General features: G+C 68.3%; 103 protein-coding genes, 1 tRNA gene and 2 pseudogenes (2 of these 106 only partly in view). 34 read left to right on the top strand and 72 right to left on the bottom strand.

Annotation, left to right across the window (positions count from 1 at the left end; genetic code table 11):
* The 5 genes from V6M51_RS02830 to V6M51_RS02815 form a co-directional block, all read right to left on the bottom strand.
* Window positions 1-1,373, bottom strand: the 5' portion of a protein-coding gene (locus V6M51_RS02830) for a PAS domain S-box protein (protein WP_332764458.1). Its footprint begins 433 nt before the window's first position; only the first 1,373 of its 1,806 coding nucleotides appear in the window; the start codon lies at window positions 1,371-1,373; the stop codon falls past the left edge of the window.
* A gap of 126 nt (window positions 1,374-1,499) precedes the next feature.
* Window positions 1,500-1,748, bottom strand: coding sequence for a hypothetical protein (locus V6M51_RS02825; RefSeq protein WP_254833970.1), 249 nt, complete (start codon window positions 1,746-1,748; stop codon window positions 1,500-1,502).
* A 12-nt stretch (window positions 1,749-1,760) separates the two neighbouring features.
* On the bottom strand, window positions 1,761-1,874 hold the full coding sequence (locus V6M51_RS23835) for a hypothetical protein (RefSeq protein ID WP_371129828.1): 114 nt from the start codon (window positions 1,872-1,874) through the stop codon (window positions 1,761-1,763).
* 34 nt (window positions 1,875-1,908) lie between these two features.
* Window positions 1,909-2,184, bottom strand: coding sequence for a hypothetical protein (locus V6M51_RS02820; RefSeq protein ID WP_332764456.1), 276 nt, complete (start codon window positions 2,182-2,184; stop codon window positions 1,909-1,911).
* Entirely contained in the window at window positions 2,181-2,519 is a 339-nt protein-coding gene (locus V6M51_RS02815; protein ID WP_332764455.1) for a hypothetical protein, read from the bottom strand. Before V6M51_RS02815 ends, V6M51_RS02820 begins: the two co-directional genes overlap by 4 nt.
* Window positions 2,520-2,785: 266 nt before the next feature.
* On the opposite strand from V6M51_RS02815, the gene V6M51_RS02810 reads away from it, so the two are divergent.
* Entirely contained in the window at window positions 2,786-4,093 is a 1,308-nt protein-coding gene (locus V6M51_RS02810; protein ID WP_442957835.1) for a PQQ-dependent sugar dehydrogenase, read from the top strand.
* On the opposite strand, the gene V6M51_RS02805 is transcribed toward V6M51_RS02810, so the two are convergent.
* From V6M51_RS02805 to V6M51_RS02760, 10 genes are all read right to left on the bottom strand, one after another.
* A complete protein-coding gene (locus V6M51_RS02805) occupies window positions 4,090-6,114 on the bottom strand; it encodes a TonB-dependent receptor plug domain-containing protein (protein ID WP_332764452.1) in 2,025 nt (674 codons plus the stop codon). The genes V6M51_RS02810 and V6M51_RS02805 overlap by 4 nt on opposite strands.
* A gap of 121 nt (window positions 6,115-6,235) precedes the next feature.
* Window positions 6,236-6,928 carry an SDR family NAD(P)-dependent oxidoreductase gene (locus tag V6M51_RS02800; RefSeq protein WP_332764450.1) on the bottom strand — a complete coding sequence of 231 codons (693 nt, stop codon included), beginning with the start codon at window positions 6,926-6,928 and terminating at the stop codon, window positions 6,236-6,238.
* A gap of 12 nt (window positions 6,929-6,940) precedes the next feature.
* Window positions 6,941-8,113, bottom strand: coding sequence for an acetyl-CoA C-acetyltransferase (locus V6M51_RS02795; RefSeq protein WP_332764448.1), 1,173 nt, complete (start codon window positions 8,111-8,113; stop codon window positions 6,941-6,943).
* Between the two features lie 86 nt (window positions 8,114-8,199).
* The gene (locus V6M51_RS02790; protein WP_332764447.1) at window positions 8,200-9,114 is read right to left on the bottom strand and encodes a hypothetical protein; all 915 of its coding nucleotides are present in this window, start codon (window positions 9,112-9,114) and stop codon (window positions 8,200-8,202) included.
* Window positions 9,111-10,043: a glycosyltransferase family 2 protein gene (locus V6M51_RS02785; protein WP_332764445.1), complete on the bottom strand. Its 933-nt coding sequence runs from the start codon at window positions 10,041-10,043 to the stop codon at window positions 9,111-9,113. The genes V6M51_RS02790 and V6M51_RS02785 overlap by 4 nt, the downstream gene beginning before the upstream one ends.
* 4 nt (window positions 10,044-10,047) lie before the next feature.
* On the bottom strand, window positions 10,048-11,190 hold the full coding sequence (locus tag V6M51_RS02780; RefSeq protein WP_332764443.1) for a GNAT family N-acetyltransferase: 1,143 nt from the start codon (window positions 11,188-11,190) through the stop codon (window positions 10,048-10,050).
* A 57-nt stretch (window positions 11,191-11,247) separates the two neighbouring features.
* Window positions 11,248-11,745, bottom strand: coding sequence for a GAF domain-containing protein (locus V6M51_RS02775; protein ID WP_332764441.1), 498 nt, complete (start codon window positions 11,743-11,745; stop codon window positions 11,248-11,250).
* A 22-nt stretch (window positions 11,746-11,767) separates the two neighbouring features.
* Complete coding sequence (locus V6M51_RS02770; RefSeq protein WP_332764439.1) at window positions 11,768-12,631, bottom strand: response regulator; 864 nt, start codon at window positions 12,629-12,631, stop codon at window positions 11,768-11,770.
* A gap of 58 nt (window positions 12,632-12,689) precedes the next feature.
* On the bottom strand, window positions 12,690-13,424 hold the full coding sequence (locus V6M51_RS02765) for a hypothetical protein (protein WP_332764437.1): 735 nt from the start codon (window positions 13,422-13,424) through the stop codon (window positions 12,690-12,692).
* Window positions 13,424-14,332, bottom strand: coding sequence for an aminotransferase class IV (locus V6M51_RS02760; RefSeq protein WP_332764435.1), 909 nt, complete (start codon window positions 14,330-14,332; stop codon window positions 13,424-13,426). Before V6M51_RS02760 ends, V6M51_RS02765 begins: the two co-directional genes overlap by 1 nt.
* Before the next feature lie 60 nt (window positions 14,333-14,392).
* Between V6M51_RS02760 and V6M51_RS02755 the strand changes: the two genes are divergently transcribed.
* Window positions 14,393-15,595 carry a M24 family metallopeptidase gene (locus V6M51_RS02755; protein ID WP_332764433.1) on the top strand — a complete coding sequence of 401 codons (1,203 nt, stop codon included), beginning with the start codon at window positions 14,393-14,395 and terminating at the stop codon, window positions 15,593-15,595.
* 192 nt (window positions 15,596-15,787) lie between these two features.
* On the opposite strand, the gene V6M51_RS02750 is transcribed toward V6M51_RS02755, so the two are convergent.
* The 3 genes from V6M51_RS02750 to V6M51_RS02740 all read right to left on the bottom strand — a co-directional run bounded on the left by V6M51_RS02750 (window position 15,788) and on the right by V6M51_RS02740 (window position 18,149).
* The gene (locus V6M51_RS02750) at window positions 15,788-16,267 is read right to left on the bottom strand and encodes a type VI secretion system tube protein Hcp (RefSeq protein WP_332764431.1); all 480 of its coding nucleotides are present in this window, start codon (window positions 16,265-16,267) and stop codon (window positions 15,788-15,790) included.
* 176 nt (window positions 16,268-16,443) lie between these two features.
* Window positions 16,444-17,625 (bottom strand): exo-beta-N-acetylmuramidase NamZ family protein, encoded by a 1,182-nt coding sequence (locus tag V6M51_RS02745; RefSeq protein WP_332764429.1) that lies wholly within the window; start codon window positions 17,623-17,625, stop codon window positions 16,444-16,446.
* 17 nt (window positions 17,626-17,642) lie between these two features.
* Complete coding sequence (locus tag V6M51_RS02740) at window positions 17,643-18,149, bottom strand: DOMON-like domain-containing protein (RefSeq protein WP_332764427.1); 507 nt, start codon at window positions 18,147-18,149, stop codon at window positions 17,643-17,645.
* Window positions 18,150-18,349: 200 nt separating this feature from the next.
* On the opposite strand from V6M51_RS02740, the gene V6M51_RS02735 reads away from it, so the two are divergent.
* The gene (locus V6M51_RS02735) at window positions 18,350-20,353 is read left to right on the top strand and encodes a TonB-dependent receptor (RefSeq protein ID WP_332764426.1); all 2,004 of its coding nucleotides are present in this window, start codon (window positions 18,350-18,352) and stop codon (window positions 20,351-20,353) included.
* Window positions 20,354-20,444: 91 nt separating this feature from the next.
* Here the strand turns inward: V6M51_RS02735 and V6M51_RS02730 are convergent, their stop codons facing one another.
* Entirely contained in the window at window positions 20,445-20,903 is a 459-nt protein-coding gene (locus V6M51_RS02730; protein WP_332764424.1) for a nuclear transport factor 2 family protein, read from the bottom strand.
* Window positions 20,904-21,008: 105 nt separating this feature from the next.
* On the opposite strand from V6M51_RS02730, the gene V6M51_RS02725 reads away from it, so the two are divergent.
* Genes V6M51_RS02725 through V6M51_RS02715 form a run of 3 tightly spaced genes read left to right on the top strand, consistent with a single transcriptional unit; the run spans window position 21,009 to window position 23,673 of the window.
* Window positions 21,009-22,499 carry a carotenoid oxygenase family protein gene (locus V6M51_RS02725; protein WP_332764422.1) on the top strand — a complete coding sequence of 497 codons (1,491 nt, stop codon included), beginning with the start codon at window positions 21,009-21,011 and terminating at the stop codon, window positions 22,497-22,499.
* A 17-nt stretch (window positions 22,500-22,516) separates the two neighbouring features.
* Complete coding sequence (locus V6M51_RS02720; protein WP_332764420.1) at window positions 22,517-23,275, top strand: SDR family oxidoreductase; 759 nt, start codon at window positions 22,517-22,519, stop codon at window positions 23,273-23,275.
* Window positions 23,276-23,286: 11 nt separating this feature from the next.
* Complete coding sequence (locus tag V6M51_RS02715; protein ID WP_332764419.1) at window positions 23,287-23,673, top strand: nuclear transport factor 2 family protein; 387 nt, start codon at window positions 23,287-23,289, stop codon at window positions 23,671-23,673.
* 6 nt (window positions 23,674-23,679) lie between these two features.
* On the opposite strand, the gene V6M51_RS02710 is transcribed toward V6M51_RS02715, so the two are convergent.
* A complete protein-coding gene (locus V6M51_RS02710) occupies window positions 23,680-24,096 on the bottom strand; it encodes a limonene-1,2-epoxide hydrolase family protein (protein ID WP_332764418.1) in 417 nt (138 codons plus the stop codon).
* A gap of 477 nt (window positions 24,097-24,573) precedes the next feature.
* Here V6M51_RS02710 and V6M51_RS02705 point away from each other — a divergent pair, with 477 nt between their 5' ends.
* Complete coding sequence (locus V6M51_RS02705) at window positions 24,574-26,841, top strand: TonB-dependent receptor (protein WP_332764417.1); 2,268 nt, start codon at window positions 24,574-24,576, stop codon at window positions 26,839-26,841.
* Window positions 26,842-26,902: 61 nt separating this feature from the next.
* Complete coding sequence (locus V6M51_RS02700) at window positions 26,903-27,337, top strand: nuclear transport factor 2 family protein (protein ID WP_332764416.1); 435 nt, start codon at window positions 26,903-26,905, stop codon at window positions 27,335-27,337.
* A gap of 21 nt (window positions 27,338-27,358) precedes the next feature.
* Here the strand turns inward: V6M51_RS02700 and V6M51_RS02695 are convergent, their stop codons facing one another.
* The 19 genes from V6M51_RS02695 to V6M51_RS02605 all read right to left on the bottom strand — a co-directional run bounded on the left by V6M51_RS02695 (window position 27,359) and on the right by V6M51_RS02605 (window position 52,071).
* Entirely contained in the window at window positions 27,359-28,312 is a 954-nt protein-coding gene (locus V6M51_RS02695; protein ID WP_332764415.1) for a winged helix-turn-helix transcriptional regulator, read from the bottom strand.
* A gap of 70 nt (window positions 28,313-28,382) precedes the next feature.
* A complete protein-coding gene (locus V6M51_RS02690) occupies window positions 28,383-29,306 on the bottom strand; it encodes an NAD(P)H-dependent flavin oxidoreductase (RefSeq protein WP_332764413.1) in 924 nt (307 codons plus the stop codon).
* Window positions 29,307-29,308: 2 nt separating this feature from the next.
* Entirely contained in the window at window positions 29,309-30,118 is an 810-nt protein-coding gene (locus V6M51_RS02685) for a DUF1295 domain-containing protein (RefSeq protein WP_332764411.1), read from the bottom strand.
* Between the two features lie 99 nt (window positions 30,119-30,217).
* Entirely contained in the window at window positions 30,218-31,999 is a 1,782-nt protein-coding gene (locus tag V6M51_RS02680) for an AMP-binding protein (protein ID WP_332764410.1), read from the bottom strand.
* Window positions 31,996-32,931 carry an SDR family NAD(P)-dependent oxidoreductase gene (locus V6M51_RS02675; protein WP_332764409.1) on the bottom strand — a complete coding sequence of 312 codons (936 nt, stop codon included), beginning with the start codon at window positions 32,929-32,931 and terminating at the stop codon, window positions 31,996-31,998. The genes V6M51_RS02680 and V6M51_RS02675 overlap by 4 nt, the downstream gene beginning before the upstream one ends.
* Before the next feature lie 68 nt (window positions 32,932-32,999).
* Entirely contained in the window at window positions 33,000-33,947 is a 948-nt protein-coding gene (locus tag V6M51_RS02670) for a winged helix-turn-helix transcriptional regulator (RefSeq protein WP_332764407.1), read from the bottom strand.
* Window positions 33,948-34,027: 80 nt separating this feature from the next.
* A complete protein-coding gene (locus V6M51_RS02665) occupies window positions 34,028-35,716 on the bottom strand; it encodes a class I adenylate-forming enzyme family protein (RefSeq protein WP_332764405.1) in 1,689 nt (562 codons plus the stop codon).
* 328 nt (window positions 35,717-36,044) lie between these two features.
* Entirely contained in the window at window positions 36,045-36,338 is a 294-nt protein-coding gene (locus tag V6M51_RS02660; RefSeq protein ID WP_332764404.1) for an antibiotic biosynthesis monooxygenase family protein, read from the bottom strand.
* On the bottom strand, window positions 36,335-37,861 hold the full coding sequence (locus V6M51_RS02655; RefSeq protein ID WP_332764402.1) for a class I adenylate-forming enzyme family protein: 1,527 nt from the start codon (window positions 37,859-37,861) through the stop codon (window positions 36,335-36,337). The genes V6M51_RS02660 and V6M51_RS02655 overlap by 4 nt, the downstream gene beginning before the upstream one ends.
* Window positions 37,858-38,400, bottom strand: a complete 543-nt coding sequence (locus V6M51_RS02650) for a cupin domain-containing protein (RefSeq protein WP_332764400.1) — start codon at window positions 38,398-38,400, stop codon at window positions 37,858-37,860. The genes V6M51_RS02655 and V6M51_RS02650 overlap by 4 nt, the downstream gene beginning before the upstream one ends.
* 3 nt (window positions 38,401-38,403) lie before the next feature.
* The gene (locus V6M51_RS02645; protein ID WP_332764398.1) at window positions 38,404-39,666 is read right to left on the bottom strand and encodes an MFS transporter; all 1,263 of its coding nucleotides are present in this window, start codon (window positions 39,664-39,666) and stop codon (window positions 38,404-38,406) included.
* Window positions 39,667-39,683: 17 nt separating this feature from the next.
* A complete protein-coding gene (locus V6M51_RS02640; protein WP_332764396.1) occupies window positions 39,684-41,831 on the bottom strand; it encodes a TonB-dependent receptor in 2,148 nt (715 codons plus the stop codon).
* A 145-nt stretch (window positions 41,832-41,976) separates the two neighbouring features.
* On the bottom strand, window positions 41,977-42,909 hold the full coding sequence (locus V6M51_RS02635; RefSeq protein WP_332764394.1) for a fumarylacetoacetate hydrolase family protein: 933 nt from the start codon (window positions 42,907-42,909) through the stop codon (window positions 41,977-41,979).
* 54 nt (window positions 42,910-42,963) lie between these two features.
* Window positions 42,964-43,971, bottom strand: a complete 1,008-nt coding sequence (locus V6M51_RS02630; RefSeq protein WP_332764392.1) for an MBL fold metallo-hydrolase — start codon at window positions 43,969-43,971, stop codon at window positions 42,964-42,966.
* Window positions 43,972-44,105: 134 nt separating this feature from the next.
* Window positions 44,106-44,774 carry a TetR/AcrR family transcriptional regulator gene (locus V6M51_RS02625; RefSeq protein WP_332764390.1) on the bottom strand — a complete coding sequence of 223 codons (669 nt, stop codon included), beginning with the start codon at window positions 44,772-44,774 and terminating at the stop codon, window positions 44,106-44,108.
* A gap of 472 nt (window positions 44,775-45,246) precedes the next feature.
* Window positions 45,247-46,485, bottom strand: coding sequence for a sugar MFS transporter (locus V6M51_RS02620; protein WP_332764714.1), 1,239 nt, complete (start codon window positions 46,483-46,485; stop codon window positions 45,247-45,249).
* A 94-nt stretch (window positions 46,486-46,579) separates the two neighbouring features.
* Window positions 46,580-48,796 carry a beta-glucosidase family protein gene (locus V6M51_RS02615; RefSeq protein ID WP_332764388.1) on the bottom strand — a complete coding sequence of 739 codons (2,217 nt, stop codon included), beginning with the start codon at window positions 48,794-48,796 and terminating at the stop codon, window positions 46,580-46,582.
* 126 nt (window positions 48,797-48,922) lie between these two features.
* Window positions 48,923-51,160 carry a TonB-dependent receptor gene (locus tag V6M51_RS02610; RefSeq protein ID WP_332764386.1) on the bottom strand — a complete coding sequence of 746 codons (2,238 nt, stop codon included), beginning with the start codon at window positions 51,158-51,160 and terminating at the stop codon, window positions 48,923-48,925.
* 149 nt (window positions 51,161-51,309) lie between these two features.
* On the bottom strand, window positions 51,310-52,071 hold the full coding sequence (locus V6M51_RS02605) for a FadR/GntR family transcriptional regulator (RefSeq protein WP_332764384.1): 762 nt from the start codon (window positions 52,069-52,071) through the stop codon (window positions 51,310-51,312).
* Window positions 52,072-52,208: 137 nt separating this feature from the next.
* On the opposite strand from V6M51_RS02605, the gene V6M51_RS02600 reads away from it, so the two are divergent.
* From V6M51_RS02600 to V6M51_RS02580, 5 genes are read left to right on the top strand one after another with little or no spacing between them, the layout of a single operon-like run.
* Window positions 52,209-52,460 (top strand): hypothetical protein, encoded by a 252-nt coding sequence (locus V6M51_RS02600; protein ID WP_332764383.1) that lies wholly within the window; start codon window positions 52,209-52,211, stop codon window positions 52,458-52,460.
* Window positions 52,457-52,672, top strand: a complete 216-nt coding sequence (locus V6M51_RS02595; protein WP_332764381.1) for a hypothetical protein — start codon at window positions 52,457-52,459, stop codon at window positions 52,670-52,672. Before V6M51_RS02600 ends, V6M51_RS02595 begins: the two co-directional genes overlap by 4 nt.
* A complete protein-coding gene (gene manD, locus V6M51_RS02590; protein WP_332764379.1) occupies window positions 52,665-53,876 on the top strand; it encodes a D-mannonate dehydratase ManD in 1,212 nt (403 codons plus the stop codon). Before V6M51_RS02595 ends, manD begins: the two co-directional genes overlap by 8 nt.
* Before the next feature lie 5 nt (window positions 53,877-53,881).
* Window positions 53,882-55,174, top strand: coding sequence for an MFS transporter (locus tag V6M51_RS02585; protein WP_332764377.1), 1,293 nt, complete (start codon window positions 53,882-53,884; stop codon window positions 55,172-55,174).
* A 40-nt stretch (window positions 55,175-55,214) separates the two neighbouring features.
* The gene (locus V6M51_RS02580; protein WP_332764375.1) at window positions 55,215-57,902 is read left to right on the top strand and encodes a glycoside hydrolase family 2 TIM barrel-domain containing protein; all 2,688 of its coding nucleotides are present in this window, start codon (window positions 55,215-55,217) and stop codon (window positions 57,900-57,902) included.
* A 151-nt stretch (window positions 57,903-58,053) separates the two neighbouring features.
* On the opposite strand, the gene V6M51_RS02575 is transcribed toward V6M51_RS02580, so the two are convergent.
* Genes V6M51_RS02575 through V6M51_RS02555 form a run of 5 tightly spaced genes read right to left on the bottom strand, consistent with a single transcriptional unit; the run spans window position 58,054 to window position 65,572 of the window.
* Window positions 58,054-58,746, bottom strand: a complete 693-nt coding sequence (locus tag V6M51_RS02575; protein WP_332764374.1) for a TetR/AcrR family transcriptional regulator — start codon at window positions 58,744-58,746, stop codon at window positions 58,054-58,056.
* Window positions 58,747-58,778: 32 nt separating this feature from the next.
* Complete coding sequence (locus tag V6M51_RS02570; RefSeq protein ID WP_332764372.1) at window positions 58,779-60,350, bottom strand: AMP-binding protein; 1,572 nt, start codon at window positions 60,348-60,350, stop codon at window positions 58,779-58,781.
* Between the two features lie 15 nt (window positions 60,351-60,365).
* Window positions 60,366-61,979, bottom strand: coding sequence for a carboxylesterase/lipase family protein (locus tag V6M51_RS02565; protein WP_332764370.1), 1,614 nt, complete (start codon window positions 61,977-61,979; stop codon window positions 60,366-60,368).
* On the bottom strand, window positions 61,976-63,304 hold the full coding sequence (locus V6M51_RS02560; protein WP_332764368.1) for a spinster family MFS transporter: 1,329 nt from the start codon (window positions 63,302-63,304) through the stop codon (window positions 61,976-61,978). The genes V6M51_RS02565 and V6M51_RS02560 overlap by 4 nt, the downstream gene beginning before the upstream one ends.
* A gap of 3 nt (window positions 63,305-63,307) precedes the next feature.
* The gene (locus V6M51_RS02555; protein WP_332764367.1) at window positions 63,308-65,572 is read right to left on the bottom strand and encodes a TonB-dependent receptor; all 2,265 of its coding nucleotides are present in this window, start codon (window positions 65,570-65,572) and stop codon (window positions 63,308-63,310) included.
* A 162-nt stretch (window positions 65,573-65,734) separates the two neighbouring features.
* Here V6M51_RS02555 and V6M51_RS02550 point away from each other — a divergent pair, with 162 nt between their 5' ends.
* Together V6M51_RS02550 and V6M51_RS02545 are read left to right on the top strand one after the other, a co-directional pair.
* On the top strand, window positions 65,735-65,887 hold the full coding sequence (locus V6M51_RS02550; RefSeq protein WP_332764366.1) for a hypothetical protein: 153 nt from the start codon (window positions 65,735-65,737) through the stop codon (window positions 65,885-65,887).
* Between the two features lie 83 nt (window positions 65,888-65,970).
* Window positions 65,971-66,651 carry a TetR/AcrR family transcriptional regulator gene (locus V6M51_RS02545; protein WP_332764364.1) on the top strand — a complete coding sequence of 227 codons (681 nt, stop codon included), beginning with the start codon at window positions 65,971-65,973 and terminating at the stop codon, window positions 66,649-66,651.
* On the opposite strand, the gene V6M51_RS02540 is transcribed toward V6M51_RS02545, so the two are convergent.
* From V6M51_RS02540 to V6M51_RS02530, 3 genes are read right to left on the bottom strand one after another with little or no spacing between them, the layout of a single operon-like run.
* Complete coding sequence (locus V6M51_RS02540; protein ID WP_332764362.1) at window positions 66,648-67,814, bottom strand: MFS transporter; 1,167 nt, start codon at window positions 67,812-67,814, stop codon at window positions 66,648-66,650. The two genes, V6M51_RS02545 and V6M51_RS02540, sit on opposite strands and share 4 nt — an antisense overlap.
* Window positions 67,811-68,461, bottom strand: a complete 651-nt coding sequence (locus V6M51_RS02535; protein WP_332764361.1) for a class II aldolase/adducin family protein — start codon at window positions 68,459-68,461, stop codon at window positions 67,811-67,813. Before V6M51_RS02535 ends, V6M51_RS02540 begins: the two co-directional genes overlap by 4 nt.
* A complete protein-coding gene (locus V6M51_RS02530) occupies window positions 68,461-69,405 on the bottom strand; it encodes a carbohydrate kinase family protein (protein ID WP_332764359.1) in 945 nt (314 codons plus the stop codon). Before V6M51_RS02530 ends, V6M51_RS02535 begins: the two co-directional genes overlap by 1 nt.
* Before the next feature lie 84 nt (window positions 69,406-69,489).
* Between V6M51_RS02530 and V6M51_RS02525 the strand changes: the two genes are divergently transcribed.
* Complete coding sequence (locus tag V6M51_RS02525; protein WP_332764357.1) at window positions 69,490-70,767, top strand: aminotransferase class III-fold pyridoxal phosphate-dependent enzyme; 1,278 nt, start codon at window positions 69,490-69,492, stop codon at window positions 70,765-70,767.
* Here V6M51_RS02525 and V6M51_RS02520 read toward each other — a convergent pair.
* A complete protein-coding gene (locus V6M51_RS02520) occupies window positions 70,742-72,310 on the bottom strand; it encodes a N,N-dimethylformamidase beta subunit family domain-containing protein (RefSeq protein ID WP_332764350.1) in 1,569 nt (522 codons plus the stop codon). The genes V6M51_RS02525 and V6M51_RS02520 overlap by 26 nt on opposite strands.
* A 240-nt stretch (window positions 72,311-72,550) precedes the next feature.
* Here V6M51_RS02520 and V6M51_RS02515 point away from each other — a divergent pair, with 240 nt between their 5' ends.
* Window positions 72,551-74,782, top strand: a complete 2,232-nt coding sequence (locus tag V6M51_RS02515) for a TonB-dependent receptor (protein WP_332764348.1) — start codon at window positions 72,551-72,553, stop codon at window positions 74,780-74,782.
* Between the two features lie 888 nt (window positions 74,783-75,670).
* Here the strand turns inward: V6M51_RS02515 and V6M51_RS02510 are convergent.
* The 7 genes from V6M51_RS02510 to V6M51_RS02480 form a co-directional block, all read right to left on the bottom strand.
* Window positions 75,671-76,540: a GNAT family N-acetyltransferase gene (locus V6M51_RS02510; protein ID WP_332764347.1), complete on the bottom strand. Its 870-nt coding sequence runs from the start codon at window positions 76,538-76,540 to the stop codon at window positions 75,671-75,673.
* 23 nt (window positions 76,541-76,563) lie between these two features.
* Window positions 76,564-77,307, bottom strand: coding sequence for a cupin domain-containing protein (locus V6M51_RS02505; RefSeq protein WP_332764346.1), 744 nt, complete (start codon window positions 77,305-77,307; stop codon window positions 76,564-76,566).
* A gap of 208 nt (window positions 77,308-77,515) precedes the next feature.
* Entirely contained in the window at window positions 77,516-78,715 is a 1,200-nt protein-coding gene (locus tag V6M51_RS02500; RefSeq protein ID WP_332764344.1) for a DUF1624 domain-containing protein, read from the bottom strand.
* 84 nt (window positions 78,716-78,799) lie between these two features.
* A complete protein-coding gene (locus tag V6M51_RS02495; protein ID WP_332764342.1) occupies window positions 78,800-80,377 on the bottom strand; it encodes an ABC transporter substrate-binding protein in 1,578 nt (525 codons plus the stop codon).
* Window positions 80,377-81,654, bottom strand: coding sequence for an NAD(P)/FAD-dependent oxidoreductase (locus V6M51_RS02490; protein ID WP_332764340.1), 1,278 nt, complete (start codon window positions 81,652-81,654; stop codon window positions 80,377-80,379). Before V6M51_RS02490 ends, V6M51_RS02495 begins: the two co-directional genes overlap by 1 nt.
* A gap of 17 nt (window positions 81,655-81,671) precedes the next feature.
* The gene (locus V6M51_RS02485; protein WP_332764338.1) at window positions 81,672-82,079 is read right to left on the bottom strand and encodes a RidA family protein; all 408 of its coding nucleotides are present in this window, start codon (window positions 82,077-82,079) and stop codon (window positions 81,672-81,674) included.
* Entirely contained in the window at window positions 82,079-83,257 is a 1,179-nt protein-coding gene (locus V6M51_RS02480; protein ID WP_332764336.1) for an alanine racemase, read from the bottom strand. The genes V6M51_RS02485 and V6M51_RS02480 overlap by 1 nt, the downstream gene beginning before the upstream one ends.
* Before the next feature lie 92 nt (window positions 83,258-83,349).
* Here V6M51_RS02480 and V6M51_RS02475 point away from each other — a divergent pair, with 92 nt between their 5' ends.
* The gene (locus V6M51_RS02475) at window positions 83,350-84,267 is read left to right on the top strand and encodes a LysR family transcriptional regulator (protein WP_332764334.1); all 918 of its coding nucleotides are present in this window, start codon (window positions 83,350-83,352) and stop codon (window positions 84,265-84,267) included.
* Between the two features lie 79 nt (window positions 84,268-84,346).
* On the opposite strand, the pseudogene V6M51_RS02470 reads toward V6M51_RS02475, so the two are convergent.
* Both V6M51_RS02470 and V6M51_RS23830 read right to left on the bottom strand, forming a co-directional pair.
* Window positions 84,347-84,394: pseudogene (locus V6M51_RS02470) on the bottom strand (hypothetical protein); the annotation flags it as partial.
* Between the two features lie 94 nt (window positions 84,395-84,488).
* Entirely contained in the window at window positions 84,489-85,475 is a 987-nt protein-coding gene (locus V6M51_RS23830) for a glycoside hydrolase family 3 N-terminal domain-containing protein (protein WP_442957833.1), read from the bottom strand.
* A gap of 431 nt (window positions 85,476-85,906) precedes the next feature.
* Here V6M51_RS23830 and V6M51_RS02460 point away from each other — a divergent pair, with 431 nt between their 5' ends.
* Window positions 85,907-86,524 (top strand): alpha/beta fold hydrolase, encoded by a 618-nt coding sequence (locus V6M51_RS02460; protein ID WP_332764330.1) that lies wholly within the window; start codon window positions 85,907-85,909, stop codon window positions 86,522-86,524.
* A 40-nt stretch (window positions 86,525-86,564) separates the two neighbouring features.
* Entirely contained in the window at window positions 86,565-87,521 is a 957-nt protein-coding gene (locus tag V6M51_RS02455; RefSeq protein ID WP_332764328.1) for an MBL fold metallo-hydrolase, read from the top strand.
* Between the two features lie 4 nt (window positions 87,522-87,525).
* Here V6M51_RS02455 and V6M51_RS02450 read toward each other — a convergent pair whose 3' ends face one another.
* A complete protein-coding gene (locus tag V6M51_RS02450) occupies window positions 87,526-88,527 on the bottom strand; it encodes an amidohydrolase family protein (RefSeq protein WP_332764326.1) in 1,002 nt (333 codons plus the stop codon).
* 199 nt (window positions 88,528-88,726) lie between these two features.
* Here V6M51_RS02450 and V6M51_RS02445 point away from each other — a divergent pair, with 199 nt between their 5' ends.
* From V6M51_RS02445 to V6M51_RS02415, 7 genes are all read left to right on the top strand, one after another.
* Window positions 88,727-89,653 (top strand): VOC family protein, encoded by a 927-nt coding sequence (locus tag V6M51_RS02445; protein ID WP_332764324.1) that lies wholly within the window; start codon window positions 88,727-88,729, stop codon window positions 89,651-89,653.
* Window positions 89,654-89,664: 11 nt separating this feature from the next.
* A complete protein-coding gene (locus tag V6M51_RS02440; protein WP_332764323.1) occupies window positions 89,665-90,522 on the top strand; it encodes a fumarylacetoacetate hydrolase family protein in 858 nt (285 codons plus the stop codon).
* A gap of 1 nt (window position 90,523) precedes the next feature.
* Window positions 90,524-92,026 carry a bifunctional 3-(3-hydroxy-phenyl)propionate/3-hydroxycinnamic acid hydroxylase MhpA gene (gene mhpA, locus V6M51_RS02435; protein ID WP_332764322.1) on the top strand — a complete coding sequence of 501 codons (1,503 nt, stop codon included), beginning with the start codon at window positions 90,524-90,526 and terminating at the stop codon, window positions 92,024-92,026.
* 13 nt (window positions 92,027-92,039) lie between these two features.
* A complete protein-coding gene (locus V6M51_RS02430) occupies window positions 92,040-92,666 on the top strand; it encodes a glutathione S-transferase family protein (protein ID WP_332764320.1) in 627 nt (208 codons plus the stop codon).
* A gap of 2 nt (window positions 92,667-92,668) precedes the next feature.
* A complete protein-coding gene (locus V6M51_RS02425) occupies window positions 92,669-93,337 on the top strand; it encodes a TetR/AcrR family transcriptional regulator (RefSeq protein WP_332764319.1) in 669 nt (222 codons plus the stop codon).
* A complete protein-coding gene (locus V6M51_RS02420) occupies window positions 93,334-94,899 on the top strand; it encodes an AMP-binding protein (RefSeq protein ID WP_332764318.1) in 1,566 nt (521 codons plus the stop codon). Before V6M51_RS02425 ends, V6M51_RS02420 begins: the two co-directional genes overlap by 4 nt.
* 234 nt (window positions 94,900-95,133) lie before the next feature.
* Entirely contained in the window at window positions 95,134-95,487 is a 354-nt protein-coding gene (locus V6M51_RS02415; protein ID WP_332764316.1) for a hypothetical protein, read from the top strand.
* A gap of 451 nt (window positions 95,488-95,938) precedes the next feature.
* Here the strand turns inward: V6M51_RS02415 and V6M51_RS02410 are convergent, their stop codons facing one another.
* Entirely contained in the window at window positions 95,939-96,817 is an 879-nt protein-coding gene (locus V6M51_RS02410; RefSeq protein ID WP_332764314.1) for an NmrA/HSCARG family protein, read from the bottom strand.
* A gap of 164 nt (window positions 96,818-96,981) precedes the next feature.
* On the opposite strand from V6M51_RS02410, the gene V6M51_RS02405 reads away from it, so the two are divergent.
* A complete protein-coding gene (locus V6M51_RS02405; RefSeq protein WP_332764312.1) occupies window positions 96,982-98,508 on the top strand; it encodes a nitrilase-related carbon-nitrogen hydrolase in 1,527 nt (508 codons plus the stop codon).
* A 129-nt stretch (window positions 98,509-98,637) separates the two neighbouring features.
* Here the strand turns inward: V6M51_RS02405 and V6M51_RS02400 are convergent, their stop codons facing one another.
* From V6M51_RS02400 to V6M51_RS02395, 3 genes are all read right to left on the bottom strand, one after another.
* On the bottom strand, window positions 98,638-99,060 hold the full coding sequence (locus V6M51_RS02400; RefSeq protein ID WP_332764310.1) for a MarR family winged helix-turn-helix transcriptional regulator: 423 nt from the start codon (window positions 99,058-99,060) through the stop codon (window positions 98,638-98,640).
* A gap of 373 nt (window positions 99,061-99,433) precedes the next feature.
* On the bottom strand, window positions 99,434-99,559 hold the full coding sequence (locus tag V6M51_RS23825) for an Arm DNA-binding domain-containing protein (RefSeq protein WP_442957832.1): 126 nt from the start codon (window positions 99,557-99,559) through the stop codon (window positions 99,434-99,436).
* Between the two features lie 164 nt (window positions 99,560-99,723).
* Window positions 99,724-99,799, bottom strand: a tRNA-Ile gene (locus V6M51_RS02395).
* 156 nt (window positions 99,800-99,955) lie between these two features.
* Between V6M51_RS02395 and V6M51_RS02390 the strand changes: the two genes are divergently transcribed.
* Window positions 99,956-100,699: an SIMPL domain-containing protein gene (locus tag V6M51_RS02390; protein WP_332764308.1), complete on the top strand. Its 744-nt coding sequence runs from the start codon at window positions 99,956-99,958 to the stop codon at window positions 100,697-100,699.
* Window positions 100,700-100,783: 84 nt separating this feature from the next.
* Window positions 100,784-101,587 (top strand): annotated as a pseudogene (locus V6M51_RS02385) (enoyl-CoA hydratase/isomerase family protein).
* On the opposite strand, the gene V6M51_RS02380 reads toward V6M51_RS02385, so the two are convergent.
* The 3 genes from V6M51_RS02380 to V6M51_RS02370 all read right to left on the bottom strand — a co-directional run bounded on the left by V6M51_RS02380 (window position 101,584) and on the right by V6M51_RS02370 (window position 103,517).
* Entirely contained in the window at window positions 101,584-102,033 is a 450-nt protein-coding gene (locus tag V6M51_RS02380) for a hypothetical protein (protein WP_332764307.1), read from the bottom strand. The pseudogene V6M51_RS02385 and the gene V6M51_RS02380 sit on opposite strands and share 4 nt — an antisense overlap.
* Window positions 102,030-102,386, bottom strand: a complete 357-nt coding sequence (gene panD / locus V6M51_RS02375; protein ID WP_305674541.1) for an aspartate 1-decarboxylase — start codon at window positions 102,384-102,386, stop codon at window positions 102,030-102,032. The genes V6M51_RS02380 and panD overlap by 4 nt, the downstream gene beginning before the upstream one ends.
* A 243-nt stretch (window positions 102,387-102,629) precedes the next feature.
* Entirely contained in the window at window positions 102,630-103,517 is an 888-nt protein-coding gene (locus V6M51_RS02370) for an alpha/beta hydrolase (protein WP_332764305.1), read from the bottom strand.
* A gap of 149 nt (window positions 103,518-103,666) precedes the next feature.
* Between V6M51_RS02370 and V6M51_RS02365 the strand changes: the two genes are divergently transcribed.
* Window positions 103,667-104,923: a serine hydrolase domain-containing protein gene (locus V6M51_RS02365; protein WP_332764303.1), complete on the top strand. Its 1,257-nt coding sequence runs from the start codon at window positions 103,667-103,669 to the stop codon at window positions 104,921-104,923.
* Here the strand turns inward: V6M51_RS02365 and V6M51_RS02360 are convergent.
* Window positions 104,920-105,276: a hypothetical protein gene (locus V6M51_RS02360; RefSeq protein WP_332764302.1), complete on the bottom strand. Its 357-nt coding sequence runs from the start codon at window positions 105,274-105,276 to the stop codon at window positions 104,920-104,922. The two genes, V6M51_RS02365 and V6M51_RS02360, sit on opposite strands and share 4 nt — an antisense overlap.
* Before the next feature lie 142 nt (window positions 105,277-105,418).
* On the opposite strand from V6M51_RS02360, the gene V6M51_RS02355 reads away from it, so the two are divergent.
* The 3 genes from V6M51_RS02355 to V6M51_RS02345 are packed head-to-tail and all read left to right on the top strand — an operon-like array spanning window position 105,419 to window position 107,126.
* On the top strand, window positions 105,419-105,640 hold the full coding sequence (locus V6M51_RS02355) for a flagellar basal body rod C-terminal domain-containing protein (protein ID WP_332764301.1): 222 nt from the start codon (window positions 105,419-105,421) through the stop codon (window positions 105,638-105,640).
* Between the two features lie 43 nt (window positions 105,641-105,683).
* Entirely contained in the window at window positions 105,684-106,304 is a 621-nt protein-coding gene (locus V6M51_RS02350) for a TIGR02466 family protein (protein ID WP_332764299.1), read from the top strand.
* A gap of 9 nt (window positions 106,305-106,313) precedes the next feature.
* Entirely contained in the window at window positions 106,314-107,126 is an 813-nt protein-coding gene (locus V6M51_RS02345) for an RMD1 family protein (protein WP_332764298.1), read from the top strand.
* A 4-nt stretch (window positions 107,127-107,130) separates the two neighbouring features.
* On the opposite strand, the gene V6M51_RS02340 is transcribed toward V6M51_RS02345, so the two are convergent.
* The 6 genes from V6M51_RS02340 to dnaG all read right to left on the bottom strand — a co-directional run.
* Window positions 107,131-107,610, bottom strand: a complete 480-nt coding sequence (locus tag V6M51_RS02340) for an FG-GAP repeat domain-containing protein (RefSeq protein ID WP_332764297.1) — start codon at window positions 107,608-107,610, stop codon at window positions 107,131-107,133.
* Window positions 107,611-107,664: 54 nt separating this feature from the next.
* The gene (locus V6M51_RS02335) at window positions 107,665-109,269 is read right to left on the bottom strand and encodes a M28 family metallopeptidase (RefSeq protein ID WP_332764295.1); all 1,605 of its coding nucleotides are present in this window, start codon (window positions 109,267-109,269) and stop codon (window positions 107,665-107,667) included.
* Window positions 109,270-109,343: 74 nt separating this feature from the next.
* Window positions 109,344-109,622, bottom strand: coding sequence for a type II toxin-antitoxin system RelE/ParE family toxin (locus V6M51_RS02330; RefSeq protein ID WP_332764712.1), 279 nt, complete (start codon window positions 109,620-109,622; stop codon window positions 109,344-109,346).
* A gap of 8 nt (window positions 109,623-109,630) precedes the next feature.
* Window positions 109,631-109,882 carry a hypothetical protein gene (locus V6M51_RS02325; protein WP_332764293.1) on the bottom strand — a complete coding sequence of 84 codons (252 nt, stop codon included), beginning with the start codon at window positions 109,880-109,882 and terminating at the stop codon, window positions 109,631-109,633.
* Window positions 109,883-109,913: 31 nt separating this feature from the next.
* Complete coding sequence (gene rpoD / locus V6M51_RS02320; protein WP_305674529.1) at window positions 109,914-111,866, bottom strand: RNA polymerase sigma factor RpoD; 1,953 nt, start codon at window positions 111,864-111,866, stop codon at window positions 109,914-109,916.
* Window positions 111,867-111,951: 85 nt separating this feature from the next.
* Window positions 111,952-113,251 carry the 3' portion of a DNA primase gene (gene dnaG, locus V6M51_RS02315; protein WP_332764290.1) on the bottom strand. The gene runs 620 nt beyond the window's last position, so 1,300 of the gene's 1,920 nt are visible here — the last part of the coding sequence; its start codon lies off the right edge, out of view; its stop codon occupies window positions 111,952-111,954.

Below are 113,251 nucleotides of genomic sequence, written 5' to 3'. Positions count from 1 at the left end.
GCCTGCGGAAGGGTCACCGACAGTCGCATACCCTCCTTCGGCCAGCGGATGTCGAGAGCCCCGCCCAGTTGCCGTCTCGAAACTTCGACCACGAGCGTCGACCCGAACCCCCGCGCGGTTGGCGCGCTGACCTCCGGTCCCCCAACCTCGATCCAGCGCAACTCCAGCTCGCCGGTTGGAAGGATCGTCCAGCTGATCTCAACGCGGCCTCGTTCGCTGGACAGCGCGCCGTACTTGACCCCGTTCGTGGCGAGTTCGTGGAGCAGAAGACCTATCGGCTGGACCGCATGCGGGCCGAGGACGACGTTAGGGCCCTGTATCCGGATCTGGCCCGGTCTGTGGTAAGGTAAGGTTTCATCCGCCACGACCTGGACGAGGTTGGCGCCCTCCCAGCGGTTCTGCGCCAGAAGCGAGTGAGCGCGCCCGAGAGCGGCCACCCGCCCGCAAACCGCGGCGATGAAGGCCTCCTTGGTCGGCGCCTTGGTCAGGTTGACCAAGGCCTGGACGACGGCCAGCGCGTTCTTGGCCCGGTGATCGACCTCCCTGGCCAGCAGGTGACGCGCCTCCTCATTGGCCTTGCGTTCGGTGATGTCCCGCAGGATCACCGTGGCGATCTTCGCGCCGCCGATCTCGAGCTGAGAGATCGAAGCCTCTATCGGAAATTCCTCTCCATTGGCCCGCATGCCGCTGACGGCGCCCAATGCGCCCATCCTGCGGTTGGTCATGCCCGCCTCCTTGAAGCGACGGATGTGCTCGGAATGCCCCTCACGAAATCTCACGGGAATGAAAGTCTCGATCGGCGCCCCGATAGCCTCCGACGCCTTGACGCCGAACATGAGTTCCGCCGCCGGGTTGAACAGCATGATCCGCTGCTGCTCGTCGACGGTGATCAAGGCGTCCATCGCCGACTCGACGATGCCCTCCATTCGACGACGGCTCTCCACCAGGGCGTCCTCGGCGGCCTTGCGCTCCGTGATGTCGCGCAGAATGACCGTCGCCAACCGCTCGCCACTGATCTCGACCTGCGAAATCGACGCCTCGAGCGGGAACTCTTCGCCGTCGGCGCGCAGGCCGCTGATGGCGCCGAGCGATCCCATCCGCCGGTTGGTCACACCCGTCCTGGCGAACAGATGGATATGCTCCTCATGGGCCGACCGGAATCGCGTCGGGATAAACCGGGAGATGTGCTGGCCCAGGGCTTGGTCGGCCGGAAGGCCGAACATGTGCTCGGCCGCCGGGTTGAACAGGATCACGATCTGCGAGTCGTTGATGGTGATGATGCCATCCATTGCCGAGGCGACTATTCCCTCGAGGCGGCGTTGGGTGTCGAGCGCGTCCGACGAAGCGCCGACCTTGCGTAGGCGGCCAAACATGTGGCGTTTCCAAGCAAACGTGGAATCAACTCATGAGGATTGGACCTCCCGCTGCTACTTATCATTGATTTCGTGATGTGAACGACAATTTCACGCGCCTCCCGTCCAGGCAGACCCGAGGCTAGGCTACAGCTCGTCGAAGGGCGGCGGCAGGCGGCCGGACCGGAACAGGATCACCGGGTTCTCGTCATAGTCGCCCATCTCGGTGTCGGCCGAGGCGGAATAGGCCACCACGCCCAGCCGCAGGGTCGAGAGGCGCTCGGCCTTGCGGCGCGCGTCCTCAGCCGTGGCGCAGGCCACCGCCGGCTCGGACTTGAGCGCCTGGCCTCGTCCGGCCGTATAGGCCTGGACGAGGTGCACGGTTTCTCGCGCCATGGCGGGCGCCCGCTATTTCTTCGTCGACGGCGGAGTCAGGAACGACTTCGGCGCATCCGTCGGCTTCGCCTTGGCCGTCTTGGGTTTTCGGGTTTCCTTGTTGCTCTTCTTCTGACCCTTGGCCATGCGGACCTCCTCTGCGGGTTGGGGAACAAAGCGTCTAGACGGCGGTGATCGCCGCCTGGCCGGCGCGCGAACGGCGGCGCTCCTGGTCGCGGCCCAGCACGTGGAAGCGCTGGCGCAGCAGGCGGAAAATCCAGACCTGGGGATCGACCACCTCCCTGGCGCCGTAGGCCGGATCGCGGGCGATGGTCAGGGTCTCGCGGACCAGGGCCTGGGCCTGAACGGTGTCGCCGGTCAGGCTGGTGGCGCACTCGAGCAGGCGCGCCTCCAACGCCTGAATCTGGCCGCCTAGATCTGGAGCGGACGGAGTCATGAGCGCTTCGCGCTGGCCTCGAAGGCCGCCTCGGAGGCGGCGTGCGAGGCCATCAGGTTCGGCCAGGTCTCCGAGCCCACCTTCTCCCAGCCGCCGAGGTTCGGCAGGCCGGCCGTGGCGCGGTCGGTGATCGGCAATTGCAGGCGGTAATAGTTGAAGCCGTGCGAGCCGCTGGTCGGCCCCATCAGGTCGCCTGCGATGTTCTGGGCGTGCCTGTCGTTGCTGGCGTGGCAGATGTAGCGGGGACGGACGGCGTTGCTCTCGGCCAGCCGGATTTCCACGGCCCAATAGCCTTCGCTCTGCATCCGAAGGGCGCGTTGTTTCTTGAGGGGCATGCGGCGGCTTTCAGGAGCGGGCGCCAAGACGCGCGACGCGCGGCGGTTTGCACCCTTCCCGGCCGGGCGGCCGGTTTCCTTTCCGCTATGATAGCACGCCCAGCGAGCAACCGGGCATCAATCGGGCGGGAGCGCCGCCGATCGGCCTATCCGCCCGCCTCGACGCAACCGCGCGGGGCGCCTCGCTCTTCGGTTATGGTGTCGCTGAAGATCGGTTGAGTCCAAGCCGGTCCGTCGAACAGATTCGGGAGAACGCCATGCGCCTCATGCTCGCCGCCGCCGGCCTGGCCGCCGTCGCCTTGGGCGCCTGCTCGCAGGGTTCCTCCGACCCCTTCGTGGGGTTCGGCGCCAAGCCGGCCTTGCCGGAGCCCAAGACCGGCGGCCTGCCGACGCTCAACGCCCGCAAGGCGGTGGGTTGGCCCGAGGCGGGCCAGCCCTCCGCCCCGACAGGCTTCACCGTGACGCGGTTCGGGTCGGGGCTCGACCACCCGCGCTGGCTGCTGGTCCTGCCCAATGGCGACTTTTTTAATGATACGGCGACCACCGAGACCAAGCCCGCCAAGAGCATCGAGGGCTGGATCGCCAACGCTCTGCAGAGGAAGGCCGGCGCCTCGGGGCCCAGCCCCAACAAGATCGTCCTGCTGCGCGACGCCGACGGCGACGGGGTGGCGGAGATGAAGACCGACTTCGCCACAGGCCTGAAGCGCCCGTTCGGCATGACCCTGGTCGGCGACACCCTCTATGTGGCCAATGACGACGCCGTGGTGAAATTCCCCTACGCCCACGGCCAGATCTCGGTGACAGGCGCCGGCGAGAAGGTGTTCGACCTACCCGGCGGGCCGATCAACCACCACTGGACCAAGAACGTCATCGCCAGCCCGGACGGCTCGAAGCTCTACGCCACGGTGGGGTCCAATTCGAACATCGGCGAGAACGGCATCGAGAACGAGACCAGCCGCGCCGCGGTGCTGGAATACGCCCTGCCCGCCGGCCCGGTCCGCATCTACGCCTCCGGCCTGCGCAATCCCAATGGCCTGGACTGGGAGCCGGTCACCGGCGCCCTTTGGACGGCCGTCAACGAGCGCGACATGATCGGCGACGACCTGGTCCCCGACTACATGACCAGCCTCAAGGACGGCGGCTTCTACGGCTGGCCCTATAGCTATTACGGCCGCAACGTCGACGCGCGGGTGAAGCCCTCGCGCCCGGACCTGGTGGCCAAGGCCATCGTCCCCGACTATGCGCTCGGCCCGCACACCGCCTCGCTGGGCCTGGCCTTCTACAAGGCCGACGCCTTTCCGGCGGCCTATAGGGGCGGTGTGTTCATCGGCCAGCACGGCTCGTGGAACCGCAACCCGCCCAACGGCTATCGCGTGGTCTTCGTGCCCTTCGCCAATGGCAAGCCGACCGGTCCGCCGCAGGCCTTCCTGACCGGCTTCCTCGACGCCAAGGGCCAGGCGCGGGGCCGTCCCGTCGGCGTGGCGGTGGACAAGACCGGCGCCCTGCTGGTGGCCGATGATGTGGGCGACATCGTCTGGCGGGTGGCCCCAACGATCCTCGCGGCCAAACCCTAGCCGATGATCTTGCGCAGGCGCAGGAACAGGGCCCGGCCCCATTCCAGGTCGCGCACGTCGGTATAGGCGATGGCCGCCGTGCTGCGCGGGCCGGCATAGACCTCGCGAATGCGCTGGACGTCGCGCTCGCCGATATTCTGCGCCTCTATGCGCAGGATCAGGTCCGGCCGCGGCTTCAGCTCGGCGAAGACCGTGACGAAGGTCTCGAACTTACGGGTCTCGATCTCAGTCAGCCGGTAGTAGGTCTCGCGGAAACCACCAAAGACGTCGATGCCCCAGATCGCCTTCCATCGCGGCAAGTCCTGTGTGAAATGAACGTCCCAACTGACGGGATTCAAACCGGAAATCTCTCGCTCTTGTCCTGTCGTGGGATCAGACACCGCCGACTCCCGCCAAGTGGACTGGCCCCGGAAGGTGGCGTTCTTCACGCCCAGGCGAACCAACGGCAGCGCCAGGCTCGCGACCGCCTCGTCCTTGGTCCCTTCGCCGATATTGGCCGGCCCGTCGGCGACCACGACGCCCGAGCCGATGGGCGCGCGGTCGATCACGTCGGTGAGCTCGAAGTGGCGGACGGTCAGCACCGCCGCCCCGCTCCCCCAGAACCGCCGTTCGTAGGCGGCCTCGGCCACCCAGGCCTGCTGCGGCGAGAGGTCGGGATTGCCGGCCAGGACCACGCCGGTGCTGGCCACCGAGGAGGAGGCCACGAAGTCGTCGAAGTTGAGCTGGCTCACTTCGCGCTCGAGGCGCAGGCGCAACTGGTCGGCGGCGCTCGGCGCCCAGGTCACCGCCAGCCGCGGCTTGAGGAAGGACAGCGACTTCTCCAGCCGCACGTCGCCGGTCGAGGTGATTTTCGAGGCCTCCTGGCGCAGGCCGCCCTCCACCGTCAGCACCGAAGTCGGCCGCCAGGTGGCGACGCCGAACACCTCGCCGCGCACCTCCTCGACGCGGACATTGGCGGCGGGCACCGCGATGCGGCCGCCGTTGACGCTCAGACTGGTCTCGGAATCCAGGCCGTTGAAGGCTGCCTCGATCCCGACCTCCAGCGACAGCTCGTCGGTCTGGCGCCGGCGCAGGTTCAGCCGTCCGACGCTCTCGGTGACCTTCTTGTCGCTGGCGAACAGCCGGTTGACCGCGGCGCTGGTGAAGCGGGCCTGGGTGTCGTTGTTGTTCCACTGCTGGAAGGCGACCACCTCCAGTGAGGTCGCGCCGAACCGCCGGGTGTAGCGCCCGCCCAGTTCGGCCTGCAGCCGGTCGACGCTGATCCGCTCGTCCTCGCGGGTCGCCGATGGCGCGCTCAGATGGTCGTAAAGCTCGATGTCGGAGATGTTGTCCAGATAGGCGCCGTTCACCCGCAGGCGGCCCTTGGCGAAGGGGCTCTCGAAGGCTCCGATCAGCCATCGGCGTTCGCCCTGGGCGTCGGCGTCCACCCGCGAGCGGATCAGCACCTGGCCCGCCGGGCCGTAGCGGGTCCGGGGCCCGTCGCCATAGCTGTCGTCGGGGCCCTTTCCGTGGACCATGGAGAGCTCGGCGAGCTTGCCGTCCCACCGCCATTGGCCCTCGGCGCGCAGGGCGTTCAGCACCCGGCCGTCGGCGAGGGGATGGACGGAGACGCTGACCGCGCCGCGCGTGCCGGAAACCTGCTTGCGCACCACGTTGGCCATCACCGTCCGGCCCTGCATGTCGATGCCCGGCGCCCCGCCGCGGATCACCTCGATGCGGACGATGGAGCCGATGGGGATGCGCTTGAGCACCTCCTCGAGGGTGTCGTTCTTGGAGACCGGCGGCTCGCCGTCGATCAGCACATTGCCGCCGGCGCCGGCCAGGCCCCGCACGGTCGCACCCTTGTCGAAGTTGAAGCCCGGCAGCCGCTGGACCATGTCGAGGGCGGTGGAGGTCCCCATCTCGGCGAAGAAGGCCGGCGGATAGGCGATCACCCCGCCTGGCGCATCCTGGGCGGCGGCTGGCGTCGAACAGAGGGTCGCCGCAAGCGCCGCGGCGGCGATGACGCCGGCAAGATTCATGGAACCGGGGCTCCCCTTCCCCACGCCTCAGGTTAGGCGGCGTTTCATACCGAGCGCCAGAAAACTCCGCCCGGGGCGCAAGCTTTTGGCGTCCGTTGCGGCCCTGGCGCTACAGCGAAGGTCAGGTCCTGCCGGTCACCGGGATCAGGGCGCCGGTCACGGCGCAGGCGTCGGGCGAGGCCAGGAACAGGATCACGGCCGCCAGATCCTCGGGCGAGACCCAGGCGGCGAAGTCGGCTTTCGGCATGTCTGCGCGGTTGGTCGGGGTGTCGATGATCGAGGGCAGGACGGCGTTGACCGTCACCCCGTCGGCCTTGAGCTCCGCGGCCAGGCTTTCGGTGAGCGCGTGGACCCCGGCCTTCGAGGCGGCATAGGGCCCCATGCCCAGCGAGGCCTTAAGCGCCCCGTTCGCCCCGATATTGACGATGCGTCCGGCGAGACTGCGCTTGAGATACGGGATGGCCGCCCGGCTGGTGTTGGCGGCGGTCTGGACGTTCATCAGGAACATCCGATGCCAACTCTCCATGAAGCTGTCTTCCACGGTCACCCATTTGAACCCGCCCGCCACGTTGATCACCGCGTCGAGCCCGCCGAACCGGTCGGCGACCGCGTCGATCGCGGCGCTGGCGGCCACGGCGTCGGTGAGGTCCACCCCGCCCAGCATGATCGCCTCGGGCCCGCAGGCCGCCAGGGCGTCGGAGTGCTCGGCGTAGTCGATCAAGGCCACGCGGGCCCCCTGCGCGGCGGCGGCCTTGGCCACCGCCGAACCCAGGACGCCGGACGCGCCCGTGATCGCAAAGACGCGTCCGGTCATGAGGCTTCCTTCTTAGAGTCGCTCGACGATGGTGACGTTGGCCATACCACCGCCTTCGCACATGGTCTGCAGGCCGTACTTGCCGCCGCGCTGCTCCAGTCCGTTCAGCAGGGTGGCCATCAGCTTCGTGCCCGAGGCGCCCAGCGGGTGGCCCAGCGCGATGGCGCCGCCATTGGCGTTCACCTTTTCGCGGTCGGCGCCCAGGGTCTTGATGAAGGCCACGGGCACGGAGCCGAAGGCCTCGTTGACCTCGAACAGGTCGATGTCGTCGATCTTCATGCCGGCCTTCTTCAAGGCGCGCTCGGTGGCCGGGATCGGGGCCTCCAGCATGATCACCGGGTCGTGGCCCAGCAGGGACAGGTGGTGGATGCGGGCCAGCGGCTTGACGCCCAGCTCCTTCAGGCCCTTTTCGGAGACCACCATCACACCCGAGGCGCCGTCGCAGATTTGGCTGGACGAGGCCGCGGTCAGGCGACCGCCCTCGCGCAGCAGCTTCACGCCCTTGATGCCGTCCAGGCTGGCGTCGAAGCGGATGCCCTCGTCGATATTGTGGACAGTGACGTTGCCGTCGGCGTCGGTGATCTCGACGCCGACGATCTCGTTCTTGAAGGCCCCGGCCTGGGTCGCGGCGATGGCCCGCTGGTGGGACTGATAGCTGAACTCGTCGATCTCGTCCTTGGTCAGGCCGTACTTCTCGGCCACCATCTCGGCGCCCATGAACTGGCTGAACTGGATGTTGGGATACCGCGCCTGCATCCGCGGGCTCATATAATTGCCGAAGCCGTTCTGGGCCGGCAGGGCCGCCGACAGGCCCATGGGCACGCGGGTCATGCTTTCGACGCCGGCGGCGATCACCACGTCCATCGTGCCGCTCATCACGGCTTGGGCGGCGAAATGCAGGGCCTGCTGCGAGGAGCCGCACTGGCGGTCGACGCTGGTGCCCGGGACGCTTTCGGGCAGGCGCGAGGCCAGCACGGCGTTGCGTGCCACATTGATCGCCTGTTCACCCACCTGGCCGACGCAGCCCATGACCACGTCCTCGACCAGGGCCGGATCGGCGCCCGTGCGGTCCATGAGGTCGTTGAGCACCACGGCGCCCAGGTCGACCGGATGCCAGTCCTTCAGCTTGCCGCCCTTGCGGCCGCCGGCCGTGCGGGTGGCTGCAACGATATAGGCTTCGCCCATGATTCCGCTCCCGAGATTTGCGCGTCGTTCGCGCGTCGGAGGCTATTTAGGGGGTCGACGCGGCGTAAGCCAACACGGCGCGGCAACTAGGCCGGAAGCAGCATTCCGGGGCGCTTGGCGTCCAGCCGGAAGCTGGTCGGCAGCAACCGTTCCTGCGGGGCCTGGAGCTTGAGCGCCTTGGCCGCGCGGGCGATAGCCAGCTTGCCCAGCGCGCCGGGCGTGAAGCCGTCCTGGATGGTCGGCCGGGCGCCCAGCCGCCGCCGCAGGACGCCGTTGGCGTAGATCACATTGGCCCGCATCAGGGCCTGGGGCGTCATGAACTCGATGGAAAGCGAGACATTGAGCATCGGGCCGTTCTCGATCCGGTGCGGGGCGTTCTGCTTCCAGGTCACCATCTTACCGGGGGTCAGGTCGTGGACCTGCGCGCCCGCGTCCCAGGCGGGGTCGAAGGTGAACTGCTCGGCGGTCTCCCGCAGCACGATCCGCTCCAGGGTCTCCTCGCCCACATAGGGATCGGCCACCGGATAGACCCAGACCCGCTTCTCGCCGCGGAGCTGCCACAGCGACACCAGCGGCACGTCGAGATGGTAGAACACCTGGGCGTTGGCCGAGGAGATCAGCATGCCCAGGTCGCGCTTGAAGGTTCTGAGGCCCGGACTCATCGCCTCCTTCTCGGCGAATATCTCGTCGCCCAGCCGGGCGTATTCGGGAAGATGGTCGTTGGTCTGGCGAAGGTTCAGCCAGATCCGGCCCGCCTGGGCGGCCTCCAGCAGCTTGCCGCCCGACAGCCCGTTCGCCGCGCCCTTGCGCCAGGTGGTCCAGGCGACCGGGTCCTCGCCCATGGTGAAGACGCCGAGCTTCTCGCGCGGATAGCGGTCGAGCAGCTCCTCCAGGCCTTCGTCGGAGAACATGGGGCGCTCATGCAGGCTGTGCCGGAAGCCCAGGTTGGCTTTTCCGAAGGCCGCGCCCTTCTGCGGCGTCCAGTCGGTGATCAGGCTCATGCGCCAGCCCTCAGTCCGTAGAAATGGATCTTGAAAGGGCCCCACCACAGGGTCTTGCCCAGGCCCCGCGCCGCGCGGTCGAGGGTGGAGGCGAAATCCGGAGCGCGGATCAGCCACTTGAAACCCGCGAGCGCTCCGAACACCGCCGCCTGGACCAGGCCCTGGGCCATCCAGCCGGCCACCCCCAGACGGTCGGGCGGGCTGGCCGCGGCGCAGGCCGAGGCCGGGCCTTGGCCGTAGGCGAAGGCGCGGGGGATCGTGTAGCCCAGGGTCAGGCGGGCCGGCACGGGATCTTCCCAGACCCAGGCCGCCGGCTCCCAGGCGAACTTCGCGCCGTCGCGCTTCATCTGGCCGAACAGCAGGTCGTCCTCGCCGCCGATGTGGTTGCGGATGGCGGAGAACGGCGCCTTCGGGTCCGGCAGGGCGGCGCGGCGCAGCAGCGAACAGCCGCAGCCATAGTAGTGGTCCAGCAGCCCGGCCTCGGCCGGTCCCTCGCGGGAGAAGAACCGCTCCAGATAGTCGCGATGGGCGACGACGGCTTCAGGCGCCCGGCCCCGCACCGGTCCGAAGACCACGTCGGCCTGGTGTCGCGCCATGGCGGCCAGCAGGGCGGCGAGCCAGCCTTCCGGCGCCTCCTCGTCGTCGTCCAGGAAGGCGATCAGGTCGCCCTTGGCCCGCGCCATGGCGGCGTTGCGCGCATTGGCGACCCCGGGCTCGGGCTCGTGGACATAGGTCACCGGGAACGGCGCCTCGTCGGCGAGCGCGCGCACCGTGGCGCGTGCTGAGTCGACCTGGTCGTTGTCGACGATGACCAGTTCGAGCTCGTTCAGATCGACGCCCGCCTGGCGAAAGGTCGAGAGCGCGGCCGTGATAAGGCCATCCCGGCGGCGCTGGGTCGGGATGATCAGGCTGACCAGCGGGGAGCCCATGGGATCAGGCGGCCTCCACCACGCTCGATCCCCCGCGCGCCTTGGCGGCCAAGGCGTCGGCCAGGCCCGCGGCGCGATCGGCGAGCGAGAGTTCGGCCGCGGAAATCACGTCCAGCCGGCGGCGGAAACTGCCGACCAGGCCGGCGCGATTGGCGCCGGCGAGCGCCCAGGCCTGTTCAGAAGCTTGCGCCATCAGGCCGCGCGATCCGGAGCCAGTGGCCGTGCCCTCCGCGACGACGCGGGTATCGAGGGCGTAGGGCCGCTTGTAGTGGTCATGGCCGGGCCCGAGATCGTAGGTGGTCAGGCCCAGGTCCGGCATGGCGGCGATGGCTCGCTGCAGGAAAACCTGTCCGGGCGACCAGGCGGCGAGTTCCGGGTCTGTCGAGGCGATCCAGGGGTGGTAGACGCCGCCGGCGCGGATGCCGAAATGGCCCGCCACCAGACGCTCACCCGCATAGAGATTGATCATCAAGCCTTGGAAATCTCCACGGTCGCGGTTGAACAGCGAGGCCATCAGGGCCCGGGTCCAGCTCGGACGCAGGAAGTCGTGGGAGCCGGTGCGGAACAGCTGGGCCCGCTTCCAGGCGATCAGTTTGTCGAAGGCCTCGGGGTCACGGTCCGGAGCGCGAATGGTGATCTCGCCGACCTCGCGGTCCAGCTTGTGGTCGAGACGGCGATAGTTCTTGAATCGCTTGGGGCTCTCGATACGCAGGGCTTCCAGATAGGCGTCGGCGGAGCCGTGCAGGTTGATCACGTAGGCCTCGTGCTCGGCCACCACCCCAGAGCCGAAGGCATGGTTGGGATCGATCAGGCCGGTGAAGCGGAAGGCGGCCAGGCCCGCGGCGGTCAGGGCGTGCTCGGCGTCCAGCCCCGGCGCCGCCACCAGGGCGTGGTAGTCCGATAGCGGCGCGCCGATCGGACGGGCGAAGCCGCCGGGCCGGCGATGATAGGCCAGGAACCCCGCCACCCGCTCCGGCCAGCGCCACACGGTCACCCGCGCGTCGGCCCGAACCTCGCCGACCGCCAACGCGAAGTCCGGACCCAGCAAGGGATTGGCGAATTCCGGCCGCGAGGCGCAGAGCCCGCGCCAGGTGGCGATGTCGGACTCCGACAGATAGACCGGATGGAAGGTTTCGGCGGTCAGCATCAGAACACCAGTCTAGCTTGTCCCGGTTAGGGAAAGGTGGACCGGCCGATGCAAGGCTCAGACCGAAAACGTATCCCGGAGAATGGCTTGCAGCCAGGCGGCGTCGGTCTCGTCGAAGGCCGCCGGTTCCGCCGAGTCCACGTCGAACACCGCGATCAGCTCGCCGGCCTTGCCGAAAACCGGGACCACGATCTCGCTGGCCGAACGGCTGTCGCAGGCGATGTGGCCGGGAAAGGCGTGGACGTCGGCCACAACCTGGGTCTGGCCGCTCTCCGCCGCGGCCCCGCACACGCCGCGCCCATAGGCGATGCGCAGGCAACCCAGCGTGCCCTGATAGGGCCCGACCACCAGCTCGCGCGGCTTGTCGGGATCGACCACGTAGAAGCCGGTCCAGAAATAGCTGTCGAAGGTCGCCGCCAGCATGGAGGCGACCGTGGCCATCCGGGCGGTCAGGTTCGGTTCGCCATCGAGGACGGCGGCGATTTCCTCGGCGACCGCGCCATAGCGCGCGGCCTTGTCGGCGGGCAGGGTCAGGTCGTTGAAGGCTTCGGCCATGGCCGCCTATATACGAACGCCCTCAGGCGGCCGCCAGAGCGTCCAGATCCTCGGTTCCGAGCAGGTTGGCGATGGTCGTGAAATGACCCTCGATGATCTTGATGTCGCACAGCTCGGGCAGGCCCACCTCGTCCACATATTCGACCAGGGCCACGGCCGCCCACTCGACGGCTTTGTCGCGCACCTGTCGGGCGCGGAACACCGTGTGCTGCATCACCCGGTGGACCATCTGCAGGGTCGGCCGATCCACCGTCCCGCGCGCCGAGATCATCCGACGCATGGCGTCGAGTTCCACCCGGATGGTGTCGCGCGCCTCGGCGCGGCCGCCGGAGTCGGCGACCTCGACCGGGTCCTCGCCGCGGCGCATCGGGCCGGAATAGTTGAGCTCCAGGCGCCGGCGACGGCAGGGCCCGACATAGACTTCGCTGACGATGAACGGTCTGGGTTTTGTCAGGACGAGCTGGATCCGCGACAGCAGGGCCGCCGGCGTGAACGGCTTGATGACGAACTCGTTGACCCCAGCCAGGCGCGCCCGATGCACGTGGCCCGCGCTGCGCTCGCTGGTGACCATGACAATCGGCACCTCGGGATTGGGCACCCGCGGATCGGGAATGACGGCGGCGCGCCGGATCGAGCGGGTCAGTTCCATGCCGTCCATGAACGGCATCCGGGAGTCGGTGAAGATCATGTCGGGCTGGCGATGATAGAGCACCTCGCGGGCCTTCAGACCGTCGGAGGCGGTGTGCACTTCGCCGACCCCAGCCGCGCGCAGGACGTCGCCGATCAGGCGCACGGTGTTGGAGTGATCATCCACGACCAGGATCGTCATGCCCGAAAGATCGCCGGGCGTGAGGCTGGAACTCGGCAGTCTTCGGCGATCGCTCATCTGTTCGCGCGTCCAGGAATGACCGCTTGAACCTGCCGGACGAACGTTGAAATCGGGTTTACCGGTGAAGCTTGTGCGCCGCGAGGGCCTCGTAGTGCGGCCGCGCCTGGTCGGCGATGCGCCGCAGATCGTCGGACAGCGGCGGCGCGGCCCGCGGCCCGGGCGCCTCAAATCCAGTCGAGCGCTCCACCGCGTCGTACCAGGCCGGCGCCCAGACCCCGTCGGTGTCGCGCCGCCCGGCCGGCCAGCTCAGCATCTCCTCACGGAAGGGGATGGTGAGCGCCGCGCAGAGCGCGGTGAGCATGCCGCGCGGATCGGCCAGGACGTCGGCCCCCAACACCACCGGTGGGGCGGCGCCAAGGCGCTCGCACTCCCGAGCGAACAGCTCGTGCTGCCGCACCACCCCGATGTCGTCCAGGGTCACCTCGGCGCGCTTGACCGCGTAGGAGGCCAGCACGGCCTCGGGCTCGCGGATCAGGAAGGCGTTTCTGCAGGCCCGCGCCCAGTCCAGGTCGAAGCCCGGCAGCATGTGGTGGGTCATGTGCTTCTGGTAGAAGACCGCCGCCCCGCCGGGCGCGCGCCCGGCCATGGCCGTGGCCACTTCGCGCCAGTCCAGCGGCTGCGAGGCCAGGACCTCCCTGCGCATCGGGTGGTCCAGGCCGGTCTCCGCCAGATAGGCCGCGTAGAACGGCTCATCGACCACCGCCGTGTCCGGCCGGTTCTCGAAGGCTCGCATCATCGCCGTGGAGATGTTGCGCGGCCCCGACCACATGGCGATCCGCACCGGTTCCATCAGCGGACCTGGGCGTCCTTGAGCGCCTCATAGGCGGCGCGAAGCTTGTGGGTCACCGGCCCCGGCCGCGCGGCGGGAAGCTCGCGGCCGTCGACCGAGCGCACCGGGGTCAATCCGCCGAACGTGCCGGTCACGAAGGCCTCGTCGGCCGAATAGACCTCGGCCAGGCTGAAATCGCCGAGGGTGATCGGCACGGCGTGGTCATGGCAGAGGCGGATCACATTGGCCCGGGTGACGCCGTTGAAGCAGTAGGCGCCCGAGGAGGTCATCACCCGCCCGTCGCGCACGAAGAAGAAGTTGGTGGCGTTGCAGCTGGAGACGAAGCCATTCGGGTCCAGCATCAGGGCCTCGTCCGCCCCGGCCTTGATCGCCTGCAGCAGGGCCTGGATCAGGTTGAGCCGGCTGTGGGAGTTGAGCCGCATGTCGAACATGTCGGAGGGCGTGCAGCGGATGGTCGAGGTGAACAGCGACAGGCCGCGGGTCACGATCTCCGGGCTGGGCGACTTGTACTCCGCCGTGACGACGATGGTCGGCTTGCCCAGCCAGTTGCGCGGATCCTGGTTGGCGGCGGCCTTCTCGCCCCGGGTCACCATCAGCCGCAGGTGAGCGCCATCCTCCATGCCGTTGGCCGCCAGCAGCCGGCGGATCTCGGCGACCAGCGCCTGGCGGGTCAGGCCGATGTCCAGGTCGATGGTCCGTGCGCCCTCGTAGAGCCGGTCCATGTGAGCGTCGAGGAACAGCAACGCTCCCTTGTGCAGGCGCAGGCCCTCCCAGACGCCGTCGCCCAGCACAAAGCCAGCGTCGAAGATCGAGACCCTGGCCGCCTCGCGGGGCACGAGGTCGCCGTTGAGATAGATGAGCGCCGTCGCGTTGCGCGGATCGGCGGCGAAATCCTGACTTCCAGCCATGGCGGCAAGTTGTAGGTGGGGTTAGGAAGCCAGGCTAGCGCCCAGCAGCGGAGTTTCAGCATGACCCATGGTATTGGCGGCTCGACCGCGGAAATCGAACTCTCGCAGCTCGCCCCCTGGCCCAAGCCCGCGCCGGCCATCACACGCGACGAGCGGATGGCGCGGATCGCCCGCGCCCGGGAGCTGATGGTCGAGATCGGGGCCGACGCCCTGATCGTCGGGGCCGGAGCCTCGCTGCGCTACTTCGCGGGGGTGGGCTGGAACGCCACCGAGCGGCTTGTGGCCATGATCCTGCCGCTGACAGGCCCGCCGCGGATGGTGTGCCCCCGCTTCGAGCTGGGCTCGCTGGAGGCTTCTCTCGGGATCGAGGCTCAAATGCTGTTGTGGGAGGAGCATGAGAGCCCCTATGCGCTCACCGCCCGCGCCCTGCGGGACCTGGGCGCCATGAGTCTGGCCATCGACCCCGCCCTGCCCTTCTTCGTATTCAACGGCCTGCGCCTGGCCGCGCCGGAGGTCGAGCTGCTGGACGGGGCGCCTGTCATCGACGGCTGCCGGATGATCAAGTCGCCGGCGGAGTTGGCCCTGATGTCCCAGGCCAAGGCCATGACCCTGGAGGTCCACCGCCGCGCCGCGGCCATCCTGGCGCCGGGGATCACCACCACGGCGGTTCGCCGCTTCATCGACCAGGCGCACCGGGCGCTCGGCGCCGACGACGGCTCGTCCTTCTGCGCGGTGCAGTTCGGAGTGGCTAGCGCCTATCCCCACGGCCTGCCTGGCGAGCAGGCCCTAGCGGACGGCGACCTGGTGCTGATCGACACCGGCTGCCGTGTGCAGGGCTACAACTCCGACATCACCCGCACCTATGCGTTCGGCGAGCCCTCGCCCGAGCACCGCCGCGTCTGGGAGGTGGAGAAACGCGCCCAGGCCGCCGCCTTCGCCGCCGTGAAGCCCGGCGTTCCCTGCGAGGAGATCGACGCGGTGGCCCGCTCGGTGCTGGCCGCCGCCGGCTTCAGCCCGGACTACGACCTGCCGGGCCTGCCCCATCGCACCGGCCATGGCATTGGCCTGTCGATCCACGAGGCGCCCTATCTGGTGCGTGGCGACAGGACCCCGCTCGAGCCGGGCATGTGCTTCTCCAACGAGCCGATGATCGTCATCCCCGACGCCTTCGGCGTGCGGCTGGAAGACCACTTCCACGTCACGACGGAAGGGGCCGCGTGGTTCACGCAGCCCCAACCCAGCCTGGAAAAGCCCTTCGGCTGACCTGCGGCCGCACCATCCGAAAATGGGGCTTGCACGCTTGGGTGGCCCGAACTACAGTTATTACGCAACTAGTAAGTCATGTCCCCTAGTCGCCCTGTCACCTGAGCCGGCCGCGAAGCCTCCTCCCCCAGCAATCGCGGCGTCCCTTGCCCCCTTAGGGTTCGGCTCAGGTGACACCCGCCTTCGCCTCACCTAGCTGGCCTTGCAGCCCTGCGTGGACCAGCTGGCGTTGGCGAAGCTGAGCCTGACCTCGCCGCCCGTTCGGCCGCCCGGGGCGAGCGAACTGATCATCACGTTCTCCAGCTTGATCTCGGTGGTGTTTTCCGAGCCGGACTTGCGGGCGAACAGCTTGGCGCGCGGGATCACCCGGCCTGACGCGGCCGCGGCCACCAGACGGGCGTCGGAGGCGATGGCGGGGCCGGTGAGGGTCGCTTCGCCGCGCCCCGAACGACCTTGGCACCCCTGGATGGGGCCGCCGACGCCCCAGCCGAAGCTGTCGACTTCCACGGTCCCGCGGCGGGCGGCCTTGGCCTCACCCTTCACGCCGTCGAGTTCAAGCAGGTAGTCGGAGGCCGCCGAGGCCGAGGCGCCGACCAGCAGGCCGACGGCGAGAGTGGCGATGGCGACAGGCTTCCGAAGGAAGGAAGCGGTCGTGGTGAAGACCTGGATCAAGGTCGTTTCTCCCAAATCCGGCGGCCGGGCCGCTCGTGTTGGGACGGTTTGTGACGTGACCGCGCCGTTGCGGGCAGGTGCAGCGGCGAGCGTCGCGCGCCACCCCCAGGTTGCATCCGGTTGCACGCGGCAGGCGAAGACCGTGCAACCCCTCCGGCGGATTGGCGACGCGCCGCTCAGTAGAGCTCGAACGCCCGCCGCTCGACCAGCCAGGCCCGCTCGTCCGGCGCGGTCAGGGCCTCGAGGTCCCCCGGCGCGGCGTTCGCATCGTCCACCCACTCCCGAAGCGCCGGGCCACCGTTGATGACGTCGATGGCCAGCTTGCCGATCTCGTACTCGTAGGGGAAGTCACGCCACAGCGGATAGTCGGGATGGAGCCGCCGGATGGCCTTGAAGGCCAGCGCCTGGAGACGCCAGGGCCTGAAGGCCGCATGGTCGTAGCTGGGGCCTTCGGTGTGGATCTGCACGCCATTGCAGAGCTGACCCGCATGCTTGTGGAAGGTAGGCTCGAACCAGCAGTCGCGCAGATGGCAGCCGGCCAGCCACTGGGGCGCGAGCGCGCGCATCTCCTGGATCACCCGCCGCGCGTCGATGTCGGGCGCGCCGAACAACTCCAGCGGCCGGGTCGTGCCGCGGCCCTCCGACAGGGTCGCGCCTTCCAGCATGACCGTTCCGGCATAGGCCCGCGCCATCCAGAGGTTGGGCGCGTTCGGGCTGGGATTGACCCAGGTCCGCACACCCAGGGGCCAGCCGAAGCCGGGCGCGGAGTCCGGCGCCCAGCCGTCCATCTCGATCACCCGATACTCGACGTCGAGCTTGAGGGTCTTGATGAACCAATGGCCCAGCTCCCCCAGCGTGAGCCCGTGACGCATGGGCATCGGCCCGGCGCCGACGAAGCTCTCCCAGCCTGGGCGGAGGGTCAGGCCCTCGACGGGCCGGCCGGCCGGGTTGGGCCTGTCCAGCACCCATACGGCCTTGCGGTGTTCGGCCGCCGCTTCCAGCACATAGCGAAGGGTGGTGATGAACGTATAGATGCGGCAGCCCAGGTCCTGCAGGTCGACGAGCAGGACGTCGAAGCTCTCCATCATCGCCTCGGTCGGCCGACGGACCTCGCCATAGAGGCTGAAGACCGGGATGCCGTGGACCGGATCGTTGAAGTCCGGCGACTCGACCATGTTGTCCTGCTTGTCGCCCCGCAGGCCGTGCTGCGGCCCGATGGCGGCGGTGACGTTCAGATCCGCGCAAGCCGTCAGGGCGTCGAGCGAATGCTCGAGGTCCCGGGTGACCGACGCCGGGTGGGCGAGCAAGGCGATCCGGCGGCCCGCCAGCGGCGCGCGCAGGGACGGTTCGTCGAGCAATCGATCTATGCCAAATCTCATGAGGACCCAGGGGCTGGAAGGTCTAACGCAAAGCCGTCGGCGTGATGGAAGTCCGCCTTACCCGGCGGATGGGCCAGCGCCCAGTATGAGATGCCGCCGCCCGCGTCCTCGATCACCGCCGAGAGGCCGAGCCGCCAGGCCACCGCCGCCAGGTCCGGGACATGACCCAGGTCCAGGGAGACGCGCAGTTCGAAGTCGTGGTCGGCCGAGCTCGGCTCGATGCGCGGCGCCTCGACGCCCTCGGCGGGCCGCATGCCCTGCCGATAGCCGTCGAACCGATAGGCAGCCCACTCCGTCGAGGGCGAGAAGTTGAATTCGTAATAGGCGTCTCCAGACCCGGCGCGGAGGAAGGCCTCGAAGCAGGTCCGCCGCCACAGGCCGTCGGTGCGGGCCGGCGCGGCCAGGGGTGGCAGGCTCAGCTCGCGCACCGCGCCGGTCACGACATAGCGCAGCGTCAGCAGGCCGGGCCGCGGCCGTGTGACCTCCGCCTCGATACGCCTCACGGCGGGGCAATCTGTGTCCGCGAGGAGTCGCAACGCCAGCATCGCCGCATGATAGCGGCGACGCACGCCGACGCCACCGAAGAGGACACCAGACTTGACGCTCTTGATCGTTTGTCCGCCATTCGGGCTTCGGGGCGACCCGACAGATTCTCTGAAGACGTCACGCTCTGCCCCTCCAGTTCAAGGCGCCCTTAGAATCCATGCCCGATCTCCCGCCTCCCCCGGCCCCCGAAGTCGAGATCGTGATCGTCCATCCGCCGCGGCTCGCACCTCTGGGCGGAGAGGCGGCGTTCAGCGCCGTGCGGATCGGGCCCGAAATTCTCAGGACAGAGCCGCGCCTGGACGAGGCGCTGAAGAGCGTGCCCGGCGTGTCGCTGTTCCGCCGCACCGGCAGCGGCGCGGCCAACCCGACCACCCAGGGGCTCTCGCTGAGGGCCATTGCGCCGTCGGGCGCGGGCCGGACCCTGGTGACCCTGGACGGCGCCCCGCAGAACGATCCATTCGGCGGCTGGGTGATCTGGAGTGGGCTTCCGTCCGAGGGCCTGGATGGCGCGACGGTGGTCCGCGGCGCCGGCGCGGGTCCTTACGGCGCCGGCGCCCTCACCGGGGTGGTGGCGCTGCAGGAGCGCGGCGCGCCGCAGGGGCTGGCGACGGCCGAGGTCTCCGCCGGCGCGCGCGACAGCTATCGCGCGGTGGCGGTGGCGGGCCTGCCGGGCGTGCTCGTGACCGTGGGCGGCTCCCGGACGGAGGGCTACCACCCGGTGCGCGGACCCCGCCGCGGGGCGGCCGATACGCGGCTGCGCCTGGACGACGCGGTGGCGGCCCTGCGTGTGCAACACGACTTCGGCGGCATGCAGGCGGCGGTGCGGGTCTCGGCCTTCCAGGTCAACCAGCAGGCCGGCCTGGTGGGCGCGCGGTCCAACACCACCGGAAGCTCGGCGGTCCTCACCCTGGCCCAGCCGGCGGCTGAGGGCGTCGGCGGCTGGCGGCTGCAGGGCTGGGTGCGCAAGAGCAACCTCGAGAACAGCTCCGTGGCGGTGGCGGCCGGCCGCGCGACAACCACGCCGGCCAACGACCAGTACGACACGCCCGCGACAGGCTACGGCCTGAACGCCGCCTGGCAGGGCCGGCAGGGGCCCCTGGCGTGGGAGCTCGGCGCGGACTTCCGCCTGGCCGAAGGGACCGAGCACGAGCGCTTCCGGTTCATGGCCGGCGCCTTCACTCGCGACCGCGAGGCCGGCGGCAAGACCCTGGTGGCCGGGGCCTATGCCGAGGCGGCGCTGGATCAGGGGCCCTGGCTCGCCACCGCGGGCCTGCGGATCGACCGTTCGCGGGCCTATGACGCCGTGCGGCGGGAGCGGGACACCGCCACGGGCGCCCTGACCCTTAACCAGCAGGGCGCCGACCGGGCCGACACGACCCCCACCGGCCGGCTCGGACTGCGCTACGACCTGAGCGAGGCGCTCTATGTGCGGGCCGCCGCCTATGCCGGCTTCCGTCCGCCGACGCTCAACGAGCTGCATCGGCCGTTCCGGGTGGGCAACGACATCACCGAGGCCAATCCGACCCTGAAGCCCGAGACCCTGCAGGGCGTCGAGTTGGGCGTCGGCGGCGAGGGACCGGTCCGCTGGGCCGCGACCCTCTTTCACAACCGGCTCCAAGATCCCATCGCCAATGTCACGATCGGCGTCGGCCCGGGCACATTCCCGACGGCGGGCTTCGTTCCGGCCGGCGGAACCCTGCGCCAACGGCAGAACGCCGGCGAGATCAGGGCCTGGGGCGTCGAGGGCGAGGTCTCTGGCGAGGCGGCGCAAACCCTCGGCTGGCGGGCCGCCTTCGCCTACACCGACGCCGAGGTGGACGGCGGGGCGAGCGCCCCGCAGCTCACCGGACTGAGGCCCGCCCAGACGCCGAAGCTGACCCTCACCGGCGGGGTGACCTTCCAGCCGCTGGAGCGGTTGGGCCTGTCGGCCGACGTCCGCTACGAAGGCGACCGCTGGGAAGACGACCTCAACAGCCGCCGCCTGTCGGCCGGCATGCAGCTCGACGCCCGGGCCACCTGGCGCACGGTCGACCATGCGGAGGTCTATCTGGCCGCCGAGAACCTGTTCGACGAGGAACTCGAGGTGGGTCAGACGGCTGACGGGGTGGAGAGCTATTCCGCGCCACGGACCGTCCGTATCGGCCTGACGATCCGCCGCTGATTTCGGCCGCCGCCGGGCTTGCAGAAGAGCCGCCCGACGCGAACGGCTTTTCGATCCGTGGACCCAGCTCCTGGAAGACGGCGGTCGCCCCCTAGCGCGCCTCGCCCAGGGCGTTCAGGAGCTGAGCGCGGTCATAGTATTCCCGCCACTCACGAACCTTGCCGTCGCGGATGTCGAGAACCCCCACCACCGGGACCGATCCTGGGCGGCCCTTGTAGACGAACCGGTCGACGCGCTCGATGAACACCAGCCCGTCTACGACCCCCATGTGGGAGACGTCGAGGATCACGCCGCCTGGCGCGCCGGCGCCGAGGGCCGCGATCCGCTCATAGATCGCAGACCGCCCGACCACCGGTTCGATCATCATCGAACGCAGGACGCCGTCCTCGGCGAACAGGTCGGCGACCTTCCTCCAGTCGGCGACTTTCCAGGCGTGGATCATCTCGCGCGCCACCGCGACCTTGTCGGCGTCGCTGTCGGCCGCGCGGGCCGGAAGGGCCGTCACGGCCAGGGTCAGAACCATCGCCATCAGGCTGAAAATCCGCGCCATCATTCCTCCGAGTCTTAAATTTCAGGTGTCACTTGCACAACAAGACCATGGTGCTAGGCTGAGTTCAAGGGCGCTGGCCGCCAAGATCGAAATCCGGAGACCCCGATGAAGATGGAGCGCCTAGCGCCGGTGAAGACGTCGCTGCGGCCCAGCAACCACCCCTATCTGACCGGGGCCTGGACGCCGTTGCATGAAGAGGTCGACGCCACGGACCTGGAGGTGATCGAAGGCGCCATCCCCACCGATATCGACGGGATCTATGTGCGCAACACCGAGAACCCCGTGCAGCAGCCCCTGGGCCGCTACCATCCCTTCGACGGCGACGGGATGCTGCACATGATCAGCTTCAAGGGCGGTCGCGCCGATTACCGGAACCGCTTCGTGCGCACCCGCAGCTTCGAGACGGAGCAGGAAGCCGGCCAGGCGCTCTGGGGCGGGCTGATGGACGGGCCCGAAGTCTCCCTGCGGCCCGGCTTCGGCGCCCATGGCGGCCTGAAGGACTCATCCTCGACCGACGTGGTCGTGCATGGCGGCAAGGTCGTCTCGACCTTCTATCAGTGCGGCGAGGCCTACTGGCTGGACCCCGAGACCCTCGAGCAGGGCGGTGTGGCGAGCTGGGGGCCGCTGGACGGTGTCTCGGCCCACACCAAGATCGACGAGGCCACCGGCGAGCTGCTGTTCTTCAACTATTCCAAACACGCGCCCTACATGCACTACGGAGTGGTCGACCGGCACGGGAAGCTCGTCCACTACACGCCGATCCCCCTGCCCGGGCCCCGGCTGCCGCACGACATGGCGTTCACCGCCAACTATTCGATCCTCAACGACCTCCCGGTGTTCTGGGACGCGGAGCTGCTGAAGCGCGGCATCCACGCCGTGCGCGCCCATCCAGGCATCCCGTCTAGGTTCGGGGTCATCCCGCGCTATGGCGACTCAGCGGACATTCGCTGGTTCGAGGCCGATCCGACCTACATCCTGCACTTCCTCAACGCCTACGAGGACGGCGACGAGATCGTCATGGACGGCTACTTCGAGGAGAACCCGACGCCGGGTCCCCTGGCCGGCGCACCGGATGGCCACGGCCACATGATGGGCTTCCTGGACGAGCATTCCTTCCTGCCCAAGCTGCACCGCTGGCGCTTCAACCTGAAGACCGGCGAGACCACCGAGGGCCACCTGGACGACCGCGTCCTTGAGTTCGGGATGTTCAACCAGCGATATGCCGGCAAGCCCTATCGGTACGCCTACTCGACCACCAGCAAGCCCGGCTGGTTTCTGTTCACCGGCTTCGTCAAGCACGACCTGGAGACCGGGGAGTCCTGGGAGCTGACCCTGCCGGAAGGCCGCTACGCCAGCGAGGCGCCCTTCGTTCCGCGCATCGGCGCCAAGGACGAGGACGACGGCTATCTGGTGAGCTTCATCATCGACGAGAACACCCAGACCTCGGAATGCGTGCTGATCGACGCCAAGCGCTTCGCCGACGGACCGGTGGTACGCATCGCCCTGCCGCACAAGATCTCCAGCGGCACCCACAGCGTCTGGGCGGATCGCGAACTGATCCGCAACGGCTTCGTCGCCGCGACCCCGGCGGCCTGACCAGGAATATCCCGAGCATGGAACTCAAGGACAGCGTCGCCCTGGTGACCGGCGGCAATCGCGGCATCGGCGAGGCCTTCGTGCGCGCCTTCCTGGCCGCGGGATCGGCCCGGGTCTATGTGGCGACGCGGGACGTCGCCAACGCCCGGCATCTGGTCGACGAAGGCGGCGGCCGCGTGGTCGCCGTGACCCTCGACGTCAGCAAGCCCGAGCAGATCGAGGCCGCCGCCGCCCTGTGCCAGGACGTCAGCATCCTGGTCAACAACGCCGGCCAGTTCTCCATGCAGACCCTGATGACTGCGCCGGACCTGTCGGCCGCGCGATCGGAAATGGAGATCAACTATTTCGGCCCCCTGGCCATGTGCCGCGCCTTCGCCCCCATCCTTGGTCGCCACAGGGAGAGCGCCATCGCCAACGTCCTGTCGGCGGGCGGCATCGTCGCCGTGCCCGGCATGGGCGGCTACAGCCCCTCCAAGTTCGCCGGCCGCGCCATGACCACCTGCGTCCGCGCCGAGCTCGCCGCGCAGAACACCAGCGTCACAGCCCTGATCGTGGGCTCGGTCGACACCCGCATGGCTAGCCACGTGGAGGGGTTCAAGGAGACCCCGGACACCATCGCCCAGGCCGGGCTGAAGGCGATCCGCAAGGGCGCCGACGAGGTCGACACCGACTTCATGGCCGTGGACGTGCGCGCCAACCTGGCCCGCGACCCGAAGGCCCTCGAACTTTCCATGCGCCGTTCGCTGTCGGGCGAGCGCGTCACCACCGGCCGCTGAGCGAGAGACCCATGACCCCCCAACAATACCTGGACTTCGCCGAGCGCTTCGTGGGCGCGATCCAGAGCGGCGACACCGAGACGGTGCGCGCCTGCTACGCGCCGGACGCCAAGCTCTGGCACAACAGCGACGGGATCGAGCAGACGGTCGACCAGAACATGAAGGTGCTGGACTGGTTCATCCGCACCCTCCCCGACCGCAACTACCGGGTCCTGCGGCGCGAAGCCCTGCACGACGGGTTCATGCAACAGCACGTCCTGGAAGCCACCCTGCCCGACGGCTCGAAGTGGGCGATGGACGCCTGCGTCGTGGTGCGGATCGAGAACGGCGTCATCACCCGCCTGGACGAGTATCTCGACTCGGCCAAGTCGGCGGCGTTGCGCAGCTTCGGGCGTTAGGCGCGCTCAGCGGGACTTCTGGTCGAAGTCCTCGGTCAGGCCCATCGCCTTCAGCAGGTGGGCCCGGTCGTAATACTCCCGCCAGACCTTGATTAGCGGCCCGTCGAATTCGAGTACGCCCACCACCGGCGTCGATCCCGGCCGGCCGGCGATCACGAACTCGTCGACGCGCTCCATATAGAGGACGCCGCCAATCACGCCCATCTGGCGGATGTTGAGGGTGATGGACGCCAGGTCCTCGCCCAGGCCCCTGACCCGCCTGTAGACCGCTTCGCGGCCGACGATAGGGTCCACCATCATCGAATGCAGCACCCCGTCGGGGGCGAACATGTCAGCGACCTTGCGCCAATCCAGGTCGCGCCAGGCCTGGGCCATCTCCCAACCCACCGCGATCTTCTGTTCGTCCGTAAGCTTCGCGGTCATGGCTAGCGGCCTTCCTGGCGGCGACATGGCCGAGCGCCCCGGCGCCTTGTCGAAATTTAACTTGCATAATAGTACTTACGACTGGCAAGTCTTTTCCGGCGAACGCAGAATCCATCGGGTCGGGCAGCCGGTTACGTGCCGTCGAGCCAACCACTCCGGGCCCTGCGCAGGTAGTGACTTGCTTGACGAGACTTTAGAAACACGCCTATTCTCGGAGGTGTAGACAAGCCGAAAAAAGAACGAGGGAAAGTCGTAACCAGGACAGATCGCAGCCGGTCACGTCTGCGCGCTCGATCCAACACGGACCGTTATTTCCGCTGTTATGCAAGTTGACGCCGCACCGTCGACCGCACCGCCTTGGACTGGCCTTCCTGAATACGCCGCACCCTTCAACGCATCGGAAAAACCCCGCCTAACGCGGGACATAACAGGGCCCTCCGGCGACTTTCAGGCCGGTCCGACCCGGGGGAAAAACCAGTGAAGCTGCAACACACGACGTCCGTCATCGCGCTGCTCGCGGGCATGGCGATGGCTATGCCGGGCCAGGCCGCCGCCCAGAGCACCCAACTCGAGGAACTGATCGTCACCGCCCAGAAGCGCGAGGAGAACGTCCAGGACGCGCCCCTGGCGATCACCGCCGTCACCGGCGCCAGCCTGGCGAAGGATCGGGTCCTCACCCTGGAAGACCTCGGCCACAACATGACCGGGATCTCGTTCACCGCGAACTCGCCGCAAGCCAACGAGATCAACATCCGCGGGGTGGTGAACACCCGCCTCTCCTCGCCGACCGCCGACCAGTCGGTCTCCACCTTCGTCGACGACGTCTATGTGAGCCGCTCAGGCAATCTGAACTCGGCCTTTTACGACGTGGCCCGGATCGAGGTCGTGCGCGGCCCGCAAGGGGTGCTGCTGGGCAAGAACGTGGCCGGCGGCGCCGTGAACATCATCAGCAACGCCCCCAGCTTCGAGCGGTCGGGCAAGTTCACCGCGACACTGGGCAATTACGACCTGCGCCAGACCACCGGCTATTTCACCGGCGCCCTGACCGAGACCCTCGCCGGCCGGCTCTCGTTCCAGACCATCAACCGCGGGGGCTACTACAAGGACATCCTGCACAACACCGAGCTGGAGAACCTGGATTCCACCCAGGCGCGGATCCAGTTGGCCTACGCGCCTGAGAATTCCGACCTGCGCGCGAGCCTGAACGTCGACTACGCCAAGGACAGCAACGACGGCATCCATCGGGTTGGACTGAAGAGCCCCACCCTACCGGCCAGCTTCACCCCCTGGTCAGGCACCCGCGCCCTGATCGCGGCGCAGCGCGGCCACCTGGACTTGGACGAGAGCCTGCCGATCTGGCCGCACTTCAAGGGCGACATCGCCCCGACGCCGCAGGGCGCCCGGCACAAGACCTACGACATCATCATCAAGGTCGAGAAGGACGTGGCCGAGAACATCCGGCTCTCCAGCATCACCGGCTATCGCAACAACCAGTCCTTCACACTCTACGACCAGACGGGACTGGGTCCGGCCAACGGCTTCAACCTCGCCGCCCCGCTGCTGTTCGCCGAACCGGTGAACTTCATCGAGGGTATGAACCAGATCTCCCAGGAGGTCCGCCTCACCTCCACGGACGACGCCAGCCGCTTCGACTGGATCGTCGGCGCCTACTACCAGAAGACCAAGGTCCACCAGTACAACCGGTTCTGGGGTGAATCCACGGTCCTGCCGACCCTGTCGGGCGAGTCCCATTGGGACGACCACGGCCGCAACGAAGACATCGCGGTCTTCGCCCAGGTCGGCTTCGACATCACCGACACCGTCAAGCTGGACGTCGGCGCCCGCTACACCCGCGACGAGAAGACCGGCTTCCAGCGGGGCATCATCGTGGCCACCGGCGACCGCCTGAACCCGAACGACAAGGCCCCGCTCACCCCGCTGACCGTCAACTTCGCGACGGCCTACGGAGAGAGCTGGAAGGAGCTGACTCCGCAGGCCACCCTGCGCTGGACCCCCAACGACCTGAACATGGCCTATCTGACGGTCTCCAAGGGCTTCAAGGGCGGCGGCTTCCAGAACAACGCCTCCAACGCCTTCGCCGCGGCCACGCCCTACGACCCGGAGACGGTCACCAACTACGAGGCCGGCTACAAGACCGAGCTCTTCGGCCGCATCCTTCGCTGGAACACCGCGGTCTTCTACATGAAGTACAAGAACCTGCAGGTGCAGCAGACCCTGGCCTCCTGCCTCTGCAATGTGATCAGCAACGCCCCTGGCGCCACCATCAAGGGCGTGGAGAGCGACGTGCAGTTCGCGCCCACCTCCTGGTTCCGCAGTTGGGCCAGCACCAGCTACGTGGACGCCACCTACGACACCTTCGTCTTCGCCGGCGTCAACAATTCCGGGAAGCTGATGCAGCGGACCCCGAAATGGCAGATGGCGGTGGGCGCGGAGGTCACCACCGACGTCGGCGGCTGGGAGGACGCCCTGTCGGCCCGCCTGGCCTATCGCTGGCAGGGCAAGATGCCTTGGGCGCCGGAAAACACCACTTGGGAGAAGGACTACGGCACCCTCGACGGCCGGGTGACCCTGACCTTGCCCGACCAGAACTGGACCCTGTCGGTCTACGGCAAGAACCTGGGCAAGACCCGGTATCGCACCAACATCATCCCCTTCTTCCAGGAGGAGATGTCGTCCTTCGGCGCGCCCCGGACCTACGGCGTGGAAGTCTCCGCGGCGTTCTAGCCTTCATCGCGCGGCCGGGCGGACCTCCGCCCGGCCGTTTCCCTTGCCTGGAGGATCGCCCATGGGCCGCCGCTACGAGGTTCTCCGCCAGGTCATCGAGGCCTGGCAGGCGAAGGATGTCGACCGCGTCCTCTCCCACATGGCCGACGACATCGTTTGGCACTACGCCGCCGCCGCCATGCCGCCGGTCCGCGGCAAGGCCGCCGCGCGCAAGCTCCTGGAACGCTTCCAGTCCGATATGCACGCCATCGAATGGCGGATCTTCTCCCATTCCGAGACCGGCGATCGTCTGTTCGTCGAAGGCGTCGACGACTACCGCACCAGCGACGGCAAGCGCGTGGCCACGCCCTATGCCGGGGTGCTCGACTTCCGCGGCGACCTGATCGTCGGCTGGCGCGACTATGTCGACCTTGGCGTCGCGGCCCAGCAGAAGGCCGGCGAGCCGCTCAGCGCCCAGGTCGAGAGCCTGCTCGACCGCGCCCCGGCCGCCAGATGACCTAGGCAGGCGCCGACAGCGTCACGTCGCCGGGGTCACATTGAAGGCGTCGACCGCCTCGCCGCACTGGTCACAGGTGACCTTGGCTTCCAGCCTATGGCCGCAGGTGCGGTGATAGATGATCAGCGGCGGTCCCTTGCCATCGTCGAGCCAGCGGTCGCCCCAGCGGATCAGCTCGGCGATCAAGGGGTAAAGGTCGCGCCCCTCGTCGGTCAGCCGATATTCCCAGCGATCGGGTCGTTGCTGATAGAGTTCCCGCCGCAGCACGCCCAGTTCCACCAGCCGCGACAGCCGATCCGACAGGATGTTGGGGGCCACGTTGAGCGCGTTCTGGAAATCGTTGAAACGTCGCCGGCCCATGAAGGCCGAGGCGATCACGTGGCTGGTCCACCGGTCGCCCAGCACCTGGAAGGCGCGGTCCAGCATGGGATTGCCCTGGTTGAGCGCATCGCCGGGAACGCTGGAGCGTCGTTGGGCGCGCGGCGGCAGGGACGGATCGTAGCCGGCCCCCGGACCGGCCTCGGCATAGACGTCGCGGGGGCTGACCAGTTCGCCGCAATGGCCGCAGCGGTACTCCGGCGTGAACTCGTGGCCGCACTTGTGCTTCAGGCGGTGGGCGGGATCGGCCGCGTCGTAGAACCACCGCTTCTCCCAGCGGATGATCATCAGGGCGAGGCTGTAGAGGTCCCGGCCCATCTCGGAGAGATGATACTCCTCGCGGATCGGTCGCTCGCGATAGCGCACCTTCTCGAGGATGCCCACAGCCTGCAGACGGCGCAGGCGTCCGATCAGCAGGCTGCGCGCCAGGCCGATCTTGCCCTGGAACTCATCGAACCGGCGAACCCGCTGGAACGCCAGATAGAGGATCATCAGGACCCAGCGGTCCCCCAGGACATTGAGCGCTCGGGTGGCCGAGTTGGCCTGTATCAGCTGGGGGAGCGGCGGCGTGTCCGGGATGCTGGTGCGGTCGGCCATGTCGCCTCTGGTTTCGGACCGCGACCCTTCTGTCCCGAACCTGGCTTGTCAAGGCCGCGGGACGCGCGGCTCAGCCCCGGCGACGCGCCTCCGCATACTCCCGCGCCAACGCCTCGACGATGGCCGCCAGGGGCTCTACGGCCCGCACCTCGCCGACGCCCTGCCCCGCCGCCCAGACGTCGCGCCAGCGCTTCGCCGCCTCCTCGGGCGCGCCCAGATTGATCTCGGCCTTGGCCTTCAGGCCTTCGGAATCATAGCCCGCCGCCATCAGGCTGGCCTTCAGCCAGTTGGCGGGGATCCCTGTCAGGGCGGCGGAGGTGACGATGTCGTCGGCGCCGGACTCGATGAGCATCTGCTTATAGCCCGGAACCGCCAGGCTCTCTTCGCTGGCGATCAGCCGAGTGCCGAGATAGGCCAGGTCCGCCCCCAGCACCTGGGCGGCCCGGATGGCCTGGCCCGATCCTATCCCGCCGCCCAGCACGATGGTTCCATCGAACACCTCTCGGACCGCCGGCGTGAAGGCGAAGGCCGATAGGGGCCCCGTATGGCCGCCGGCGCCGGACGCCACCAGGATCAACCCGTCCACCCCGCTTCCGGCCGCCTTCCGGGCGTAGGTCAGGGAATTCACATCGGCATAGACCAGGCCGCCATAGGCATGGATCGCGTCGACCACCGCCGCCGGGCTGCCCAGCGCCGTGATCACGATCGGCGGCCTGTGCTTCAGGACCAGTTCGAGCTCCTCCTCCCAGCGGGAATAGGAGCGGTGGACCATGATGTTGATCGCCCAGGGCGGTGCGTCGGCCGGCAGGGTCGCGGCGATCTGGCCCATCCAGGCGTCGAGGTCGTCCAGGGTCCTGGCGTTGTTGGCCGGGAAGGATCCGACGATCCCGGCCTTGCAGGCGGCCAGCACCATGTCGACGCCGGAGACCAGGAACATGGGCGCGGCGATGGCGGGAATCCGCAGGCGCTCGGCGATGTTTGTCGGCAGGGACATGCTCAGACGGCTTCCGGCGGCTTAGGCGGCCAGGGGATGAAGCCTGACGTGCGACGCATATAAGCCTCGTAGCCGGGCTTATGGCGGCGCATGCGGCCCTCGACGGTCGGCACGCCGCTCCAGCGGGTCAGGGTGAAGACCAGATAGAGTGGGCCGACGATGGAGAACAGGCCGAGCGTGGTCTCGGCGGCCACCAGCCAAAGGCCAAACCAGACGCAGGCGTCGCCGAAATAGTTGGGATGGCGGGTGTAGCGCCACAGGCCCCTATCCATCACCTGGCCCTCATTGGCGGGGTCCTTTCGGAAACGGACCAGCTGCCAGTCGGCCAGGCTTTCGAAAATCAGGCCGAAGACGGCGAGGCCCGCCCCGGCCAAGGCGAGAGCGCCGAGCTCCGCGGGCTCGGGCGCGATCTGGCCCAGCTGAACCGGCAGGCAGACCAGCCAGAGCAGCGGCATCTGCAGCATGAACACCAAGCGGAAGGCGGCGTAGCCGTAGCCCCAACCCCGCTCCGCCTTGGCCTTGTCCAGCAGACGCACATAGCGACGGTCGGGGCCGTGGTCGCGCCAGCGCCATAGCATGTAGCCCCCCAGGCGCAGGGCCCAGGCGACGCAGATCGCCGTCAGCACCACCCGCCTCGGCGTGCCGCCGCCGGTCTGCAGGAAGGTCGAGACGGCCACCGCCCCCATGCCCAGGCCCCAGAGGCTGTCGACCGGCGTGCAATCGCGCATGGCCACGCAAGCCGCCCAGGCCAGGATGAACAGGGCCAGGACGACCCCGGCGTTGATCGCCAGCACCACGACGAAGTCCGGCATAGCCTCACCCCCGATTTGCCGCCCCGTTCAAGAGGACGATCTATTAGTCTCTATATGCAAGTTAGTCTGGCTTCGCAAGGACTGCGCGCGAACTGGCGGTCAGCCCAGCGCCATGACGCCCTCGTCCGGCGCCTCGGCGAACAGCCGCTCCACCTGCTCGGCCCGCCGATCGATCACGGCGCGGCGATTGATCGTGCCCTTGTCGGAGATTTCGTGGGCGTTGGCGCTGGGGGGCTCGGTCAGCAACAGGGCGCGCTTCGCCCGCGCCGCGCCGCCGCGCTGACCGGCGTTGAACGCCGCCAGGCGACGGGCGATCTCGGCGGGATCGGCGCCGGCCGTCGGCCACAGCATCACCCCCAGATAGGGCCGACCGTCGTCGCAGAGCACCAGGTCCAGGACCAGGGGCGACAGGGCCTTGATCAGGCCGTCGCGCAGGGATCCGCCATAGACCCAGGTCCCGCTGGAGAGCTTGAACTCCTCGGCCGCCCGGCCCGCGAAGGCCAGGCCCTGGGTCGGGTCGGCCGGATCGTGGAACACCGCCAGGTCGCCCGTGCGGTAGAAGCCCTCCTCGTCGAAGGCGAGCGCCGTCTTCTCCGGCTCGTCGAGATAGCCCCGCGTCACGTTCGGACCCCGCGCCCGGACCTCATAGCGGTCGCCCACCGGGGCCAGTTTCACCGTCGTCCCCGGCGCCGGCAGGCCGATACCCACCTTGTCGGTCTCGAAGTGGATGACCATGAAGGCCGAGACCGTCTCGGTCATGCCGTAGCCGCTGGTCATCATGATGCGGCAGCCGGTCTCGGCCACGGCGGCGGCCTGCAGCCGGTCGTGGACGCTCTGCGACAACCCCGCGCCGCCATAGAGCATCAGCCGCATCTTCCGGAAGAAGGTCGCCCGGAGCACGGGGTCCTTCTCCAAGGCGTCCGCCAGCATGGTGTAGCCCAGCGGCACGTTGTTGAAATAGCTGACCGAAATCTCCCGCAGATTGCGGATCGAGGTCTCGAACAGCCCCGGCGCCGGCTTACCGTCGTCCACATAGAGCGTGCCGCCCTCCAGCAGTGTGGTCCGCAGGACGAAGGCGCCGGCCGCATGATGCCAGGGCAGCCAGTCCAACATCACCTCGTGCCAGCCCGCCGCCTCGCCGATGGTCTGCTGGCACTGGGCGCTGTTGGCCGCAAGGTTGTCGAAGGTGATGGGCACCACCTTGGGCAGGCCGGTGGACCCCGAGGTCAGCATCAGGGCGGCGCGGTCGCCGGGCCTCAGCGTTTCGATGGAACTGGCGACCGCCGGTGTCGGCACGGTGGCCAACACATCGCCATAGGAGGTCGCAGGCTTGGCGAGCCGGGACGGGTCTGTCGTGACGATCCTCGCCTCGCCCAAATCCAACGTCTCCAGGGCCGCCGCCGCCATGGCGGTGTCCTGGGCGAACACCACGGCGGGCTTCACCTTGGCGATCACATGGGCCAGGCGGCCGTAGTCACCGCCCAGGGCCGCATAGGTGACGCTGACCGGACAGGCGGCGCGGCCGGCGGCCTGGGCGGCGAAGCTCATCACGGCGAAGGCCGGGGTGTTGCCGGCCAGGATCAGCACGGGGCCCGGCGGCGCCTGGTCCATCAGCCATTGTGTGACCGCGTCCATGTCGCGCTTGAGCTGGGCGAACGAGGTGAACGCCCACTCACCGTCCGCGCCCCGTAGGGCCAGGGCCGGCTTGTCGCCGGAGGTCGCGGCCCGACGCGCGAAGGCCGCCGGGATGTTGGCCTCATAGGGACGCAGGGGGATCTTCGAGGTGATCAGCACCGTCCCATCGGCGCGACGCTCGACGTCCAGGTCCACGGGCATCAGGTGGGCTTCGCGGAACGGCGCGGCCAGGGCGGACGTGGTCATGCGTCCATGACCTGACGATCGGCGGCAAGGGCCGGGCGACCGTCCATGAAGGCGGCGAAGGCCTGGTGGGCGTCGCCATAGGCCTCGCGCGGCTCGGCCCTCAGGGCGGCGTGGACGGCCGGTCCGATCGCGCCCTCCGGCAAGGCCACGGGCGGGCCCTCCATGGCGAAGGCCGCGCGCAGGCGTCCACCACCGCTGACCAGGGTCTGGCCGGTGACGTCGCAGGCCTCGCTCACCAGCCAGGAGACAAGGGGCGCGACGGCGGCCGGGTCCATCCGTTCGGCCATTGCCGGTGGCAGATGCGGCTCGGTCATGGCGGTGAAGGCGTAGGGGGCGATGGCGTTGATGCGCACGCCGCGAAGGGCGCCTTCGACCGCCAGTCCCCGCACCAGGCCGATCAGGGCCGCCTTGGAGGAGGCGTAACCCGTCATGCCGTCGCCGCCGTGCAAGCCGGCCGACGAGGTGCTGACCACGATCCGCCCGGACCCCGAGGCCGAAAGCGCCGGCCAGGCCGCCTGGATCAGGTGGAGGGCTCCGAAGAAGTTGATATCGAAGATCCGGTGGAAGCCCTCGCGGGTCTGCCGGTGCAGTCGAATCGTCTCCGGCACGCCGGCGTTGGAGACCACCGCGTCAAGGCGGCCGAACTCGGCGACGGCCTGCGCCACCAGCGCCTCGCCGGCCCCGGGGTCCTCGGCGGACTCCAGACTGGCCACGGCCCGGCCGCCCGCCGCGCGAATCTCGTCCACGACCGCCTCGGCGCTGGGCGCCTGGCCACGGTCGCTCCAGCGATTATTGACCACCACGCTGGCGCCGCGGGCGGCCAGGTCCAGGGCGTAGGCGCGGCCCAGGCCCTTGCCCGCCCCGGTGACGATCACCACTCGCTCGCGCATGTCCTGCGCGCGTCCAGCGCTCTCCGCGATCGTCTTGGGCATGTGGCGGCCTCTCTCCTGGAAGCCGATCATCCACACTTCGTATCGTTATGCAAGTGACTGGCGGGAAACTAGCCGGCCGTCTCGAGCGTGCGGGACGCCTCGGCCTCGATCACCTCGAAGGTCACGTCGTGCGCCTCCACCGGCTGGCTGCAGCAGGAGCAGGTGACCGCGGGCTCCAGGTCGTGCCCGTGGGCCTTATGGCGCAGCAGCAGCGGCGGGCCTTCGGGCGAGACGTAGTACTTGTCGCCCCACTGCAGCAGCATGAGCAGGACCGGGTAGTAGTCGATGCCCTTCTCGGTCAGCCGGTACTCGGACCGCCGGCCGCCCAGGTCGTGGGCCCGGATCACACCGAAGGCCGTGAGCCAGGAGAGGCGCTCCGACAGGATGTTGGTGGCCATGGCCGTATCACGATGGATCTCGTCGAACCGGCGCAGGCCCGTGAAGATCGAGCGCAGCACCAGGCTCGCCCACCTGTCGCCGGTGATCTGGGCCACGTCGACCATCAAGGAGGAAGAGGCCTCGGCGGCGTGGCGTTGCTGGCGGCGGCGGCTGTAGCGCGCGGCCATCCAGCCGACTCCAGGGCCCTCGGTCCAGTCCACGTCGCGGGCGTTGATCTCATCGCCGCATTTCAGGCAGGTGGGCACGGGTTCGAAGACCTGGCCGCAGGTCCGGTGCCGCAGCCGCAGTTGCAGCTTGCCCTCCGGCGCGCTCCAGCGACGCTCCCAGCGCAGCATCATCAGGGCCGGCCAGTAGAGGTCGCGGCCCTTGCGGGTCAGGCGGTATTCGAATCGGGGCGGCGACTGGCTGTAGAGCGCCTTCTCAAGGACATCGGCCGCCACCAGCCGCTTCAGCCGGTCGCTGAGCAGGGTCTGCAGCAGGCCGGTGCGGGCGCGATACTCATCGAAACGCCGCGCGCCGATCCAGGAGGCCTCCAGGATCAGCAGCACGGAGGTGTCTCCCACCACCTCCAGCGCCCGCCAGATCGAGCAGGTACGGATGAATTTCGGCGACGTCATGGGTCAGGCTTGCTCTTGGAGGCCCGGAAAACTTCAGGTCTCCAAGAGTCGCGGAACGGGTGTGACTATGCAAGCCGCATTCAGCTCGCCGCGACACCCGACAGGTCGCGCCGCAACACCTTGCCCAGGGGATTGCGCGGCAGGGCGTCGATGACCCGCAGCTTCTCGGGCAGCTTGTAAGTCGCGATGTCGTGGGTCCGTAGGTGGGTGTTCAACTCGTCCAGGGTCAGGTCCTGGCCCGGCCGGAGCGCCACCACCGCGCAGACCCGCTCGCCGAGCCGCTCGTCGGGATAGGCCACGCAGCCCGCCTCGCGCACCTTGGGATGGCTTTCGATCAGGCCGTCCAGTTCGGCCGGCGAGATGTTCAGCCCGCCGCGGATAATGATCTCCTTGCGGCGGCCAACGAAGCGGTAGTAGCGGCCGCCCGCCTCGGGCGCGATCTCGAACAGGTCGCCGGTGCGGAAGAAGCCGTCCTCGTCGAAGGCCTGGCGGGTCAGTTCCGGCGCCTTCACATAACCATCGAAGGTCATGGCCCCGGCGATGCGCAGCTCGCCCTCGACGCCCGGCGCGGCGATCTCCTGGCCGGTCTCCGGATCGACCAGCCGGGTGACGATCTTGCCGGGAAAGTCCGCCCCCCAATCCAGTCCCTCGACCCCGAACCGCGGGAAGAACCGCGCCCGCTGTTCAGGGTCCGGTATCGCCAGGCCGGTAGAGAACAGCGAAGCGCCCTCATTGGAGCCGAACACATTCATCACGGTCACGCCGTAGCGGTCCTGCCAGCCCTTCACCATCCAGGGCGCCAGCGGCGCCGAACCGGAACCCAGGCAGCGCAGCCTGGAAAGGTCCGTGGCCGCCAGCAGGGCCTCATTCTGCAGCAGCATGTTCAACACCGCCGGCGGGGCGACGGTGTAGGCGACGCCCTCGTCCTGCATCTGGGACAGGAAGACCGGCAGGTCGAAGGGATGGTGCTGGACCAGCCGGCCCTGGCAGACCAGCCAGGGCATCACCATGCCCCCGATGGCGGCGATATTGATCAGGGGAAACGGGTTCAGGATGGTGTCGCCGGGCGCGAGCCCGGCGGCCTCCACCAGGGCCTCGCCATTGACCACCCAGTGGTCGTGATGGCGCGGGACGCCCTTGGGCGCGGCCTCGGTGCCCGAGGTCCAGCAGATGGTCAGCGCCTCGGCGGCGTCGAGGTCGGACGGCGTGGCGTAGGGCGCGGAGGCGGCCTCGGAGAGGAGGCGGTCCAAGGCATGGCCCCCTTCGGGCGCGCCGGCGCCCAGACGCACGATCGCCGCCTCGGTCGCGCCCTGGGCCTTCAAATCCAGCAGCATGTCTGCGTGGTCGCAACCGTGGAAGTCGCCCACCGTCAGGTACAGCTTCGGCTCGATGACGGGCAGGATCTGGCGCAGCTCGTGGCCACGATAGGCCATGGCGACCGGGCTCAGGATCGCACCCATGCGGGCGCAGGCCAGGAGGGCCAACACCCCCTCCACCAGATTGGGAAGTTGGATGGCCACCACGTCGCCACGGCCGACCCCGAGCCCTGCGAAGGCCTGCGCCATGGCGTCCACCTGGGCGTCGACCTGGGCATAGGTCAGCCGCCGCGGCGCTGTCCCCACCAGGGCCTGGCGGTTGGGCGCGTCGATCAAGGCTTCCGCGCCGGCGCGCGCGACGACCGCCGCCCGGAACAGCGCGTCGACGGTCTGGCCCCGCCACCACCCTCGACGGCGGTACTCGGCGACGCGTTCGGGCGGACTAGGGCGCAAGTTCGCCTCCGGGTCAGGATGGGCGGCGGGTCCAGTCCCGCCTCGTCGCCAGCGCTCGCATAGTAAGTATCGTATTGCAAGTTCCTGCTGGACGGTTCCAGGCACGGACGTCCGCGGAAGCGCGCTGGTGGGCCCGGTAGGACTCACATGGTGGGGCATAAATCCTTGCTACACATGATGTACGAGCCAACGCCAATGACGCCATACCAACAATTGCACCAACACGCCCAATGGACCCCAGCCCCGCGGCGCGGGGACGCCTTCAGTCGGTTGGGAACCTGCACGTGGGCAGATTGTCCTCGTTCCCGCCGTCGAGGCGACAGATCCCTCAGGACAGGACGATCCGCGTATGCTGGACGTGCGGAGGGCTGGTAAAATGCGGCCCGGCCAGCGCGCGCCACTGCTGGAACGCCTCGGAATCGCGGAAGCGGACCGTGTGGTCCTCCAGCGTATCCCAGCGGACCATCAGGACGTAGCGGCCGGGCGTCTCGACCACGCGATGCAGCTCCATGCCCCCGCAGCCGGGCGCGGCCTGGAACAGCGGCGTCGCCTGGGCGACCGCCTGTTCGAACCCCGCCTCGCCGCCCGGCGTCACCTCGATGTGCGCCATCTCCAGGATCATGCTCCGCCCCCTTCCGCCGCCGCTAGTTCGCGCAGCTCGCGCTTCAGGATCTTGCCATAGGCGCTCTTCGGTAGGTCGGCCACGAAGCGATAGCCCGTGGGCCGCTTGTAGCGGGCGAGCTGGCTGAGGCAGAGGTCGTCCAGGTCCTCGGTGGGCGGTGCGGCGCCGCGCGCCACCACGAAGGCGAACGGGATCTCGCCCCATTCCGGGTCCGGCAGGCCGATGACCGCGCACTCGCTGACCGCCGGGTGCGTCAGCAGCACCTCCTCGATCTCGCGCGGATAGATGTTGGAGCCTCCGGAGATGATCATGTCCTTCGAGCGGTCGACGAGGGTCAGGTAGCCCTTGGCGTCCATCCAGCCGAGGTCGCCGGTGTGCAGCCAGCCGTCCTTGAGCGTGGCCGCCGTCGCCTCCGGCCGCTGCCAGTAGCCGCCCATCAGGGTGTCGCCCTGGCAGGCGACCTCCCCGATCTCGCCAACTGGCGCCTCCGACCCGTCCTCGCGGACCACCCGAACCAGCACGCCGCTGCGCGCCACGCCGACGCTGGCCAGCCGGGCCTCGTAGTCCGGGTCGTCAGGCGAGCCGAACAGGCGGGGCGGCAAGTGGGTAATGGTGTTGGGGCTCTCGCCCTGGCCGTAGAGGTGCCAAAGGCGCTGCGGCCCGAAGACCTCGAGCGCGCGCTTGAGGTCCTCGACGTACATGGGCGCGCCGCCGAAGAAGATGCGGTGGATGCGCGGGATCAGTTTCGGGTCGAGCAGCGCCGGGTCCATCAGCCGGCGCACGACCGTGGGCACGCCGAAGAGCGACAGCGGCCCGAAGGCGCCCAGCGCGCGGGCGATGGTCTCGGCGTCCATCGAGCCGGTCGGCAGGATCACGTTGTTGCGGCCCCGCGCCAGGTAGCAGAACCCGAGGAATCCGCTGGCGTGCGACATGGGCGCCAGATGCAGGATGTGGTCGTCCACCACCGCTCCGCTGTCGGCCAGGAAGCTGACAATCATGGCCACCAGAGTGCGGTTGGTCTGGATCGCGCCCTTGGGCTTGCCGGTGGTGCCCGAGGTGTAGAACAGCAGCGCCGGGTCGGTCGGCTGGCGCGGTTCCACCGGGATGGTCCCGTGAGCGTGCAGGCGGGCGTAGCCGGAGCTGTCCACGTCGATCAGGGCGCAATCGGCTGGCAGGTGCTCGCGCAGCCGGTCGGTCAGGTCCGGCGTCGAGAAGCAGACGCGAGACTGGCAGTCGCCGGCCGCATAGCCGATCTCGGCGGGGTGCAGGCGGCAGTTCTGCGGCGCGGGGACCAGGCCAGCGATCCAGGCGCCGAGCAGCACCTCGTAGTAGCTCGGCGAGTTGGACATCGCCAGGGTGACGCGGTCGCCGGGCGCCAGGCCCATGGCGCGCAGGCCCGCGGCCAGCGAGCCGGCGCGCGCCATCAGCTCGCCATAGGTCCAGAGCGGGCGGTCGATCCAGGAGATCGCTGTAGCGTCAGGATCGCCCCGGGCCGCGGTCTCGATCAGGGCGGCGACGTTCATGCCCGGGCGGCGCGCTTTGCGTCCACCAGGACAGCGGCGATGATGCAGGGCTTGCCGCTGCGGTTGACCCAGGCGTGCTTGGTCCCGCGCTGCACGATACAGTCGCCCGGCTTCAGCAGGGTCTCGCCGTCCTCCATCAGCATGTGCATCTCGCCCGACATGACCACCAGGTAGTCGACGGAGTCGGTGACGTGCATGGTCGGGTGCCGGGACTGGTCCTTGGCGTCGGGCACATTGTGGCTGCCCATCTGGGCGAAGGCGGCGGCGGTGTCCTGCATGCCGCCTTGCACCTCCGGCGGGATCTCGACGACCCGGAAGATGGTGCCCATGGGTTCGGGGTCGTGGCGGATCGGCCGCGCGCCGCGGTCCACGAGGCCGTCATTGTCGATCGGCATCTCAGAGGTGACCCAGAGGTCGGTGATCCGCGCGCCGGGCCAGGCGGCCATCTCCATGATGTTGGGGGCGTCGCCCTCGAAGGTGATGTTGGACCGGCCCGAGGCGTCGTGGCCCGTGACGATGCGGCGGATGGACTGGGGCATGGGTTACTCCGAACCAGGATATTGCGCCTCCGCCTCGGGGAAGCGGCGCAGGGTGAGGAAGAGGATGGCGGCCAGGACCAACACGGCGGCGGCGCCATAGAGGGCCAGCGCGTAGCCGCCGGTCAGGTCCGAGACCCGGCCGTAGGCCGGCGGCGACAGCGAACTGCCGACCAAGACCGCGGCGTAAAGCAGGCCGTAGATCCGGCCGTAGGCGCGCATCCCAAAATAGCGGGCGGTGAGGTAGCCGATTAGGTCGAGCTCAGCGCCGATCGAAAGTCCGATGGCGACGGCGCCCAGCCAGCCGGCCGGGGCGCCGAACAGGCCCATGGCGCCCAGGCAGGCGCCGCTGATCGCCATCATCCCAGCGGCGACGTAGGGGGCGAAGGTCCGGTCGATCAGCCAGCCGGTCAGCACCCGGCCGACGATCAGCGAGACGCCGCCCAGGCCTGCGATGGCGCCGGCGGTGGCGGGTGGCACGCCTTCGTCCGCCAGGAACGCCAGTAGATGCAGGTGCAGGCCCCCTGCCCCCAACGGGATCAAGGCGAAGGCAAGCGCCATCACCCAGAAGACGCGGTCCTTGATGGCCTCGTCGAAGCTGACCCCGGCCACATGGCCTGTCTCGGTGACCACCACGGCCTGCGGCCGGCTGCGGCTCATCAGGAAGGCGACCGCGGGCGCCGCCAGGGCGACAAGGATGGCCAGCGCCAAGAACCCTTGCCGCCATCCGGCGGCGGCGGCGTAGGGGACCAGCAGCAGCGGGAGGAGGACGCCGGTGAGCCCGTTGCCGACCATGGCCAGGCCCAGGGCCAGGCCGCGCCCGCGGACGAAGTTGGCGCTGACCACCCTAGCGTAGACCAGGGTCGCCGCGCCGCACGCGGTGACCGCCATCAAGGCGAACATCGCGTAGTAGAGTCGGATGTCTGGCCCGAGCTGGCTGAACATCACGAACGATAGCGCCAGCGCCGTCAGCGAGACCGCGGTGATCCAAACCGCCGAGATGCGGTCCGCCACCCAGCCCAGCAGCGGCGAGGCCAGGGCCAGGCCGCCGATCAAGATCGTCGGGCCCAGCGAGATCTCGGTGCGCGTCCAGCCGAACTCGGCCTGCAGCGCGCGCATGAAAACGCCGATGGCGGGAGACGGCAGGGCGATGACGCCCACGCCGATCCCCAGGGTGGCGCCCAGCAGCACCGGCCAGCGGGTGGCGAACTCACCACCTGCCCCCCGAACCGGAGCCGCCTCGGCCAACCCTGCACCCACCACCGTCACGCCGCTCTCCTCAAGGCCTAGCGCAGCCGCCAGTTCACCGACACGCCGTAGGTCAGTGGGTCGCCGGGCGTGCCCAGGCCCGAGGGGCCGGAGATCGCCACGTTGCGGAAGTAGCGCTTGTCGGCGAGGTTCTTGCCCCAGACGGCGAAGTCCCAGTCGCCCTTGGCCGGACGGAAGATGATCCGGCCGCCAACCAGGCCGTAGCCGGGCTGGTAGGCGTTTATCGAGCTGGTGTTGGCCGCGTCGAAGAACACCTTGGACTGATAGGCGTACTCGCCGTGCAGCAGGATATCGCCCGCCTCGCCCACCGGCACGGTGTACTCGGCCACGATCGAGATCTGGCGGTCCGGCGAGCGCAGCTGGTGCTTGCCGGCGAAGCTGACGCCGTTCGAGAGGTACTCGCGGAAGCGGGCGTGCTGGATTGTGGCGTTGAAATCCACGCGCAGCGCCGGGACCGGCCGGGCCGACAGGGCGATGTCGACGCCCTTGGTCCGCGTCTTGCCGGCGTTGTCGATGATGGTCAGGCCGGCGCTCGGGATGCGCAGGATCTGTTGGTCGTCGATATCGGCGCGGAACAGGGCGACATTGGCGGTCAGCCGGTCGTCCCACCACTGGGTCTTGGCGCCAAGCTCGTAGGCGCGTACCCGCTCCGGGTCATAGACCGTCGAGGCCAGGGTCAGGCTGCCCGGCAGCGACTGGAAGCCGCCGCTCTTGAAGCCCTGGCGGGCCGAGGCATAGATCATGATGTCCTGGGTGGCGTCGTACTCCACCGTCAAGGCCGGGTCGAAACTGTCCCACGACGGCGTGAGCCGCACGAAATAGGCGCCGGCCGGGCCGAACGGATCAGTGGCCTGGTCCGAGACCTTCTTGTCCTTGGTGTAGCGACCGCCCACCGTCAGGCTGAGCTGCTCGGTCACCTCGTAGGTGGCCTGGCCGAAGATCGCGTAGCTCTTGGTGTCGATGTTTTGGCCGTAGGTCCCGAGCGAGCTGCGCAGCACCGGCACGGCGAAGTCGGGACCGCTGTCGATGGTGTCCCGGCGGTCGGTCATGCCGTGATAGAAATAGAGCCCTCCAATCCACCGCAGCGGTCCGCTGTCGGCCGACAGGCGCAGCTCCTGGCTGATCGTGATGTCGTTCTGGTCGGTGCCCAGCGCATAGCCGTCGGCCAGCGAGCCGTCCTGGTCCTGCAGCCGCTTGAACTGGTTGTCGCGCCAGCCGGTGATCGCGGTCAGGGTGGCGAACGGCAGCTCGTACTCGATGCGCGCGGTCAGGCTCCGGGTGTCCTGCTTCTCGAAGCCGTCGACATTGTAATAGCGGCGGAAGAAGCTCTGGTCGGTGGGCAGGCGCGCGCCGGCCTCGGGCGACAGGAAGCCGGTGACCGCAGCCGTCGACAGGAAGTGATTGGTCATCCCGTTGTCGGACGAGAAGACGTCGCCGGAGAGCCGGAACAGCAGCGTTTCGCCCTGATACTCGACCTGGCCGCGCGCGGTGTAGTTGTCGATGTCGCCGGGATCGCGGCCGGCCGGGTTGGTGGTGTAGGCGCCGCGCTCGCGATGGGCGCCGGCCAGGCGGAAGCGCCAGGCGCCGTCGGCGGTAAGCGGGCCCGTCACCCCGCCGCGGACGGCGAGGAAGTCATGGTTCCCGGCGTCGGCCGAGGCGTAGGCGTTGAACGCGCCCTCGGGCCGCTTGCTGACGATGCTGATGGCGCCGGCCGCGGCGTTGCGGCCGAACAGCGTGCCCTGCGGACCCTTCAGAACCTCGATGCGCTCGACGTCCAGCAGGTCGGACTGCAGGCCGGCCGTGCCGGCCAGATACACCTCGTCCATGAAGTAGGCGACGCTCGGGTCCGAGCCCGAATCGATCACGTTCGTGCCGGCGCCGCGGATATAGGTGTAGCTGACGAAGCCGCTGCCGATGGCCGAGATGTTGAGGCCGGGCGCCAGGCGCTGGAGGCCGTCGATGGTCTGCACCCCACCCCGCTCCAGCGCCGTGGCCGGAACCGCGGCGATGGAGATCGGCACGTCCTGCAGGTTCTCGGCCCGCTTCTGGGCGGTGACGATCACCTCCTCGACGGCGGGGCCTTCGGCGGTGGTCTGGGCCTGGGCGGCGCCGGCCACGAAGAGCGCGAGCAGACTCGTGCTCGCAAGCAAAGGTAGAGTTTTCATGGCGTTCCCCCTGCGCGATATTGTTTTTCCGATTGGTCGTGGGCTCGGATCGCGCTTGTTCTGAGAATGATGGAGCCGGTCGGACCCGCAAGGCGGAACTATGGACAACTGTCCATGCCCGCCCTCGCCAGGCCTCTCCGGCATGTCAACTTTGGAACACGATGCGGTTACGCAGGCGCCCCAGACCGGTTACTTCCATCTCCAGAATGTCGCCATCCTCGAGCAGTCGGCCGGTTTCCAGCCCGCAGCCGCCGCCCACGGTCCCCGAGCCGAAGAACTCGCCGGCGTGGCGGGTCTCGTCCTGGGTCGAGTGGACGATGATCTGCGGGAAGCTCCACATCATGTCGGCGCTGGTCCCCGAGGAGACCTGCTCGCCGTTGATATAGACCGACATCGAGAGGTTGGAGGGATCGACGGCGTCGGCGGTGACCAGCCAGGGGCCCATGACATTGCCGGTGTCGAAGTCCTTACCCTTGGACGGGCCTAGCATGCCGCGCATCTCGCTCATCTGCTGGTCGCGGGCGCTGACGTCGTTGAAGATGCAATAGCCGAAGATGGCCTTCTCGGCCTCCTCGAGCGTGGCGTTCTTCACCGATCGCCCGAGGAACACACCGAACTCCATCTCGTAGTCGAGCTTGGTGGTGTAGCGGGGCCGGATCACGTCCTGGCCGGCGCCGATCACGCTGAAACGGTTGCATTTGTAGTAGACGGGCAGCTCCTTGTAGACGTCCGGGATCTTGCCGTCGTTGACGGGGATCACCGGCGGCCCGCCGCGCACCAGGTGGCCGTTGCGGGCCGACTGGATCAGGTGTTTCTCGAAACAGAGGCAGTCGAACATCTGGCGCGGTTCGGGCACCGGCGCCAGCAACCGCACCGACGCCAGCTCCCTTACGGACACCGGCTTGGCCTCCAGGGCGCGCGCTGCGTCCAGGGCCCGCTCGCCGCCGTCGATCAAGGCCAGCATGTCGCGGAAATGGGCGGTGTCGCTGGCGGCGGTGAAGTCGCTGATGGTGGCTTCGTCCGGCAGGACGGCGCCGATGTGGCGCGCGCCTCCGGTCTCGAACGTGACGAGTTTCATGGCTCAGGCCCCCTTATGCAAAGCCCGTTCAAAGTCCGCGTGGATGCGGGAGGTTCAGTGCTTGTGGTTCGGATCAGTGCAGTCGCAGGCGACCGAGGCGGCGCTCGACTTCCGGCGGCTGTGGTAGCGGGCCATGCCCGCCCAGATCTCGCCGAACTCGACCTTCAGCGGCTGGCCGCCGAACTGGCCGTAGAGCGTCATCATGTTCGGCACCATGCGCTCGGAGTCGCCCCAGTGGGCGTACGGGCCGAGGTCGATGTCGTTGGCCGCGTCCTCGAAGCTCATGCCGGCGTCGTAGCGCTGGCGGCCCTCGTGCTCGATCCATTCGAGATAGCCGCGGAACTCGCGCACGGCGGCCTTGTCGCTGATCGGGCCGTGGCCGGGGACGACGGTTTCGACGTCGGAGGCGAGGATCAGGTCGCAGGCCTTCACCCAGTTCTCCACCGGGCCCGACCAGATGGCCGGGTGGCCGCCCACGAACAGGATGTCGCCGGTGTAGACCACCTTGTCGTCGGGCATGAAGGCCAGGACATCGGAGGCGGTGTGGGCCGGCCCCACATCCACCAGATGGATGGTCTTGGAACCCACCTTCAGGTCCAGGCTGCCCTCGAAGGTGTCGGTGGCCGGCGGCAGGTCGATGCCGCGGAATTCGAACGGCGCGAAGATTTCGCGCATGAACCGGCCGGCCTCGCCGTCGTAGGTCTCGGCCTCGGTCATCATCGCCAGGATGCGATTGGCGTCCTCGTGCTCCATCGCCTCGCCCACCGACTTGGTGGTGACGATCCGGGCGCCCTTCACCAGCTGGTTGCCGAAGGTGTGGTCGCCGTTGGCGTGGGTGTTGACCACCGTCTCGATCTCGCGCGCCGCGGGGCTGGCGTCGCGCATGGCGTCCAGCATCTCGCGGGTCAGCTTCAGGTCGAACAGGGTGTCGACCAGCAGGCTCTCGCCGCCGTCCGTGACCAGGCCGGCGTTGCTCCAGCCCCAGCCGCCGTCCGGCAGCAGATAGGCCCAGCAGCCGGCGCCCAGCTCATGCAGACCCTTGGTGTATTGCCACTTGGCCATCGCTTCCTCACCTCGTGCGGGCTTCTGTTGCTCGGCCTGCGTGAAGGCCGGCCGGACCCGTCGATGAGAAGCTAGGCGGGGGCGCCCGGATCGGTCGAGCCGATCCTATGGACGCGTGTCCAGCGATTGGGTCTTCAGGCGGCGGAGGCGTCCTTCACCTCAAGGCGGCGACGCTCGATCAGGGCGAGGATGCCGGCGCACCCGAAGGTGACAATGTCGCCCGTGATCCCGGCCACCGTGCGCTGGATGTCCTGGCCCAGGAGTTGGTCATAGCGGTGGTCCACCAGCTGCCAGGAGTAGATCGCGCCCACCACGAACGAAAACGCCCAGACGATGTCCTGGCGCACGAGCTCCGGACAGGCTAGCGCGATGGCGTCGATCCAGCGGATCATCGAACGGTCGGCGACCTCCAGCAGGCCGGTGCGGCCACCGGCGCTGCGGTCGGCGACGCGGCCGCGGATGATGAATATCCGTTCCTGGTCGTGCTCGGAGCTGCCCAGCATGCGACGCACCACCGGCCAGGCCAGGGCGTGGATCAGGTCGGCCAGCTCGGGCGGGCGGACGCCGGCCTTGGCCAGGGCATCGGACAGCAGCGCGCTACGCTCGTCGTCGATCTCCGCCCAGGCCTTTCGCTCGATGGCCGTATAGAGTTCGGCTTTGGAGCCGAAGTACATGTGGATGGTGCTGAGCGGCACGCCTGCGTTGGCCGCGATGTCACGCAAGGACGCGCCCTCGTAGCCGTGGCGCGAGAAGCAGTGGATCGCGCTCTCCATCAGCGCGTCGATCGTGTCGGCCTTCGACATCTGTCGCCGCCTCCCACGCCACGATTGGAAGAACTCCGACGGGATTGCAAGGCGCCGGGCGGATGCCGCGGCCACGCCCACCTGAGGCAGGGTCTCGATCACCGGTAGGGACGCCGACCGGCAGGCCTTCTGAAGCTCCAGCCCGACCCGCAGGCGACTGTTGCATCCGCGCTTCCGCGTTGCGCCAACAGCGGAAGTTGGCGCCTGGTCGGAAAGGCGACATTTGTCGGGCGCCGTTGGAGGCGCCGCCAACCGATAGCAGCCGCCAGTCTTCGAACGGTTGGAGGCCCCATCACGGTTGAGGTCTCGGAACCCCAGGCCTTCGGCAGACAACACCGAGCTGGAGCAGGTCCCGATCAGGAGCTGTTGCGGGGCAGCCTGTTGATCAAGCACGGGTCCCGTGGCGCAGACCCCAAACACGACGCCGGCGCGCGCCAAGGATAGAAATGGCGATCACAGGATCATGACTCGCTCAAGACGCGCGCGCATCGGCAGGCGCAGCGGCGAGGCCCTGCCGACCTTTGTGAGCGAGGAGTCCATAGCCAGCGATGCAGATGTAGCACAGGGCCGGCGCGAGCAAGGCGAGGCTCAGGCCGATCTCATCGGCCAGGGCGCCGGTCGCGAGGGGCACCACGGCGCCGCCAACGATGGCCATACAAAGAAGGCCTGACCCTTGGGGGGTTTCGTCTCCCAAGCCTTCGATCGCAAGGCTGAAGATGGTGGGGAACATCACCGAGTTGCACAGCCCGATCGCCAGGATGGCGCCGGCCGCCAGCCAGCCCGACGTGGAGACGGATAGGACAACAAGGGTTGCTGCGCCGATTGCACTGGTCATCAGCACAAGCCCCGCCGGCGCTCGAAGCATCACGCCAGATCCGATCGCCCGGCCGACCATGGCCGCACCCCAGTAGAAGGCCACCAAGCGGCCGGCCGTTTCGGCGGTGGCGCCGATCGTTCGGTCTTCCATCAGGTAGTTGACCAGAAGGCTGCCGATGGCCACCTCGGCGCCGACGTAGAGAAAGATGCCGAGAACGCCAAAGGCGAGGCGCGGTCGCTGACCTAACAGCCGGAAGCTGGACAGTCCCGTCGTATTGCGCGCCGCCGCCGGCGCCGAGGCCGACCTGCGCAAGAACCAGAAGATCACGGCCAGCACGGCCAGGAAGGCGGCGATGCCGACGAAAGGCGCCTGGACGTTATGCGCTTCGGCCTGACGGAATGCGGCGAGCGCCTCCTGGCTCATGCGCGCGACGTCCGGCGTGTCTACGCCGCCCTTCAGGATGAAGGCCGCGCCGATAAAGGGGCCGACGAAGGTGCCGAGCGAATTGAACGCCTGGGCGAGGTTGAGCCGACTGTGCGAACGCTCCGGCGAACCGACAATGGCGATCAGGGGATTGGCCGCCACCTGCAGCGTGGTGATACCGCAGGCCATGACGAAGAGGGCGCCCAGGAAGCCCCAGTAGACGCCGCTGGCCGCGGCCGGCGCGAACAGAAGACACCCGGCGGCCATGACAACCAGGCCAACCACGATGGAGCGAATGTAGCCAATCCTCGCCAGGAGCGCGGCGGCGGGCACCGAGACAACCAGGTAGGCGATGAAAAACGCAAACTGCGAAAGCATCGCCTCGGCATAGTTGAGCGAGAACAGTCCCTTCAGTTTGGGAATCAGGGTGTCGATAAGAACCGTCGCCAAACCCCAGGCGAAGAAGAGCATCACCACGAAGGGGACGAGCCTCCCGCTCCCTCCGGAGGTCGGCGCGGTAGGGTGATGACGGGCCCCGGACATGACGTTTTCCTTCAACCTGTAGTTACGGCCGATCCTTGAGCAATTGCGCCTGTACGGAGGCGCCCGCCGTCATGCCCGGACTGGCGGAGTCCTTCGCCAAACGCACTTGGTAGCGGCCGCCCTTCAGACGCCATCCGCCCGCCTGGGTATCGTAGCGCGCGAGCAGGCGGGGATCCGCCTTCAAGGTGACGGTCCGACGCTGCCCTGGCGCGAGCCTCACCTTCTGGAAGCCGATCAGGCGGACAGCGGGCTCTCCGGCCGCGGTGGCGAGGTAGACCTGCGGCACGTCGGCCCCGGTCGTCTTGCCGATATTCTCCACGGTGAAGCTGACGGTGAGGGTCAGTCCGCCGGCCACCGTTAGGTCGGAATAGCGGAAGTCCGTGTAGGACAGGCCGTGGCCAAACGGGAATAGCGGCTTCAGCCCCCTGGCCGCGAACCAGCGGTAGCCGACATCGGCGCCTTCGGGGTGAGGCGCGGCGACCGCGGCGCGCTCCGATCCGCCAAAGCCAATGAGGGCGGGCCGGGGCAGTTGCTCGACCGATTGGGGGAAGGTCATCGGCAACCTGCCGGATGGATTGACCCGACCGAACAGGACGTCGGCGATCGCGTCCCCCCCTTTGGCGCCGGGATACCAGGCCTGAACAACGGCGCCCGCTCCATCGAGCCAGGGCATCTGTATGGGGCCTCCGGTCTCCAGCACCACGATGGTGTTGGGATTGGCGGCGATGACCGCCTGCACAAGGGCGTCCTGCCCATTCGGCAGGGTCAGGTCGGCCGCGTCGAGGCCCTCGGTCATCCATTGGGTGACGAAGACAATGGCCACGTCCGCCTTCGCGGCGGCGGCGGCGGCGGCCGAGGCATAGCGGCCGGTGTCGAAGGTCACCTCGGCGTCCTTGTTGAGGGCGCGGATCGCCTTCAACGGCGAGGACGGGTGGTAGACCTCCCGCCACCAGGGCGCCATTTGACCCTCTCCGCCGACCGGCACGAAACGCGGCGGGTCCCCTTGCCCCGCAGGCGGCGTGACGCTGGAGGAGCCGCCGCCCGACAACACACCGGCGTCGGCGCCGCCGCCGATCACCGCGATACGCTTGGCGCCGGCCGCCATAGGCAGCAGGTTGGCCCTGTTCTTCAGCAGCACGACGCCCTCCGCCGCCGCCCTACGGGCGACGTCGGCATGGGCCGTATAGTCTATGGCCTGTTTCACCGGCGGCCGATCGACGATCCCGACGGCGAACATGGACCGCAGAATGCGCCGGACCATGTCGGAAATCCGAGCCTCAGGAATTTGGCCCGATCGCACCGCCTGCTTCAACGGGTCGCCGAACCAGACGGACTTGTCCAATTGCTGTCCCGACTGCTGATCCAGCCCCTTGAGCGCGAAGTCGGCGCCATAGGTGGCGCCCCAGTCGGACATGACCCAGCCCCGGTATCCCCAGTCGCCTTTCAGCACCCGGTTCAGCAGGAAATCGCTGCCGCAGGCGTAGTCGCCGTTGACCTTGTTATAGGCGCACATGATCGAACCGGGCTTGCCGATCTCAATAGCAAGCTGGAAGGCCAGCAGGTCGGACTCCCGCAGCGCCGCCTCGTCAATCTGGGCGTCGACGCCATGACGGGCGCTCTCCTGGTCATTCAGGGCGAAGTGCTTGGCGGTGGAGATCACGCCAGACGATTGAGCCCCCGCGATGGCGGCGCCTCCCAGGGTTCCCGCCAGCAGCGGATCCTCGCCCAGATATTCGAAATTGCGCCCGTTGCGAGGCTCCCGAGCCAAATTGGCGCCGCCGGCGAGCAGCACGTTGAATCCCTTGGAGAACGCTTCCCGGCCGACCATGGCGCCGCCGTCGCGAGCCACATCCGCATCGAAGCTCGCCGCAATCGCCAGGCCAGAGGGCAAGGCAGTCCCTCCGTCATCGGGGCGGATATTCATGGGATTGGTCACGCCTAGACTGGCGTCCGTTTCCTGCAGCGCCGGAATGCCAAGCCGCGGAACGCCTGGAATATAGCCTGCGCCTCCGATGGCCTCCTTGGGCGGCGGATCCGGGAACGGCAAGGCCATCGGGCCGTGCAGCATGGCGATCTTCTCGTCCAACGTCATGGCCTGCTCGGCAAGGGCGGCCCGCTCATCGGGCGACAGGCGCGGATCCAGCCAGGGACGCGCCCCCTGCGCATGGGCCGGCGCCGCCGCCATGATCAGCGAAATGGCGGAAACCGCGCCAAGACGTGTTGCTCGCAGGCTTTTCAAGGCCGTCTCCTCTCTCCGCTCGTGATCGCCCTTGCGGCTGCGGCGGGCGCGGAGGGGCCGCCAGGCCAGGCTCGAACAAGACGTCCCGCCGTGCCGGGCGCGCCCGGGACGGCGGGAGGCCGCTCGTTAGAACCGGTAGGCCGCCTTGACGCCGACGTAGCGTTGCGAGTTGCGCGGCAGGGTTTGCATCAGCAGGCCGATCGATCCACCGGCGGCGATGCCAACGTTGCTGGCGAACCGTTCGTCGAGGATGTTGCTGGCGAACAGCGTCACGCGATAGCCCGTGTCGCCCTTCTGAACCACACCGACGCTGCCGTTGAGGAGGCCGTATCCCCGCTCGACCGCGACCGGGTTGCCCAGCAAGTCGAAACTGACTTGGCTTTGATAGCTGTAGTCGAGGGTGACAAAGCCATCGAAGGGCAAATCGTCGAACGCCACGTCGTAATTGCCGCCGACGTTGAACTTGTACTTGGGTGCGTTCGGCAGACGCTTTCCGGCAAGGTCCTGGCCGGTCGCCGTCAGCGGGCCGGCCCCGTCGAGGTCAAGGCAGCCCTGCGCGGCGGTCTGGCCGCCGTAGCACTGGGCGTTCTTGAACGAGAGGATTTCCGTGTCGAGGTAGTTGAATGCGGCGTCGAGGCGGAAGGCCTCGGTCAGCTGAGCCGACATCTCGATTTCGACACCCCGGGTCCTCACGGCGCCGACGTTGTTCAAGGTCAGCTGAATAGTGTTGTCGGGCAGCAGCACGCCAGATTGCGCCTGGAACTGCTCAAAGTCGGTCGTGAACAACACGGTGTTCAGCTGCAGGCGGCGGTCCCAGAAGCGGCCTTTCAGGCCCAGTTCGTACGATTTGGACGTCTCCGGCTTCACCGGCGTCGCCGCGCGGGTCGGCGTGAAACCTGAACTGATATCGAAGCCCTGCCCCTTATAGCCGGTGGCGAAGGAACCGTAGACCATGACGTCGTCGCTCAGGTCCTGCCGCAAAGCAATCTTGCCGGTGAAGGCGTCGTCCTCCGCGCTGCCGGCGCAGACCTGCAGGCAGGTGGCGTTGTTGGCCGGGGGCGATGCGGTCGGGTTCAAGTTCTGGAACCGGACATCGATCTTTTCGTGGTTGGCGCGCAGCCCCACGTCCAGATGGGTCGAGCCGGTGAAATCATATGTGGCCTGGGCGAAGGCGGCATAGGAGCGCGTGCCGCTGTTGGAGACCCAGGCGGCGCTGACCGCTCCCGGCGCCCGGTTAAATCCGCGATCCGTTTCGCCGTCCGCATAGAACAACCCGGCGACGTAGCTGAGCGGTCCATCGGTGGTGGAGACCAGACGCAACTCCTGCGACACTTGGTTCGATTCATACTGGCTGCTCGCCACGATCCCGCCGGGCAGGCCCAGAACGTTCTGCGCCGTCATGTCGAAATCTTCGGCGAAGCGGAAGCGCCAGGTCTGGTAACTGGTCACCGACACGAGATCGACCGGACCGAGGTCGAGGCTGGCGCGCGCGGTGTAGGTATTGACCTTGCTGCGATTGAAAAACGGCGCGTTGGCGCGGACGCTGTAATTGTCCCGTCCGGGGGTTATGCCGGCCAAGCTCGGGGCGATCGGCGTGCCGAACACCGCCGCGCCGGCAGGCGCGGTGCGGACGGTGCGCGCCACCCCATTGCCTTCGCTCAAGGCGTGGGAGGCGATGAGGTCGATGGAGAGGCGGTCGGTGGGATTGAGCTTCAGACGGCCACGGACCCCGTAGCTGGTCTCGCCATTCAGCTTTTCGCCGGTCGTGAGATTGTCGAGTATGCCTTCGCGGTCGCTGTAGAAGCCGTTGAGGCGGAAGCTTACGCCTTCGGCGATCGGTCCCGACACCGAGGCGTCGACGCGATACTCGTCGTCGTCCGTCGCCGTCCCGGTGATGCTGCCGGACAGGGTGTCGGTGGGCGCCCGGGTGACAATGTTGATCGCTCCGGCCGAGGCGTTTTTGCCGAACAGGGTTCCCTGCGGGCCGCGCAGGACTTCGATGCGCTCGATGTCGCTGAGGCCCGAGAAGGCCTGCGCCTGCTGAAGAAGCGCAACGTCGTCTACGATCACGGCGACCGAGGGCTCGATTCCGGTGCTGAAGGCGATCGTGCCGATACCACGCATATTGATCGAGTTATTCGTGGGCACGTTGCCCTGCGTGACCGTAAGGCTGGGCGCCAGCCGCGTGAGATCCGACACGGTTGCGACGTTGCGGCTCGCCAGGGTGTCGCCTGTCAGCGCGGTCACCGCGAGCGGTATGTCCTGTAGGTTCTGCTCGCGCTTCTGCGCGGTGACGACGATCTCTTCCAGGGCGATCGGATCCGATCCGCTCTCCTGCGCTACGGCAGGCGCGGCGATCATCATGGCGCTGGCGCCAGCCAGTAAGGCCCACTTGTAAGACATCGTTTCTTTCCCCGCCTATTATTCACCTGACCACGTTGGGTCTGTGGTTAGGCCAATTATAGCGAGGTGGCAGACAAGTCAATTGAGTGGTCTGCCAATCCCGCCGAGGGTCAGATGGCTCGGCGGCGCGCGTATTCGGTCCGCTTGGCCGCAACCTCGCTCCGCGCCCGCTCCAGCGCTTCGGATTCGGTCGCGACGAGCAGCCCATCGATGACGCGCTCCAGGTGTTCCCGCATGGCCTTTCGCGCCCGCTGCGGATCACGCGCCTTGAGGGCGTCCAACAGTTCTTGGTGCTCGTCGATCCGGGGCTTCACGCCCACGCTCCGGGCCTTTTCCAGGATGTGGCGGCACAGCGGGGAGCGGTAGCGCAGGTCCCACAGGTTTTCGACCACGGATGCGATGGCCACGTTTCGCGTGGCGTTCGCGATGGCGAGATGGAAGCGGCGGTCGGCCTGCTCGCCCTGGGGATCGCCCTCATTCTCTTGCACCATATCGCGTAGGATCGCTTCAAGTTCAACGATCTCGCCGTCGGTAATCACCGTCGCCGCGAGCGCCGCGGCCTCCCCCTCGAATAAGGCCCGGGCCTCGGTGAGCTCAAAGGCGCCAATGTCGAGCTCCGGCGCCGACACCTCAGGTTGCGGGTGCTCGACCACATAGACTCCGGAGCCGTGCCGCGCCTCGACCATGCCGCGAATTTCCAAGGCCAGCATCGCCTCGCGGATGGTTGGCCGCGATACGCCATACTCCTCCGCCAGGTCCCGCTCGGAGGGCAGCCGGCCACCCGCGGGATAGGCGCCGCTGGCGATCGCACTCGCCACGGACGCCGCAACCTGCTGGTAAAGTTTTCGGCTGTCGGCAGTGCTCTTGCTCATCGATGCGGGTCTTTCGAGGCGGCGACCTAGATGATGTTACTTCAACAGACATGGCTTTAGGAGGCTTGACAGGATAGCCCCGCCCGGCAAAGAGGTATGACCACTTTTAAGAACAGGTCAACGGGGAGTGCGCGGACATGGCGGAGTCACTGTCTCTTGATCCCGTGCGCCTGTTTCCCGCCGATCCAGCGACCCGCGCCGTGGCCGCGGGCCTATTCGAAGCGGTCGAGCGCCTGCCGGTGGGCCGCATGGCCGCCGTGGTGCGGGCCTGGCTCGACTCCCAGGCGCCGGGCGGCGTGGCGGCTCAGCGGGTGCTGGACCCCGCCCTGTTCCCGGCCTTCCGCGATGATCCGCGCCTTGGCGCCGCCGTCATCGAGGCGCGGACATGACGCGCGCCATCTGCGTCGGCGAAGGCTTGGTCGAGTTGCGCCCCGCAGGCGATGGCCTGCTGGCCCGAGGCTTCGCCGGCGACGCCTACCTCGCCGCCCGGCTCAAGGGCGATAGCCCGACCGCCGCCATATGCGGCCTCACCCTCGCCGCACGCGTCGTGGGGCAGCATGGCGCCATCATCGCTTCAAGTTCGGAACTGTCTGATGCTTAAGATCACCGCCGCCCGTGTCATCGTCACCTGCCCCGGCCGCAACTTCGTCACCCTCAAGATCGAGACGTCGGACGGCGTCTATGGCATCGGCGACGCGACCCTGAACGGGCGCGAGCTGTCGGTGGTCTCCTACCTGGAAGACCACGTCTGCCCGCTGCTGATCGGCCGCGACGCCCACCGCATCGAGGACATCTGGCAGTTCCTCTACAAGGGCGCCTACTGGCGCCGGGGCCCGGTCACCATGTCCGCGATCGCCGCGGTCGACACGGCGCTCTGGGACATCAAGGCCAAGGTCGCCGGTCTGCCGCTGTATCAGTTGCTCGGCGGCGCCAGCCGCAGCGGAGTGATGGTCTATGGCCACGCCAACGGCGCCGACATCGAAGAGACCGTCGCCGAGGCCGTCCGTTACAAGGACATGGGCTACAAGGCGATCCGCCTGCAGACCGGGGTGCCGGGCTTGTCCTCGACCTACGGTGTCTCCAAGGACAAACTCTTCTACGAGCCGGCGGACGCGGCCCTGCCCACCGAGAACGTCTGGTCGACCTCACGCTACCTGCCGACCGTGCCCAGGCTGTTCGAGGCGGCGCGCAAGGTCCTCGGCGACGACATCCACCTGCTGCACGACAGCCACCACCGCCTGACCCCCATCGAGGCGGCGCGGTTGGGCAAGGACCTCGAGCCCTACCGCCCCTTCTGGCTGGAGGACGTGACGCCGGCGGAGAACCAGGCCTCCTTCCGTCACATCCGCAACCACACCACCACCCCGCTGGCCGTGGGCGAGGTGTTCAACACCGTGTGGGACTGCAAGCAGCTGATCGAAGAACAGCTGATCGACTACATCCGCACCACGATCGTCCACGGCGGCGGGATCAGTCACGTGCGCCGCATCGCTCACCTGGCCGAGTTGAACAACGTCCGAACGGGCTTCCACGGCGCCACCGACCTGTCGCCGGTCTGCATGGGCGCGGCCCTGCACTTCGACCTGTGGGCGCCCAATTTCGGCATCCAGGAATACATGCGCCACAGCCCAGAGACCGACGCCGTCTTCCCCCACGCCTACACCTTCGCCAGCGGCGACCTGCACCCTGGCGAAACTCCCGGCCACGGCGTCGATATCGATGAGGCCCTGGCGGCCAAATATCCCTACCGCCCCGCGCAACTGCCAGTGAACCGTCTCGAAGACGGCACCCTGTTCAACTGGTGACCCCCATGCCGAGCCGCCGCACCATCAAACACCTGCGCTGGTGGATCATCGGGCTGGTGATGCTCGGCACCACGGTCAACTACCTGGCGCGCAGCTCTCTGGGAGCCGCCGCCCCGACCCTCACCAAGGACATGAGCCTGACGACGCAGGAATATTCCTACATCGTCGCCGGTTTCCAGTTGGCCTACACCGTTGTCCAGCCCTTCGCCGGCTATATCCTCGACCTGCTGGGCACCAAGGTCGGCCTGTTTGTCTTCGCCATAGGCTGGTCCCTGGCGAACATGGCCCACGCCTTCGCCGGCGGGTGGGTGTCGATGGCCTTCTTCCGCGGCCTGCTTGGCCTGTCCGAGGGCGGGGTCATCCCGGCCAGCATGAAGGCCGTCAGCGAGTGGTTCCCCGACAAGGAGCGCTCCGTCGCCACCGGCTGGTTCAACATCGGCTCGGCGCTCGGCAGCATGGTCGCCCCGCCCCTGGTGGTGTGGTGCATCTTGGTGGGCAGCTGGCACTGGGCCTTCATCGTCACCGGCGCCGTCGGCCTCGTGTGGGCCGCCGCCTGGTGGTTCGGCTACCGCGCGCCGCAGGAGCACCCTCGTATCGGCGCCGAAGAGTTGGCCTATATCGAGGCGGGCCAGCACCGCCCCGAACTCACCGCCGAGCAGCGCAAGCCCGCCTGGGGCGCCATCCTGCGCACGCGGAAGTTCTGGGCCATCGCCATCCCGCGTTTCCTGGCGGATCCGGCGTGGCAGACCTTCACCTTCTGGATCCCGCTCTACCTCGTCACCGTGCGGGGCATGGACCTGAAGCAGATCGCGCTCTTCGCCTGGCTGCCCTTCCTGGCCGCCGATCTGGGCTCCATCGTCGGCGGCTACCTGTCGCCCTTCTTCATGAAATTCGCCGGCGCCAGCCTGATCCGCGCCCGCAAGATGACGGTGCTATGCGGGGCGGTGCTGATGATCGGCCCGGCCTGCATCAGCCTGGCGCCGGACGCCTACTGGGCCATCGCCCTATTCTGCGTCGGCGGCTTCGCCCACCAGGTGCTGTCGGGGGCCTTGATCACCCTGTCCGCCGACCTCTTCCCGCAGCATCAGGTCGGCACCGCCACCGGGATGGGGGGCACGGCCGCCTGGACCGGCGGCCTGTTGTTCTCGTTGCTGGTCGGCGCCCTGGCCAACACCATCGGCTACAATCCGCTGTTCGTCTGTCTCGCGGTGTTCGACCTGATCGGTGCGGTGATCATCTGGAGCCTGCTGCGCGACCGCGACGTCTATGAAACCTCGGCGCCGGAGGCGGCGGGATGATCAGGCCAAGAACACTGAATCGAGAGATCCTATGATACGCTTGGTCCGTTCATCCGCCTTGGCGCTCGCCCTGGCGTGCGCCGCCGCCGGCGCCTCGGCCCAGGCGCTAGCGTCCGTCGCCGCCCGGCAGGACGTTCGCGCCGCGGTCACCCTGAGCGACGGGTGGCGCTTCAAGCAGGCGGATGACCTTTCAGGCGTCGAACGAGCGGGTTTCGACGACTCGAGCTGGTCCACCGTCAGCGTGCCGCACACATGGAACCGCGTGGGTTACTACATCCCGCCCTCGCCCGACCGGGTGAATACGCCCGAGAACGTCAACAAGACCCTGGGAGTCGGCTGGTACCGGCTGACCTTCACACCGTCGGCGACCTTCCGCGGCAAGCGGGCCTGGCTCGAATTCGACGCGGCCAGCCGATCCGCCGAGGTGTGGCTGAACGGCGTGAAGTTGGGCGCGCACGAGGGGGGATTTTCCCGCTTCCGCCTCGACGCCACGGCGGCGCTCAAGCCGGGGGTCCCAAACCTGCTGGTGGTGAAAACCGACAACAGCAGGCCAGCGCAGGGTTCGTCCACCGCCGACATCCTTCCCCTGGCCGGCGACTTCTTCGTGCACGGCGGCCTCTACCGCCCGGTCCGATTGATCGCGACGGATCCGGTCCACCTGGACATGCTCGATTTCGGCGGTCCCGGGGTCTACGCCAAGACGACCGCCGTCGGGGACGGCAAGGCGGAGGTCGCTGTGGCGTCGCGGGTGCGCAACAGCGGGTCGGCTGCGACGATAGAGGTCGCCACCAGGCTGCTGGACGCCAAGGGCGCCGCCGTCGCCGAGACCCTAGGCCGGGTCCGTGTGGCCGCCGGGGCTGTTCAGACGGTCGATGCGGCTCTAACCGTTCCGCAGGCCAGGCTCTGGCAAGGCGTGGCCGATCCCTACCTATACCGTCTGGTTGTCGAAGTGCGTCGGCCCGGCGGACGGGTGGCGGACCGCCTCGACCAGGCCTTCGGCATCCGGCAGATGCGCTTCGACCCCGAGAAGGGGTTCTTTCTCAACGACAAGCCGCTGCGACTGCACGGCGTCGGGCTGCATCAGGACATCGAAGGCAAGGGCTGGGCGCTGAGCGAGGACGACATCGCCGCCGACATCGCCACCATCCGCGAGATGGGCGCCAACACCATCCGCCTCACCCACTACCAGCACGGCCGCACCATCCACGAACTCGCCGACAAGTACGGCATCGTCCTATGGGATGAGATTCCGCTGGTTTCGGCCTGGACCCTGGGCGGCAAGGCGGAAGCTTCCCCCGGTCTGGTGGCCAATGCCCGCCAACAGCTCACCGAACTGATCCGGCAGAACAGCAACCATCCGTCCGTCGCCACCTGGGGGATCGCCAACGAAGTCGATTTCGGCAATTCCATGCCGATGTTCCTCGTCGGCGGGTCCAGCGCCGCGCCGGATCCGTTCGCACTCCTTCGCACGCTGAACGCCCACGCCAAGGCTGAGGACCCGACCCGGCCGACCGTACAGGCGAACTGCTGTGAAGGCCGACTTTTCGCCCCGGGGACGGATATCCCCGTGGTTGCGGAGGTCACCGACCTGTCCGGCGCCAATCGCTACTTCGGCTGGTATTTCGGCACGGTCGATGACCTTGGCCCCCACCTGGACGCGACGCGGGCCACGCGCCCCGAACAGCCCCTGTCTGTGGCCGAATATGGCGCCGGCGGGGCGATCACCATGCATTCGGACGACCCGCTTGGCGGGCCGGCGGACTCACGCGGCCGCGCTCAGCCCGAGGAATATCTGAGCTACGTGCATGAACGCTCCTGGGCCACGCTGGCGAGCAAGACCTACCTCTGGGGGACATGGCTGTGGAACAGCTTCGACTTCGCCACCACAGTGCGCCGCGAAGGTGACGCCGAGGACATCAACACCAAGGGGCTCGTCACCTACGACCGTAAGGTCAAGAAGGACGCCTTCTTCTTCTACAAGGCCAACTGGACCGACACCCCGACCGTCCACATCAACGGCCGCCGTTATGTCGAGCGCGCTTACGGCGTCACCGACATCCGCGTCTACAGCAATGCGTCCTCGACGGAGCTGACTCTCAACGGCAAATCCCTCGGCGCCAAGGCCGACTGCCCGCAGCGCGTGTGCATCTGGCCCGCCGTCCGGATCGCCGAGGGGGAAAATCGCGTAGAGGCGACCGGCCGCTTTGCTTCCGGCGCCGTCACGGACGGTGTTGGCTGGACCTTGGCGGCGGACAACGCGCGCAATTTCAGGATCGACAGCGGCACGCTGCTGGCCGGGCGGGTCTCAGGGCGTCGCTTCGGGTCAGACGCCTTCTTCGAGGGCGGGCGGGCGGGAACGGCGGACACGCCAGCCGACTATGGCAGACCGGCCAAGCCGGCGGTGATCCAGGGAACGGCCGACAGCACCATCGTGACGACCTATCGCGAGGGCGACTTCCGCTACCGGCTCCCCGTTCCTGCCGGCCGCTATAAGGTCACCCTCACCTTCATGGAACCCAAAGCCAAGCCGGGCGAGCGCCGCTTCGACGTCATCGCCAATGGCCGCCGCCAGCTCAAGGACGTCGACGTTGCGTCCCTCGCCGGCGGCCGCCTTGCAGCGGTCCAGCGCAGCTTCACCGCCCAAGCGGACGCTCACGGCTTGAATCTTCACTTCGCTCCATCAAAGGGAGAGGCGCTGGTGTCGACGGTGGAAGTCGAACCGCAATAACACCAGTCTCCCAATTCTTGCCTGTCATGCGGCGCTCGTATTGGCGCGCGCCGCGTCAGCGGGCGGCCACTCCACCATCGAATGGCTGGTGGGCGCCAGTTGCGGACATTGGTTTGCCTGCCGGAAGCGGGACTTCGGCGCGCACCCTCCGTCAGCCGGCGCGGTCCTGGGCGCGGGCGTTGCAGATCTCCAGGAACCCAGCGGCCATAAAGCGAGCCATGCGCTGCTTGATCGCAACGAAGTCCTCTGACTTGCAGAGGCCGCCCGAGAGCTTGTCGATGCGCCCTGTCCGACCAAGCGTCACCATCAGGGCGCCGGTCACGAAGTGATAGCCCCAGAAGATGTCCTCTTCCGCGGCGTCCGGGAGAGCCTTCTTCAAGAAGCCGACGAGCCGCAGCACCACCGGATCGAAATGCTGGTCCATGAGTTCGGCGCCCTCGGGCGTATTGGAAGCATGCGCCCCGAGCGCGCCATAGTTCTTCCAGGGCTCGCCGCCTTGGATGTAAAGATCGAGGTCCGTGTCGAGAAAGGCGTGCAATGCGCCCTCGACCGTCGGATTGCCGTTGGTTGCGGCGTCGTACTCATCAAGAGCCTTCATCCGCAGCTCGCTGGTGACCACTGCGCGGCGCGCGAACACGGCGTCGAAGAGCTTTTTCTTGTCCTCGAAATAGTAGTTGAGCAGGGTGTGGTGGACGCCCACCCGCTGGGCCACGTCCTTTAGGGTGACCCCATAGAGCCCGTGCTTGGCGAACAGGGCCTCGGCGGCGTCGAGGATCTGCTCCATCGACTCGGCGCGCTGTTCGGCCTTCTTGGATATCCGCCGAGGTTTCGGGCTGTCGGGCACACCGAAGTCTTTCGGTCCTGACGCCGCGAGCGTCAAGTCGGCCTGTCCGTGCTGTACTGGGCCCGGAGCCGCAGCTTGTCGATCTTGCCCGTCGCGGCCAGCGGCATGCTCTCGAGGCGGACAACCTGGTCGGGGATCCACCAATTGGCCACGCGGCCCTTCAGCGGCGCCAGCAGGGCCGCGTCGCTGAGCGCCTCGCGCATCTCGACCAGCAGGATCGGCCGCTCGCCCCACTTCTCATCGGCCCGCCCGATCACCGCGGCCAGGGACACCTGTGGGAGCGCACTTACCACCGCCTCGATCTCAGCGGGATTGATCCACTCGCCTCCGGACTTGATCAGGTCCTTGACGCGGCCGGTGATACTGAGGTTTCCCGCCTCGTCGATCCGCGCGAGGTCCCCCGTGGCGAACCAGCCCTCCGCGTCGGTGACCGGCGCCGTCTCGCCGAAATAGCGCTCAACCACCGCCGCGCCGCGGACATGCAGGTGGCCCTCCATGGTCCGCTGCTCCGGCAGTCGCCGGCCCTCGGCGTCGGCCACCATCAGGTCCACCCCCACGGCCGGCCGGCCGGACTGAGCGGCGGACCGCTTGGGGTCGCCGGCGCTCGCCACGACGCCGGAGGGCGAGAGCTCCGTCATCCCCCAACTCGTCTGGACGATCACGCCCAGGCGCTCCTCCAGGCGGGCCATGAGGGCCGACGGCATGGGCGCGCCGCCGACGATGATCCGCTTCAGGCTGGGGACCTCGCCGCCCTCGGCCTCCAGGTGCTCCAGCAACCCCAGCCACACGGTTGGAACACCCACGGCGACCGTCACCGCCTCGGCGCGGATGAGGCGGACCAGGCTGGCGCCGTCGACATGGCGGCCCGGCAGGACCAGCTTCGCCCCCACCGCCGGGGCGGCGAAGGGCAGGCCCCAGGCGTTGGCGTGGAACATCGGCACCACCGCCAGCACGCTGTCAGCGCCGGAGATCGCCATCACGTCGACCTGCAGCGCGCGAAGCGTATGCAGGAAACTGGAGCGGTGGGTGTAGGTCACGCCCTTGGGTGCGCCAGTGGTCCCGGAGGTGAAGCAGAGACCGCAGGGCGCCGTCTCGTCGAACCCACCCCAGGGAAAGCGGTCGCCAGCGCCGTCGATCAGCGCGTCCAGGGCCGAGTCGTCCGCCGTCGCCGGCCCGTCGATGACCAGCAGCCGGAGGGCGTGCGGAACCCGCTCCGCGATCTGCCGGGCGAGCGCGATCAGGTCTGCGCTAACCACCAGGATGCCGGCCTCCGATCGCGCCACCATGGCCGCCAGATGGTCGGCCGTGAGGCGGGGGTTCAGGGTGTGGCAAACCGCCCCCATGCCCATGATCCCGTACCAGGCCTCCAAATGCGCCTGGGTGTTCCAGGCCAGCGTGGCCACGCGGTCGCCGAGGCCGACGCCCAGGCGCGCCAGGGCCGACGAGACCCTCTGGCATCGCACCTTGAGGTCCGCATAGCCGATCCGGTCGATGCCTCCGTCCTCGCGCGCAGTGATCACTTCCGAGGTCGGACGCCACTTGGCCGCGTGCGCCAGGAACTTGTCGAGCGTCAGCGCGAAGGGCTGCATGGCTCCGTCAATCATCGGCGCTCCGGAGACTCAAGGCGGTGACACCGGCGCGACGATGCCGACATTCCAGTTCCACGGGGTGTCGCCCGCGGCCCGACGGCGACGGACGACCTCCTCGTGCAGTTCGTACATGCCGGGCATCAGTCGAACCTTCGGCTGCGGCGCGTCCTCGAAGGCCATGTAGGCGCGGGCCTCGCCATAAGGCCGCCAAGCCGGCTGGCGCGCCGCCACCGGAGCGCCGCCCTTCACAAAGGCGGCCCAGTAGCCCTGGATCGCCTCGTCCAGCCTGGTCTCGAGGCTCGAGGTCGGCGCCTTGGGCCAGCCGGGTGGGGTCTTGTCCCGGCTTCCGAACACATAGGGGATCTCGGCGGCGTGAAACGCGTGCAGGTCCATGCCCCGCGCCGCCGGCCAACCGTGGTCGAACAGGTATAGGAAGGACGGCTTGCCCGCTGCGGTCTGCTTGGCCGCCAGGCGCTCGGCGGTCCAGCCATAGATCGCGTCCCGGGGCGTGGCGAGGATGCTCTCGCCGAGATCGCTGGACGGATAGAGCCGCAGGAACGCATCGGCCAGGGTCCCGTATCGCTGCCGGATCGCGGCCTCGTAGGTCGCAGGGCTGGACGGCTTCGGCGGGGCCAGGAACCTGAGCGAGCGGATCTCGCCGGAATTGAAGCCCGCGAGGACAGGCACGGGCGCCTGCTCGCCGCGGTCGAACACCTCGACGAGCTGGCGGGGCAGCACCTTGCCGTCGATGGTTCCGAAGGATGCGAAGCCGGCCTTGGGCGCCCTTTCGGCGAGCGCGCCCGCATCCATGGCCCGCAGGCCGGCGAGGCCCTCGACGCCCAGGCGCTTGGCCAACGTCCGCCCTCTCGTTTCGGCGGACTCCTCGCCGAACCGCCGGACGTTCATCTCCGGCGTCGAAATCATGTAGCCGCTCTGCAGGATCGCCCGCTGGAACAGGCCCCGCGCCAGGGGCGACGCCATCAGGTACATGACGCTGAGCGCGCCGGCCGACTCGCCCGCCACCGTCATGCTCGAAGGGTCGCCGCCGAAGGCCGCGATGTTGCGCTTCACCCAGGCGAGGGCGGCGATCTGGTCCAGCAGGCCGTAGTTGCCCGACACCCCGTCCGGCGACTGCGCGCTGAGCTCGGGGTGGGCGAGGTAGCCCAGCACTCCGAGGCGGTAGTTGATCGACACCACCACGATCCCGCGGCGAGCCAGGGCCGCCCCATCGTACATGCTCTCGCGGCTTGATCCCGTGACCAGGGAACCCCCGTGGATCCAGACCATCACCGGGGCGGCCATTGCATTCGCCGGCGCCCAGATGTTCAGGGTCAGGCAGTCTTCGCTGAGCTGCGGAAGTTCGCTGGCGTAGATGCCGCCCGGCGGCATCCGGGGCTGCAGGCAGGCCGGGCCGAACGCGCTCGCCTCGCGCACGCCGGGCCAGGGCGCCAGGGGCGTCGGCGGCTGCCAGCGCAAAGGCCCTACGGGCGGAGCGGCGTAGGGCAAGCCCCGGTAGATATTGAGATCGCGGGCCCCCTCCCCCCGCACGGCGCCGGCGGGCGCCTGGACGACCGGCGCCGGCCGGGCCGTGGCCGGCTGCGTTCCCAGCGTCAGGGCCATGATGGCGAGAAGCCACATCCTCATGCCCGCGCCCCTTCCCGCTTCAGCACCCGGGCCAGGGCCACGAACAGCCCGATGGCGAGCAGGTAAAATGGGGTGAGCGCGTAGAAGGCGAGCTGCAGGGAGTTCTCGGGGTGGCTCGCTCGCATGGCGTCGCTGACCGCGCCGACGAAGGTCGGCCCGACGCCCATGCCAATCAGGTTCATCACCAACAGCAACAGGGCGCCGGAAAGCACCCGCCGGGCGGGCACCACCGTCTCCTGCACCAGGGCCACGGCCGAGGAGAGGTAGAAGTAGTTGAGGAAGGTCGGGCCGAGCAGGAACACCAGGGCGAGCGGCCAGCTCGACGCCCACACGAACCCGAGATAGGGCAGGATGGCCAAAGCCAGGGTCAGCGCTGGAACTAGGGCGTAGGCCGACCTGGAGCGCCGAGTGAACCTGTCGATCACCCGGCCCGATACCGCGATCCCCCCACCCATCCCGACGGCCACCACCAGGGCGTACCAGAGGGAGACATCGGGCAAGGTCATGCCCTTCTCGCGCATCAGGAACAGGGTCGTGAAGTTGCCCGCGCCATAGGTGACGATCTGGGTCGCGGCGCTGGCCAGGGCCACCAGCGCCAGGGCCGGGGTCGAGAAGAAGAACCGCACCGTCGGCCAGAACGCCGGCGCGCCGGCGTCTGCGCGTTCGCGCCCTTGGGCGGGCGCGGGGTCGAGGCCGCCGCGCACCGGTTCCTTCACGCCCAATAGGGTCGCCAGGGCCGCGACGAGGCCCACGGCGCCGAGGATAAGGAAGGCCGCCCGCCAGCTATAGGCCGCCGCGATGGCCGCCCCGAAGGCGACCCCCAGGGCCTGGCCGATGGGCGGGCCGAGGTTGAACAGGCTCAGCGCCGTGCCGCGGCGGCCCGGCGGGAAGTAGTCGGAGATGATGGCGTAGGAAGGCGGCACCCCGCCAGCCTCCCCCACCCCCACCGTCATTCGCGCCAGGACGAGCTGCGGATAGTTGGTCGACAGCCCGCAGGCCATGGTCGCCGCGCTCCACAAACCGCAGGCCGTGGCCAGGACGCGCACCCGGTTCGTCCGGTCGGCCAGCCAGCCGACCGGGATCGAGATCAGGCAGTAGAAGAGCGCGAAATAGAGGCCGCTGATCAGGCCCAGTTGACCGTCCGAGACCCCTAGCTCGTCCTGGATCGGCTTGGCCAGGATCGATAGGAGCTGCCGGTCCAGGAAGTTGAGCACATAGACGAAGCAGAGGATTCCCAGGGTGACCCAGGCGCCCTTGGCCGGCCGCGCCAGAGGCGCGGCCGGGTGGGTCCCGGCGGGAAGCAGGGGCTCGGACGCAGCCGCCATGACCTAGAATTCGTAGCCGACACGCACGCCGATGGTGCGCGGCCGCTGCACGGCGAAGCGGTTGGCCACGAAGGCCTCCGGGTGCACGTAGTTGATCTTGCGGCTTTCGAAGAGGTTCTCGACATAGGCCCCCAGGGTCAGCCGGTCGATGGCGACGGCGAAGGTCGCGTTCACGTTGGTATAGGCCTCGGTCCAGGCGTAGGTCGGGCTGATCGCCGTGGGCCGGCCCGGCACGTTGGGGAACGAACCGGGATATTTGCCGACCCTCTGGACCGTCGCCGACAGGTTGGCGCGGGCCTCCGGCGTGAGGTCCCAGCCGTAGTTGAAATAGGCCGCGGCCTGGTACTTCGGCGCGGCCAGCCGCACGCCCTCGACGGCGCCGGAAATGGCCGCCTCCGCCGCCGAGAGCTTCGTGACCTTGGCGTCGATCAGGGAGCCGTTGATCCCTACCGTCAGGCCCTCGGTCGGGAAGGCCATGACCTCGAACTCCAGCCCCTTGCTGACCGCCTTGCCGATGTTGGTGGCGAACTGCACCGAGTCCGACACGCGGTTGGCCTGGACCTGGATGTTCTTCCAGTCGATCCAATAGGCGGCGAGGTTGGCGGCGAGGCGGCCGTCCAGCCAGCGGCCCTTCAGGCCGATCTCGTAGTTGGTCAGGTCGTCGGAATCCGCGCCGAACGGGATGATGATGTCGGCGGGGTTCACGACGCTGACCCGGCCCGCGAAGGCGTTGATCACCGGTGTGCGGAAACCGGTCGAGACCGTGGCGTAGGTCGTCATGGTGGACACCGGCCGATAGGAGAGGCTGAGCTTCCAGGAGGGGCCGGTCTCCTTGGCCTTCACCCCCGTGGCGGGCGCCACCTGGGTTATGGTCAGCGGACCCCGGTAGGCGGGGGTCAGGGCGGCGGCGAGGTAGTTGCTCGTATAGCCACCCTCGACGAACGACTGGGCCTCGAAGCCGCCGTAGCGCATGCCGGCCGTCAGCCACAGCTCGTCGCTGAACCGGTAGGTCAGCTCGCCGAAGCCGGCCAGTTCCTGCGAGTTCGTGTGGTTCTGCTGGCGCTGGTAGTACTCGTCCGCCAGGCCGGTGAAGCCGCGCAGGGCGAGGTAGTCGGGCCGCGAGCGATAGTTGTAGTCAACGTCCAGCCGGCGGTCGAGGTAGAAGCCGCCGACCACCCAGTCCCACTTGCCGCCGGCGTCCGAGGCCAGCCGCACCTCCTCCACGAAGGTGTCCATATAGGCCAGCGCATCCAGGCCGAAGGCGATGCCGCTGGTCCCGAAGGTGCCGGCCAGGTCGACGAAGAACAGCTGATCGAACTCGGAATAGGTCGAGGAGCTGGTGAACTTCGCGCCATTGAGCTGGTAGTCGATGGTGGCGTTGTAGCTGGTGAGCTTGCCCTGGAAGAGATCGGGCCGGTCGGAGACCCGGATATCGCGGCCCAGCCTCGGATTGACGAGCGAGGCGTCCTCCGGCTCGCTCTGCTCGCGGGAGACCAGGAGCTTCACTGAGAGTTGGTCGGTCGGCTCCCAAAGCAGGCTCGCCCGGCCGCCCCAGGCCTTGAGCGTGTTGGAATTCTTGATCCGCGTTCCAAGGTTGTCGAGATAGCCTTCCTCGTCGCGGTAGAAGCCCACGAGGCGCAGGGCCAGCTTGTCCTCCACCAGGGGGATATTGATCATCCCGTTGTAGCGCTGGCGCAGGGAGTCCGAGCCGGTCATGGCGAGGTCGCCCAGCACCGAGGCCTCGAAGCCCGAAGCATCGGGTTTCTTGGTCAGGATGCGTAGAGCGCCCGAAAGCGAACCGGAGCCGAACAGCGTGCCCTGCGGCCCGCGCAGGAATTCCACCCGCTCCACGTCGAACAGGTTCGGATCGAGGACCGTCGTGTTGCCGATGGTCGAGATCGGCAGCTCGTCGATATAGACCGCCACCGTGCTCTGCAGGTTCGCGCCGTAACCGTTGGTGGCGATGCCGCGGGCGGTGAAGTTGTTGAAGTTGGCGCTGGCGCGGTTCAGCACGACGCCCGGGGTCTGCTGGGCCAGGCCCTCGTAGCCGACGATGCCCTTGGAGGTCAGCTCTTCCTGCGAATAGGCGGTGATGCTGATCGGCACGTCCTGCAGCCGCTCTTCGCGGCGGGTCGCGGTGACGATGACTTCACCCACGCTCGTCGGCTCAGCGGCCGTACGGTCCGGCGCGGCGGTCTGGGCCAGCGCCGGCGAGGCGATCACGGCTAGGGTCGCGGCGCAAACCGACGCAAGTAGAAGCGGCTTCATAGTCAGATCCTCCCCCAATCAGCGCCGATCATTCGTGCCGGGCTGTGGTGCGGACGATGCGACGCCAACGACCAACCTGTCAACACTCACTCTCACGAGTGTGAATATCTGAGGTATGCGAACTGCGAGCGGTGGTCTCCGACGATGTCGGCGCCCTGAACGATGTCGGGCGCGGAGCGCGCCACCGCCCTGATCGACGCCGATCCCGACATCCCCAGCACCGATCGCTATCGCCGCCGCTTCGGGACCCTGGCCGACGTCTACGCCCCTAGGGTCAGGCGACCAGGGCGTCGTGCCAACGCCGTTCGAGGATGACCCGCCAGCCGCGATCAAATACGATGGCGCAACCAGCCCGTCGCGCGGCCCGTCGCGCGGCGAGCGAGGTCCGCAGAGGTGAGATGAGCAAGCGCGCCGCGCAACCCGCCGAGACGTCTGTCGTCCAGCTCGGCGCTCGAACCACGCCCTCCCAGACCCGCGCCCGCAACACCCTCGAGGCCGTGCTGTCCACGGCGGGGGACCTGCTGGGCGAGGTGGGATTCGAGCGCCTGACGACGAACCTCGTCTGCGAGCGCGCGGGCATGACGCCGCCGGCGCTCTATCGCTACTTCCCCAACAAATACGCCATCCTGAGCGAGCTGGCCCGGCGGCTGATGGACGCCCAGGACGAGGCGGTGTTCGCCTGGGTCCGGAACGGCGGGCTCCAGGCCGCCAGCCTGGAGACGGCTGTCGAGAAGAACCGCCGCCTGCAGCAGCAGGTGAACGAGATCACCCGTCAGATCCCGGGCGGGATCTGGATCATGCGCGCGCTGCGCGCGGTCCCGTTACTGCGCGACATCCGCATCGCCTCGCGCGACAAGGTCGCCAGGCACATCAGCGAGCGACTAACCGAGACCTATCCCAATGTGCCGGAGAGCGAGCTGTTCCGCGCCGCGCGGCTGACCACCGAAGTTGCGTACGCCGCGACCGAGATGGTGCTGGAGGAGCCGGCCCTGGACGAGGCGCGGATCAACGAGGACGTCTGCTGGATGGTGGCCATGCACTACAAGCGCCTCGCCGATCGGTATGCGCAGAGCCGCTAGAACGTCTCGGCCACCGGGTCCCGGCGGGCCATGACCGCCACGACGGCGACGATCAGCGCCAGGGCGGCCGCCAGGCACGCCGCGGCGAATTTCATCGCCGCACCGACGTCGGTATCGCCCACAAGCAGCGAGGCGGCCAACGGGCCGGCGCTGCTGCCCAGGAGCTGGGCGGTCCCCAACTGCATCGCCGCGCGGCGGGAAGGATCGATGCCGATCAGCAGCGCCGTGTGGAATGGCAAAACGAACAGCCACAGGAACCCGAACACCGCCACCAGCCCGATGAACAGAATCCCGGACGGATAGGCGGACAGGGCGGTCACAAGGCCAAGATTGATGACGCCCGCGCCTATGAGGACATGGCTGGCCTTCAGGCGCGCGCCGGCCACTGTCGCCGCGAGGCCGCCCAGCACCTGCATCGCCAGGGCCGCCGCCACCGCGTCATGCGCCTGTCCAGGATCGAGGCCGGCCGCCGCGGCGAGCGGCTCGAGATAGACCCAGATGGCGACGATGAAGGCCATGTAGAGGAACACGGCGGCGAGCCCCGCGCAGGCGAGCGGACTCAGCCGCCCGCCGCCGGCCTCGGACTTCGGCAAGGGCGCGAACTCGCGTGGTGCGGCGAGACCCGCCGCGGCCGCGGTGAGTGAGATCGCCGCCAACGCCACGAGGGCGCCGTCGACGCCCCACGACGCCATCACCATGCGCGGCAAGAGGGCCGCGAGCAGGAGCTGCGCGATTGTCTGCACCGTCACGAAGATTCCAGCCTGGCGCTCGGGCCGTGCGGAGCGGGCGATCATCCCCACCGCCGACCACAGCATCACGCCGGCGCACAGGCCCGTGACGCCGCGCAGCCCGATCAGGGCGGCGTCGGCCACCCAAAGTGTCGCGAGGTTGCACGCCGCGTGCCCCAGGCCGGCCAGCGCCAGCTTGGCTCGCAGGCCGGTCGGTTTCAGCACCGCCGCGGCGACCCCGCAAGCGAGGCCCAGGGCCAGCAGCTCGGCGGTCGCAGCGAGCCCGATACCCGACGCCGACAGCCGGCCGGCCTCGGCCAGCCCGCCCAGCACCAGCGGCTGGAGGCCCGCGATCAAGAGGGAGACGACGCCGATGTAGAGGATCGGCAGGTCGAGTGGCTGCGGCTCGGGGATGGCCTCGACCTCGCCGCTCATCGCGCCTGCCCGTATGACTGGAACCGGATCATGATCTCCGCCATCTGCGCGTCCGAGAGAAGGTTCGGCCCGCCGATCGCCAGGCAGCCCCAATAGACGGCCGCCTGCTCCTCGATCTCCTCGGCGATGAGCAACGCCCGGCCCAGGCTTGGCGCGACGGCGATCTGGCCGTGGTTGGCCATCAGCGCGGCGTAGCGCCCGTCCAGGGCGGCCACCACCGCATCCGCAAGCGCCTCGGATCCGAAGCTGGCGTAGGGCGCGACCGGCACGCTGGCGCCGCCGCTGACGCCGACCATGTAGTGGACCGCCGGGATCGGGCGACCGGCGCAGGCCAGGATGGTCGCGTGGCGCGAATGGCAGTGCACCACGCCGCCTACGTCGGACCGCCGGCGCAGGATCTGCATGTGCATCCGCCACTCGCTGGACGGCTTGAGCTGGCCGTCCGGAATGCTGTCGTCGCCCCCGACGAACACCATCGCTTCGGGGGTCAGGCGCTCGGGCGGTACGCCGCTCGGCGTCACCAGCATGCCGTCGCCCAGGCGGGCGGAGACATTGCCCGAAGTGCCCCGGTTCAGGCCCCGCGCCTCCATGGCCCGCATGACCTCCACCATGCGGCTGCGGAGCGCGCCTTCCTCGATGTTCGACATCAGCCGGGATCCTTCAGCGTCATGGTGTTCATGGCGTCGAGCACGCCGTCGTAGCTCTGCAGCTTGCCCAGCGTCGCCAGCCCCTGGGCCACCAGCGCGGCCACGGCCGTGGCGAAGCGGCAGGCGTCGAGGGGCGCAAGGCCACGATCCAGGCCGGCGATGAAGCCCGCGCAATAGGAGTCGCCGCAGCTCGTGGTGTCCACCGGCGTGATGTCGTAGGCGCCCAGCGCGGCCCGTTCCCGTCCCAGGGCGGCGTACGAGCCGGCGCCGCCGTTCTTGATGATCACGGCGCCGGCGCCGAGGCCAAGGAAGAAATCCGCGGCCGCGTCGAGGGTGTCGGTCTTCGAAAGCGCGAGAGCCTCGCTGGCGCTGGGCATGAAATAGTCGACATACGGCAGCAGCCGCTCCAGTTCGGCCAGGGCCGTGGGCTGGGGCGAGATGAGGTCGCAAGTCACCGTCGCACCGCCGGCTTTCGCCGCCTGAACCACCGAAAGCCCCGCGCCGCCGTCCAGGCGCGGCCCGCCGATCCCGGCATAGTGCAGGAAGGCCGCCTGCCCCGCCGCCGCGATCACCGCTTCGCCCGTCGGCGCGAACAGACCCGCCCCCAGGGCGTGGAAGTTGGGCCGCCGCCCGTTCGAGTCGATGGTCAGGACGGTGGCCGAGGTGGGGAGATTTTCCATCACCTCCACGAGGCGCGTGTCGATCCCTTGCTCCTCAAGGCCCAGGCGCACCACGCGGCCCATGAAGTCGCCGCCCACGCTGCCAGCCAGGCGCGTCTTCACGCCCAGGCAAGCCGCGACCATGGCGGCGCCGGCCGCCGTGCCGGCGGGCGCGATCGCGATGCCCTCGATGATCCGCGTGCCCTCGCGCGTGGGCAGGGCGTCGATCGGCCTCGCCACGATGTCGAGCGTCGTCAGCCCGATGCAGAGAAGACCCTCACCCATGTTCCGCCCTCCGAAGCGCGGTTGATTTGTATCTGCTCCGCGATAAGATAGTCAAAGCTATCTTTTTGCATCGAGGGCGCAGCCATGACCTGGACCAACAGCAAGAACCGGGCGCTGGCCGAGCGGGCCCAGGCGGTCATTCCCATGGGCATGTACGGCCACCAGTCGGTGCTGCTGCTGCCCGACGACTATCCCCAGTTCTTCGCCCGCGCGGAAGGCGCGCATCTCTGGGACGTGGACGGCAACCGCTATCTCGACTTCCTGTGCGGCTACGGCCCCAACCTGTTCGGCTACGGTGACAAGGAGATCGACGACGCCTACGCCGAGCGGATGCGCCAAGGCGACACCATGACCGGCCCGGGCGAGGCCATGGTCGAACTGGCCGAGGCGATGGTGGGCATGGTCGACCACGCCGACTGGGCGATGTTCTGCAAGAACGGCACCGACGCCACCACCATGGCGATGATGATCGCCCGCAACCACACCCGCCGGAACACGATCGTCCTGGCGCGGGGCGCCTATCACGGCGCCGCGCCCTGGTGCACGCCGCTGAAGCGGGGGGTCGCGCCCGGCGACCGGCAGCATCAGGTGTTCTACGACTACAACGACGTCGAGAGCCTCGAGGCGGCCGTGCGCGAGGCCGGCGACGACCTCGCCGCCATCTTCGCCTCGCCCATCAAGCACGACACCTTCGTCGACCAGGAACTGCCGGATCCGGCCTATGCCCGCCGCGCCCGCGAGCTGTGCGACGAGCACGGCGCCCTCCTCATCGTCGACGACGTCCGCGCCGGCTTCCGACTAGCGCGCGACTCAAGCTGGTCGCTGGTCGGTGTGAAGCCGGACCTGTCGAGCTGGGGCAAGGCGATCGCCAACGGCCACCCGATCTCGGCCCTGCTGGGCGCCGACGTCGCCCGGATGGCGGCCTCGACCATCTACGCCACCGGTTCGTTCTGGTTCTCGGCCGCGCCCATGGCGGCGGCGCTCAAGACGCTCCAACGGATCCGCGACACCGACTACCTCGAACGCACCCAGGCCCTGGGCCATCGCCTGCGCGACGGCCTGGAAGAAAGCGCCGGCCGCAACGGTTTCGCCCTGCGCCAGACCGGTCCGGCCGAGCTGCCGCTGATCATGATCGACGACGATCCCACCTTGGCCAAGGGCTACTTCTGGAGCCAGGCGCTGATCAAGCGCGGCGTCTACGTCCACCCCTGGCACAACATGTTCATCTGCGCGGCCATGACCGACGCCGACATCGACTTCGCCGTCGAGGCCGCCGATGACGCCTTCAAGCTGCTCAAGACCGCCGGCCCGCTGGAGCCGCCGGCGAAGCTGAGCTTCATGAACCAGATGCTGGAGCACTAGGCGCGCCCGGCCGGCTCACGCCGAAGCGGCGCAGGACGTTGTGGGTGATCTTCTCGACGAACGGATTCCGCGCGCCCAGGCCATGGGCCCATTCAGTCGTGCCGGAATTGAAGACTTCGCCCCTCCCCCGCTTGAAGCTGGCCAGAACCGCATGGCCGCGCAGGACCTTGGCCTGGGCTTCCGGGCTGCTGTCGCCGAAGATCACATCGGCGACCACGTCCAGCTTCTCGGGCGGTATGATAGGGTTGTAGCCGCGGCCGGGCTCCTCGCCGAAGGCGCACGGCGCGACGCCGATGATCTCCAGGTTCTCCGGCACGCCCAGCATCGGGACCGCCTTTGGCAGGCCGTCGTCCCCGAAGTTGAAGCGGCAGCCGTCGCTCTCGTAGCCGATCAGCGGCAGGTCGCCGCCGATCACGTCGCCATAGAAGAGGTCCGAGCCCTCCAGCGCCCAGTGCCTGTCGTCATAGACGGTGAAGCCGCCCTGCCCGCGCGAAACGCACATGCCGAGCCGATGGTAGCCGGCGAAGAGGAAGCTCAGGCCCGTGATCTGCGCCTCGGGCCGATTGAACGCCGGATGGGACCACAGGTGGGTCGCCTGTTCGGGGGCCACCTCCTCGGCCTCGAAACCCTTCCACTTGTGGCAAACGTAGGTCTTGCCGTCGTTCTCCCAGCGCACCTTCCAGAAGCAGCTGTTGCCCGAGAGGATCGCGGCCTTGCCGCCGGCGTCGACGAAGCGCTCGACCTGATCGCGCTGCCCACCCGACCAGTATTCGCTGTGGCCGACGAACAGCACAGCCTCATAGCCGGCGAGGAGGTCGGGCTCGGCCTCGAGGTCGTAGTCGGTGGCGAAGTCGAGCGCATAGCCTTCCGCCTCCGCCCAGGCGACGAAGATGTGCTCCCACTTATACAGGAAGCCGGCCGAGCCGTCGTAGGGCGAGGCGCGGTGCTCTCGCATCCACTGCGGATCGGCCGCCCAGGGCCGCTCCTGGAAGCCGCGCTGGCGCATGTTCACCAGGCGCGGCGCATCGGCCGGCGGGGCCACGATCAGCGGCGGGAACGGACGCTGGGTGGAGAGGACGCCGATCGCCTCGTCCATTGCCTGCGCCAACGGGACCTGGCCGCTCATCAGGCCGGTGACGTTGGAATAGGCGTTCGCCCCGCCCCAGTAGTTGTAGGACTGGTAGGTGTTGGTCGCGAGGACCATCAGCGCCGTCGAGCCGCGCACGGCCATCGGCGGCTTCACGCAAACGAAGTGATGCGCCGCCTCGCCGGCCGCGTCCGTCAGGACGATGTCGTAGTAGCCGGAGGCCCAGTCGGACCCGACCTCGACCTCCAGCGCCACTGGCCAGCCGCAGCCGTCCCGGTCGGCATTCGACGGAACCGGATGCGCGCCGACGGCCACGCCTTCCACCGCCAGCACCTCGTGGCGTTCGGCGCCCACCCGCGCGATGGAGAGCCGGCAGGGCCCGTTGTCGGCGCTGGCGTGCAGGTCGAAGCGCTCGCCGGGCCGGACGCTCAGACGGTCGGTGTAGCAGGCCAACATCAGGCTCACCCTTGGCATGGGACAAAAGAATAGTTTTTATTACCGTGTTCTAGCCGGCGGGCCATTTTTTCCAAATCCTCGGCCACCCTGCGCACCACGCGTCCACACAGACCATCCCGGCGCCGCAAATCCCGCCAACCGGCGCCGTGCGACAGCCTATCCCCGGGATGAGTCCTTCTTTCAATAGCTTTTACTATCGTATATGCGCTGTCGCAAACACGACACGATTAGGGGATGACCATGAGATCGATACTGTTCGCGGGCTGCGCGGCCTTGGCCCTGTCCACTGGAAGCGCCGTCGCGCAGGAGTCCGCGGAGGCCGTGTCCGTCGACGAGGTGGTCGTCACCGCGCAGAAGCGTAGCGAGAACCTGCAGGACGTCCCGGTCTCGGTGACCGCGTTCTCGGGCCAGAGCCTCACCGACCGCGGCGTCACCAACGTCATCGGCCTCAACAACCTGGCGCCCGGGCTGCGGGTGAGCAGCGGCGACGCGGCGGCCAACCCGAAGATCTTCATCCGCGGCGTGGGCCTGAGCGACTTCAATCCCAACTCCTCCAGCGGCGTCGGCATCTATGTCGACGGCGTCTATGTCAGCTCGCCGCTCGCCCAGATGGCCGGCTTCTTCGACATCGGCCAGATCGAGATCCTTCGCGGACCCCAAGGCACGCTCTACGGCCGCAACACCAACGGCGGCGCGGTCAACGTCACCACCAGGCGCCCGACCCAGGCCTTCACGGCGGAAGCGGCGGCGGAGTACGCGACCTACGACGCCGTGAACCTCACCGGCGCCGTCGGCGGCGGCGTCATCCCGGGCGTGCTGGCGGTGCGCGCCGCGGGCCAGCTCGTCGACGACGGCGGCTATGCCTACAACCGGGTCACCGGGAACGACCTCAACGAGACCCGCTACTGGGCGCTGCGCCTCTCGGCCCTCTACACGCCGACCGAGACCATCGAGGCGCTGTTCCAGGTGAACCGCTTCGCCAACCGCGGCGACGCCACCCAGCCGCAGCACCGCGCGCTGTTCCCGCTGACGCCGGGCGCCACGGGATCCGACGGCTTCTGCACGCCGGCCTTCTACGGCACGGCCCAGTGCAGCGACGCCTTCGGCTACGTCGACACGGACGGCGAAGACCGCGCTCTCGACGCCAACAGCGAAGGCAAGGACAAGATCGACCTCTTCGGCGCATCGGCCCACATCACGTGGGAGCTCGGTCCAGTGTCGCTGGTGTCCGTCACTGCCTGGTCCTGGGCTCACCGCAACGCCTTCGAGAACACCGACGCCAACCCGTACCAGATGCTGGAGATCAACTACCTGGCCCGGCAGCGGCAGTTCACCCAGGAGCTGCGCATGCAGTCGAACGATCCGGACGCGCGCCTCAAGTGGGTGCTGGGCGCCTACTACATGGACGAGACGGTGAAGGACGCCTCCACCCAGGACGTCCTGCGCGACCTGCGCCCGTTCTTCCCCGACGGCTTCAGCCTGGCCGACAGCGTGGCGGCGTTCAGCTATCCCTACACCCAGAGCACCAAGAGCTACGCCGCCTTCGGCCAAGCCGACTACCAGGTGACCGACCGGCTGACCGCGACGGTCGGCCTGCGCTATTCGGCCGACGACAAGAGCTTCGACTATCGCAGCCAGGCCGAGGGTGGCCTGATCGTCCTGCTCACCTCCCAGCAGGATAAGACCTTCTCCGCCTGGTCCGGCCGCCTGGGCCTGCGCTACGAGGTCTCCGACGATGTCGGCGTCTATGCGACCTACAACCGCGGCTTCAAGAGCGGCGGCTTCTTCGGCGGCCTCGCCACCACGCCCGAGGAGTTGATCCCCTACGACAACGAGACACTCGACGCCTTCGAGATCGGCCTGAAGTCCGAGCTCCTCGAGCGCCGCCTGCGCCTGAACCTCTCGGCCTTCTATTACGACTATCAGGACCAGCAGGTGTTCGCCCAGGCGCTGCGCAACGGCCTGACGGTCCTCGTCCTCGACAACGCCGCCAATTCAGAAGTCTATGGCGCCGAGATCGAAGCCACGGCGAAGATCACCCGCAACCTCTCGATCGACGCCGGCCTCGCATTGCTGGACGCCACCTACGGCGAGTACGTTTCCCAAGGCGACGACTTCAGCGGCAACCGCCTGCCCCAGTCACCGAAGCTCACTTTCAACATGGCGGCCAATTACAGCCATCCCCTGCCCGCCGGCGGCGAGCTGCTGGGGACGGTGGACGCGGCCTATTCGTCGAAGGTCTATTTCGACAACTCCAATGCGGACCGGCTCTCGCAGGACGGCGTCTGGGTCGTCGGCGCCCAGGCCGGCTGGCGCTCGACGGACGGGAGGATCGAGGCGGGCGTCTTCGCCCGCAACCTGTTCGACGAGACCTACGTGGTGTCGATCTCCAACATCGACAGCCTGGGCGAGGACCTGCTCAGCCTGAACCGGCCGCGCAGCCTCGGAGCCTTCCTGCGCTATCGCTACTGAGACTGCGCGGACGGCGGAGACGGCCAAGTCCACCGTTCTCCGCAACCGCCCCGTCGGCGGACCGTGCAGGGCGTCGCGCCGCCTGCGGTCCGGACCGCACCGCTCGCAACGCGCTGGATGCAGCCGCGCGTGCCTGCCGCTGCGCTTAGGGCTGGCGGGCGACCCCGGGCTCAGGCTCGAGGTCTGGCCGTGGCGCAACGTGACTAGGGCCCGCCATCCGACTGGCCTTCTCGTTTGCGCTCTAGTGCCGACGACTGGACTCCGCCCGTAGTGGCCGCGCAGCTCGAACGCCTTGCATTCGGTCTAGATGCCGCCCTTCGAGTCCTCTGCGCAGAGATACTTGCCGCTCGGGGCGCGCTCCAGGACGATCGGCAGGCGCCGCAGCTGGCACATGGCGTTGTCGTCGATCCAATCGTCGGGTCCCTCGACGCGCCGGATCGTCAGCGTCGGGCGGCGCGCCTTCGGCAGGCTTCAGGAACACCATGAAGGGCTAATCTCTGGAATCCGGCGTCCTCGCCGCTATCGCGGGAGAACTGCTCCCAGAGTTCCAGGTTCTTGGTGGAGAGCGGCAATTCACGGAAGTCGCGGTTCTGCTGGCGGCGCCGGCCCCAATTGCGGCTGGATTGTTTCCCCGCCCGCAACTCCCCTCGACGAGCGCGACCTTGAGACCCTGGCTGGCCAGGTGATAGGCGGCGAAGCTGCCGGCGATCCCCCGCGCCAATGATGACGGCGTCGACCTCGGCGGGCAGATCAGGCGAGCCCTCGATCAGACGCGGCGGCGCTGGCAATAGACACCCCCCGAATGAGCATGACCGGCGGTCATGGCCCGCACCGGTTTCGGTCGGGCATGCGGCCCCACGCCTTCCCGCGATCCCCTGCTGCCGGAATTCATCCGAGCGACTGACTGGCGAGGGCGAAGAGCGCCGCATGGGCGCTCGACCGCGGAGGCTCGCCGCGCGTCATAGCCACGACCTGGTCAACCCGCGGCAGGCCGATCGCCTCCAGCCACGGAGACAGTCCACAGGCGGATGTCACGTCCAGACGGACGAACCGACCGGCATGCGGCGCGGCCAAGGCAGAGATGAGTCCGCGCGCCTCCGCCGCGGTCTCGGCGACCACAGGGCCGATGACGATGCCGCGGCCCCATCTACGCGCGCAGCCGTAGCCGCACACGACGCCGTCCCGTTTGACGACCTTGACCTCGCCGATCCCGAACAGCGCGTCGATCAGGACCGCGCGTTCCATCCCGCTGGCGACATGATCCAGCCTGCGGACCGCCTCGAGATCGGCTGCCCGGAAGGGTCGTGTCGCGGCTGCCGGATCCGGCGCCGGCGCGTGCGTCAGCATGGCCTGGTGCTGATGCACGTGCCCGCGCTCGACAAAGCCAAGCGACTTGTAGAGCGAGAATCCCTCTCGCGTGGAGTTCAGGATCATGGAACGGCCCGCTGCATCGGCGAGCAGGGCTTCCATCAAGGCGCGGCCGATACCCATTCGCTGCGCGTCCGCCGCCACAATGATCATGCCTGCAGAAGCATGGTGCTGGCCGTAAGGCCACCACAGCGCCGTGCCGGCGAGGCGTGCGTCGATCTCGACGGCGAATCCCCGGCCGAGCGCGAGCGCGAAGGCCCAGTCCTCCAGCCGGTAGGGCCACTGCAGCGCCTGCGAGAGCGCGAGCGCCTGCGGCAGATGCTCGGGACTGAGCGCGACCGGCCTCAGGGAGCGTCGTTCCGCAGTTTGCTCGCTGATTCCTTCGCCCACCTGAGTCCCCTTGTCTGACGCGGCTAGGCTGGCCGGTAAGTGCAATAGATCTTCTTCACGTGTTCGCGGCTTTCCCATGAGGCGCCGCCGCCCTGCTCGAAGAGGACGACGTCGCCCGCGCCGAAGGTTCCTTCGCGCCCGGCGGCGTCAACGAACGTGACGGAGCCCTCAAGCAATCGCATGAGTTCATAGTGCCGGAAGGTGACCAGTCGGCGATTGTAAGGCGTCGAATCCCAGGTTCCGCAGACGAGTTCCCCGCTTCCGGAACGATAGTCGGTGTGGTTTCGACACTCCGGCGTGGGTCCGATCAAAACGTCGGGGGCCGGCGGATTGGATGGCGCCAGCGGCGCGCCTTGGTCGATCCGGACCGGCCCCTCAGCGCCCGCACCGCCTCCACCGGTGCAGCGCACGAGCACCAGTTTGGCGCCGCGATCGCTTTGCCAGTCCAGCGGACGTTCACGGACCAGCACGCCGGCCTCGCCGGCGGTCAGCGCACATTGCGCGCCACGTTGTTCGAAGGTGATGTCACCTTCCAGGACGAGCACGAACTCGTCTCCCAAGAGGTGGGTTCGGCCAGAGGCGCCCCGCTGGACATGCGCGATCTCTAAGGTGATCGGTCCCTCCGGAAGCGGGAGGCGCCGCCGATCCGGGAAATAGCCATCGACGCCCGGTTCGACGGGCGGCCACTCGGCGGACGTCCGGAGCACGTCGACAAAGCCGGCGACGCGATCGGTGTGCGCGACCTGATCAGCAAGCATCTCGTTCATTCACATCGCTCCAAAGCGACCTTGCCAACGCGTCCGTCGCGGGAAGCCTCGGCGACGGACGGCGCGTGCGCGACCCAGGCCCCGCCCGGATTCCAGCCACACTCTACGGGAGACCCTCGGAGCGCAGGCGCCGGGAAACGGCGCGCATAATGTGCATTCTGCCAAATTCTCGGTCTCCGCCGGCATGGCGTGTCGGTCGCCCCAAGCGCTAGAAGTATTTGAGCCACGCGATGTCCCGGCGACGCCTTTTCAGGCGAGAGAACCACACGACAGGGAAATATAGCGGTACGAGGAGGCCGACGTACCAGACCAGAACCCAGTTGTAGCTGCTGACTCCGAAGAATTCGCCGTGGTTCTGTCCCCAGATCGCAAGCGCGATATGGTACAGGATGCGAAGCACCGTAAGGTGGAAAATGTAGAAGAACATCGGCGCGCCCCCGAACACTGCAAGTGCGCTTATGACAGCGCTATCGCGGACCCGCTCGAAGGCGACGAGCAGCAGAGCGCCGACGCCGAGAGTTGGCAGCAGGAAGAGTAGCGACGGCGGATATTTGGTCAGGGAGATGAAGCTCATGACCGTCCGCAGCGGGCTTCCCTCCACGACGAACCAGGGCTTGTCGCCGTAGACGTTGATCCCGCGCAGCACGAGGAAGGCCGCGAGCATTCCAGCGCCCAGCGCGAGCAGCCGCTTCTGGCGAGCCTCGGGCGCGACGTGCGGCAGGAACCACGGACCGATCCCGTACCCGAGCAGTATTACGCCGATCCAGGGCAGCACCGGATAGGTGGTCTTCGCCACAGCGCCGAACGGCAGGGCGATCAGGTCGCGCTGGTGCAGCTGCGCCCACAGCGCGTGGAGCGGATTTCCAGGCTCGAGATGGATTGGATCGAGCAGGTTGTGGCCACAGACGATCGCCAGGCCCAGACCGATCAAGGCGTGGCGCGGCAGCCGCATGAGGGCGGCGAGCGCGATCATGGAAAGGCCGATGCACCAGATGACCTGCAGCCAGAAAGTCGGCGTGTTCGTCCAATATATCGGCGAGAGATAGAAGACTTCGATCGCCATGAGCAGCAGACCACGCTTCACCAGGTAGGACGTGGTCTCCTCGACCGTGTGATTGCTGCGGAACAGGAAGACGCCCAGGCCGGTGAGCGCCACGAACACCGGCGCGCAGAGACTGACGGCGAGACGGGCGAAGGCGACCGCCGGCAAGGCCGTGCGGGCGTCGACCGGGTCCGCGACGGGCACATACAGGAACCAGGTTTCACGGACGTGGTCGAGCAGCATCAGCACCATCACGAAGCCACGCAGGGCGTCGATGTTCTGTAGGCGCACGCGCGCGACCGGAACCGCGTCCCTGACCGCGCTCGCCGCGAGCGGCCGAGATTCAATCGAGGCTATTCTGCCCATGTTCCGCTCCCAATCACCTTCGACGGCAGCCCCCGGGCCGCCTTGCGACAGGGCCCGCAGATGTGGCCCAAGATGCTCTTCACCTCAGCCATCCCACCAGACGTGGTCGCCGAACGCGTAGCCCATGAGGCCCCCGATCGGGATCGGGAACACGCCCTTCAGGCGCGCATCGAAGGCGTCGACCAGGCTGATGAAGACCGGGATGCCGATCCCGCTGCCCTCGTGGACCATGGTCTGCAGGTCGCCGTACATCTGCTTGCGCCGCGCCTCGTCGGCCTCGCCCCGCGCCGCCAGCAGCAACTGGTCGAAGCGCGGGTTCTTCCAAGCGGACTCGTTCCAGGTGGCGTCGGACTTGAAGAAGAGGCTGAAGAGCAGGTCTGCCGTGGGCCTGGGGTTGGTGTTCCCGAAGGTCAGCGGATGCTTCATCCAGTGCGTGGAGTAGTAGCCGTCGGACGGCGCCCGGTTGACCGCCAACCGCATCCCGATCTTCGCCGCCGCCTCCTGGAGGATCGACGCCATGTCGACCGATCCGGTGGCCGCCGGTGAGGCATACATCGGCAGCCGCACGTTCAGGAGGCCCGCCCGCTTCAGCAGGAAGCGGGACTTGTCGGGATCATAGGTCCGCTGCGGCAGGTCCGGGAGATGGTAGGGGTGCCCCGGCGGGATCGGCTGGTCGTTGCCGATCTGGGCATAGCCGCGGAATAGCGCCTTGCGGATCAGCTCCCGATCCAGCAGATGCTTCATCGCGAGTACGAAGTCAGGATGGCCTGTCGGCAGCCGGTCCAGGCGCATGATCAGATCGGTGTAGAGCCCCGAGCGGGTCTCGAGGATCTGGTGCTTGCCGGTCGCGCGCACGCGGCGTGTGGAACGTGCGTCCACGGCGTTGACCAGATGCACGTCGCCGGAGAGCAGGGCATTCACGCGCGAGACTTCGTCGGGGATGCCGATGAGTTCCACCTCGTCGAGGTACGGCCGGCCGGCCTTCCAGTAGTTGGGGTTCCGCGACACCACGGTCCGAACGCCCGGCGTGAACGTCTTCAGCCGGTAGGGGCCGCAGCCGTTGGCCGTGCGGAAGTCCGTGGTTCCGTCCTTGACGATCAGGAAATGCGAGGTGGCGAGGACGGCCGGAAGGTCGGCGTTCGGACCCGTGAGCCGGACCTGCAGCTCCCGTGATCCCGTCGCCTTGGCCTCGGCGATCTGGTCGGCGATGGTCTTCGCCTTGGAGGCGACGCCCAGGTCCTTGTGGCGGAGCAGCGAATAGACGACGTCCTGCGCCGTCAGGGTCGAGCCGTCGTGGAACTCCACGCCGCTGCGCAGGCGGATATGCCAAGTGGTTCGGTCCGAGGTCTCGATGGCCTCGGCCAGCGCCAGCTGCGGCCTCAGATGCGTATCGAGCGCGGTCAGCCCGCTGTAGAGCAGGTTGTGGCGGGCGTAGTCGGTGGAGATCCCGCCCTTGGCCGGATCCAGCGTGTCGGCCTGGGAGCTCGAGGTGCTCGCCACCCGTATGCGCCCGCCGCGACGGGGCGGTCCGCTGGGCGCGGGCGGCGCCTGTGGCTGGGCCGCGGGTCCGCCAGCCCCGCTGCGGCCGCAGCCGACGAGGCCTGTCGCGCCCAATGCCCCCAGGCCCAGCGCCGCCGTCCGCCGGGTGAGGATGTCGCTCATCAGTGCAGCCGGTCCTGCAGCCGGTACCAGGCGCCCACGAGAGGCAGGAACCAGGGCGGCCCGAAGTGACCGGGAATGGCCGGCCAGTCGAAGTCCTTCCAGGGGTTGAGCTCGGGACGGCCGCCCATCACCTCGGCCATGACGGCGCCCATGTAGGTCGACATCTGCGTGCCGTGCCCGCTGTAGCCCATCGAGTAGTGGACCCCGTTGCGCTCTCCCGCCCTGGGCAGGCGGTCGCGGGTCATGTCGACCATCCCGCCCCAGCAATAGTCGATGCGGACCTTGGCGAGCTCTGGAAATACCTCCGCCAGAGCGCGCTGCAGGATGACGCCGCTCTTGAGGTCCGACCGCGGGTTCGACACCGCGAACCTGGCCCGGCCGCCGAATAGCAGCCGGTTGTCCGGCGTGATGCGGAAGTAGTTCACGAGGTTCTTGGTGTCCGTCGCCATCCGCCGGCGCGGCAGGATGCGGTCGAGGACATCGACGCCCAAGGGCTCCGTCACGATGATGAAGGCGCCGACGGGCACGATGCGGCGGCGAAACCAGCCCAGCGGGCCGACACCAGAAATGCCGCTCGCGATAAGCACCTGATCGGCGTGCAGTCGCCCTCGTGGCGTCACGACCTCGTGCCCGCCGCCTGACGCCCGTCGCAGACCTACGACCGGCGTGTGCTGGTGGAACTGCGCGCCCCTGCGGGCAGCGGCCTCCGCCAGGCCGGTCACGAACCGACCCACATGCATCCCGGCGCTCTTCTCGAAGATCATGCCGCCGAAATAGCGCCGGGACCCCAGCTCGGCAGGCAAGTCGGCGGGCGACACGATCCGGGTCTGCGGATCGGCCTCGGCGGCGAGGAGCTCCTGCGTTCGGCGGAGCTTGTCGAAGTGCTCGGGCTTGGCTGCGAGCTTGAGCTTGCCGGTGCGCGCGAAGCTGCAGTCGATGCCCTCTTCGCGGACCAGCCGTTCCACCAGGTCCACGCCGGCGTCGAAGCTATGATAGAGCTGCGTGGCGCGTTCGCGTCCAAGCTTCGCCGACATGGCGGCATAGTCCTGGGCGAAGCCGTTGTTGCACATCCCGCCGTTGCGGCCCGACGCGGCGTTGCCGACCGTTTCAGCCTCGCAGACCACGACGCGAGCGCCCTTCTTGGCGAGCGCGAGCGCGGCGGACGCGCCCGTCAGACCGGCGCCGATGACCACCACATCGGCCTTGCCGGCCACCGGCTCCTTGGATGCGCCGGAGAACGGCGGCGCGGTGTCCAGCCAGTACGACGTCAGCTTCATCCGAGACTCCGCGTCCATCAGCCCTCCTCCGCTTCCTGCGGGGCAGCGGCGACGGCGTCGATCTCCACCAGATAGCCGTAGTGCAGCTCGGGCACGGGCACGACGCTGCGCGCTGGCCGGGCCTCGCCCATGACCTCGGCGTAGATCGCGTTGAAGCGGGGCCAGTTCTCCACGCCGACGAGGTAGGCCGTGACCTTGACCAGGTGGCGCGGCGAGGCGCCCGCGGCGGCGAGCACGCCGAAGAGATTGGCGAGCGTCTGCCGCGCCTGGTCCTCGAACGGGAGGTGCGCGGTATGGGCGCCGTCCGGGCGGGCGCCCAGCTGGCCCGATACATAGATCAGCCCGCCGTGCGCGACGGCGGGGCTGTAGTGGCCGGCGGGCGGTTGGGCTCCCGGCACGGCGATCGGGCGTGGTTCACCCGCCATCACCATCCCCGGATCCGCGGCCAGCGCGCCTCGACGACCGGCGACGCGCCGTGGACGACGTTATACGCCTCGTGCTGGGCGGCGGTCGCGCAGGCGTGGTTGGGTAGGATACGCACGCGGGCGCCGACGGGCAGATCCGGCAACGGCTGGTCGCCGCCCCCGCGGATGGCCAGGATTCCGTGCTCCTGGCTCGCCTCGGCGACCAGCAGGTCCGGATAGGGGCGACCCTCCAGATCGCAGACGGCGCCGTAGCGCTGGTCGACGGCTTGCGACGCTGTCCCACGGTCGCGCGAGAGCGCCATCCAGCCGGCGTCGATCAGGATCCAGCCCTTCTCCGGCTTTCGGCCGATGACCGTGGCCAGGACTGAGACGGCGATGTCGTCCAGGGTGCAGACGCCGATCCCGTGCATCACCAGGTCGAAGAACATGTAGACGCCGGCGCGCATCTCGGTGACGCCGTCCAGGTTGCGCGCGAAGTGCGCCGTGGGCGTCGAGCCGACGCTCACCACCGGGCATTGGTGGCTCAGCGCGCGCAGCTGCTTGGCCGCGGCCACGGCCGCTGCGCGCTCGCCGTCCGCCGCCTCGGCCAGCGCCTCCGGCGTGCGCAGCCCGTAGGACTCGCCGGCATGGGTCAGCACGCCCATCAGCTCGACACCGCCGTCCCTGAGCGCGGCCGCCACGTCGCCGATTGCGGGATCGCCAGGGGCGAGGCCGCCACGGTGTCCGTCGGAGTCGATCTCGATCAGCGCGGCCGGGCCGACGCCCAGCGCCGCGCCGGCGGCGGCCAGGGCGCGGGCCTGATCGACGGTGTCCAGCACCACCTTCAGGTCGACGCCTTGCCCACGCAGGCGCAGCGCCCGCTCCGCCTTGTCCGGGGCGAGGCCGACGGCATAGGTGATGTCGGAAAAGCCGTGGCTTGCGAAGTATTCCGCTTCAGCCAGGGTCGACACGGTGATCGGCCCCGGCGCGTCGGGGTAGAGCCGCCGCGCGACGTCGATCGACTTGGCGGTCTTCAGGTGCGGGCGCAGCGACACATCGAACTTGGCGAGCCGGCCGCGCAGCCGCGCGATGTTCCGCTCCATCCGATCTCGATCCAGCACAAGGCTGGGGGTCTCCAGCTCGCGCAGAGTCGCCGCCGCAGCGTCCACCGGTTGTTCGAGTAGTGTCGTGTCGGTCACGGTCTGATGCCCATTAGTTCACGCGCATCTTGCGCCTCAGCCATAAGGTCGGCAATTAACGTCATCTGCATTTGGAATTAAGGTGCGCCTTAATGCTGACGTCTGATGACCTCGCCTTCTTCGGGGTTCTGGCTGGGTCTTCCTCGCTGGCGGAGAGCGCGCGGAAGCTGAATGTGACGCCACCCGCGGTCACGCAGCGTCTCCGCGCGCTGGAAGCCCGCCTCGGCGTCCGTCTCGTCGACCGCTCCGCACGACAGCTCAGCCTCACCGACGAAGGCGCGCTCGTCGCCGCCCACGGCGTGGTGGTGAGCGACGCCATAGAGTCGCTCACCGGGGCGCTGGCCGAGCGCAAGGGAACGGTCAGCGGACACCTGCGGATCGCGGCGCCGCACGGCTTTGGCCGCGTGCACGTGGCGCCCGTCGTCGGCGCGTTCGCCCGCATGCACAGCAGCGCAACCGTCGCCTTGGAGCTGTCCGACTATCCCGCCGCCCGATTGATTGAGACCTGCGACGTCGTCATCCACATCGGCCCGCCCGGCCCGCCGAACCAGATCGTGACGACCCTGGCGCCGAACCGGCGGATCCTCTGCGCAGGCCCAGGATACCTGGAGGCCGCGCCCCCGATCCAAGCCCCGGCCGACCTGGTCCTTCACCGCTGCCTGGTGGTGCGCGAGAACGATGAGGATGTAACCCTCTGGCGACTTCAACGGCCGCGCCATGACGCGGCGACGGTGCGGATCCGTCCGGCGATGTCGAGCAACGATGGGGCCGTGGTCCGCGATTGGGCGATCAACGACCTAGGCGTCACCGTTCGTTCCGAGTGGGACGTTGCGGGCGACCTTGCCAGCGGCCGACTAAGGCAGGTCCTGCCGGACTGGGAAGCTCCGACAGCCGATGTGGTCGCCATGCTTGGGGCCCGCCATGGCCGGACCACGCGCACGACGGCTTTCCTTGCCCTCCTGCGTCAGTCGCTGACGCCTGCGCCCTGGCGGGCCGGCGCTGCCGCCTAGTAGTCATAGATCGCCTTGGTCTCGAGATATCCTCCAGACCATAGACGCCGTGTTCGCGCCCGTTGCCTGAGCGCTTGTAGCCGCCGAACGCGGCCCCACCGTCCCATGCGGGGTAGTTTATGTGCACCTGCCCCGCGCGGATGCGGGAGGTCACACGCCCGCGCCCCAGCTATGGCTCCTCCGCCCCTGCCCCGGAAACGGCCGCCCCGACCCGCCTACGGTCAACCGAGATCTCCGACATGGTGACCAAGGTGCAAATCGCCCTGGTGGTCCACGGCTAGCGCGCTGGTGGGCCCGGTAAGACTCACATGATGGGGCTGAAGGCCTTTCCGCACATGACATATGCTCTGGCCTTTCTGACGCCATACCAACAATTGTACCAACACGCCCAGTGGACCCCGGCGCATTTGCGCGGAGACCTCCGCTATGCGCCGTTCTAACGTCAGGATCGCGCCACAAGCCGACGTTGGCTGTGAACCGAGAAGCAGACGTTGGCTACGCAGTCCCCTGGACAATGGCTCTCGACAAGGCGGCGCTGCGCCACCCGGCCGGAGGTGACTGTCCATGCCTTCGCCTGACGTCGCGCGCGCGTTGACACCCGGTCCCGGCGGGTCGGCGATGGCAGACCTCAGTTCTGGCCTGCAGCAGGCAGAGCCACGGATCGTTCGCTGTCCAGCGAGACTGCGCGCGTGGTGGCGATCTGGGCCTAACGGCCAAGGGGGACCATGCCGGCGCCGACTGGATACAGCGGGTCGACGCTGTCGTTGGCCGCCGCCGAACTGATCGATACCAACGGCAAGGCCTGCCTCGAACCTCTCGCCGACGGTCTTGTCCTCGAGCCCCCACGGCACGCCGATCTCACGCGTCGTCTGTTGGCGGGTCGGCGCCCGGCGCTCGTCACGGCAATCATTGGTGATGTCCCAGTCGGAGATGACCAGACCCCGGAACCCGTGGATTTCGCGCAACAGATCATGGGTGATCCTGCGGTTGAAGCCGACACCGACGGAACCAAGCGCCTGACCGTCGATCGTGACGCCTTCGATGATCATGTAGGAGGGCATCACCGCCCCGGCCTTGACAGTGAAGGCTCCCTGGAAGGCGGCCACCTGCTCGGCGAAGGTGTTGTTATCCAGGCGCGAAATCTGACCGTAGTAGTTGTGTCCGTCGAAACCCTCCGGCTCGGCTCCATAGCCGACCCAGTGTTTCACGATGGCCAGGACACCTGCTCGATGAACACTACGTGTCGGGCGGCATCGACCTGACCGGTCTCGTCGCCCTGACCTTCAAGGCGAGGTACTAGGCCCGCTCCGCTGCGGCCGCGGCGCGTCCACGCGCCGCCGGAACGCCTCGGCCCTGCGGCCGGGGTCCTTCCCATTCTCGAACGAGATTGAAATCCCCGAGCTTGTCAGCCCGGTTGGCAGCGAAGCGCGGGAACGCGGCCGAGGTGGAGCCCAGCGGCTAGCCCGCCCGCGTCTTTCAGACCGTTGGTCACAATAGGCAGGGACGGCTCGTCCAGCAGAGATCGTGGCAGCCGATATTTCGCTTGTCGGCCGGAGCTTGGCGGCGGTAGATTAGTTGACCATATCGTCATCTCTGCAGAAAGTTCAATCAGCAGGCGTCGACGGGAGAGGAAACCGCAGTGACCATCAAGACGACCGGCAAGACGCCGCTGGCGATCTCCCGGCGGGCCACGCGGCGAACCCCGGCGCAGGGCGCGCGGGTCGCGCCGACGGTTGCAGCGGCGGTCACGGCGCCGACGGCCGCGCAGCCCTCGCCCGCCGACCCGCCGCCCCTCGCCGCCGGCATTCCGGGGCTTGGCGGCCCGGCCTATACGCCCGCCTTCGTGCCGCACGGCTATCCTGAGAAGACCGCGGACCTGGGCGAGGTGCCCCTGAACTATGTGGTCGCCGGCCCGCCCTCCAAGCCGTCGCAGAGCATCAAGGAATACGATCCTGAGTGGGCCCGCGCGTTCTACGAGGGGACCGTCGCGGCCAGCTGCCCGCATGACCGCATGCTGGCGAAGGTCAAGGTCCCGGTGCTGCTGACCCATCACAGCCGCACCGTGGACGAGGCCACCGGCCATCTGGCCGGCGCCCTCACCGACCTTCAGGCGCGGCAGGCCGGCGGGATCGTCAAGAAGGCGGGCCAGCGGTTCGACTACATCTCGCTGCCCGACGCCGCGCACGCCATGCACGCCGCCCAACCCGAACGCTTCGCCACCGTCGTCCGCGACTGGGCCGGGACGCTTCCGGCGTGACCCCCGCGTCGCCCCAACATCTGACCTGGAAAGACTCCGAATGCGCCGCCTGCCCCAGACGCTGATCGCCCTCTCCGCCTGCGCCGCCCTGGGCCCGCCCGCCATTGGCGCACCCGCCCCGACGACGCTGACTTTCACCACCCTCGGCACAAACTCCGGCCCGATCCCGCGCAAGGACCGCTCCGAGCCAGCCAACCTGCTGCGCTATGGCGGCCAGCTGATCCTGGCCGACGTGGGCGACGGCGCGGCCGAGCAGCTCGCCAAGGCCGGCGTCGGCGTCGATCAGGTCCAGACGGTGCTGATCAGCCACCTGCATTTCGACCACACCGGCGGCCTCTTCGCCTTCCTCAGCCTGCGCTACCAGACCAGCGGCGCAAACCCGGTGACCATTTATGGTCCGCCCGGAACGCGCGAGACGGTGACTCGCCTGTTCGCCGCCATGGAGCACGGGGGCCATGCGATCCAGACCATGCGCCTGGGCGGCGGACCGGACGCCGGCGTGAAGGTGGTCGAGATTCGGGACGGGACGAGCTTCAACGCCGGCGACGTGAAGATCACGGCTGTTGAAAACAGCCACTATGTCACCCTGAAGCCCAGCGTCGAGCCCCGGCCGGTGTCGCTGTCGTTCCGGTTCGACACCCCCCGCCGCGCGATCCTGTACACCGGCGACACCGGCCCCAGCCCCAAGGTCGAGCACGCCTGCAAGGGCGTGGACCTGTTGGTCAGCGAGATGATGGACCCGGCGCTCGCCATCGCCCACATCAAGGTCAAGCGGCCCGGTGGCCCGCCGGCGATCTACGACCTGGTCGAGGACCACTTCCGCCGCGAACACCTGTCGCCCACCGAGGTGGGCGAACTGGCCACGGCCTGTGGCGCGAAAACCGTCGTCGTCACCCACAACGCTCTGGAGCGCGACGAACTGAACGGCGCCCGCAAGGGCGTCGCCGCGCAGTTCAAGGGCAAGGTGATCCTGGCCGAAGACTTGCAGACCTTCTGAGGCGTCAGGCGCGGCGCAGGGCCGCCAGGCGCGGGAAGACGCGCTCGGCGTTCTCCCGCGCAATGGCCTCGGCTTCGGCCTGGCTGAGGCCATTCGAAGACAACTGATGGATGTTGCGCGCCACGCCCATTTCGGGCGTGAAGGGCCAGTCGCTGCCGAACAGAACCTGGGTGATCGGAGCCAGACGGCGCAGGCCCGCGAACGCCACTGGATGCCCCGACAGCGCCACGTCGTAGTAGAGCCGCGCCAGGATCTCGAACACCTCGGCCTCCGACGCCGGGCGCGGCGTGATGATGGGCAGGTTCGCAAAGGCGGCGATCCGCGCCACCAGCGCCGGCAGCGCCGCCCCGCCGTGCGGCACGATGACCTTGATGTTCGGATGGGTCTGCAGGGTCCGCGAATAGAGCAGGTCCACCAGAGTCCGCGTCGTATCCAGCGGGAACTCCAGCATCGGAGCCGGCCGGCCCAGGCTCACAGCTTCGAAGCAAGCCGGGCTGGTCGGGTGCAGGAACAACGTCGCCTTGCGCCGGTTCAGCTCGGCGAAGATCGGGGCGAAGGCCGCGGAGCCCAGGTAGGTCCCGTCAATGTTGGTCTCCAGGATCACCCCGTCCACGCCCAGCACGTCGAACGCATGGCGCATCTCGGCCAGCGAAGCCTCGACGTTGGGCATCGGCAGGGTGGCGAAGAAACCGAACCGATCCGGATGCGCCGCCACCAGGAGCGCGCCAGCCTCGTTGACCTGCCGCACCAGCGCGCCGCGCTTCGCCGGCGCCAGGAAGTGGGTCGATGGCGAGGAGAGTGAGATCATGCCGGTCGCGATCTGCTGGCGATCCATCATCTCGAGGGCGGCCGTGACGCTCCAGACGGGGATCGGCATGCCGCCATCCACGGTCTCCAGGCCTGCCTTGGCCAGAGCCTCGGCGTAGAAATCCGGCAGGAAGTGCTGGTGCACGTCGATGCGCCCGCAGGCGCAGCCCTCGTCGATCGCGGTCTTTGCATCAGTCATCTCATTCCCCGGAACGGCCGCGGCGACTGACGCTGCCGGAACGGCCCGGCGGGTCCGTGCGTCGCGGACCATTCGGCCCTCGTTTGAACCGCGCGATCAGGTTGACCCGCGCGTCAGCAGGTCGGCGAGCGGATATGTCGCTTGCCATATGCCAACAAATCCACCATTCTGACCATATCGTCAACTAGAAGGCTCGCCGATGAGCATCCTGAAGATCGAGGACGTCGCCCACGTCCGCTTCCGCGCCCCGGACTTGGGGCAGATGCGCGCCTTCCTCGAGGACTTCGGCCTGACGGTCGTCGACCAGACCGAGACCCGCCTCGTCGGTCGCGGTTCGGGGCCTGCGCCGATCGCCCACGTGACCGATCTGGGCGAGCCCGGCTTCGTGGGCGTCGCATTTCGAGCCGAAGGCGTCCAGGATCTGGAACGGCTGGCCGCCGCCGAGGGCGTGAGCGTCGCCGACTCCGACCTTCCAGGCGGCGGACAGGTCTTGACGATCCAGGATCCCGACGGTCACCGCGTCGACGTCGTGGCCGGTCAGGCCGCCGCCCCGCTCCTGCCGCTGGCCGCCAGCGCGCCCTGGAATCGGGCCGAGGCGCGAGAGCGCCTGCGGGCGGCCAAGCGGATCGCGCCCGGCGCCGCCAACGTCGTGCGCCTGGGCCATGTGGTGCTGAACGTGTCGGATTTCCGCGCCTCGGAGCGCTGGTACAAGGACCGCTTCGGCTTCATCACCTCCGACGAGATCCAGGTCGCGCCGGAGATCGCGATCGGCGCCTTCCTGCGCTGCGACCGCGGCGACACGCCCACCGACCACCACACCCTGTTCCTGATGCAGGGGCCGAAGGGTCCGGGTTTCAATCACGCCGCCTACGAGGTCGCCGACCTCGACGACCTGATGCGCGGGCACCAGCGCCTGAAGGACGCCGGCCGTGAGGCCGAATGGGGCGTGGGCCGCCACCTCCTGGGCAGCCAGGTCTTCGACTATTGGCGCGACCCCTGGGGCCACACCCTGGAGCACTGGACGGACGGCGACCTGTTCACCGCCGCCGACGGCTCCAGCATCTCGAACCTGCAGGAGCTGCTGGGTGTCCAGTGGGGCCCGCAAATGCCCGCGACGATGGCCTGAGGACGACATCGATGAAGCTTGCGACCTTTGAAGCGGGCGCCGCCCCGCAGCTCGGCGCCGTGACGGGCGACCGCATCGTGCCGTTAAACGCCGCCGCGCCGGGCCTGCCCGGCGACATGATCGGTCTGATCGCCGCCTGGCCGCGGGTCGAGGGGGAGGTCCGCCGCCTAGCCGACGCCGGCGCGGGCGCCGTCGCTCTGGATGCCATCCATCTGCTGGCCCCCATCCGCCGGCCGGGCAAGATCATGGCCATCGGCCTGAACTACGCCGACCACATCGCCGAGAGCAATTTGGGCACGCCCGAGCATCAGGTCTGGTTCTCCAAGGCGTCGACGGCGACCAACGGCCCGCATGATCGGATCCAGGTTCCCAAGGTCTCGCAGGCCCTGGACTACGAGGCCGAGCTGGTCGCGGTGATCGGCCAGGGCGGCCGCCACATCGGCAAGGACGCCGCCGCCGGCGCGATCTTCGGCTATTGCTGCGGCAACGACGCCACCGAGCGCGCCTGGCAGCATCGGACGCCGCAGTGGGTGGTGGGGAAGTCATTCGACACCCACGCCCCGTTTGGCCCCTGGATCACCACCGCCGACGAGGTTCCGAATCCGCACGCCCTGGGCATCCGCTGCCTGGTGAACGGCGAGGTGCGCCAGGACTCGAATACCCGGCACCTGGTGTTCAACGTCTGGGAGCAGATCGAACACCTCAGCCAAGCCATGACGCTGGAGTCGGGCGACCTGATCTTCACCGGCACGCCGGGCGGGATCGGTGCGGCGATGAAGCCGATGCAGTTCCTGAAGGCCGGCGATCGGGTGCGTGTCGAGATCGACGGTCTGGGCGCGCTCGATAATCCTTGCGCGAACGAGGCCTGAGATGACGGAGAGCCACTTCGACACCGATGTTCTGGTGGTGGGCTTGGGGCCGGTGGGTTCGGCCCTGACCGCCCTCCTGGCCCAGCGCGGGGTGACGGTGATCGCGATCGACAAGGATACCGAGGTCTATCCCCTGCCCCGCGCCGTCCATTTCGACCACGAGATCATGCGGCTGTTCCAGCAGCTCGGGATCGCCGACGCAGTGAAGCGCCACGCCCGCGACCTGCCGCTCTATGAGTTCCGGGCCGCGGATGGGCAGCTGCTGATGTCCCTGCCGCCACCGTGCGAGACTTCCTCTGGCTGGGGTGGCGGCTACATGTTCCACCAGCCCAGTCTGGACGGCGTGCTGCGCGACCTAGTCGCCGGCCTGCCGGACGCTGACACGCGTCTGGGGGTGAAGCTCCAGCGGTTTGCACAGGACCTGGATGGCGTCACGGCCGAGGTGTCGGGCCCACAGGGCTCCCGCACGATCCGCGCTCGCTACATCGTCGGCTGCGACGGCGCCTGGAGCCCCGTGCGAGAGATCATCGGCGGCGGCCTGTTCGACTACCAGTTCGACGAGCCGTGGCTGGTGGTGGACGCGAAGGTGGCGCCGGGGTGCCGGGTCCCGGACGTGAACATCCAGGTCTGCGATCCCGCGCGGCCGACCACCTGCGTGCTCGGCGGCCCGGGCCGCCATCGCTGGGAGTTCATGCTGCTGCCGGGCGAGGCGCCCGAGGCGATGCTGGACGAGGGGGTGGTCCAGGATTTGATCCGCCCGTGGGACTGTGGCCCGATCGAGGTGGAGCGCATGGCGGTCTATCGGTTCCACGGGCTGGTGGCGAACCGCTGGCGGGATCGGCGCGCCCTGATCGCCGGCGACGCCGCCCACCAGACCCCGCCCTTCGCCGGCCAGGGCATGTGCGCCGGCCTGCGCGACGTGGCCAACCTGTCCTGGAAACTCGCGGCGGTGCTGAACGGCGCGGCTGGCGGGGCCCTGCTCGACAGCTATCAGACGGAACGCGAGCCGCACGTGCGCTGGGCCATCGAGCTGGCGATCAGCATGGGCCGCGTCGTCTGCCTGCTGGACCCGGACGCCGCCGCCCAGCGCGACGCCGGCATGCTGGCCGCTCGCGAGAGCGGGGTCGCCCCCCTTCCGCCGCTGCGGCCGCCGGTGTTCTCCGCGGGCTGCATCATGGCCGGCGCGCCCGCCGCCGGCGGGATGTTCCCGCAGCCCACCGCCGGCGCGGGCGCGGACCGCCGGCGCCTGGACGACCTGCTAGGCCACGACGCCTGGCTGGTGAGCTGCGAGACCGTGCGCGAACCTGCGGGCGGGGTCCGCGTCCTCTCGCTGAACGCCGAAGCAGTCGCGCCATTCCGCGCGGCGCTGAAGGGCTGGCTCGACGGGCTTGGCGTGGCGGCCGTGTTGATCCGCCCCGACCGCTACGTCTTCGGCGCGGGCGATCCCGACACCCTGCTGAACGCGTGGACGCAGGGCCTCGCGCCCCTGCGTCAGGCCGCCTGATCCGAGACCAATGATGCTACGACTTCACCATGCCCCGATGGCCTGCTCGCTGGCCAGCCGCTTCGCCCTGGTCGAGGCCGGCCTGGCGCACGAGATCGCCTTCATCCACACCACCAAGGGCGAGCAGAACACTCCCGCCTATCGCCAGATCAATCCCCGCGGGAAGGTCCCGGCGCTGGAGACCGACCAGGGCGTCCTGACCGAGTCCACCGCGATCCTTCCGTTCATCGCCGACCTCGCGCCGGACAAGGCTCTGCTGCCGCCGGTCGGAGCCTTCGCAAGAGCCCAGGCCCAGGCGTGGCTGTCGTTTCTGTCGAGCACCCTGCACACGGCGATGCGGGCGGTAATGGCTCCGGCGGTCGGTTGCGAGGGTGAGGCCGCTCGGACGGCGGCGGTGGCGCGGGTCGCCGCCACCCTGGAGGAGATCGACGCCCACCTCGCCGGCCGCGATCACATGCTGGACGCGTTCAGCGTCTGCGACCTCTACCTCGGGGTCTTCCTTCTCTGGCGCGCGGCGCCCGGCCTCGCGGGCCAGCTGCCGGCCCTGTCCAATCTTGACCTTTTCCAGCAAAGGCTCTTTTCCCGCACGGCGCTGGCCGCCATCGTGGGCGAAGAGTTGCGGTTGAGGATGGCGGCTTAGGCATGGCGGAACGAGGCAACCCCCGGGCGGAGCGCACCCGCGCGGCCCTGATCGCCGCCGGCCGACGGCTGTACAGCGAGCGGCCGGTGGACGCCGTGACCGTCGATGACATCGTCCAGGCGGCCTCCGTCGGGAAGGGCAGCTTCTACAATCACTTCGTCGACCGCGAGGCCCTGGTCCGCGCGATCTCGTCGGAAATCCGGGGTCAGGTCGAAACGGCCGTCTCGCGCGCCAACGCCGGCGTCGAGGATCCGGCCCGCCGGATGGCGCGCGCCGTCTGCACCTACCTCCGCTTCGCCCTGGACGGCCCCGAGCCGGCCGGGGTGCTGGTCCGCGTCCACAGCGGGCACACCTCGCTCACGGCCCCGCTGAACCGCGGCCTGGTCGAGGACATCGAGGCAGGCTTGGCCAGCGGACGGTTCACGGTGGCCACAGTCGAGGCGGCCGTCCTCTACGTGCTGGGCGTCACCCAGATGGCCTTGGTGGGCGTGGTGCAGGAGCCGACATTGGCCTACGCGGTCTCGCTATCGCAGCAGATGTGCGCCCTCATCCTGCGGGGCCTTGGCGTGGCCAGCGCCGAGGCAGACCTGATCACCGCCCAGGCCAGCGACGAGATCGTCCGCAAGGGCGCGTTCTCGGTCACGGCCGCCCCCGCGGACGCCACACATTGACCCCGCGCCCCCTGACACCGTTCGAGGGCATGGACATCCGCTCCTTGCTGGACGAGCAAGCCGCCGTTCGGGGCGATCATCCGTGCCTGATCTGGGAGCCCTTCGAGGGTGAGACCGCGCGCTGGACCTATGCGGAATTCCGCGACGCGGTGCGGCGCGTGGCGGGCGGGCTCCATGCCCGCGGCGTGCAGCCGGGCCAGCGGGTGCTGATCCACCTCGACAACTGTCCGGAGTCGATCATCGCCTGGCTGGGCTGCGCCTATGCCGGCGCCGTCGGCGTCACCACCAACGCCAAATCGACGGCCGATGAACTGGGATACTTCGCCGAGCACAGCAAGGCGGTCGGTGCGATCACTCAGCCGAAGTTCGCCGACCTCGTGGCGCTCGCCGCCCCAGCCCTGGGCTGGCGCGTGGTGACCGAGACCGATAACGGCGCGCCGGCCGCTCCGCCCCCAGCAGGCTTCGAACCGTTTGCCGCCCTTGCGGGTGACGACCTGCCCGACCGTCCCCACGATCCCTGGGCGCCCTTCGGCATCCAGTACACATCCGGAACCACGGCGCGGCCCAAGGCGGTGCTCTGGACGCACGCCAACGCGCTCTGGGGCGCGCGCCAGTGCGCGGCGCACGAGGACCTGCGGCCGACGGACGTGCACCTGGTTCACCTGCCGCTCTTCCACACCAACGCGCAGGCCTATTCCGTGCTGGCCGCGCTGTGGTCCGGCGCTAGCATGGTGCTCCTGCCGCGGTTCTCGGCCTCGCGGTTCTGGCCGGTGTCGCTGAAGCACGGCGCCACCTGGACCTCCATGGTGCCCTTCTGCGTGAAAGCCCTGGCCGAACAGCCACGGCCCGAGCGGCACAGCTACCGGTTCTGGGGCAACGGCGTCTGCGAGCCGCCGTGGGACGCGCTGTTCGGCGTCAAGACCATCGGTTGGTGGGGCATGACCGAGACCATCACCCACGGCATCGTCGGCTCTCCGCATCGCAAGGACGCGCCGCTCTCGATGGGCCGCCCGGCGGCAGGCTACGAGATCTACGTGCTGGGCGAAGACGACCGTCCGGTCGGGCCCGGCGAGGTCGGAGACCTCTACGTCCGCGGCGTGCCGGGCGTCTCACTGTTTCTGGAGTATGCCGACAATCCGGAGGCGACGAAGGCGGCGTTCCGGGAAGATGGGCTCTTCATCACCGGGGACCGTGTGCGCCTGGGCCCCGACGGAGGCCTTTATTTTGCGGACCGTTCGAAGGACATGCTGAAGGTCGGCGGCGAGAACGTCGCCGCCTCAGAGATTGAGCGGGTGATTGCCGCCGTGCCGGGCGTCGCCGAAGTGGCGGTGGTCGGCATGCGCCACCCCTTGCTCGACGAAGCGCCGGCCGCCTTCGTCATCCCGCACAGCGGCGCGGTCGCCGACCTCGAAGACCGCATCGCCGCGGCGTGTACGGAGGCGTTGGCCGCCTTCAAGCGCCCGCACTTGATCCGCCTCGTCGACCGCCTCCCGCGCTCGACCCTGGAGAAGGTCGCAAAGGCGGATCTGCGCGCGCAGCTTGCGGCCGAAGCGACGGCTTGATCACAAGTCCGCTCAACGACGAGAGCGCCTTCGATCGGCTTTGCGCCACAACCAGACCTCAAGACAGTTCCGGAGACCCGACGTTCGCACCGACCGAACGGGGCTATCCAACGCTGCCGAAGCCTGCTCAGGGCGCAGGCGCCATAAGCACGGACGGGGTGCAGGCTGGCGACCCGCGGCGTATATTCGCGGCGCCGGCCCGGCCTCGGGCCAGCCATCTAAATGGAGGCCGCCATGACCATAATGGCTTTGTTTCGTTCGAACCGCATCGACCAGAGCGCCTACGACGCGATCATCCAAGAGCTCAATCTGGAGGCCCAGCCGCCGCATGGCGCCCTGAGCCACGCCTGCGGCTTCGACGCGAACGGGATCTGTGTCTGCGACGTCTGGGAGTCCCGCCAGGATTTCGCCGCCTTCCTAAAAGACCGGCTGCGGCCCACCTTCACCAAGCTCAACTTGGAGTACGAGCCGCCGACCGTGCTCGAGACCTACGCCTTCAACGTCACCGAGGACGTCGACAGGTACAAGCAAACGGCCGCGCCTGAGACTGCCGGTGGCCGACCCGACCTGAGACCGTCGGCCCACTAGCGCCATCGCGCCCTCGCTGCAGATCCTGGCGAGCCTGAGCCAGGGCGGACGCGTCGGGCGCGCGCTCCTTGATGGAGAAGACCGTCGGCGCCGAGATCTGCCAACGGCTGACCAACCTCGCCGCTTGCACGTGACGGCGAGCGAATGCCTGCTTGGCGCCATCAGGAGACGTTGGCTTTCGGGTGAAGAACGGGAACTCGCGCCCTCCCTTGCTTAAACACCGCCGGGCAGCGTTTGGCTAACGGCCTTTGAGGCTTGGTTGCGCACAAAGGCCAAGGCCTGCCCCGCCGACGTCGCCCGCGCTCGCCTTTCCGTCTCCAGCCCGGTTGGGCTCCCCATTGCAAAGCGCTACCGGTCAGGAGGCGCGTGGGGCCCGCCAATGACCCACAGGGCCTCCCGATGTGCGCGCACTGTTGGGCCGAGCGCCATACACCAGGGCGCCGGGCGCGGATCACGCCGCCGGGGCACCGGCCGTATCGTCTACTTCTCTGCGCAGTCGGTCTTCAAAGCGCTCCAGCCAAGGTCGTTCCGCACGCTGGGCGTCAAGGTTGAAACTCCAGCCGTGCTCCCCCATCCACCGGTAGTTCAGATAGGCCCTTTCCTCGATCCGACGCACGTCTGCCCACTGGACGTCGCTGACCTTCGGAGCGGCTCCAGTGGCGCGCTCGAACGCCGAGATAATCTCGCTGAAGGCGAGCTCGTCGCCAGCCAGGTTGATGACCTTCAGACCCGGCGGCTCGTCCGGGGCCAGGATAGCCTCGGCCGCGGTCCGGCCGATGTCTCGCACTGAGATGAGCTGGAGAGCCCTGTCTCCGAGCCCAAGCTTCAGCATGCCCAGAATGAGCGGCGCGATACGATGGTGGCGCTCCATCAGCGATTCCATGAAGAACACCGGTCTTATGGCGTAGGCGTCCATTCCGAGGGTCGCGAGGCGCCGCTCAATGACTCCCTTGCTCTCGAAATGAGGAAGACCGGTGGGGAGATCTGCGGCCGCGACGGAGGCCTGCACGAAGCGTCGTACGCCCGCGGCGTTCGCGATCTCCGCAAGTAAGGCCGCCTGACGAATCTCGCTGGCTTCGCCGTGGGCCCAGGGATCCTGCACGCTGAACACGGCGTCGACGCCCTGCACGGCGCGTTCCAGGTCTTCCCGGACATCAAGATCACCCCGTACGATCTCCGCGCCCCGCTCCGCCAGCTTGGACGCTGCGGGACTTGTCGGATCACGCGTCAAGGCCCGAACCGCGAAACCTCCCCTGAGGAGTTCCCTCGCAACGCCGCCGCCTTGCTTGCCTGTCGCGCCAACGACCAGCGTGGATTGACCCGAACCCATTCCAGAACCCTTCCCTTTCGCGCCTCACCCGGCCGCATTTGTCTCATATCAAAATCGTTCTCGACTGTAATCAATTTGATCGTTAATTGTCTCTCGAATTATCGTCGCGCTGGAGCGGTCAGTCCGCTTCTCGCCAACGGTCGCAAGAGAGGGGACGGAAGCACATGGCAACCATTACCGGGTTTGCTGACAGTCGAACCGAGAGGATCGCGACATCGAGCTTTGTCTGGCTCGGGGTTGGCCTTGCGTTGTCGATGGTGGCGCTTGGCGGAAGGTGGGATATCCCGCTCGCCGCCTGGTTCGCGCCCATATTCCTGCTGCGCTTCACACGGACGAGTTCAATGCCACTGGCGCTCGGTGGCGTCGTGCTTGCGCTGACCGCTCAGGCTATGGGGCTGGTCGCGTCATATGGGATCGCGTTCAATGTTCAGATTGCGCTGATCTGCCTGACGCTTGGCGTGTTGTATGCGGTCCCGTATGGCCTTGATCGCATCTTTGCCGGGCGACTGGGCCCTCTGGGCCGCCTCTTCCTCCTGCCCGCCGCAGCCGCGCTCCTCGAGTATCTCATCGCGATGACCCCGACGGGGGCGAGCCTCCTCACGCGCGCCAACTCGCAAGGCGAGAACTTGGCCCTCCTCCAGATCATCTCGCTGCTCGGGCCGTACTCGATCGGCTTCATGATCGCCCTAGGCGCCACCGCCGCGAACCAGATCTGGGAAGCCCCATCGCGGCAGTCGTGGGTGCGCTACGGCGGATCCTTCGCCGCGCTGATGGCTGCGGTTTTGGCCTATGGCCAAGCCCGCATCGCCTATGCAACGCACGGGGCTGGACCCGCCACGGTGAGGGTGGCCGGCATCGTGCCTCGCGCCGACCTGCGCCAGCCGGCAAGCGATGGCGTCACCATGGCGAACTTCCCGCCGTCTCCGGCCGTCCGATCCGCCACGACGACACCCGAGAAGCGCGTGCTCTACGCGAGGATCCAAGAGGAGTTGATCGAGGATACCCGCAAAGCCATCGCTTCGGGCGCGCAGTTGGTCGTCTGGTCGGAGACAGCCGCGCAGATGCTCGAGAGCGACAAGGCGGCTTTCCTGCCTCGCATCGCTGAGGTCGCGCGGACCGGAAAGGCCTACGTCAACATCGGCGTGGGCGTGCCGTTCGAGCGCAACGAGACTTTCCTATTCGGCCCGGACGGTCGCCAGCTCTGGCACTACCGCAAGAACAATCCCGTGCCGGCGATGGAGCCGGTGGCGCCGTTCAAGAACGCGCCGCCGGTCGTTGAAACGCCCTTCGGCCGCCTCAGCAATGTCATCTGCTACGACGCGGACTTCCCCTCCCTATCACGGGTGCGCACTGACGTGATGTTGGTGCCCGGCTGGGACTGGAAGGAGGAGGCGTATGTCCACACTATGAAGATCGCGCGCCTGCGGGCCATCGAGAACGGCTATTCGATGCTCCGCGTCGACTACCTCGGCGTCACCGGGGCTTTCGATGCCTACGGCCGCGTCCTGGGCCAGCAGAACACTCTCGATGGCAAGCGGAACGTCATGTACGTCGATCTGCCGACCCAAGGTGTCCGCACGCTGTACAACCTGACCGGCGACCTCTTCGCATGGATTTGCCTGGCGGCCACCGTCGCGCTTTGCCTTCTGGCGGCGTCGGGCCGCGGGCGTCGCGGGTCAATTGCCGCGTAGTTGATGCTCATCGGCGGGACTCGCCCCGCCGATGAGCCCATCGCGTGACACGAGCGGCGACTAAAGCCCTGCCTTCCACGCGCGCGGCGACTCCTTCGGTCGGGCCTCGCCGAGGTTGCGACGCAGGTTCTAGTCGGGGTCGCCCTGGTGGGCCTCGTCGGGACAGGGCATGGCCGCGAGTCGCTCAACGAGCTTTTGGAAGCGTTTGCGCTCTCTATCCGTGATCTCCCCGAACAGCTTCCGCTGAAGGTCAGCCACCACTCGGTTCGAGCTTTCCAAGAGCGCTCGCCCTCCGTCCGTGAGCCGGAGCACATTCCGGCGTCGATCTTGGCTGGAGACGACGCGTTCCACGAGAGCGCGCACTTCGAGCCCATCGATCAGTGGCACCATTCGGGGCGCGTGCAGCCCGAGCGCCTTGCTCAACTCCAGTTGCGACATGTCCGACCTATCGGAAATGCAGAGCAGTGCATCGTACTCGCGCGGCGTGAGCCCGACCGGCGCAAGGGCCGCCTCCGCTTGCGACATGACAATTTCGCCGAGTTGGATGGCCAACCGCGCATAAGTCGGCTCGCTGAACGTCGGGAAACTTGCGCCGAGGGACCTGGGAGGAGAAGCCATGGCCCGTTGTGCTGTTCACGCCCCCATTGGTCAACAACGCGAATTGTTACAGTCGGGAATCATATTGGATGCGAGTCGTTTGGCTAAGCGCGCGAACTGACTGTCGGCTCTGAGCCGTTCCCGCCCTCTCGACGTGGCCAACTGTCCACTGCCCGACAGCGGACTCTCCCAAGATCTTAGACGAGTCAGGTTCCGTCATTGGGCGGCGTCCAATCCCGAAGCCCAAACTGGCGGCGCTGAGATACCCGAAAACAGACGCTGCCAACGGCTGCAAAGAGCCCAAACCGGACGCCGCGCCGCGCGTCAGCTACGCGTAGCGCCACAGCTTAGGGCCGTTCGGATTCACGAGGAGGTGGAGGCCGCCAGAATCGCTGACCTTGAAGGGCATACCGGTCGGCTGGAGGGCTCGAAGCTTGACGTCTGTCAGGGACATCTTGTTGGTATTTCACGAGCTCACGTTGGTATCCAGCGGAAATTGTACCAACAAACTCTCTGGCTGTCAGTGGATCACTCCGGACCTCTTCAGACCAATTATGTAGTATTTTCAGTTCTTTATGACACATCTCCGGACGCCAACGGACGTCCGTGGAAGCGCGCTGGTGGGCCCGGTAGGACTCGAACCTACAACCAGACCGTTATGAGCGGTCGGCTCTAACCATTGAGCTACAGGCCCCTGCAGCGACGGTTCGCGGGGTTACCACGACCTGCACGCGCCTTAAAGCCGCCGTTCAGGTGGGGTTTGCAACAAGCGGAACCGCAAGGGTCGGCTCGCCGTTAGGTCGAGGAGCCGGCCCCAGGCAAGTCTGCTCATCCCCGACTGGAGACATCCATGAAAACCCTCGTCCGCGCCGGCGCCCTGGCCCTGCTGCTCGCGACCGCCGCGGCCGCACCCGCCGCCCTGGCCCAAACCCCGCCGGCTGGAGCCGCTTCCATGTTCAACGCCACCACCCTCAACCTCTCGGCCTATGGCGAGACCCGCGTCGCGCCCGACAAGGCCACGATCAATCTGGGCGTGGTGACGGAGGCTCCGACCGCCGCCGGCGCGCTTTCGGCCAACGGCGAGCGGATGAACAGCGTCATCGCCGCCCTGCGCAAGGCCGGCATCGCCGAGAAGGACATCCAGACCTCGGGCCTGAACCTCTCGCCGCAGTACGACTACGTTCAGAACGAGCCGCCGAGGCTGCGCGGCTACCAGGCCTCCAACCAGGTGACCGTGACCGTCAACGACCTGGCCAGGCTGGGCGCGGCCGTCGACGCCACGGTCAAGGCCGGCGCCAATCAGGTGAACGGCATCTCCTTCGGCCTGAAGGATCCCACCGCCGCCGAGAACGCCGCGCGCCACGAGGCGGTCAAGGCGCTCAGCGCCAAGGCCGCGCTCTACGGCCAGGCGACCGGCCACCGTATCAGCCGGCTGGTGTCGCTGAGCGAAGGCGGCGGCTATTCCGTCCCGCCGCCCATGCCGATGGTGGCCTATGCGCGGATGGAGAAGGCCGACTCGTCGGGCACGGCGATCTCGGGTGGCGAACTGTCTGTGCGGATCGACGTCACCGCCCTCTACGAGATGACCCGCTAGTCACGGACGGACAGATGGGACGGGCGGCCGGTGCTTGCGCCGGCCGTCCGGACCGGCGACCCTCGACCGATTGGGAGAGGCGCCATGGATCCGTTCAAACAGGCTTGGAGCCATCTGAGCGTCAGCCAGGAGGGCCCGGTCGCCTTGGTGCGTCTCAATCGGCCCGAGGCGCGCAATGCGCTCAACACCGCCTTGATGGAAGAGCTAACCGCCTTCGCCCGCGCGGTTCGGCGGCGCAGCGACCTCACCGCGGTGATCCTCACCGGCGCCGAACGTTTCTTCTCGGCCGGCGCCGACCTCGGCGCCCAGGGTGAACGGCGCAAGCCCACCCTGCTCGAGACCCGCCAGGCCGTGATGGCGGGTCCTGACATGTGCGAGGCCTGGGCGGAGATCGAGGCGGTCACCCTGGCGGCCCTGGAGGGCTACTGCATCGGCGGCGGCTGCGCGCTCGCCGTCGCCTGCGATTTCCGGATCATGGGCTAGGGCGCGACCATGCGACTGCCGGAAGTGCCGCTCGGCATCAATATGAGCTGGCGCAGCCTGCCACGGATCGCCGCCCTGGTCGGCCCGGCGCGCGCCAAGCGGTTCGTGATGTTCGGGGAAGCGGCCTCGGCCGCCACCTGCCTGGACTGGGGATTCTGCGACGAGGTGGTCGTCGACGGCGAGGCTCTGGCGGCCGCCCAGACCTGGGCCGCCAAGCTCGCCGCCCTGCCGCCCCTGCCCGTGCGCATGACCAAGGAGGCGATCGACGCGGTGACCAAGGCCGGCCATCACGCGGCGACCTTCATGGACCGCGACCAGTTCCTGCTGACCAGCCGCAGTTCGGATTTCCAGGAGGGCGTGGCGGCCTTCCTCGAGAAGCGGTCGCCGAAATTCACCGGAGACTAGAGCCCGGCCTCCTTGAAGGCCGCGTCCAGCTTGTCGGCGATCACCACGCCAGGGGGGACCTGATCGCCCTCCATCACCGCGGCGTAGACCATGTCGTGACCCTCGATGGGGCCGGACGCCCAGGCCACAAGGCGCGAACCCTCGGGATTGCTGGGGCAGCTGGCGGTCATCGGGGTCTTGCCGGCGAGGGCGGCTTCCAGCAGATCGTCCGGCGTCTGGGCCAGGCCGCCGCCGCAGGCCGGCAGCTTACGGCCGCAGACCACGTTGGAGCCGAAGCGGTAGACGGTCTTGCCGCGCTCAGCGATCAGCACGCAGGTTCCCGGATCGCCGACCGCCTCGCCGACCGCCTGGTCCAGCACCGCCTTGTCGACACCTTCGGGCGCGTTCGGCGTGCAGGCGGAGACGAGGAGCGCCGCAAGCAGAGGACCTGCGGCGCGCGCGATCACGCGGCCAGCTTCACGTGGTTGCCGTCGTCCAGCAGCACGACGGTGGGGGAATAGTTGCGGGCTTCCTCGGACGGCAGCATGCCGTAGGTCACCACGATCACCTTGTCGCCCTTTTGCACCAGGCGTGCAGCCGCGCCGTTGACGCCGATGACCTTGGAACCGCGGGGGGCCTCGATGGCGTAGGTGGTGAAACGCGCGCCGGTGGTGATGTTCAGCACATCGACCTGCTCGTGGGGCAGGATGCCCGAGGCGTCCAGCAGATCGCGGTCGATGGCGATCGAACCTTCATACTCGAGATCGGCCTGGGTCACCGTGGCGCGGTGCAGCTTGGCCTTCATCAGGGTCACCAGCATGGGCGGTCCTTCAACGTGCAGTGCACAATGCCCTCAAAATGAAGGGCCAGCGGATATAGCCGCGAAAATAGGACGGTTCAATTGTCGCGATGCAACAAACCTGACCCTAGGTCAATTGGTCGCGTACCGGCGTTTGGCGAGGTCGAGCGCGGGATTCTCCAGCAGAATCGGCGGGATAGGCCCGCGGGCGTCCAGGGCCGCCGGATCACGTAGGGTGAGCTGATATTTTTGTGACCGCCCGCCCTAGCCGGCCTTTTCGTGCAGGAAGGCCGACATCTCGTCCAGCAGTGGCGCAAGGCTCCGGAACGGCCGGGCGATGGCCTTCATGACGTCGTTGTGGTCCAGGCCCGGATAGTGACGCTCCTCCACGCTCGCCCCTGCCCGGCGCAGGGCCGCGGCCAGATAGGCGGTGTCGCGCGGCGGCACTTCCGCGTCGGCCTCGCCCGTGGCCAGGAACATCGGCGGGGCGTCGGGGCGGGCGAAGGTGGCGGGTTGGGTCGTCGCGAGATCCAGCTGCTGGCCGAACACATTGGTCGCCCCGGCCCCCTTCAGCGGCAGGAAATCGTAGGGCCCGGCCAAGCCCGCCACGGCCTTGACGGCCCGCGGGTCGACCCCCGCGGCCTTCAGATAGTGCTCGTCCAACGCCAGCATCACGGCGTTGTAGGCGCCCGCCGAATGGCCGAGCAGCACGATGCGGCCGGGATCGCCGCCATAGGCCGGGCCATGGTCCGCCGCCCATCGCACCGCCAGGGCGCCGTCCTCCAGGAAGGCCGGGAAGCGGACCGCCGGATAGAGTCGGTAATCGGGTAGCACCACCACGAAGCCCTTGGCCGCCAGGGCCCGGGCCGTCCACTCGTAGTCCTGCCGCCGTCCCGTCTCCCACGAGCCGCCGTAGAAGAACACCGCGATGGGCCGCGGCGCCTCGATGCGGCGCGGGGCGTAGACGTCGAGGGTCTGACGTGGCGCGGTTCCGTAGGCCAGGCCCGTGGCGCTGCGCAGGGCCGGATCATGCGGCACGAAGGTGTTGAACACGCCGAGCGGCGTGCAGGCGCTGGCCAGCACGGCCGCCGCCGCGACCAAGCCTGCCCGCGCGGTCCGGTGGAGCGGCAGGAGCGGAGCGCGAGGCGGCATGTCCCAGGGCTATCGGCGTTCCCGCCGCCTCGCAACCGTGGCGGCGCGCCATACCGAAACCTCGGACTTGACGCGCCTAGCGTCACCCGGCGCAAATCCTTCCGAAGCTGGCCTCGAGACGGTCGGCGCGACATTCGGGAGCGGGCGACATGGACGGCGATCAGGCTTTGGGCGGCTTTTCCTCGCAGGGCCTGGCGGCCATACCGGCCAGCCTGGCGCCGGTGGTGGCGGCTGGCGACCTCTCGGGCTTCGTCACCCTGCTGTGGCGCAAGGGCGAACTGGCCCAGGTCAACACGCTGGGCTCGCGCGACGTCGAGGCGGGCCTGCCCATGACGCGCGACACCCTGTTCCGCATCGCCTCCATGACAAAGCCGATCACCTCGGTGGCGGCCCTGATGCTGCTGGAGGAAGGCAAGCTCAGCCTGGACGATCCGATCACCAAATGGCTGCCCGAATTCGCCGACATGAAGGTGCTGAAGTCGGCGACCGGGCCGCTGGACGAAACCTATCCCTCGCCCCGCGACATCACCATCGACGACCTCATGACTCACCGATCGGGGCTCGCCTACGGCTTCACCTCGATCGGCCCCATCGCCCATGCCCATGAAGAGCGGCTGGGCTCCCCGCTTCTGGTGCCGCATACCCCCGACGAGTGGTTGAAGCGGCTGGGATCCCTGCCGCTGTCCTATCCGCCGGGCGAGCGCTTCCACTACAGCCACGCCACCGAGGTGCTGGGCTTCCTGGTCGGCCGCGTCGCCGGAACCGGCTATCGCGACTTCATCATGGAGCGGATCCTGAAGCCGCTCGGCATGGACGACACCGACTTCTGGTGCCCGCCGGACAAGCGCGACCGCATGGCCAAGCTCTACCGGATCAACCCGGAGACGGACAAACTGCAGGACGTCTCCTTCCCGCAGGTCGACGGTCCGCCGGCCTTCTGCGCCGGGGGCGGGGGCCTGATCTCGACGGCCGACGACTACCTGAAGTTCGCCCGCATGATGCTGAACGGCGGCGAACTGGACGGCCGGCGCTATCTCAAGCGCGAGACCGTCGAACTGATGCGGGCCAATCGGCTCACCGACGACCAGCGCCAGATCCCGTTCATGGGCATTCCGTTCTGGCTGGGCCAGGGCTTCGGCCTGGGCCTCTCGGTGATCACCGATCCCGAGAAGCAGGCCTGGATGGGCGCTGGGTCGGAGGGCTCGTTCGGCTGGCCTGGGGCCTTCGGGACCTGGTGGCAGGCGGACCCGGAGGAGGACATGGTGATGATCTACCTCGTCCAGAACTCCATGCCGCTGGGGCCAGAGGCGGCCTCACAACTGGCCACGGGTCAGCGCATGGGCGGTCGCGCCGCCCTGCCGGTGTTCCAGAAGCTGACCTACGCGGCCCTGGGCAGACCGCTCTAAGGCTTGCGCGGCTCCACGCACATCGGCTGGCCTTGATAGAGGTCGCCGATGATGCTGCCGTCGCGGGCGGCGAGCTTGCGCGCCTTTTCAAAGGCCAGGTTTTCCGTGGGCGCCTTCTGGCCGGGCGCGCAGACCGGCGCGTCCACCCGCATGCCCTGCCGGCAGATGCAGATGTCCTCGCGCTTGTCCAAGCGGCTGCCCGGCACCTTGCACACCACGGGCAGGCTCTGGCCGCCGACATCCAGGCATAGGGTGGTTTCGGTCGGCGGGTTGGCCGACATCCCGCCCTGGGCCAGGGCCAGGCCCGAGCTGGCCGCGAGCGCGGCGGCGGCGAAAAGGAAGGTGCGGATCATGTCGAGGCCTCCAGACGTCACGCGAACATAAGGCGCCCAAAGCGTGGCGCCTTTCGGGCAGCCATGGCTATCGAGATTCACCATGTCTCCCAGCGAAGGCTTAACCGCCAGGCCCCCATGGTGGCGGTTGGGAGGGCCCGCCATGGATCCGATTGCGACCGCTCAGTACGGCATGCTCGCGGCCAGCCGCCGTTTCGAGGCCTCGGCCTTTCGAACCGCGCAGATGGGCGACCCCAACGCCAATGTGGATCTCGGTTTCGAGGTGGTCGAACAGATCACCGCCAAGCACGAGTTCTCGGCCAACGCCGCGGTGATCCGCACCGCCGACGACATGCTGGGCGACTTGCTGGACGTCCTCGCCTAGCCAAGCGCTTTACACGACGCCCCAGGCCCGGTAGCCGCCGGTCATGGCTTTGCGCTCGCTCTTCGTCACCCAGGTCTATGAGGCTTCGCTCGCCGGCGAGCGCGACTTCGCGGGCTTCAACGCCGAACTCGAGGACGCCTGCCGCATGCTGGCCGATGAGGACGCGGCCGGCCGCGCCTGGTGCAAGCAGAACGCCTATGGCGGCTACACCTCCTACGCCTCGTTGGACGACCTGCCGACCCGGGCCAGCGTGTTCGGCGACCTGAAGCGCAAGCTCGACCGGCACGCCGGGGCCTTCGCCAAGGACCTGGCGTTCGACCTGGGGGCCCGGCGGCTGAAACTGGACAGCCTGTGGGTCAATGTCCTCAAGCCGGGCGCGGCCCATTCGGGCCACATCCATCCGCACAGCGTGATCTCCGGCACGGTCTATGTGGCGACCCCGCCCGGGGCCAGCGCGCTGAAGCTGGAGGATCCCCGCCTACCCTTGATGATGGCCGCCCCGCCTCGCCGGCCGGACGCTGCCGAGCCGGCCAGGACTTTCGTGTACCTGCAGCCCGAACCCGGCACGATCCTGATGTGGGAAAGCTGGCTGCGCCACGAGGTCCCGGCCAACGCCGCCAAGCGCGAGCGAATCTCCATCAGCTTCAACTACAGCTGGCGCTAGGATGGCGTCATGGTCGAGCCTCCGCTCCCGACGCCCGCTGATCTCAAGCCGCTGACGGCGCGCGCCGTCGTCCTGGGCGAGCGGATCGACACCGCGGGCCTCGAGCGTCGCGACGCCATTTCCAGCGCTCCCCTCTCCTTCCGGGTCGCAGATGGCCTGGTGGTCGTGTTCCGCTACGGCGTGGTGGTGATGATCGGCCTCGACCCTCTCGCCGAGGACGAGGTGCTGCGCGGCGTCGCCCCCCGCGTCCAGGGACCGGTCAGCCAACGCGAAGAGGAAACCATCCGCCTGGCCGCCCGCGACGACCAGGACGAGGGCGTTCAGCCCGACGGGGTGATCCGCATCGGGGCGCTGTCGCCGGACAAGCTGCTGGTGGTCGCCGACGCGGTGGCCAAGAGCGCGGCCCTCGCCAGCGACGAACGCCAGGTGGCCGAGGTGTTCGACACGATCGAACCGTGGGCTCGGCGTCTGTCGGAGACCGGCCGCAGCTCCGGCGGACGGCGCGACATGATCCGGCTGATCGGCTCGGCCCTGCTGGTCCAGCACCGGGTCGCCGAGCGGGTGGCGGTGCGCGAGAAGCCCGACATCCTCTGGGATCGGCCGGACCTGGAGCGGCTCTACGCCCGTCTGGAGGACGAGTACGAACTGGTCGAGCGCGCCGAGACCCTGGGCCGCAAGCTGGAGCTGATCGGCGAGACCGTCACGGTGATGACCGACCTGATCGACACCCAGCGTTCGCTACGACTGGAGGCGATCATCGTGGGCCTGATCGTCTTTGAGATCATCATCACCCTGACTCAGATAATGACCGGCCTCTACTAGGGGATCAGCGCCGGGCGCAGGCGCCGCGCTGGTATTCCTTGTTGCGCAGGAAGGCATATGCCTTGCCGTTGTAGCGCACGATCGGAAAGCAGAAGCCCGGCCCACCCACCTCGATGTCCGGCCAGCCGCCGACGCCCCGGGTGGGGAGGAAGGTGGGAATGCCCTGGTTCTGCTCGACGAGACGCCAGGTCCCCGCCGCGGTCTTCTCGGTGATGAAATAACCCTGGCCGGTATTGCCGTAGCAGTAGGTCCCCGAGCCGGTGATGACGATGTCGGGCCGGCCGTCGCCGTTGAGGTCCTTCACCCCGTCGGCCTCGATGGAATACTGGCACTCAGCCCCGCTCTCGCGATCCACCCACTTGCCGGACTTGACGCCCGCCGCCCTGAACGCCGCGGCCCGGTCGGCCGGGCTGACCTGGGCCTGCGCGGAGCCCGCGGCGACCACCACCGCGACGATGATCCCGATCACCAGACGATGCGCCATGCCAGCCCCCAGGTCCTGCCCTGGGGGAAGGGTAACGCCGTTATTCGACTGTTGTCACGGGCGGGGTTTGAAGAGTTCGCCGAAGAAATCGCCCTTGTTCCAGGCCGGCTTCTGGTCGGCGTCCGCGATTTCGCGGGCGATCTCATAGTTCAACCTGGCGAACTTGGCGCCCACCGCATAGTCGATCGGCTGGGCGAGGTCGTCGCTGGGCTTGTGGTAGTTGTCGCGCAGGAAGCTGGTGAAGGCTGCCTGGCCGCCGTTCTCGAACCCGGTCATCAGGAATACCGAGGGCACGCCGCGCTCCACGAAGCGGAAATGGTCACTGCGGGTGAACAGGCCCTCGTCCGGCAACGGATCGGGCAACAGCTTCACCCCCATGCGCGCCCCGGCCCGGGTCACCGCCGGGCCCAGGGTCGAGCGCTCGGCTCCGAACGCCACCACGTCGATGAAGTCGTAGGTGAGGATCGGCATGTCCAGATTGACATTGGCCACGATGGGCGACGCTGTGGTCGGGTTCAGGGCGAAGTACTCCGAGCCGATCAGCCCCTTCTCTTCGGCGGTGTTCAGCAAGAACAGCAGGGTGCGCCGCGGGGCCTTGCCCGCCAGGAAGGCGCGGGCGACCTCCAGGGTCGTGGCCACCCCGCCGGCATTGTCCAGGGCGCCGTTGTTGACGGCGTCGCCGTTCACCGGATTGGTCGAGACGCCGATGTGGTCCAGGTGGGCGGAGAGCACGACCACTTCATTCTTCAGGATCGGGTCGGAGCCCTCGATCAGGCCCACCACATTGACGCTCTCCAGCGTCTTCGGCTCGGTGTTGAGCGCGGCGTCCAGCCTGGACGGCAGGGCGAAGCGCGGCGGCGCGCCGGTCTCGGCGGCGGCGTAGACCTGTTCCAGGGGCTTGGGCGCCCCGACGAACAGCTTGGCCGCGCCCTTGACGCTGATCCGGGCGAGCTCCGGCGTGGATCCGGCGGGGGTGAAGGCCTGGCCCGAGGACTCACGCCAGCTCATCCCCCAGGACTTCCATTGCCGCGCGGCGTTGGCGAAGGGTTGGCGCGCCTCGTCGCTGGGCGTGTTGACGCTGATGAAGCCGACGGCGCCGCGCTTTTCGGCCTGCAGCCGCTTGGTGCGGCCGTTGGCGTAGTAGGCGCGCTCCTCGGTCTGGAAGGTCTTGGGCGCGCCCGCGAGCGCCACGACGATCTTCCCCTTCACGTCGAGGCCCGCATAGTCGTTGCGCTTGCCGGCCACCACGCCGAAGCCCACGAAGACCATCGGAGCCTGGAGGGCGGTGGCCGCCGCCAGCGGATTGCGGCCGGGCAGATAGTCCTCGCCGAACACCAGCGGCGTCGCCGGTCCACCCTTGGCGACCACGGCGAACCGGCCCTCGTCGGCAGGACGGAAGCCGCTCATCGGCACGGATTGGAAGTAGGAGCCGCCCGCCGCGCCCGGCTTCACCCCAATCTGGGCGAGCTGCGAGGCCACATAGTTGGCGGCGATGGCGTGGCCGGTGGAGCCGGCCTCCCGCCCCTGCATCAGGTCGTCGGCCAGGAACGCCACATGGGCCTTGATCCGCTCGGCCGAGCGCTCGGGCTCGGCGCCGGACACAGGCGTCGCCGCCAAGACAGCGGCGGACACGCCCGCCAGCACCCCAAAGAACTTCATGCGGCCTCCCCGAGTAAGGGAGGAGCTTAGGCGGGCCGATGGGCTCGGCGCACATTAAGTCGCTGTAACGATCGCTACGGCGCGCGGTCCTCGAGGGCGTGAAAGATCCGCGCGACCAACACACGTTGCGGCTCGATGGCGTATTGAATTACGTAGCCATCCCGGCCGAAACGAACGGCGATTTCCCGGAATCTTCCTTCCGGATCCAGATGCCCTCGCTCGGCGAGTTCGGCCAGCGACAGAACCGCGTCCGAGATGGTCGCCGCCGCGCGATTGGCCGCTCCCGGGCTCTTCCTCGCTAGAAATTCCTCAAGCCGCGCCAAGTCTCGCCTGGCACGGCCAAGGACGAGCACCTGCCGCTTCAATCGCTGGCGACCCGCCGGGCCACGGAGGCGCGAAACTCGGCCATCGTCGTCTCGGCGTCGAAGCTCTCGCCGGTGCGATCGAACTCGGCGAGCGCCTCGCGTGCGCCCTGCCAGCGATCGCCATCAAGCCCCTCGGCGATTAGACCTGCCGCATAGTCGCCGACCGGGCGGCCAGCGGCGTCCGCCGCGGCCTGCAGCCGGCGGGCGGTTTCGTCGTCGAGCTTGAGGGTCAGATCGCCGTCGGCCATGGCGCGATGCTCACCCCGACGGCGCCGATCGTCAACTGTCGAGGAAGCTCCGCAGCTTCCGCGACCGGCTCGGATGCTTCAGCTTGCGAAGCGCCTTGGCCTCGATCTGGCGGATGCGTTCGCGGGTGACGCTGAACTGCTGGCCGACCTCTTCGAGGGTGTGGTCGGTGTTCATGCCGATGCCGAAGCGCATGCGCAGGACGCGTTCCTCGCGCGGGGTCAGGCTCGCCAGGACGCGGGTGGTGGTCTCGCGCAGGTTCGACTGGATGGCCGCGTCGATGGGCAGGATCGCGTTCTTGTCCTCGATGAAGTCGCCCAGGTGGCTGTCTTCCTCGTCGCCGATCGGGGTCTCGAGGCTGATCGGCTCCTTGGCGATCTTCAGGACCTTGCGGACCTTTTCCAGCGGCATGGCCAGCTTCTCGGCCAGCTCCTCCGGGGTCGGCTCGCGGCCGATCTCGTGCAGCATCTGGCGCGAGGTGCGGACGATCTTGTTGATCGTCTCGATCATGTGCACCGGGATGCGGATCGTGCGGGCCTGGTCGGCGATCGAGCGGGTGATCGCCTGACGGATCCACCAGGTGGCGTAGGTGGAGAACTTGTAGCCGCGGCGGTACTCGAACTTATCGACCGCCTTCATCAGGCCGATATTGCCTTCCTGAATAAGATCAAGGAATTGCAGGCCGCGGTTCGTGTACTTCTTGGCGATGGAGATCACCAGGCGCAGGTTGGCCTCGACCATTTCCTTCTTGGCCTGACGCGCCTCGCGCTCGCCCTTCTGCACGGTCTGGACGATGCGGCGGTAGTCGTCGATCGGCACGCCGGTCTCGGTGGCGAGCGCGGCGATCTCGTGGCGGATGTCGCCGACCTGGCTGGCGTCGTTCTCCACGAACTTGGTCCAGCGCACGCCCAGCGGCTTCACTTGGTCGGACCAGTTGGGCGACAGCTCCTGGCCGAAATAGGCCTTGAGGAACTCGGTGCGCGAGATGCCGTAGCTGTCGGCCAGGCGCAGCAGCCGGCCTTCCAGCCCCATCAGCCGCTTGTTGATCGCATAGAGCTGCTCGACCAGCGCCTCGATGCGGTTGTTGTTCAGCTTCAGCGTCTTCAGGTGCTGGACGATGGCCAGCGAGGCCGTGGTGTAGGCCTTGCGGTCGGCGTCCGACAGGTCCTCGCCCTTCAGGCGCTTGCCGACCAGCTTCTCCTGCAAGGCGCGGAAGGCGTCGAACTCCGACGCGATGGCGTCCAGGGTCGCCATGACCCCTTCACGCAGTTCGCCTTCCATGGCGCTGATGGTGGGACCGGCGCCGTCGTCGAAATCGTCGTCGTCGTCGCTCTCGGACTTGGCGACCGCCTCGCCGTCGGCGGTGACCTCGGCCTCTTCCGGCTCTTCCGGCTCGGGCGGCGCATTGGCCAGGGCCTCGGCGGCGGCCGCGGCGTTGATGCCGCCATAGGTCTGTTCGAGGTCGATGACCTCGCGCAGCAGGATGCGGCCGGTGCCCAGCTCCTCGCGCCAGACCATGATGGCCTCGAAGGTCAGCGCGCTTTCGCAGAGGCCCCGGATCATAGTGTCGCGACCGGCCTCGATACGCTTGGCGATGGCGATTTCGCCCTCGCGCGACAGCAGCTCGACCGAGCCCATCTCGCGCAGGTACATGCGCACGGGATCGTCGGTGCGGTCGTAGGCGGGTTCCTTGGCCGTCTCGACGACCTGGGTCTCCTCGCGCACGGCGACCTCGCCGCCCTCGGCGTCTTCTTCCGCCTCGACGACGTTGACGCCCATCTCCGACAGCATGGCGAGCGTGTCTTCGATGGCCTCGGAGGTCACTTCCTCGGACGGCAGCACCTTGTTCAGCTCGTCCATCGTGACGTAGCCGCGGGCTTTCGCCTGCTTGATGAACTTCTTGACGCCGGCGTCGGTGAGGTCGAGCAGCGGACCGTCGCCGCCCGTCGTCTCAGTGGATTCCGCTTCGGCCGTATTGGTGCTCATCTAAGTCTCCGATTTCGGCAATCCGAACCCCCTGCAAGGTTCGGGCCGAAGATGGTTAATTGCGGCCTGGCGACGGTCGTTTTCTCTACGACCCGTCACCCGCCCAAATCGTTCCCGTTCTGATCGCGCGTTTCAGTGCGTCGCGCTCACCTTTGAGACGCTCGAGGGCTTCCATGTCGGAACGACCGCTCAGGTTTCCCTTTGCGGACGTTATAGCCTCGTCGAGCGCCGCGAGCCTGGAAAGGCCCGCGAAGGCATGCGACCACTGGGATTTCGCGCTATCGAGGGAGACATCCGGTTTCATGATGGGCGCGCCCGATTTCGCAGCGGCCCGGTCGATGTCTGTCAAGAGCGCGGTAAACCCGCAAGACGCGAGATGGCGTGCGAGGGCTCCAGAGTCAAGGTGATCGGTCTCCAAACGGAACCGAATGATTTCCCTGGTCAATTCCACCAGCCCCGGATCGCCGAAGCCCTGGGCGGCGAAGGCGTCCTCCAGGTGGTCGTCCAGCACGCTGGGATCGGCCAGGGCATGGGCGACCATGGCGGCCGCCAGCGGGTCCAGCGAACGGGCCAGGCGTTGGGCGGCGGCCCGGCCCATGGCGGTCGGCGCCGGATCGATCCAGGCCGAGCCCGCCCCGCGCCAACTCCTTGATTGACCGAAGTTTCCGCGTCCCTGTTGGCCGCCAGAGACACCGCCCTGCTGGCCGCGCGGCGATAGGGCGTCCAGGCGTTGCAGGAGATCCTCGCGATAGGCCTGCTGCAGGTCCTTGTCGGCGATGCTCCCCGCCAACTGGCGCAGACGGGCCTTGAGTCCGGCCCGCCGCTCGGGCGTATCCAAGGGTTCCTGGTCGCGTTCCCGCACGAACAGCGCGTCGACGAACGGCGTGGTCTGCGACAATTGGGCTCGAAGCGCGCCGGCGCCCTGTTCGCGCAGCACCTCGTCGGGGTCCTTGCCGCCCTCGACCAGGGCGAAGCGGAAACTCTTGCCGGGCTTCAGCATCGGCAAGGCCCGGTCGATGGCCCGCGATGCGGCCTGGCGTCCCGCCCGGTCGCCGTCGAAACACAGGGTCGGCTCGGGGTGCAGCCGCCACAGCATCTCCATCTGGTCCTCGGTGAGCGCGGTGCCCAGCGGCGCGACCCCGGCGATCCCCGCCCGCTGGCAGGCGATGGCGTCCATATAGCCCTCGACCACCACCACCGGCGGGGTCTCAGCGCCCGTGGCCGCGGCCAGGATCTTGCGCGCCTCGGCCAGGCCGTAGAGCGAGCGGCCCTTGTGGAAGAGCGGCGACTCCGGCCCGTTCAGGTACTTGGCGCGGGCCTCCGGATCCATCGCCCGGCCGCCGAACGACAGCACCCGGCCGCGCGCGTCGGCGATGGGGAAGATG

The organism is Phenylobacterium sp., from assembly GCF_036677185.1.
Lineage (GTDB): Bacteria > Pseudomonadota > Alphaproteobacteria > Caulobacterales > Caulobacteraceae > Phenylobacterium.
The sequence above is the reverse complement of the archived record's forward strand: the minus strand, read 5'-3'. Positions and strand labels throughout refer to the sequence as shown.

Coding starts and splice junctions, on each gene's coding strand:
- V6M51_RS02825 (WP_254833970.1), bottom strand. CDS start 1,748: ATGGCGCGAGAAACCGTGCACCTCGTCCAGGCCTATACGGCCGGACGA.
- V6M51_RS23835 (WP_371129828.1), bottom strand. CDS start 1,874: ATGGCCAAGGGTCAGAAGAAGAGCAACAAGGAAACCCGAAAACCCAAG.
- V6M51_RS02820 (WP_332764456.1), bottom strand. CDS start 2,184: ATGACTCCGTCCGCTCCAGATCTAGGCGGCCAGATTCAGGCGTTGGAG.
- V6M51_RS02815 (WP_332764455.1), bottom strand. CDS start 2,519: ATGCCCCTCAAGAAACAACGCGCCCTTCGGATGCAGAGCGAAGGCTAT.
- V6M51_RS02810 (WP_442957835.1), top strand. CDS start 2,786: ATGCTCGCCGCCGCCGGCCTGGCCGCCGTCGCCTTGGGCGCCTGCTCG.
- V6M51_RS02805 (WP_332764452.1), bottom strand. CDS start 6,114: ATGAATCTTGCCGGCGTCATCGCCGCCGCGGCGCTTGCGGCGACCCTC.
- V6M51_RS02800 (WP_332764450.1), bottom strand. CDS start 6,928: ATGACCGGACGCGTCTTTGCGATCACGGGCGCGTCCGGCGTCCTGGGT.
- V6M51_RS02795 (WP_332764448.1), bottom strand. CDS start 8,113: ATGGGCGAAGCCTATATCGTTGCAGCCACCCGCACGGCCGGCGGCCGC.
- V6M51_RS02790 (WP_332764447.1), bottom strand. CDS start 9,114: ATGAGCCTGATCACCGACTGGACGCCGCAGAAGGGCGCGGCCTTCGGA.
- V6M51_RS02785 (WP_332764445.1), bottom strand. CDS start 10,043: ATGGGCTCCCCGCTGGTCAGCCTGATCATCCCGACCCAGCGCCGCCGG.
- V6M51_RS02780 (WP_332764443.1), bottom strand. CDS start 11,190: ATGCTGACCGCCGAAACCTTCCATCCGGTCTATCTGTCGGAGTCCGAC.
- V6M51_RS02775 (WP_332764441.1), bottom strand. CDS start 11,745: ATGGCCGAAGCCTTCAACGACCTGACCCTGCCCGCCGACAAGGCCGCG.
- V6M51_RS02770 (WP_332764439.1), bottom strand. CDS start 12,631: ATGAGCGATCGCCGAAGACTGCCGAGTTCCAGCCTCACGCCCGGCGAT.
- V6M51_RS02765 (WP_332764437.1), bottom strand. CDS start 13,424: ATGGAACCGGTGCGGATCGCCATGTGGTCGGGGCCGCGCAACATCTCC.
- V6M51_RS02760 (WP_332764435.1), bottom strand. CDS start 14,332: ATGGCTGGAAGTCAGGATTTCGCCGCCGATCCGCGCAACGCGACGGCG.
- V6M51_RS02755 (WP_332764433.1), top strand. CDS start 14,393: ATGACCCATGGTATTGGCGGCTCGACCGCGGAAATCGAACTCTCGCAG.
- V6M51_RS02735 (WP_332764426.1), top strand. CDS start 18,350: ATGCCCGATCTCCCGCCTCCCCCGGCCCCCGAAGTCGAGATCGTGATC.
- V6M51_RS02730 (WP_332764424.1), bottom strand. CDS start 20,903: ATGGCGCGGATTTTCAGCCTGATGGCGATGGTTCTGACCCTGGCCGTG.
- V6M51_RS02725 (WP_332764422.1), top strand. CDS start 21,009: ATGAAGATGGAGCGCCTAGCGCCGGTGAAGACGTCGCTGCGGCCCAGC.
- V6M51_RS02720 (WP_332764420.1), top strand. CDS start 22,517: ATGGAACTCAAGGACAGCGTCGCCCTGGTGACCGGCGGCAATCGCGGC.
- V6M51_RS02715 (WP_332764419.1), top strand. CDS start 23,287: ATGACCCCCCAACAATACCTGGACTTCGCCGAGCGCTTCGTGGGCGCG.
- V6M51_RS02710 (WP_332764418.1), bottom strand. CDS start 24,096: ATGACCGCGAAGCTTACGGACGAACAGAAGATCGCGGTGGGTTGGGAG.
- V6M51_RS02700 (WP_332764416.1), top strand. CDS start 26,903: ATGGGCCGCCGCTACGAGGTTCTCCGCCAGGTCATCGAGGCCTGGCAG.
- V6M51_RS02695 (WP_332764415.1), bottom strand. CDS start 28,312: ATGGCCGACCGCACCAGCATCCCGGACACGCCGCCGCTCCCCCAGCTG.
- V6M51_RS02690 (WP_332764413.1), bottom strand. CDS start 29,306: ATGTCCCTGCCGACAAACATCGCCGAGCGCCTGCGGATTCCCGCCATC.
- V6M51_RS02685 (WP_332764411.1), bottom strand. CDS start 30,118: ATGCCGGACTTCGTCGTGGTGCTGGCGATCAACGCCGGGGTCGTCCTG.
- V6M51_RS02680 (WP_332764410.1), bottom strand. CDS start 31,999: ATGACCACGTCCGCCCTGGCCGCGCCGTTCCGCGAAGCCCACCTGATG.
- V6M51_RS02675 (WP_332764409.1), bottom strand. CDS start 32,931: ATGCCCAAGACGATCGCGGAGAGCGCTGGACGCGCGCAGGACATGCGC.
- V6M51_RS02670 (WP_332764407.1), bottom strand. CDS start 33,947: ATGACGTCGCCGAAATTCATCCGTACCTGCTCGATCTGGCGGGCGCTG.
- V6M51_RS02660 (WP_332764404.1), bottom strand. CDS start 36,338: ATGATCCTGGAGATGGCGCACATCGAGGTGACGCCGGGCGGCGAGGCG.
- V6M51_RS02655 (WP_332764402.1), bottom strand. CDS start 37,861: ATGAACGTCGCCGCCCTGATCGAGACCGCGGCCCGGGGCGATCCTGAC.
- V6M51_RS02650 (WP_332764400.1), bottom strand. CDS start 38,400: ATGCCCCAGTCCATCCGCCGCATCGTCACGGGCCACGACGCCTCGGGC.
- V6M51_RS02640 (WP_332764396.1), bottom strand. CDS start 41,831: ATGAAAACTCTACCTTTGCTTGCGAGCACGAGTCTGCTCGCGCTCTTC.
- V6M51_RS02635 (WP_332764394.1), bottom strand. CDS start 42,909: ATGAAACTCGTCACGTTCGAGACCGGAGGCGCGCGCCACATCGGCGCC.
- V6M51_RS02630 (WP_332764392.1), bottom strand. CDS start 43,971: ATGGCCAAGTGGCAATACACCAAGGGTCTGCATGAGCTGGGCGCCGGC.
- V6M51_RS02625 (WP_332764390.1), bottom strand. CDS start 44,774: ATGTCGAAGGCCGACACGATCGACGCGCTGATGGAGAGCGCGATCCAC.
- V6M51_RS02620 (WP_332764714.1), bottom strand. CDS start 46,485: ATGCTCTTCTTCGCCTGGGGTTTGGCGACGGTTCTTATCGACACCCTG.
- V6M51_RS02610 (WP_332764386.1), bottom strand. CDS start 51,160: ATGATGATCGCCGCGCCTGCCGTAGCGCAGGAGAGCGGATCGGATCCG.
- V6M51_RS02605 (WP_332764384.1), bottom strand. CDS start 52,071: ATGAGCAAGAGCACTGCCGACAGCCGAAAACTTTACCAGCAGGTTGCG.
- V6M51_RS02600 (WP_332764383.1), top strand. CDS start 52,209: ATGGCGGAGTCACTGTCTCTTGATCCCGTGCGCCTGTTTCCCGCCGAT.
- V6M51_RS02595 (WP_332764381.1), top strand. CDS start 52,457: ATGACGCGCGCCATCTGCGTCGGCGAAGGCTTGGTCGAGTTGCGCCCC.
- manD (WP_332764379.1), top strand. CDS start 52,665: ATGCTTAAGATCACCGCCGCCCGTGTCATCGTCACCTGCCCCGGCCGC.
- V6M51_RS02585 (WP_332764377.1), top strand. CDS start 53,882: ATGCCGAGCCGCCGCACCATCAAACACCTGCGCTGGTGGATCATCGGG.
- V6M51_RS02570 (WP_332764372.1), bottom strand. CDS start 60,350: ATGATTGACGGAGCCATGCAGCCCTTCGCGCTGACGCTCGACAAGTTC.
- V6M51_RS02565 (WP_332764370.1), bottom strand. CDS start 61,979: ATGAGGATGTGGCTTCTCGCCATCATGGCCCTGACGCTGGGAACGCAG.
- V6M51_RS02560 (WP_332764368.1), bottom strand. CDS start 63,304: ATGGCGGCTGCGTCCGAGCCCCTGCTTCCCGCCGGGACCCACCCGGCC.
- V6M51_RS02555 (WP_332764367.1), bottom strand. CDS start 65,572: ATGAAGCCGCTTCTACTTGCGTCGGTTTGCGCCGCGACCCTAGCCGTG.
- V6M51_RS02550 (WP_332764366.1), top strand. CDS start 65,735: ATGTCGGGCGCGGAGCGCGCCACCGCCCTGATCGACGCCGATCCCGAC.
- V6M51_RS02545 (WP_332764364.1), top strand. CDS start 65,971: ATGAGCAAGCGCGCCGCGCAACCCGCCGAGACGTCTGTCGTCCAGCTC.
- V6M51_RS02540 (WP_332764362.1), bottom strand. CDS start 67,814: ATGAGCGGCGAGGTCGAGGCCATCCCCGAGCCGCAGCCACTCGACCTG.
- V6M51_RS02535 (WP_332764361.1), bottom strand. CDS start 68,461: ATGTCGAACATCGAGGAAGGCGCGCTCCGCAGCCGCATGGTGGAGGTC.
- V6M51_RS02530 (WP_332764359.1), bottom strand. CDS start 69,405: ATGGGTGAGGGTCTTCTCTGCATCGGGCTGACGACGCTCGACATCGTG.
- V6M51_RS02525 (WP_332764357.1), top strand. CDS start 69,490: ATGACCTGGACCAACAGCAAGAACCGGGCGCTGGCCGAGCGGGCCCAG.
- V6M51_RS02520 (WP_332764350.1), bottom strand. CDS start 72,310: ATGTTGGCCTGCTACACCGACCGTCTGAGCGTCCGGCCCGGCGAGCGC.
- V6M51_RS02515 (WP_332764348.1), top strand. CDS start 72,551: ATGAGATCGATACTGTTCGCGGGCTGCGCGGCCTTGGCCCTGTCCACT.
- V6M51_RS02505 (WP_332764346.1), bottom strand. CDS start 77,307: ATGAACGAGATGCTTGCTGATCAGGTCGCGCACACCGATCGCGTCGCC.
- V6M51_RS02500 (WP_332764344.1), bottom strand. CDS start 78,715: ATGGGCAGAATAGCCTCGATTGAATCTCGGCCGCTCGCGGCGAGCGCG.
- V6M51_RS02495 (WP_332764342.1), bottom strand. CDS start 80,377: ATGAGCGACATCCTCACCCGGCGGACGGCGGCGCTGGGCCTGGGGGCA.
- V6M51_RS02490 (WP_332764340.1), bottom strand. CDS start 81,654: ATGAAGCTGACGTCGTACTGGCTGGACACCGCGCCGCCGTTCTCCGGC.
- V6M51_RS02485 (WP_332764338.1), bottom strand. CDS start 82,079: ATGGCGGGTGAACCACGCCCGATCGCCGTGCCGGGAGCCCAACCGCCC.
- V6M51_RS02475 (WP_332764334.1), top strand. CDS start 83,350: ATGCTGACGTCTGATGACCTCGCCTTCTTCGGGGTTCTGGCTGGGTCT.
- V6M51_RS02455 (WP_332764328.1), top strand. CDS start 86,565: ATGCGCCGCCTGCCCCAGACGCTGATCGCCCTCTCCGCCTGCGCCGCC.
- V6M51_RS02450 (WP_332764326.1), bottom strand. CDS start 88,527: ATGACTGATGCAAAGACCGCGATCGACGAGGGCTGCGCCTGCGGGCGC.
- V6M51_RS02445 (WP_332764324.1), top strand. CDS start 88,727: ATGAGCATCCTGAAGATCGAGGACGTCGCCCACGTCCGCTTCCGCGCC.
- V6M51_RS02440 (WP_332764323.1), top strand. CDS start 89,665: ATGAAGCTTGCGACCTTTGAAGCGGGCGCCGCCCCGCAGCTCGGCGCC.
- mhpA (WP_332764322.1), top strand. CDS start 90,524: ATGACGGAGAGCCACTTCGACACCGATGTTCTGGTGGTGGGCTTGGGG.
- V6M51_RS02430 (WP_332764320.1), top strand. CDS start 92,040: ATGCTACGACTTCACCATGCCCCGATGGCCTGCTCGCTGGCCAGCCGC.
- V6M51_RS02425 (WP_332764319.1), top strand. CDS start 92,669: ATGGCGGAACGAGGCAACCCCCGGGCGGAGCGCACCCGCGCGGCCCTG.
- V6M51_RS02415 (WP_332764316.1), top strand. CDS start 95,134: ATGACCATAATGGCTTTGTTTCGTTCGAACCGCATCGACCAGAGCGCC.
- V6M51_RS02410 (WP_332764314.1), bottom strand. CDS start 96,817: ATGGGTTCGGGTCAATCCACGCTGGTCGTTGGCGCGACAGGCAAGCAA.
- V6M51_RS02405 (WP_332764312.1), top strand. CDS start 96,982: ATGGCAACCATTACCGGGTTTGCTGACAGTCGAACCGAGAGGATCGCG.
- V6M51_RS23825 (WP_442957832.1), bottom strand. CDS start 99,559: ATGTCCCTGACAGACGTCAAGCTTCGAGCCCTCCAGCCGACCGGTATG.
- V6M51_RS02390 (WP_332764308.1), top strand. CDS start 99,956: ATGAAAACCCTCGTCCGCGCCGGCGCCCTGGCCCTGCTGCTCGCGACC.
- panD (WP_305674541.1), bottom strand. CDS start 102,386: ATGCTGGTGACCCTGATGAAGGCCAAGCTGCACCGCGCCACGGTGACC.
- V6M51_RS02370 (WP_332764305.1), bottom strand. CDS start 103,517: ATGCCGCCTCGCGCTCCGCTCCTGCCGCTCCACCGGACCGCGCGGGCA.
- V6M51_RS02365 (WP_332764303.1), top strand. CDS start 103,667: ATGGACGGCGATCAGGCTTTGGGCGGCTTTTCCTCGCAGGGCCTGGCG.
- V6M51_RS02360 (WP_332764302.1), bottom strand. CDS start 105,276: ATGATCCGCACCTTCCTTTTCGCCGCCGCCGCGCTCGCGGCCAGCTCG.
- V6M51_RS02355 (WP_332764301.1), top strand. CDS start 105,419: ATGGATCCGATTGCGACCGCTCAGTACGGCATGCTCGCGGCCAGCCGC.
- V6M51_RS02350 (WP_332764299.1), top strand. CDS start 105,684: ATGGCTTTGCGCTCGCTCTTCGTCACCCAGGTCTATGAGGCTTCGCTC.
- V6M51_RS02345 (WP_332764298.1), top strand. CDS start 106,314: ATGGTCGAGCCTCCGCTCCCGACGCCCGCTGATCTCAAGCCGCTGACG.
- V6M51_RS02340 (WP_332764297.1), bottom strand. CDS start 107,610: ATGGCGCATCGTCTGGTGATCGGGATCATCGTCGCGGTGGTGGTCGCC.
- V6M51_RS02335 (WP_332764295.1), bottom strand. CDS start 109,269: ATGAAGTTCTTTGGGGTGCTGGCGGGCGTGTCCGCCGCTGTCTTGGCG.
- V6M51_RS02325 (WP_332764293.1), bottom strand. CDS start 109,882: ATGGCCGACGGCGATCTGACCCTCAAGCTCGACGACGAAACCGCCCGC.
- rpoD (WP_305674529.1), bottom strand. CDS start 111,866: ATGAGCACCAATACGGCCGAAGCGGAATCCACTGAGACGACGGGCGGC.